Below are 95000 nucleotides of genomic sequence, written 5' to 3' on the forward strand. Positions count from 1 at the left end.
GCGACTCAAGCACCTCCACACATAATCCTCATCACAACACCGCACCCCATGCGGGCGGGCCGTCGGAATGCAGTATCACCGCGCTCCCAGAGCCATATCACCTCGATCCCGGATGCCGTGCTCCCATCGCTCTATTTTATTTGTCACCAATATCGTATGGTCAGAATACGCCGTTTAGGGATTTTCTGATTATGGATTCTGCTACTTATCCACAGTTGTTTGCTCCGTTAAAAGAGCGCCAGCGGGCGCTGCGAGACACCACGCCAGAGCATCTTGATCTTCGTATTCACAGGGCGCTGAGCTGGTTACATCGGGCTGAGCAATGCGAGGACGACGATGGGGCTTTTATCTTTCTCTGGATCGCTTTGAATGCGGCTTATGCCAATGATAACCACGGTGATCCCGAGCCTGATCAGACGGCGTTCCAGTTTTTCATCAAGCGGATTGTGAACCTGGATAAGAGCGGCCACATCGGCGATCTTGTCTGGGATACCTATCAAACCGCCATTAAACATCTGTTGGACAACGAATTTGTTTATCAGCGTTATTGGGATTACCAGAATCACAAGCCGGGTATTGATGAATGGCAGATCAGTTTTAACCGTGCCCGGGATCGTTCGAAGTCAGCGCTGGTGAATCAGCGCACTGACGAAGTGCTGAACATCGTGATGGAGCGCCTGTACACACTACGAAACCAGCTTGTACACGGCGGCGCGACCTGTGGCGGCAAGGTTAATCGTAGCCAGGTTATCGATGGCCGAAGGATTCTCGGCTCGCTGGTTCCAGTCATTATCGGCGTGATGCTGGATAATGTGACTGAACACTGGGGTGAGCCTTTCTATCAGGTTCGTAAAAGCTGATTAATGAAAATCATGTGATGCCACATCCAGTTCGTCGATGGCTTGGCTAAGGTCGGTGAGGCGGTAGGCGATCAGGTGGACGATGCCGCTGCTGTCGTCTTTTTCTACCTTACCGTAGGCCTGCAGGATGCGGGCTTGGGTGAGCTCTTTCAGTTGTTGTTTGGCGAGTGTTAGCCATACCACGACGTTGGTGTTGCCGGTTTCGTCCTCTAGCGTAAGGAAAGTAACTCCGGCTGAGGTACCGGGGCGTTGGCGGCAGGTAACCAGTCCACACACCCTTACCTCGGATTCGTGGGCGGCGGTACGTAGCGACATGGCGGTGTGACTATCGCCTAACTTGCCTTGTTCTCTGAGGATTTCGATGGGATGACGTCCCAGTGTCAGTCCTAACGACTGGTAGTCTGCCAACAGGTTTTCTACTTCGTTGGGGCTGCCGAACGGCCATTGAAACGACAGTGCTGCACTATGTGTTGTGGATAAAAGGTCATCTTGCAAGGGTTCTGCCACCATCCAGCTGGCTTGTTGGCGCTGGTAGGCGAGGCTGGCAAAAGCGTTGGCGGCCGCCAGAGCGGCCAGTTCGTGAGCATCCAGCCCCGACAGGTAACGGCACTGTTGAATGTCCTTGTAGCCCCCGTTTTGTGCTTCTCCATTCGTGGTATTTTCTGGCCGGCGTTTGGCCACCAATTCTGCGCCTTCTTTGGATAATCCCCTCACCAGACGCAATCCCAATTGCAATTGCGGCTTACCATTGTGATACACCACCTGATGGTCGACCTGACTAGCGTTGATATCCACAGGAAGAGTGACCACTCCATGATGGCGGGCATCTTCGATCAGCTGCGCTGGACTGTAAAATCCCATCGGTTGGCTGTTGAGCAGAGCGCAGCAGAACTCGGTGGGGTAGTGGCATTTCATCCAGGCGGTGACATAGACCAGTAAGGCAAAACTGGCAGCATGGGATTCGGGAAAGCCGTATTCACCAAAGCCTTCCAGCTGTCGCTGGATTCGCTGTATGTATTCATCGCTGAAGCCTTTCTGTTTCATGGTGGTGGCCAGCCGTAGTTGCAGTCTGTGCATATGGCCTTTCTTGCGCCAGCTGGCCATGGAACGTCTTAGTAGATCGGCTTCGGCGGCACTGAAGTCGGCAGCCACCATGGCAAAAGCAATCACTTGTTCCTGAAACAGGGGCACCCCTAACGTGCGTTCCAGAATCGGTTTTAGTTCGGGTAAAGGGTAATCCGCTGCTTCTTCGCCGTTACGCCGTCTCAGATACGGGTGCACCATATCGCCATGAATCGGGCCGGGGCGAACGATCGAGACTTCAACCACCAGGTCGTAATAACAGCTGGGTTTCAGTCTTGGCAGCATGTTCATCTGGGCGCGGCTTTCTACCTGAAAGACGCCGACTGAATCTGCCCGTTGCAGCATTTGGTAGGTGGCAGGATCGCTGCGGGGAATGTCGGCCAATCCGAATGGCTTACCTTGCCGGTCACTGATCATTTGTAGGCAGCGGCGAATCGCCGTCAGCATGCCGAGGCTAAGCACATCCACTTTCATCAGCCCCATGGTTTCAAGGTCTTCCTTGTCCCACTGGATCACGGTGCGGTCGGCCATACTGGCGTTTTCGATTGGTACCAGGTCCGTCAAGGCGCCTTCGGTAATCACAAAACCCCCCACGTGTTGAGACAAGTGGCGGGGAAAGCCCAGAATTTCTTCGATGCGTTGTTTGAATTGCTGCATCAGATTGGCGTTGCCTAACGAGGGATCGATAAAGTCGTCCAGCCAGTTCTTGCCGCGATAACGCCAGCCGAAGTTGGCGATCACGTGTTCCAGCTGCATCAGGTTGAGCCCCAGCGCCTTGCCAATATCCCGTACCGCGCTTTTGGGGCGGTAGGAAATCACGGTGGCGGCCAGTGCTGCGCGTTCACGTCCGTATTTTTGGTAAATATATTGGATTACTTCTTCGCGGCGCTGGCTTTCAAAGTCGACATCGATGTCCGGTGGCTCTTTACGCTCTTCGGAGATAAATCGCTCAAACAGCAGGCTGACTTCGACCGGATTCACTTCCGTGATGCCCAGGCAATAGCACACGACTGAATTGGCTGCCGAGCCACGTCCCTGACACAGAATGTCATTGCGTTTGGCGTACTGGACGATGTCGTGAATGGTCAGAAAGTAATGCTCGTATTCTTTCTTATGAATCAGTGCCAGCTCTTTGTCGATGGTCGCCTGAACCTCCTCTGGGGTGCCGTCGGGAAAGCGCCGTTGCTGGCCTTGTTCAACCTTGTAGCGTAGCCAGTCTGTCGGGTTTTGATCTGTGGGAACGGTATCTCTTGGGTAGCGATAGCAAATTTCGTCCAGGCGAAATTGGCAGCGCTCGGCAATCTCAACGGTGGACGCCAGCAGTTTGGCATCGTACAGATGCGCCAGCTTACTGTGAGAGCGAAGGTGCCGCTCGCCATTACTGAACAACAAGTCAGGGATCTCACTGATGGCCTTGTTGTGACGAATGGCCGTCAGGCAGTCTTGCAGGGGCTGGCGGTCGGGGTGGTGACAATGGACCTGACTGGCGCAGGTGACCGGCATGCCGAGGCTGTGTGCCAGAGCTATGACCTGATCGTATTGGTGCGGATCGTGTTCATCGAGCAGCCGCTCGGCCAGTAACCAACAGCGATTATGGAAATGCTCCGGCAAGTGCTGCAGCAAGGGCTGGCTGCTGAAGGTATTGGCGGAGGGGCGCCACAGTAGCAGCAGGTGTTCGCTATCCAGCAGTTGTTCCGGGTTGAACAGGTATTCCCCTTTGGGCGCAGAACGTCGACAGGCGGTGATCAAGCGGCACAGCTCGCTGTAACCGATGAGACTGGGAGCCAGCAGCACGAAACAATGATTCTGCCAATGGAATTCGGCGCCAATGATCAGTTTCGGGGCTGGCTGGTCCGGGTGCGTTTGCTGCCAGTCTTGCAGTGCTTGCCAACCCCGAACCACACCAGCAACCGAGCACTCATCGGTAATGGCTAACGAGTGATAGCCTAGCTCCGCAGCGCGCACCACCAGTTCTTCCGGGTGGGAAGCACCGCGCAGAAAACTGAAGTTACTGACGCAGTGCAGCTCGGCGTAAGGAAATACGGCGTAAGGCAATACAGCACTGGTTGAAGAGGTATGCGTTGTGGTCATCCAAATAGCCCCTGAATAAACCAGCCTTTGCTGGCATCACGGTAGATCCACAGCAGCTGCCCGGATTGCAGGCTGAGGTAATAATCCCGCCGTACGGTTATGCCGTCCCACCAACCGCTGCTGATGCGCTCCGGCCGATGCAGGATCAAGGTGTCTTCATGGGGCTGAGGGCAGGGAATCGGGGTGTCGAGCAACCATATCGGGCGTAGCAGGCCTTTGCGGATAACAGCCGCCTGTGGATGACGATGACTGTCGAGCAGTTGACCGGCGATTTCCGGACGCGGATCGGCATTGGCTTGCAGGTAAAACAGCTGCTGATGTTGCAAGCGGGCCTGCAAGCGGTTCAGCAGACTATCATCGAGTACCCCGGAGGCTTCGTCCATGGCGTCTGCTGTACCGGCAGCTCCCAGTAACTTGTCCCAATGAGAGTTCTGACCCTGTTTGCCTTTGGCTCGCAGGGGATACATGTCTTCAAAGTGGTCGACGCACAATCGCAACGAGGTGACCGGAGCGGGCAGGGTGTGATGTTCGAAACGGTAACGAACCAACGCCAACAGCTCTTGTTCCCGGTGTTCGGCACGGGCAAAGCTGAGCCGCCATTCGGTGGTTGGCTGGTGTCGATGTTTGAGTCGCAGAATCAGGGTGCGGGTACTGAGTTGGCGTTGTTGCAGAAAGCTGCTGAGCGCAGCCAGTAACGGCCGTAAGGGAAATAGCAGGCCGTTTTGATGTTCGACTTCTTCAATAAAAAACGCGTCCTGACGGAATCGTAAGGGCGGTTCAAACCAGCTCATCGGCTGCTGTTTGTGGCCCTGAATGCGCTCAAGGTAGTCGACCAGCTCAATGCCGTAACGCACCGCCAGGTCGGCCAGTGGCAAGCGCACCAGATCGCCGAGGGTTTTGGCACCTACGCGTTGCAGCTTCAGTTGCAGGCTCTCATCCAGTTGCAGCTGCGCCAACGTCAGGCCATGCAGTTGCTGGCGAATCCAGTGTTTGTCGCTGTTGGGCAGGCCGATGTGGTTAATGGCCAGCAGCCGAGCGGCTTGAGCCGCTTGAGCCACGCCGAGCTGAATTGGCCATTGTGTTGGGGCTTCGCGCAGCAGTCGCTGCCAGAGGGATTCCAGCCCACCGAACAGCTTCAGCATGGAGCCAATTTCCAGCCATAGCCCTTGCGGTGGGTCGAGGCAAATCTGCGCCGAGTAGCGATAGGCCCACAGGGCTTTTTGCTCCAGTAACTGTTGTTGCTGTATGTCATCCAGTGGCTGACAGAGCAATCCCGGGCACAGGCTGCAAGCCGTTGCCATCGACATATCGACGGTGACGCCGGCTTTGCGAGCAGGCTCATTGAGCTGTTCGACATGCTGATGCCTGGCTCCCAGCAGGGCCACCGGCTGATCGTCCGGAATCAGCAGGCTGTGCAGGTAGAGGTCGGGGAAATGCAGGTATAACCACAGCGGCGTCATGGCGGATGCCCTGTCAGTTGGCCGAGCCGAGTCGTGCAACGGACTGCAGGCACACAGCTTTGTGAGCTGGAAAACGGTCGTTGGCTGGCATCGGGGTGCCGCTGGCCTGCGTGATATCGACCATAAAGTCCTTGCCGGGCCAGCTGCCACGACGCTTGAAGCATTGCACTTGCAGCTGACGGGCAGACAAGCGTTGTACGCCAAGGCGTAAGGCCGCCGGCGAACCACTGGCATCAAAACCGGTTTGTGGCCAAACCCAGCAGTGGCTATCGGTATCTGCCGCCGCGATTTGCAGGCGGCGAATATGCTGCTTGTGCCATTCTCCCAGCCAGCCCAGAACCGCACTGCAATGACCGCTGCGCAGGCCTTCTTCCAAACACCAGATAGCTTCCTTGTAGCTTTTGGGGCGCACCACCAGAATGTGTTTCAGGTTAACCCCTGCCTGGCTGAGTGTCGGCGCGTAAGGAATGGCCGGTGGCGCTACCCACAGAATCCAGTGGGGTTGTTGACTGAGTTTGGCCAACGCCGGAAGAATCAGGCTCAGTTCACCGGTTCCGAGGCCTTGCTGGTAAATCTCGCACAGCTGCCCAGCCTGCCAGCCACCGCCGGGCAATTGGGCATCCAGCTCCGGAAAACCACTGGAGATCTGCTTGTGCGCAAACTCCGGCTGGCGTCTGGCCTGCCAGACATCACCACGGTCCAGCACCTGATCGAGTACCGAATGGGAAGCAGGGTCGTTGGCTGTATGGGAGCGGGATTCAGGAAGCATGTGCTACGCCTTGCGCCGATGACGCGGTAAAATCAAAATTACTGTATAAATAAACAGTATTTGGTTTTGGCTTGCAAGCGTCTGTGCGTCTGGATGAGACGATTGGTCATTTCCCGACGGCTGTGTTTGGGCGCTGACGCTCATCAGTGAGGATCAAAAATAAGCGTAATTCGGCGGCCTCAACTACTGCGGCCACTGGGGTGTCTGCGTATAATCAACTAGTGACACGGGCGGCCCCGAGAGGGCTGTTCAGATGTGTGCGCCAGCACGATGACAATCGATATTTATACTTACAAACGTGCGCACAACCCCAAATTTGCAGGAGAGAGCATCATGAGTACGCCAGATCGTTTGGTCATTTTCGATACCACTATGCGCGACGGTGAACAAAGCCCGGGCGCGTCCATGACCAGGGAAGAAAAGGTTCGTATCGGCAAGGCGCTGGAAAAAATGCGCGTTGACGTGATCGAAGCCGGTTTTGCGGCGGCCTCTCCGGGCGATTTTGCCTCCATCGAAGCGGTGGCTGCGGCAGTGCGTGAAAGCACGGTGTGCAGTCTGGCCCGTGCGGTGGATAATGACATTGAACGTGCGGCCGCCTCGCTGGCGAAAGCCGAACGTGCCCGTATTCATACCTTTATTGCGACCTCGCCAATTCACATGCAGTACAAGCTGCGGATGCAGCCGGATCAGGTGGTTGAGCAGGCGGTTTACGCGGTGAAGAAAGCCCGTAGTTTTGTGGAAGACGTCGAGTTCTCCTGTGAGGACGCCGGTCGTTCCGACATGGACTTCCTCTGTCGCATCATTGAAGCGGCCATCAACGCCGGTGCTCGTACCATTAATATTCCGGACACTGTGGGTTACGCCATTCCGGAAGAGTTTGGCTACAAGATCAAGACTCTGCTGGAACGCATTCCAAACGCCGACAAAGCGATTTTCTCGGTGCACTGTCACAACGACCTGGGTCTGGCGGTAGCCAACTCGTTGGCGGCGGTCGCCAACGGTGCCCGTCAGGTGGAATGTACCATCAATGGTCTGGGTGAACGTGCCGGTAACGCGGCGCTGGAAGAGATCGTGATGGCGACCCGTACCCGCTCTGATCTGTTCAACATTGAAACCAGCATCGACACTACCCACATCGTGCCGACTTCTCGTTTGGTGTCCACCGTGACCGGTTTCCCGGTACAGCCAAATAAGGCCATCGTCGGTGCTAATGCCTTCGCTCACGAGTCCGGTATTCACCAGGACGGCGTGCTGAAGCACCGTGAAACCTACGAAATCATGAAGGCTGAAGACGTGGGCTGGGGCGCCAACAAGATGGTGATGGGCAAGCACTCTGGCCGTGCGGCGTTCCGTAGTCGTCTGGAAGAGCTGGGCGTCAGCTTTGAAACCGACGCGGCCTTGAACGAGGCTTTTGCCCGCTTCAAGGATCTGGCCGACAAGAAACACGAAATCTTCGACGAAGATCTGCAAGCACTGGTGAGCGAAACCGTCGCGGATATCGCCCCGGACGTGTTCAAACTGGTGTCCCTGTCCAGTCAGTCTGCTACCGGTGAAACCCCGGTCGCCGAGCTGGTGGTCAGCAAGGACGGCACTGAACATAAAGTACGCGGCGAAGGCAGTGGTCCGGTTGATGCGGCATTGAAAGCCATCGAACAGGTGGCCGAATCCGGTGCCAGCTTGCAACTGTATTCCGTGAATGCCATTACCCAGGGTACGGATTCACAGGGCGAAGTGACCGTTCGTCTGGAGAAGGGCGGTCGAATTGTGAATGGCAACGGCGCGGATACCGACATTGTGGTGGCTTCCGCCAAGGCGTACATTCACGCCCTCAACATGCTGCATTCCAATGTGGTGCGTCAGCACCCACAGAATGACGGCGTTTAAGCGGAGTTGATGTTGTTCTATGCGTGAGGCCGTTCGTCAGCAGTATTTGCAAGCCATGGGCATTCCGGTGTGGGTTCCACGTCAGGAACTGCCCAATGCTGCCCCCAGTAACCTGTTACCGGTATTGGGGGAAGGCACCCACTTACACGGCACCGGTGATATGTCTGCCGATCACTTGCCTGCGGCCGGTGACAGCCAGCGTGGCGCGCACATGGCAGCGCAGTTACTGGGCGGTGCTGCTCCGGTTGCGTCAGCGCCTGCTGCGGCGAATCCGGCACCTGCTTCGGCGAATCCAACGGCGGCTATTGACCGTCCAGCACACGCGGCTCCGGTTTCTTCAGTTTCTGCTGCCAGGACAGAGCCTGATACGCCGGTAACGGATCGACCAGCGACTGCGCCACAGAATACTGCGGTAGCGCAAGACAAAGCCGCTTCGCTGGATGGCAAAATCGACCCAACCGATCTTACGCCGCCGCGTTTTGAACTGCACTTTGTGAAGTTCGGTGATACGGTGGTGTGGGTCTGCGACGACTTCAATGAGCTGGGCAACCTGCTGGCCTTTGCGCCACGGGTGTGCGCGGCCATGGGCTGGGAAGTGTTGCGGGGCGAGCCGGTAATGTTCCGCTGGCCTTTTATTGAAAATGCCCGTGAAGACCAAAGTGCGGCGGTGGCTGAACAAGCCCTGCGAGCGCAGTGGAATTTCTTTGCCCATCATGGTGCCAAACTGGCAATTGGTTTGGGCACCAATGCCCGTCGCTGGCTACAGCACATCGACGTGCCCGGTGCTTATATGGATCACAGCGTCCTGACGGTCATGCAGCAAGGGGCGCTGAAAAAACAGCTGTGGCAACAACTACTGACGGTGCGGAATCTGGCCAATGACAGTTAAAACCGGCGCGGATTATCAGGTTCAGGCGGCCGTTGTGGCCGATCTTGATCGACTGATGGACATTGAAAACCGCAGCCATTATCACCCTTGGAGCCGGGCCACCATGAGTCGCTATCTGGAGCGCAACGGCGTGATCTGGAAGCTGGTCGATCCTGCCACAGAGCAGCTGGTGGCATTTGCGGTGGTTACCCAGATTGCCGGTGAGGCCGAGCTGCTGACCTTTGCGGTCGAGCCAGACCTGCGTGGTCGTGGCCTTGGCCAGCAGCTGTTACAGCAAATGCTCGATATGGTCGAACAGGGCGGTTGCAGCCAGATGTTTCTGGAAGTACGGGAAAGCAATGCTGCGGCGATTGCCGTGTATGAAAAACTTGGATTTTGTCAGGTGGGGGTTCGTCCCAATTATTACCCGGCCAGTAATGGCCGCGAAGACGCCCTGCTGTATTGTCAGGAGCTGCTTGCCTGACCTCTGATCGTATCGGAGCCAGACCATGACACCAGCCTTTCCAGCCTGGACTTTTGCCGTATTCGGCGTGCTCAGCGTGCTGACGCTGGGCTACAGCATTTACAGCTATCGTTGGCAGGCGCTACGGGAAAACCGCACCGCGCAGCATTTGTTTTACGGCAGTGTGGTGGCGCTGGTGATGTTGTGGATGTCGAAAGCAGGCATTCTGCCGGGGCTGGAATTTCACGTACTGGGCCTGACCGCCGCCACCCTGATGATGGGCTGGCGACTGGCCTTGCTGGCCGCCGCCTTGATGCAGCTTGGACTGCTGTTGCTGGGTGCCACTCACTGGACCGATTTCGGTTATCACCTGCTGATTCAGAATGCCTTGCCAATTGCTTTTACCTGGCAGTTTTACTCACTGGTGTACAAGCGCCTGCCGCACAATCCGTTTGTCTACATTCTGGTAGCAGGCTTTCTTAATGCCGGTTTTACCCATGCGTTTCTGGATGTGTTGCAGAGTCTGGCGTATGTAGCCAGCGGCGACTATACGCTGGCCAAGGTGTGGCACGACTACCTGCGCTACTTGCCGCTGATGATGTTTCCGGAAGGCGTGGTGAACGGCATGTTCATCGCCGGAATGGTGGCGTTTCATACCGAGTGGCTGAGTACTTTTAACGAAGACTCGTATTTCAAATAGCGGGCGCTGATTCGTTCCTTGAGCTGTACCAGGGCGGGGCCTGAAGCATCGGATCGTCCTTCCACCTTGCGCTTCCGGTTCGCGACTCAATTTTTATCGCAAACATTCGCAAAGCACGTTCAGATTCGGCATCCATGCCTCAACTGAACTGGCTTACCATCCATGGTAAGGCCGCTTTGAATGTTCTTGATAAAATTGGCTCACCTCAATGCTTGGGTGAAAATGGCGCTCCTGCTTTTTGGCTTCTACATGCCAGTCTAGAGAATGTTCCGCTCAGAAGGCGATTTGGAAAACACACCAATCTGGCTGTTGGGGTCAATCTGTTGGCGCTGCTTGTGGGTGGCGTCGGCCCACCACATTAACTGGTCAAAGGTACGGCCAACATAGTCCTGCCAGCGTTCGCTGTCTTCTCCGGCCGTCAGGCTGCCATCTTCTGCAAACACCTCCTGCGCTTTGGGCAAATGCACCATAGCAGATACCGGCAAGCAGCCCAGCTCGGACAAAAACGTACGCATACCGACGGCGGCGCGCATGCCGCCCCACTGGCCTGCGGAGTAGGTCACGATGGCGCTGGGTTTGTAGGAAAACAACGAGCTGCCAAAGTGGTTCAGCAGGTTGGCCAATGCCGGACTCATGCTGTGGTTGTATTCCGGGCTGACCATGACGTAGCCATCGGCGCTGCGGATTTTCTCGGCCAGTGAATCCAGTAGTGGCGGAACCTGACGTTTGGAATAGGAAAAGTGCGGTTTGAACACCGGTTCTAATGAGTAGTCGAGTGGGTCGATCAGTTCAAAGCTGTGCTCTTCCGCATGGGCGTTAAAACGGGCTTTTAGCTGTAGCAGGCAGGCCAACGCGACGCGTTCACCCAAGCGGGCCGGACGGGGTGGGGTGCTGTTGCGTACGCTGCCAAGGAAAACCAGAAACTTCATGTTAGTCCTTTGGGGACATCTATTTAATCCTGCACGGCTCTGCGCGAGTGTTGCCGTTGTTCAGTGCAAGGCGACGAATGCAGCGAAATGACGAACCTGTCCGGTCGAGTCTTTTCAAGTTCGTCAACACAGCACTGGGTGGCGGCAACCCGCGCCCTGCGGGGGCTACCGGATGATCTCGACTCTGTGTCGCCGACTTTTGACTTGACCCGTCAGGCCTGCAAGTCGGCTTCGTGATTCGAAACCATCCAGCAGCCCAGAGTGAGCACCGGATTAAATAGATGTCCCCCTTTGTTTATCGTGGGGCGTATTTTTGCAGCTTTCGCTGCAAGGTTCGACGGTGCATGTTCAGCGCCCGGGCGGTGGCTGAAATGTTGCCTTCGTTTTCATTCAGCACCCGTTGGATGTGTTCCCACTCCAGCCGGTCGACTGACATGATTTCCCCTTCGGGCTCTGTGCTGGTGGCCGATGGGTTGTCTGTTGTGGTCTGGCTGTCGCTGCCAAAGGCGGCGATCAGTTCCTGCAAGGTGGCCGGTTTGTGCAGGTAGTTGTGCGCTCCCAGTTTGATGGCCTCGACCGCGGTGGCAATGCTGGCGTAGCCGGTCAGCATGACGATACGCAGGTGGGGTTGTTGCTTCAGCAAGGGGATGATCAATCGCAAGCCGGATTCTTGCTCCATACGCAAATCCAGGGTTGCCCAGTCGGGCTGGAATGTCTGCTGGGTAGCTAACGCCTGCTCGCCATTGCTGGCAGCGGCGGTGTGGTAGCCCTGCCGTTCCAGGCTACGACACATCACCTGGCTGAAGTGTTGGTCATCGTCGATCACCAGAATGCGAGGCAGGTTCATCGGTTGGCTCCAGAATCAGGTGGCGTGGTGGTTGTGTTATTGCTGGATGTTGTGTTGCTTGTTGTTGTGTTGCTGCTGGCGTTTGTGTGAACCGGCAAACGCAGCCTGCACAAGCTGCCGCCGTTATCCAGTGCGTGCAGTTCAATGCTGCCGCCAAATTGCTCGACGCTGGCGTTGCTCAGGTAGAGTCCAATGCCGAGGCCGCTTTGTTTGTCGCTTTGATAGGGGACGTATTGGCTTAGTTGATGGGCGGCGTGGGGGTCGTTCTGGCAAATATCCAGACACCAGAACCCATCCGCCGTCTGGCAGCTGAGCTGAACGGTGTCGCTGCCGGCTTCGGCGGCGTTGTCGAGCAGGTTCAGCAAGGCCTGATCCAGCAAGGGCGAGGTTTGAATGGGGGCGCTGTTATGCGACATGTTGGCGGCGCTTTCAAAGCGTGCTTTGGGGTGACTCAGTTGCCAGCGTTGCAGGTTGCTGTGCAACCATTCATGGGCCGGTTGAATGCGGGCCGTGCGGGCTTCACGGCCCTGTTTGGCCAGCTGCTGTAACGACTGCTGGCAGCGCTGCACCTGCTGTAATAACAGGTCGAGGTCTTTTTCAAGTACCGGGCTCTGACTGACGGAACCGCTGTCGAGCAGGTCTTCCAGCACCATCCCCATAGTCATCAGAGGTGTACCCATTTCATGGGCGGTACCGGCTGCCAGGGTGCCAATACCAATCAATTGTTCGTTCTTTAGTTGTTGTTCTCGCAGTTGTTGGATTTCCTGCTGCTGACGCTGGCGGGTGCGCATTAGTTGGGGAATCAGGGTCACCAGAATCAGCGCGCTGATCACAAAAGTCAGCCACATGCCCGACAGGTGCCAGCTGGCCAACGACATATGATCCATGTCCTGCACGTGGCTCATGCCGTCCAACTCGCTCAACAGGATGGGCTGGTACCAGACGGCCAGAATGCTGTAGTCCAGAATGCCGAGGGCGGCAATCCAGATCGACTGATTCCAGGGCAGTCCCCAGGCGGCAATGACGATCAGCACCAGAAAGTAGGAAATTAACGGGTTGGTGGCTCCGCCGGTGAAAAACAGCAAGCCGGTGAATAGCTGGCATTCAATGGTCAGGAAAACAAATAACTGCCAGTCGCGGATCGACTTGCGAGTCAGCAGCGACTGGGTGAATACCAGCAATGGCAGGTACAGCGCTAACAGCGCCCAGGCCGGTTGCAGGTTATCGGCGCCGTGAAATTGCAGGTAACCGATGAACATCAGCCAGATAAAGGCGATGGCCAGTTGCAGCAGCGCCACACGCTGCAGGATAGGGTTCAGGTGGTTTCTGGCGGCCGCTGACATAGGAACACGCTTTTGCAAAACAGACAGGCAGTATACGGAGTTTCCGGGGGCGGGCGCAGCGGCTGACGTCGGACAGCGTGCGACGCTTTGTCTCACCTGTGGCTTAAGCCCGTGGTTGCATTTATGGCAACGGGTTATTCCACACGCGCAGCAGCAGACTGCTATAGAATACCGGCCCTTTTGTTCCGCTGCCAGGCCATCAACGTCGATGAGTCCTGTGCCATCTGCGCCTTTATGCGCTGGAGACTGTGTATGCCCCTTTCCGCTGCGGTCAAGGCCGACCTCACGCTGGTACTGGTAACCCTGCTGGCTGGCGTCGGCTGGATTTTCTCAAAAGAAGCATTGGCCGGGATTGCCCCCATTACCTTTATTTTCCTGCGTTTCACCAGCGGTGGACTGGTGTTGGCCGCGGCCGGTCATAAGCAGCTTGCCGCCATGAGTTCGCAGAGCTGGGGCCGGGCGATTCGTTCAGGGCTCAGCTTCGGGGTGGCGATGACCTTCTGGATTCTGGGGTTGAAGTACGGCCAGCACTTGGGTGTTGGGGCTTTCCTGACCAGTCTGGGGGCGGTGCTGGTGCCTGTGGTTGGCTGGTTTATGGGCGATAAACCGGCTCGTTCGGCCTGGGCTTCGGTGGCCATTGCGGCGGTGGGGCTGGCCTGCTTGTCGTTGGATGGAGACTTTGTGTTTGGGCTGGGGGAGCTGAGCTTTTTGATGGCGGCGCTGCTGTTTTCTTTCACCTTTGTGCTCACCAGTCGTGCTGCGGCCATGACTCCGGCGGTGGCGCTGTCGTCGATTCAATTATTGATGGTAGGACTGGTGGCCTTGCCGGTACTGCTGTTGATGGAAACCTGGCAACTGCCGTCGGCTGTGGATATTTGGCTGTGGGTCGGTTTGAGTGTGGTGCTGGCAACCTGCGGCCGGTTCTTTCTGCAGGTGTGGGCGCAGGGCAAAACCTCGCCCAGTTCGGCGGCGGTTATCATGGTGCTGGAGCCGGTCTGGACGGCGCTGTTGGCGGCGGCGTGGTTTGGTGAGCAAACCACGCCGATGCAGCTGGTGGGCTGTGTGTTGATCTTTGTTGCTCTGCTGGCCAGCCGCTGGCGTGCGGTATTGGCCGTTGCCCGCAAGCTGCTGCTGTAGGAGTTCTGACCTTTTTCAGACAACTGATCGAGCGTTAGATGGCGTGGTCCAGATACAGGTGAGTATTGGTCACGCTGGCAACCTGTTGCAGGTAGGTCATCACCGCTGGCGGAATGTTCAGGTCTTTCACCATGGTCAGGTTGCGCAACGTTGGGTAAATGATCACGTCGCTCCAGCTGATTCGCTGCTGGTGGTCGGCTGGCAGGCTCAGGGCCGGTAGCTGTGCCAGTGTGGTTTCCACCATAGCCTTGTGGTGCTCGGTGTCTGCCAATGCCTGTTCGAACGTCTGTTCGATGATGGCTTCTTTCTTGTTCTGGAAATAATCCCGCGATGCCTGACTGGCAAATTCCGGCAGCCCGAGGTTGATGTTGCGCGGGAACAGCAGGCAATGAATGGATTTGCGCACACCATCCAGCAAGGCCATAGCGGCCTGTTCCTGCTCTGGACGAGCATCCAGAATCACCGCGTCAGGGTCACCCTGCTCATCAAAACGGGCACACACATCGAGGCTTTCGGCCATCGCGGTGCCGTCGTCCAATTCCAGAATCGGCACCATCTTGGCGCCGATCAAATCAAAGCAGGTTTGCTCGTCGTCGTTGGCCAGAAACACCTTTTCGTGCTCAACCTGTTTGTAGTTGGCCACCATGTCGGCGCGAACGCAAAAAGGGCAATGGTGATACTGATACAGCTTCATCGGGCTTCCTTTCAGGGAAATAGATAAATCAGGGAATAGATCAGGTGCCAGTATGCAGAGTGGTGGCGAGGCTGAACAGTCGGGCCTCTGCAACAAAGCATTGTTTTGTGGGGTGGGTCAGGTTGGGCTGGACCGGGTTGTAGTTGTTTGCAGTCAGCTGTGCGGTTTGATGAATCTTTGGTCATGAGGGTATCAGGCTTGGGCGATGCGGGCAGTTACACTGCCGCAACAGGCTGCTTTGGGGAGTGGCCAGAGAATAAAAAAGCACCGACCTGATGGCGGAAATGCGTATGTCTGAATGCCCACATCTTTTGTTGCTGGAGCCGGATGCCAGCATGCGACTGCTGTTGCAGGCCTATCTGGAAACGGCTGGTTTTGATGTTCACAGTGTCGCCAGTATGGCGGTGCTGCCTTCGCCGGATTGCTGTCCCAAGGCTGACCTTCTGGTGCTGGCGAATGTGTCCTTGTCGCAACTGCTGGCACTGCGCCAGCATAGTGACCTTCCCGTGGTCGTATTGAGCGATGGCGAAAGCCCGGAAGAACTTCGTCTGCAAATGCTGGAAGCCGGTGCTGATGAATACCTCAGCAAACCGCTGAACCCTCGTGAGCTGGTGGCCCGGTGCCGGGCCATGTTACGCAGGTTCCATCGTACTTCGGGACGTTCCTTTTCTGATGACAATCACACTAGAGATACTCCCGGCACGCCGCGTTTCTTGTGTTTTGACGGCTATTGTCTGGATACCGTGGCGCGTCATTTATTGAATCCTCAGGGCCAGCTGGTGGAGCTGTCGGGTGGCGAATACCAGCTGTTGATGCTGCTGCTGGACAGTAAAGGTCAGGTTGTCAGCCGCGAAACCATTGCCAACATGACCCGTGGGCGCGGAAATTTACCAATGGATCGGTTTATCGATGTGCAAATCAGTCGACTGCGACGGCGATTGGCGGCTTCTGTACCCGAGCCGCAACAGCCTGGTTGTGGTCGTTCGCAATTGATCAAAACCGTACGGGGGCAGGGCTATGTGCTGGCGGCGGATGTTCAGGGGCGGGATGCTCTGAATCCGGGGCGCGCAAGCCAGGGTGAAAGAAATCCGGGAGAAATAAGTCGGGTCGAAAGGAATCAGGAGGAGTTGGAAGAGTCCACAGCGGTGGCACATTCAGCGAAACCAGCGCAGCCGTCTGCACAACACAGATTGCTGGCGCTGGTGGATCGTCAATGGCAGGGCTACGCTGTCGCGTCGTCTTCACCATCGGCGTAGCGGGTGTCTTTCAGACTGTCCTTGATCTTCTTCAAATGGTGCTGGAAGTCGGAGCCGCGACGCAGGGTTACGCCGGTTGCCAGCACATCCAGAATAATCAGCTGCACAATGCGGGACGTCATTGGCATGTAGTGGTCAGTGTCTTCCGGCGTCGGGAACGACAGGTGTACGCTGCACACATTTGCCAGTGGCGAATCATTGGCGGTCAGGCCAATCACTGTCGCGCCGTTGGCGCGGGCGATTTTGGCAATTTCCACCATGTCGCGGGTACGGCCGGTGTAGGAAATCGCCACAATCACATCACCGGTATGGGCGGCAGCGGCCACCATACGCATCATCAGTACGTCATCGTACGACATCACCGGCAGGTTAAAGCGGAAGAACTTATGCTGGGCATCCATCGCCACCGGGCCTGATGCGCCCAGTCCAAAGAACGAAATCTGTTTGGCCTGAATCAGAAAATCGACGGCTTTTTCTACCGCGCCGACATCAATTTTCTTGCGGGCATTGTCCATTGCGGCAATGGTCGAGGTGAAAATCTTGTCGGTGTATTCCTCGGCATCGTCGTCGGCATCCACATTACGGCTGACATACGGCGTACCGGTGGCCAGACTTTGGGCCAGCTGGATTTTGAAATCGGGGAAGCCGGAGGTATCAAAATTACGACAAAAGCGGTTAACCGTCGGCTCACTTACCAAAGACGCACTGGCCAACGCCGAAATGCTCATGCGGGTCGCCGCCTTGGGGTCGTTCAGAATAACGTCTGCAACCTTGCGTTCAGACTTGTTCAGGCTGTCCAGTCGTTCGCCTATTTGATCCAGTAAGCTCATACAGCCTCTCTGCCACGGGTATTGCGTATTGTGTGGTTATTTTACTACCTCGAACCGCCGAATATACCCAGAAGCGGCCCTGCTGGGCAAGTCACCCCTCTTTAAAGGGGGAGTGGTCCCTCATGGATTTTATGGCTCATATTTTTCTCGTTATTGCAATTGATATGGATCTGTATTTGTAATTAGTTCGCATTTGATTGTATTATCCTGTGTAACTAATTGTTGTTCTTATTTGCATTATGATTCAGGAACTTTTCTTTTCGACCAGTGGTTGGGTGCTTTGGCTGCTGTTATTCATGTCTGTGCTGTCTCTGGCTGCGATGGCCTACGTTGGTCTTGCGTTGTTGCGGGCAGGGTTAACCACCAATGAGCAGCAGCTGCAGCAGCTACGCCAACAGCAAAATCCATTTTCAGCGACATCTGATTCTTCGACTGTGCCTGCTGCGCTGATGCGCTTTGCGGAAACCTTACCTGCCTATGATGAATCTCGCCTGGTTGCCTACGCTGCTTTGCTGTTGGATCGCCAGCGCGCTGGTATGAGGGTGTTGGAAGTGGTTGCTGCAGCGGCGCCTCTGGTCGGGCTGTTGGGTACGGTGATCGGTATGATCGAAGCGTTCCAGGCACTTCAGGCAGCCGGCAGTCAGGTTGATCCTTCACAGTTGTCTGGTGGTATCTGGCAGGCGTTGCTGACCACGGCGGCGGGTCTGGTTGTGGCCTTGCCTGCGCTGACGGCGTGGCATGTTTTCGACCGTCGATTCGAAGCCGGTCGTTTGTGCCTGAACCAGCTATTGGCAGAGCTGCCATCGTTCAAGGCCAACGCGAGCTGAGGTGGTTCCATGAGTGCTGCCATTCCAGTATCTGCATCGCGCAAGCCGGGGATAGGGCTGACGCCGCTCATTGATATTGTCTTTATCTTGCTGGTGTTTTTCATGCTGGTGGTGCAGTTCCAGAAGCTGCAACAGCGAGAGTTGGTGACTCATGAATCCGGCGCGGCCGTGGTGGAGAGCAGCGATCAGCTGCCAGTGGTGATGTCACTGTTGGCGGCTGGTGACGAACAAGCGACTAGTCTGTGTCAGTTGCGTGTGGGTCATACCACCAGAACGGCGGACTGTGACGCTCTGGTTGCTGAGCTGTCCAGTGTGCCCGACGTTGCTCGTGCGCTGGCGGCGGGGAATGGCCTTGTGATGGCGTTTCACGATGAGGCGGTTCTGACCGATATTCTGACGCTGCGATCGGAATTGGAAGGTCGTTATCCACAGGTTCAGCTGGTGCTGGAGTCACCTGATGCTGCACCAACGTCAATCACAAGCGAGCAGGTGGCCAGCGATGATTGAGGTGCCAGTATCCCACCGCCCGGCAATTGAGCCGGTGCTGCCGCTGATCAACGTGGTATTTCTGCTACTGATTTTCTTCATGGTGGCCGGTCAATTCTCTGGCCAATCTCCACAGGGTATCGAGCTGGCGGATGATGCAGGTGATGTGCGTCAGACTGCCGCTGAGTCCGTTACCCTGGCGTTACACCACAATGGTGAATTGCGGAATAGCGAAGGCCTGGTGCTCCTCGATTTTGCAGCGGCTGATCCTGAGCTGCTTTCTGTGTCCATCAGCTTGCAAGGTGAACGGATTGAGCTGATGGCTGACCGCCAGTTGCGCGGTAAGCACCTGCGAGCGGCCATGCGTTGGCTGAATGGTCAGGGTGTTGAGCAGGTGCTGCTGATCAGCAAGGAGGTTCGCTGATGCGCTTCTCTGACAAGTTGCTGGCGACCGGAATTGCACTGGCTGCTCACGCCGGTTTGGCGTTTACGCTGTGGCCTGCAAACGAGCAGCTGGTTGGTGAATCCGACGTATCTGCGCTGCAAGGGCAGGGCGGTGATGCTCGTCAGTCGGTATTGCTGCAATTGCCGGTGTTGGCTGCTGTGCCCGAGCCAGTTGCTGCAGAGGTAGCTACTCCAGTCGCTGCTGCTGTTAAAACGCCTGCTGCACCCAAAAGCAAGCCTGTAGCCGTGGTAACGCGTGCTGCACCGCAGGCAGTTGCTGAAAAGCATGACAAGCAAGCCAAAGAATATACCGACACCAGGTCTGATCCTGAAACGAAGCCAGAGCCTGTCGAACCAACACCTGTAGCCGACACCGTCGTGACAGACATTGCCGTGAAAGACATCGCGGTGAAAGGCAGTACAGAGCGAAAACAAACCCTTCCTGAACCGGCAGAGCAGCCAGCTCCTCAGCCGCAGCGTGTGATGCCAACACTGCAGCAAAGCCGTCCGTCAGTCGCCGCTCGCCAGCAGGCTGGAGGCGCTCGCACTGGGCAGGTTGGCAACGACGGTGCCCAGACTCAGCAAACGGCCTGGAATGACTACAAACAGACCGTATTTCAAACCATCAATGCCCGTCAGAGCTATCCCAAGCAAGCCCGTCTGCGCCGGGAAGAAGGCGTGGTGGAAGTCCGATTCCGCGTTCAGCGCGATGGCCGTATTGGCCATTTTGAGCTGATTCGCAAAAGTAAAAGCAAGCGTCTGAATCGCAGTGCGCAGGACCTGTTCAGTGAGCTGACGCTCCCAGAACCCACGGAAGGCATACACAGCAAGCTGCCAGCAACCATGACGATTTCACTGGAATACAACCTGGATAAGCAGGCGTAAGCCTGCCAGGCGGGCACCGAGTTACTCAGAGGGCCCCAGGACCAAATTGAATTAAAAGCCGGCTCAGACCGGTGGAATAACCTATCGGAGTAGAACCCATGAAACTGAATTCCCTTGCTATGGCCGTTGCCATTGCCAGCGGTGTCTGTGTGTCTGTTTCAGCCATGGCTGACGAGGCATTGCCAACCTCTACCGTAACGGCCAACGCCGCCGAAGCGGATAAATATCAATCGGCGGAAGGTCAGCGCATCGGCGCGGCCGAAGGCGCCCAGAAGATTTCTGCCGATTACATCAAGGCCCAGCAAGCCACCACTTTTGCAGATGCCATGCGCAAAACCACCAGTGTGCAGGTAGATGAAGAAGGCGGCCAGCAAGGCAGCCTGATTTACATCCGTGGCTTTACCCAGGATCAGGTCAGTGTGCGAGTAGAAGGCGCACCGAAAAACTTCAATCAGGTACGCCATGGAGGTGCCGGTACGGTTTGGCTGGAACCTGATATGTACAAAGCCATCACCGTGATTCCGGGTGTTTCGTCCAACGTGTATGGCAGTGGCTCGCTGGGGGGCGTGGTACTGCTGGAAACCAAGGACCCGGAAGACATCATCAAGGCTGGTGAAGACTGGGGTGCTGCTGTACGTGCAGGCATCGAAACCAATGCGCCGTCCCGTTATGTCTCGGCTGATCTGGCGAAGTCTTTCAACGACCAGTTTGCGCTATCGGCCACCTTGCTGCGCCGTAACACCGGTGAATACAAGGACGCTGAGGGCAACAAGGCCTTACAAGGTGCCACCGGCACCGAAGACAAGAACGGCCTGTTCAAGATGGTCGCCACGCCGGACGAAGACCAGCGTCTGGAGTTGTCGGCTAACCTGATGCGCAAGCACTACACTGCACGGACGACTACGGGCAGCGGTGCCTATGGTGATGCCAATGACACCCACGTGCGTGACGACAACTTCACTGTGCAGTACAGCAATGCCGCGGCGGACAATCAGTATCTGGATTTGAACGTGCGTTATAGCGAAAGCACTACCGAGCGTCGCCGTCGTCTGGAAGGCAGCGCCGATGCCTGGACCCGCTGGGGTGTGGAAACCAAATACGCTGAAGTGGAAAACGTCAGCCTGTTTTTCCAGAGTGACGACATCACTCACTCGGTTCGTTACGGTGCAGACATTACTACCGACGAAGTGGAAACCGCTTACGGCGATGATGCCCAGCGCAATCAATGGGGTGCTTACATCAGCGACACCATCGCGATTGGTGAGTCGCTGGAAGTGATTGGTAGCGTGCGCTATGACAGCTTCCTCAATCACTATGCCCAGAATCCTGCTATTGAAGAAACGGCGGTTTCGCCAAAACTGGCGGCCAACTTCAAGCCGTTTGAAGGCACCGTGGCAGAAGGCCTGGCGGTCTACGGTGTGGTGGGCAAAGGTTTCCGTACGCCTTCTACCTTTGAAGCACGCTCCAGTGACGAGGCAAGCTGTGGCCGTCGTTCCTGCACCTATCGCGAAGCCAACTACGAACTCAAAGGCGAAACCAGCAACAGCTGGGAAGCCGGTGTGCGTTTCGACCGCGAAGGCCTGTTCTCCAGCAATGACCAGCTGAACTTCCAGGCGGGTTACATTGCCACGCGGGCGCAGGATTACATTGCTTCGGCGGAAACCGGTGAAGTTCGCACCATGGATGTTGATGGCACGGATACCGCGGTGACCATTACCCAGTACCAGAACATCGACAAGGCCAAAATCAGTGGCTTTGAATACTCCATGAACTACACCAACGATCGTATCTTCTCGGCCCTGAGCGCCCAGAACATTGAAGGTGAATACGCCTCTGGCGACAGCAAGGGCATGAAGCTGCCTTCTATCAGCCCGGCCAGCATCAACTTCTCGCTGGGTGGTTATTTGATGGACGGCGCTTCCCGTGTGGGTGTGGATGTTTCCCACCGCAGCCAGCGTGAATACGTTGAGCGTGGCGTAGATCGTACTCGTGAGGCTTACACCATCTACGACCTGTTTGCTTCATGGCAAGTGGATGAACATTTCCTGGCCCAGTTGCGTGTTGAAAATGCCTTCAATACCCAATTTGCCAAACGTTATATCTCAAGTGTTGAAGCTGAAGATGGCAGCATTGAAGATACCACGACTTACCAGCCGGGCCGTAACATCAAGCTGACGTTGGAATACACCTTCTGACAGCTGTTTGAAGGTTTCTGATAACACCCCGCTGGCTTCTGCCATCGGGGTGTTTTTTTATAAAAAAGTATTTTGAATAGGGAAATTTTTAAAAAGGTCTTATCCGCTTCTTAACCTGAAAGAACTGATAATTGTTATTATTGCTATTCGCTCGCATCCGGGCGATGACCTGATGGTGGTTGGGCATGAGTGCCGCTTCGCCATCGGACTTCTTCAGGAATCCAGTTATGAAACGCCTCGTTCTTGCGGCCTGTATCAGTGCTGCAGCCAGTGCCACGTCGGTATGGTGGTTTACTTCTGCGGCGATAGCGACCGGTAACGACCGTTCGACGCCTGCTTTTAACCAGCCAGCTTCTGCTCAAGCGACTCAGTCCAAACAGGCTGTTTCCAGGTCGCCTGACAACACCGTGGCGGGGGCTGATCGCAGCGAAACCCGCGGTCCGCGCGGTGACGGCGAAGCTCGCGGCCCTCGCGGTGAGGGAGAAGCTCGTGGCCCTCGCGGTGACGGCGAAGCTCGTGGTCCGCGCGGTAATGGCGAGCGGCCGGAAGGCGCTCGACGTGGCAAGCCGGATGCTGGCACAGAGACAGCGAGCGAATTGAATTCTGACAACCCGGAAGCACCACGCCGCAAGCGTGAACAACAACAAGGAGCATCCGAATGAGCACCCCTTCTTCACCAGTATCATCAGGCAAGGGCAAGCGTTGGCTGGCCGTGCTGCTGTGGCTGATTATTCTGGGTTCACCAGCCGTGGCTGCCTATGTGATCTGGTCGGATACCGACACCGAAGCCGACAGCTGGCTGATCGAACCATTGGCTTACGGCGATATTGAATCCAGCGTGGCGGCCACCGGTACACTGGAGCCAAAAAATTACGTGGAAGTGGGGGCTCAGGTGTCGGGGCAGGTCAAACACCTGTTAGTTGAAGAAGGCGATGTGGTCACCAAAGGCCAGTTGTTGGCGGAAATTGACGCCTCTGTGTTCGAGCTGAATGTGCAAACTGCCGAAGCCAGCCTGGACAACAAACGCGCCCAGTTGGCCCAGCAGGAAGCCCAGCTGGAGCTGGATGAAATGCGCCTCAAGCGTAATGAAAACCTCTACACCCGCAAGGCCATCAGTCTGGATACGCTGGTTTCCAGTCGCACCGAAGTAAAAATCCTCAAGGCCAAGATCGATGCTTTGCTAGCGACCATCAAGGCCGATGAAGCCTCGCTGGAAGCCGACAAGGTATCTTTGGGTTATACCCGCATTGTCGCCCCGATTGATGGCACGGTCGCCAGCATTGCAGTACGCGAAGGTCAAACGCTGAACGCGACTAACAGTGCGCCAACGGTGTTGCAGATTTCTGACCTGTCGGTAATGACCCTGCGGGCTGAAGTGTCCGAAGCCGATGTGCCGCGTCTGAGCCGGGGGATGGATGTGAAATTTGCCACTCTGGGCAAACCAAAGGATTACCGCTGGTCGACCCTGCGTCAGATTCTGCCAACCCCGAACGTGGTCAACGACGTGGTGCTGTATCAGGTGCTGGTGGACGTTGAAAACAGTGACGGCGGTTTGATGGATTCCATGAGCACCAAGGTGTTCTTCGTTGAAAGTCACGCCGAAGATGTGCTGGTGGCACCGGTTGCCGCTGTGGTTTCTACCCCTCGTGGCAGCTTTGCCAAGGTGGCTGTGAATGGTCAACGTGAGCGTATGCCGGTTGAAACCGGCGTGCGAAGCCGCACCCATGTGGAAATTGTATCCGGCTTGCAGGAAGGCGCGCAGCTGATCGCAGGCAGCAAGCAAAAAACCTCTGACGGTGAAGCCCAGGCTCGCAGCATGACGGGCGGTACGGGGCAACGTCCGCCGGGCATGGGCCGGAGGTAAGTCAGGTGGCTAATGCTTCTCTATCAAACAGCCATGACCGCCAGACCCTGATAGCCTTGCGGGATGTCTCGCGCCACTACCAGACTGGTGATGAAACCGTCAAAGCGCTGGACGGTGTCAGCCTGACCATTGAGCACGGTGAATTTGTTGCCGTGATGGGGCAGTCCGGTTCCGGCAAGTCGACCCTGATGAACATCCTCGGGTGTCTGGATCGGCCGACCGATGGCGAATACAAGGTCAATGGCCACGATGTGGCCGACCTGACCCCCGATCAGCTGGCAGCCTTGCGCCTGAAAACCTTTGGTTTTGTGTTCCAGCGCTATCAGTTGTTAGCCAACCTGACTGCCCAGGAAAACGTCGCCTTGCCGGCGGTGTATGCCCATACGCCGAAAGAGCAACGCGAACAGCGTGCTGCTGAGTTGCTGGATAAGCTCGGGGTGGGCGTGCGTATGCATCACACGCCGTCGGAATTGTCGGGTGGCCAGCAGCAACGGGTATCGATTGCTCGTGCCATGATCAATGGCGCCGAGGTAATTCTGGCCGACGAACCAACCGGCGCACTGGACAGTGCAACGGGTGTTCAGGTGCTGGATATGCTCAAGCAGCTGAACGAAGAAGGCGTTACCGTCATTCTGATTACCCACGATGCCGAAGTGGCCGAGCACGCCAAACGTCAGATTCATATTCACGATGGCAAGATCCAGTCGGATTCGGCCGATGGCAAATGGCAGGCAGGCTCTGCCAATGCGCCCAAGGCCGCACCGGCACCACTGAAACCGTTCCGTTCGGTCAGTGCACTGGTGTCGATTGGCACGGCTTTGCAGTCGTTGAAGAACAACTGGTTTCGTACCTTGCTGACCTTGCTCGGCATTGTCATTGGTGTGGCGGCAGTGGTCGCCATGATGGCGATTGGCGAAGGCGGCAAACAACAGGTGCTGCAACGAATTGAATCCATGGGCACTAATTTGCTGCTAATTCGGCCGGGAGGTGGCAATAACCGTAGCTCTGGCGATACCGCGACCTTGTCGGTGGAAGATGCCGAGGCGCTGGCGAAGCTGCCAGGCATTGAAGCCGCGGCACCAGAGCGTAACACCCGGGCCACGGTACGGTTTGGCAGCCGGGATTTTCGCGGCAAAGTGCGGGCGATCACACCGGACTACCTGGTGGTGAAAGACTGGAGCATGTCGCAGGGCACCTTCTTTACCGAAGAAGATATGAGTTCATTGGCTCCCGTGGTGGTGATCGGCCAGACCATTGTTGACCAGTTGTTTGTCAACGGCGAAAACCCGATTGGCCAGTACGTCTTCTTGTCGAACGGCATCTTTCAGGTGGTGGGGGTGCTGGAAGCCAAAGGCGCAGCCGGTGGAGAGGACATGGATGAGGAAATGCTGATTCCGCTGACCACTGGCATGGTGCGTATCTTTGGGCGGGAATACCTCAGCTCGATTACCGTCAGCATTGAAGACACTGACGAGATTGAAGAAGCCGAAGCGCTGGTGACCTTGGCACTGACCCAGCGTCATGGCGCGGAAGACTTCACTGTTCGCAATACCGCCTCTCTGATTGAAGCCATTACCGAAACCCAGGACACCCTGACCTGGCTGTTGGGTTCGGTGGCCGCCATATCCCTGTTTGTAGGCGGCATTGGGGTGATGAATATCATGCTGGTGTCCGTGTCTGAACGCCGTCGTGAAATTGGTCTGCGCATCGCTACCGGTGCCAAACCCGGCGACATTCTGCAGCAATTCAACATTGAAGCATTGGTGGTGTGCTGTCTTGGTGGCGTAGTTGGACTGGTTCTGGGCGGTACCGTGGCGTTCATCATTGGTCAGATGAACATTGCCATTGCCTATTCGCTGACGCCACCGGTTATGGCGTTTGTTTCAGCCGTGCTGGTGGGGCTGGTTTTTGGCCATGCTCCGGCACGCAAGGCATCCCGACTGAACCCGATTGATGCTCTGGCAGAAGATTAATGGAAGGTAACAACACCGTGATGGAATCTGTTCACTCAACACCTGTGAATGCCTTGGGACAACACCAGCAGAGACAACACCAAGGCCTATGCTCTGCCAGTTTGTTGGTCGCCATGACGGCCTCCCTGCTGCTGGCAGGCTGTGCCGGGCCATCGGTACTGGATGCATCGGCAACCGATATCGAGGTTCCGCAATTAACGGCAGCACAGCAAGCGCGACTGCAAAATGCCGGTGATCTGGACCCACAATGGTGGGCGCAGCTGGGTTCGCCGGGGCTGAACCGCATCATGCAGGACGCCGAAATCGACAACCTGACGTTGCAGCAAGCGCTGTTGCGTTTGCAGCAGGCACAAATTGCGCTGGAATCAGAGCAGTCTGGCTCCTGGCCGAGCGTCAGCGCCAAGGCATCAACCAGTCAGAAAACAACCCTGGATGGCGACAGCAGTGGCAGTTGGAGCAGCGGCAGTGGTTTGAGCCTGTCGGCCAGTTACAGCGTTGATTTATGGGGTCGCCGGGCCACCCAGATTGATCAGGCCGAACTGGATGTGGTGGCGGCTCAGCTCGATCTGGCCAGCGCTCGCATCACCCTGCAAACCGGTTTGGTCAAACAATACCTGCAATGGCTGTCCAGTCGTCAGCGGTTGGATCTGGCACGCCAGAATCTGAAAGCCAGCCGCGAGCTGGAGCAACTGGTGCAAATTCGTTACCAAGCGGGCAGTGAGTCAGGCATTACCGTCGCCAGCCAGCGTAATACCACGCTGTCGCTGGAACGCAGCATCATGTCGCTGGAGCAAACGGTCGTTACCAACGAGAGGGCGCTAGCGGTGTTGCTGGGTCGAGCCGATCTGAGTGTGCCAACAGAGCTGTATCAGGAGCGCTTTGAAGATATTCGTATTCCGGCCATTGCCCGGGTACAGCCAGCACAACTATTGAAACAGCGGCCGGATATTCTGGCCGCCGAAGTGACCTTGCAGCAGCGTCATCAGAGCGTGTATCTGGCTGAAGCCGATCGTTGGCCCAGCCTGAGCCTGAGTGCCTCGTTGTCGCCACAGGATTTGCTCAATCTGGTGGATTGGAGCTTCTCGCTGGGGCAGTCGTTGTCGATGACGCTGTTTGATGGCGGTGCGACTACCGCGGCGATTGAAAGCGCCGAAGTGAACAAGGAACTGGCGCGGGTGCAATACCGTGAAACCGTGATCAGCGCCATGCAGGAAGTGCTGGAAGCCCTGGACGGAGTGGATGTTGAACATCGACGTACCGAACTGGCAGAAGAGACCCTCAGCAATAACGACCACTTGCTGGATGTAGCGCGCTTGCTGTGGGAGACCGGTGAGAGTGACTTCGACGACCTGCTCAGTTCCCAGCGTAGTTACATCAGCGCGGTGGACTCATTGGCCAGTCAGCGACTGACCAATCTGCAAGCCCTGATTGAGCTGTACGGTGCGTTAGGCATGGCTCCGCAATCGACCGTCAGATAATTCATTGACGGTGAATATGTCAGTGCCTCTGGCGGTTTTGCTGCTGGCGGTTGCTGACTGTTTTTCAATTATTGCTGCGTTCCGTGGCGAATCGACGCGGAATCAGCGAGAATAGCGGCCAAATTCTGCTCACTGCGTCAGCGCGCGGTGAGTTGACGTAGCGAATTCCCAAGACAAAGCGATCGAATGGCCAGCCAATTCCAGAACGAAGTCCAGCGTCGTCGTACGTTCGGCATTATTTCTCACCCGGATGCGGGTAAAACCACCATCACCGAAAAGCTGCTGCTGTTCGGGAATGCGATTCAGCTCGCCGGTACCGTAAAGGGCAAGAAAACCGGCCGTATGGCAACTTCCGACTGGATGCAGATGGAGCAGGACCGTGGTATCTCTATCACCACCTCGGTGATGCAGTTCCCATACCGTGAGCGGATGGTGAACCTGCTGGACACCCCCGGACACGAAGACTTCTCGGAAGATACCTACCGTACCCTGACCGCGGTTGACTCTGTGTTGATGGTGATTGACGGCGCCAAGGGTGTAGAAGACCGGACCATCAAGCTGATGGACGTATGTCGTCTGCGTGATACACCGATCTTCACCTTCATCAACAAGATGGACCGTGAAGTCCGTGACCACATTGAAGTGATGGACGAGATCGAAACCGTCCTGAAAATCAAATGTGCACCAGTGACCTGGCCGATTGGCATGGGTAAGGCCTTCAAGGGCATCTACGACCTGCGCACCGACATCATTCACGTGTTCAAGCAAGGCCAGGCCAGCGTGGTGCCGGACGACATCCAGATCAAGGGTCTGGATTCCCCGGAAGCCATCGAACTGTTGGGCCAGAGCCTGATTGATGACGTGCAGGAAGAAATCGAATTGGTACAGGCAGCCAGCCACGAGTTCGACCTTGACGAATACCTGCGCGGCGAACTGACGCCAGTGTTCTTCGGTACCGCATTGGCCAACTTTGGCGTGCGTGAAATGCTCAACTACTTCGTTGAGTGGGCACCGGCACCGATTGCCCGTCAGACCAAGGAGCGTGAAGTTCCACCGACGGAAGAGAAATTCAGCGGCTTTATCTTCAAGATCCAGGCGAACATGGACCCGAAACACCGCGACCGCATTGCCTTTATGCGCGTTTGTTCCGGCTCCTACACCAAGGGCATGAAGATGAAGCACACCCGCATCGGCAAGGACATCAAGATTGCCGACGCGGTGACCTTCCTGGCGGGCGACCGCTCGGCGGTAGAAGAAGCTATCTCCGGTGACATCATTGGTTTGCACAACCACGGCACCATTCAGATTGGCGATACCTTTACCCAGGGCGAAGATTTGCAGTTCACTGGTATTCCGCACTTTGCGCCAGAACTGTTCAAGCGTGTGCGCCTGAAAGACCCATTGAAGATGAAGCAGCTGCAAAAAGGTTTGCAGCAGCTGTCGGAAGAGGGGGCTACCCAGCTATTTATGCCACTGAACAACAACGACCTGATTCTGGGCGCTGTGGGTGTGCTGCAGTTTGACGTGGTTCAGCAGCGTTTGCGCGACGAATACAAAGTGGAATGTCAGTACGAACCCGTCAGTGTGGCGACCGCCCGCTGGGTGTACTGTGACGACGAGCGCAAACTGGAAGAATTCCGTCGCAAGGGCGGTGAGAACCTCGCCATCGACGGTGGCGGTCACCTGACCTACATTGCGCCAACGCGTGTGAACCTGAGCCTGACCGAAGAACGTTGGCCAGACATTCAGTTCCGCGCCACCCGCGAGCACTGATCCGGCGTCATTCTGACCTGCTGCCAGTCCGGCCGGGGCTGGCAAGCGCCAAAAGCTCAACTAGGCTTCTTTCTGTAACGTTATAAAAGAAGGAGTTTGCCTATGTTGAGCTTTTTTATTGTTGGTATCTGCGCCACGGCGGCACTGTGCCTGGGAATGTACGTGCTGTTGCAGCGTCGGGTGCTGGATGAGCAAATGATGATGGACGACGCCAAAGGCTATTTGCTGATTGGCTGCGTGCTGTTTTCGTTTGCGGTCAGTGCGACCAGTTTCTACGTCGGTCAGTTGGCCGGTTTTGACCAGAACGACGAAACCGCTACCCTGATGGCGCTGGCGATTCTGATCGACGTGATGACCGGTTTGTTATCGCTGATTTTCGGTTTGCAGCGAATGCGCGAGCCGGAGCATTACTGATACCGGCTTTTGTTCCGCTGTTCGGGTACGTTTCTGCTTTGTTTGTTTGGGGCAGGGCGCTCAGCGATCAGGTTGAGCCTCTGTCCTGTCTCTTCGACGCTTCTCACCAGAGCGTTATCAAACCGTACTTTGCGGTGGTCGTGTTCGGCGTATTAAAAGGCCACGGGTTGGCTTGTTTGGCGCCATATGACTTCTTTCGAAATTAATCTGAAATAAACAGGACAAAGATAAAACCTTGGTGTAGTATTTGCGCCCCGTTATGAAAATATGAAAACGCGGCACATTCTGTTACCAATGGGTAACGCACCGGATTCACAGCGTACTGTTGCATTAAAATTGCACAAGCAGTTGCGACTGTAATTACCGTCCTGTAGAATGCCGCCCTCTTTTCTGATCAACATGCCCTTAAAGGCGAGAAATTGATGAAAACTTACAGCGCAAAACCCGAAGCCGTAAAACGTGAGTGGTTTGTAGTTGATGCAGCTGATCAGACGCTGGGTCGCCTGGCTACCGAAGTGGCTCGCCGTTTGAGAGGCAAGCACAAGCCAGAATACACTCCTCACGTAGATACCGGCGATTACATCGTTGTTATCAACGCAGAAAAAATCAAAGTTACCGGCAAGAAAGCCAGTGACAAGATGTACTACCGTCACACTGGTTACCCAGGTGGCCTGAAGTCTATCAACTTTGAAAAGCTGATCGACTACAAGCCTCAGGACGTAATCGAGTTCGCGGTTAAAGGCATGCTGCCAAAGAATCCTTTGGGTCGTGCCATGTTCAAGAAAATGAAAGTTTACGCAGGTAGCGAGCATCCTCATACTGCTCAGCAGCCTCAAGAACTGAAGCTGGGAGAATAATCATGGCCGTGACTCAATACTGCGGTACTGGTCGTCGCAAGACTTCTACCGCTCGCGTTTTCTTGCGCCCGGGTACTGGTTCTATCACCATCAACAAGCGTTCCCTGGACGAATACTTCGGCCGTGAAACTGCTCGTATGGTTGTGCGTCAGCCTCTGGAACTGACTGAAAGCCTGGAAAAATTCGACGTTATCGTAAATGTTTGCGGTGGCGGCGGTAACGGCCAGGCTGGTGCTATCCGTCACGGTATCACCCGTGCTCTGATGCAATACGATGAGACTCTGCGTCCATCTCTGCGTGCTGCGGGTTACGTTACTCGTGATGCTCGTGAAGTTGAGCGTAAGAAAGTGGGTCTGCGTAAAGCACGTAAGAAGCCACAGTTCTCCAAGCGTTAATATTTCTTATTATCGCTACAAAAAGAAGCGTCCCTTGGCCTATGTCAATGGACGCTTTTTTTATGCCTTCGCACCCCCCGTCTGCTACCTCTTGATGGTTGTTTAGCCAACTATAATTCCATTACTATGGGCGCCGCTCTGCAATCTGTGCTGTGGTCCGAACTCTGTGTCTCTCAACAGGTTGGTAAAGACCTCGCGGCAGAAAAAGAATATTAAAAGATGGGAGAAATCGTGATGAGTCAAGACGGCGTTAATAAAGGTCGCCGCACCCTATTGGTGGGCGCGACCTCAGCTGTCGGCGCGGTTGGTGCTGGCTTTCTTGCTGTGCCCTTCGTTGGTTCCTGGATGCCAAGTGAGAAAGCGAAAGCTGCCGGCGCTCCAGCAAAAATCGACGTCAGCAAGGTAGGCGCGGGCGCTATGGTAACCGCAGAATGGCGCGGTAAGCCGGTATATGTTGCTCGCCGCACCGATGAAATGCTGGGTAAGTTGGAAGGTTTGGCCGGTCGTTTGAAGGACCCGGACAACGCCAACAAGGAACAACAACCTGACTATGCTGACAACGTATACCGTTCCCGCAAACCTGAGCTGATCGTTGTTCTGGGGGTGTGCACACACCTGGGCTGTGCCCCTAAATATCACCCGGAAGTGAAACCGGAGCCGTTCGATCCTAACTGGCAGGGCGGTTGGTTTTGCCCTTGTCATGGCTCGCGTTTCGACCTGTCTGGCCGTGTTTTCAGCGGCTCCCCCGCTTCAGACAACCTGGTGATTCCACCATACATGTACGAAGACGATAACGTCATCGTTGTTGGTGTAGACGAGGAGACCGCCTGATGAGCAACAACAAGAATTCCCTCATGGGCTGGATTGATGACCGCCTGCCGGTTACCCAGACCTACGAAAAGCATATGTCGAAGTACTATGCTCCGAAGAACTTCAACTTCTGGTACTTCTTCGGCGTACTGTCGATGCTGATGCTGGCGAACCAGATCCTGACTGGTATCTGGCTGACCATGCAGTTTACGCCAAGTGCCGAAGCCGCGTTTGCCTCCGTTGAATACATCATGCGTGATGTGGAATGGGGTTGGTTGATTCGCTACATGCACTCCACCGGCGCGACCTTCTTCTTTATTGCTGTGTACCTGCACATGATGCGGGCGCTGTTGTACGGGTCTTACCAGAAGCCGCGCGAGTTGATCTGGATTTTCGGTATGCTGATCTACCTGGCACTGATGGCCGAAGCCTTTATGGGCTACGTACTGCCATGGGGTCAGATGTCCTACTGGGGTGCGCAGGTAATTATCTCGCTGTTCTCGGTATTGCCATACGGCGACCTGCTGACCGAATGGATTCGTGGTGACTTCCTGATTTCCGGTGCCACCCTGAACCGCTTCTTTGCCCTGCACGTCATTGCTGTACCGCTGGTGATCGTGATGCTGGTGGTGGTTCACCTGCTGGCGCTGCACGAAGTGGGTTCCAACAACCCGGACGGCGTCGACATCAAAAAACTGAAAGACGAAAACGGCAAGCCTCTGGACGGCGTACCGTTCCACCCTTACTACACCGTGCACGATATGGTGGGTATCGTGGTATTCCTGATGGTGTTCTGTACCGTACTGTTCTTCTTCCCTGAAGGCGGCGGTTTCATGCTGGAATACGCCAACTTTGAACCGGCCAACGGTTTGAAAACTCCGGAACACATTGCCCCGGTTTGGTACTTCGGTGCGTTCTACGCCATCTTGCGTGCGGTACCGGACAAACTGCTGGGTGTGGCCGCCATGGGCGGTGCGATTGCGGTTCTGTTTGTGCTGCCGTGGCTGGATCGCAGCCCTGTTCGTAGCTGGCGTTACAAAGGTTGGATCAGCAAGATCTACCTGGTCATCTTCGGTATTAACTTCGTACTGCTGACCTGGTTGGGTACCCAGCCAGCGACCGAAACACTGACCCTGGTTGCTCAGGTTGCGTCCGTGATCTACTTCGGTTTCTTCATCGGTATGCCGTTCTACACCCGAATGGAAAAGACCAAGCCAGTTCCAGAGCGCGTAACAGGGGGCCACTAATGAAAAAGATTTTCGCATTGATCGCTGCCGTATTGCCGTCTCTGGCAATCGCAGCCGGTGCTGGCGTCCCGCTGGACGAGCACCGTACCGACTTGACCGACAAGGCATCGCTGCAACGTGGTGCCCAGACGTTCATGAACTATTGCATGGGATGTCACTCTCTTGAACATGCGCGTTATAACCGCATCGCCAAGGATCTGGACATTCCGGAAGCCATGATGATGGAACACCTGGTGTTCGATACCGATAAGAAGTTCGGTGATCTGGCCACCATTGGTATGCAGCAGGAAGACTCCAAGCGTTGGTTTGGTGCCACGCCGCCAGACCTGACACTGGTTGCCCGTGTACGCCGTCCGGACTGGTTGTACACCTATCTGCGCAGTTTCTACGAAGACCCTAGCCGTCCATGGGGCGTCAACAATGTGGTCTTCAAGGACGTGGGTATGCCGCATGTTCTGGCTGATTTGCAAGGTGTCCAGAAGCTGGGTACTGCGGATGTGACTGTCGGCTATGACACTCTGACTGGTCAACCGATCACGGAAGAGCAGGAACATACGCTGTATATTGCAGAAGAAGGCACTCTGACAGCAGAAGAATACGACGATTTGGTCTTCGATCTGGTAAACTTCATGACCTATGTAGCCGAGCCGATCGCTGTAGAGCGTGAACGCCTGGGTTGGTGGGTATTGTTGTTCCTGGCGATTTTCTTCGTACCGGTATACCTGCTGAACAAGGAAATGTGGCGCGATATCAAATAATCGCTGTTCACTTCCCGAAGTTAGCCTGGCCGTTCTGCGGCCGGGCTATCTTTGTTTTTAGATAATTGATTTTTTAGCAAGCGAGGACACTATGGGGGTTGTAGCCAAGCGCTCTACCATGACGTTTTATTCCGATGCCACGGATCACTTCAGCCACCGCGTACGTATCGTACTGGCTGAAAAAGGTGTAGCCGTGGAAATCCTGGATGTCGATCCGAACAATCTGCCGGAAGATCTGACGTCTCTGAACCCGTACAACAGCCTGCCAACGCTGGTGGATCGTGATCTGACTCTGTACGAAGATCCGAACATCATGATGGAGTACCTGGACGAGCGTTTCCCGCATCCTCCGCTGCTGCCTGTTTACCCTGTTGCCCGTGCCGAGAGCCGTCTGTGGATCAAGCGCATTGAAAAGGATTGGGGCGGTCTGATCGACACCATCCTGAAAGGCAACGAAGGCGTTGAAGAAGCGCGTAAGGAACTGACCGACAACCTGGTTGGCATTGCGCCGATCTTCGCTGAAATGCCGTACTTCATGAGCGAAGACTTCTCCATCGTTGATTGCTGCGTTGCACCAATCCTGTGGCGTTTGCCGGTTCTGGGCATCGAACTGCCAGAAAAACAGTGCAAGCCACTGCTGCAATACATGGAGCGTCTGTTCGATCGTGAATCGTTCCAGGCTTCCCTGACTGAAGCAGAACGGGAAATGCGCGACTGATGAGTACCATGACCCCAAGCAGACCATACCTGGTACGTGCCCTGAACGAGTGGATTCTCGATAACCAGTGCACGCCTTACGTACTCGTGGATGCATCGCTTGCTGGGGTCCAGGTACCTCAGGACTACGTCAATCAGGGCCAGATTGTGCTGAACGTCAGCCCGGTCGCGGTGCAAAACCTGCTGATTGATAACGACGGCATCTCGTTTAACGCCCGCTTCGGCGGCGTGCCTATGTCGGTCTATGTACCGACGGTTGCTATCCTGGCGATTTACGCCAAGGAAAACGGCCAGGGCATGGTGTTTGGAACCGAAGCCGGTGCGCCGGACCCGGATGATCCAACGCCAACCAAAACCGAGCCGGAAGCCGATGAACCGGCGCCGTCAACGTCTGGACGACCTTCGCTGAAAGTCGTCAAGTAATCCCGAGAACGCCCGGCCCGCAAGGTCCGGGCGTTTTTGTTGGTGGCGAGCCTGTTTGCTGTTCGCCCCATTGCCAACGCTGAGCTGAATCAAACAAAGGATTCAGAATCGAGCCTCAAATCCCGACTTTCCTGACTCCAGCCTGCCATTGCGCTGTGGCTGTCTACTCTTTGAATTATTGCATTCAAGGAGAGGCATGCTGCCATGTCCATTCAGAAAAAACTGGTCTTTACCCTGGTGTTTACCATTCTGGCGTTTGCCGTGGTGTTGTCCTGGTTTTCCTACAACCGCAACGTATCGGCGGTTGAACAGCGGGTGCTGAAGGAGCAGCAGCAGGCGCTCTCGAAAGTGGTCAGCATGCTGGAAGTGACCGACGGCATCATGAGCGAGCGAGTGGTCAGCTCGATGAAACTGCTGAAAGAGCGTGGCATGGCGCTGGGCGCTGCGGAGCTGGGCGAAACCATCAGTGTGAACGGCACACGCGCCAACGACGTGTATCTGGGCAATATGGCACTGGCCAATAATTTTGCCTTGGTCGATAGCCTGACCGAAGTGATGGGGGGCACGGCGACCATCTTTTCCAAACAGGGCGACGACTTCATTCGGATTTCCACCAACGTGATGAAGGAAGGCAAGCGTGCTATTGGCACCCGATTGGCTCCCGGTGGCAAGGCCATGGCGGCCATTCGTCAGGGCAAGGCCTATTACGGCGAAGTGGATATTCTGGGTAAACCTTACCTGACGGCGTACGAGCCTTTGGTCAATTCCCGTGGCGAGGTCATTGGCATCTGGTACGTGGGTTACTCGGCCGACCTGAAATCCCTCGGGGCCGCGTTGGCAGACCTGAGCATTCTGGATAAGGGCTTTGTCGCCCTGCTGGACGGCAAAGGCGCTGTCCGATTGCATACCCAAAGTGTCAACACAGACACCATTGAACAGGCGCTGGCAGGTGAATCCGGCTGGCAGGTCAGAACCGAAGCCTTTGCCCCGTGGGGCTACGGCATTGCTCTGGGCACCGACACCCGTGAAACCGCGGCCATGGTGCGAGCCGCAGTGATGGAAGGACTGGCGGGATTGTTGGGCTTGTTGGTAGTGCTGGGTGTGGTGGTGTTCACCATGATTCAGAAAGTGGTGATGCGACCGCTGCTGCACCGCATTCGTACCATTCAGGAAATGGCCGATGGGGAAGGGGATTTGACCCGCCGCTTCAACTCCGGCCGTGATGATGAATTTGGCACCATGGCCAACGAATTTGACCGCCTGCTGGATCGTTTGCAGGCCACCATGAAGAGCGTTGCATCCGAGTCTGCCAAGGTACGTCAGGTGACCGCCAAGCTGGGCGGCATGGCTGACAGCCTCAATGCCAACCAGCTGGAGCAGGCGGACCAGACCAAAAATGTGGCGTCTGCTGCCCATGAATTGTCGATGACCGCGTCAGAAGTGGCGGGCACCACCGGCCGGGCACAGGACACCACCTCGATGGCGTTGAAGCAGGTACAGGAAGGCGCGACGCTGTTGCAGACAGCTTGTGAGCGCATTCAGTCCCAGGCCTCCAGCATTGAAGAGTCGGAACGGGCGGTGGAACAACTGGCTGCTGACAGCGCCAGCATTTCGACCGTGCTGGATGTGATTCGCAACATTGCCGAGCAAACCAATTTGCTGGCATTGAACGCCGCGATTGAAGCTGCACGGGCAGGGGAGCAAGGCCGCGGATTTGCGGTGGTGGCCGATGAAGTACGTTCGCTGGCCAGCCGAACCCAGCAGTCGACTGAAGAGATCAACGACATGGTCGCCAAGCTGCAGAAACAAGGTCAGCACGCCACCGAATTGATGCAAACCAATCGCGCCGAATCGTCTGAAAATGCCTCCATGACGGCGCAGGTCAGCAATACCTTTGCGCAAGTGGTGGATGCCATGGCCAGCCTCAGTCATGCCAATGCCGAAATCGCCAACTCAACCCGCGAGCAGGGGCAGGTGACGGAAAGTATGTCGCAAAACATCGAATCCATTTCCCACGCCAGCGACCGCAACAGTCAACTGGCGCAAGATACCCAGGCCGCTTGTGAAGAGTTGTCTTCAGTAGTGCGCTTGCTGGAGTCTCAGATCGGTCAGTACAAACTCAACTGACGCGGTTATTCGCCGTCTTGCTGGACTTTCTTGCGAGCATTGGCCCACGGGTCAGTGCTCGCGCCGTTTGTTGAGCCTTGGTTAGAGATATAGTTTGAGCTGCGGTTAGAGTTGTCGTTTGAGCTCGTGCGACCAGACTGCCCGGACGTAACCCGGCGACGTTCCATATTGCGTTGATTACCGAATGGCTTGCCGCCATGAGGGCGCTTGTTGTGTGCCGCGCTGCGGCGCTCACGCTTTTGCTGTTCCTGCTCTGCGTCTTCCAGCGACAGTTCCTGTGGTTCACCAACCTGCTGATGAGCTGGAATCACCCGATCCCGCGGCGACTGCTTGAACTGTTCGGAAGACGGGTTCGGCAGGTTCTTGTAGCGATACAGATAAAACACCTCGACCTTTTCACGCGCCCAAGTGGTCTTCTTCAAAAACTTCACGCTGGCCATAATGGTCGGGTTGGTCTTGAAACAGTTGATGTTCAGATACGCGAACAGAATCTGAAAGCCATAGTGACTGACCAGCTCCTCCAGCATTTGCTTGAGGCCGACGCCGTGCAGCGGGTTGTTCTGGTAGTTGGTTTGGTTTTCGTCTGTCATGGTGTTCCTGAAAGCGGTGCGTTTGGTGGGGATCTCTGTTGAAGCGCGCAGTGTACGCGTTTCGGTGCCTGCCGTCGCTGAACTCTGCCGCGCTAGGGAACAATGTCAGGCATATCCCTCTCCTATTACCTGACCATCTCTCAATACACCGTGTGAAGCAGAAATGGATTAACCCGGCGTTAATCCGCGCTTTGTTTCCATATCCTTTTCCCGATTGACGTGACCCCATGGCACTGACTGAACCGCTTGCAACTGCCCCCACTGATATTCCAGCCATTATTGCTGGCCCAATGCTGCGTCATACGACGCCAGACGGGCTGGTGCTGTGGCTGGTGACCAGGGACGGCACTATGCCAAGCGTGCAGCTGACGGATGCCCACTCCGGCGAGCTGATCGATTGCACCCAGCAGCAACAAGTGATTCCGGTAGGCGAGCGCTGCATGGTGCACCTGCTGGAAGTCAGTGCTGACTTACCTGTGGATACATCACTGTGCTACGACCTGCTGGATCAGCAAAATGCCTCGTTACTGGCCGGCTTGCCTCTGTGTTACGACGGTCAGCGGCTACCGGTATTTATGGTGAAGCCTGCGATCAAGCGCATGCTGCACGGTTCTTGCCGCAAACCTCATTACCCCAATGACGACGCCCTGATTCAGGCTGATGTGCAGGTTCAGCAAAGCTTGCTGGAGCCGGATAGCCGGCCGTCCCTGATGATGATGCACGGCGATCAGATATACGCCGATGATGTGGCTGGCCCAATGTTGGTGGCGATTCACCAGGTGATTGAGGCGTTGGGCCTCTACGACGAAGACTGGAAAGGCACCGAAGCCACCAATCTGAAAGACCTGATTGAACATCCCAACTGTTATTACGGCCGCGAACACCTGCTGCCCGAAGTCGACGAAAAGGTCGAAAAAATGGTGTTTCGGGGCGGCCGTAAACCCATCTTTACCGCCGATGGCGCTCATAACCATCTGGTGTCGTTCGCGGAAGTGATGGCCATGTACTTGCTGGTGTGGTCCGACACGCCATGGCAGTGGGTCGATCTGGACACCGGACGGCAGCGTATTCCGGCGCAACATTTAGCCCGCTATGACCGCGAGAAGCCGATCATCGAGGGTTTCAGTCGTGGCCTTGGTAAGGTGCGGCGCTTACTGGCGCATATCCCCAGTTACATGATGTTTGATGACCACGACGTCACCGACGACTGGAATCTTACCCGTGGCTGGGAAGAGGCCGCCTACAACAACGACTTTTCCCGCCGCATCATCGGCAATGCTCTGATCGCGTATTGGCTGTGTCAGGGCTGGGGCAATCAGCCGCAGAAATATCGCCAGTTGGCGGACGAGGTCCGTGACTGGTTTGGGCCGCAAGGCATTCAGCAGCACGATGAACTGGTCGATCGGGTGCTGGAGTTTGACGAATGGCACTACCATCTGGAGACCACCCCTAAACTGGTGGTGATGGACACCCGCACCCATCGGTGGCGCTCAGAATCCAGCGCCAACAAGCCCTCGGGCCTGATGGACTGGGAAAGCCTGAGCGAACTGCAGCAAGAGCTGATCAACCAGCCAGCGGTGATTCTGGTATCACCAGCCCCTATCTTTGGCGTAAAGCTGATCGAAGTGATTCAGCGGATATTTACCTTCGTAGGCAAGCCGCTGATGGTGGACGCCGAAAACTGGATGGCCCATCCGGGTGCGGCCAACGTGATGCTGAACATCTTCCGCCACAAGAAAACCCCACCACAGTTCATCATTTTGTCGGGGGATGTGCATTACTCCTTTGCCTACGACATCACCTTGCGCTTCCGCAAACACAGCCCGCGCATTTTGCAGATCACCTGCAGCGGTTTGAAAAACGAATTTCCCCACAAACTGCTGTCCTGGTTCGACCGTATTAACCTGATGATTTTTGGCAGCAAGTCCCCGCTGAACTTCCTCACCCGACGCCGTGATATGAAAATTGAACGCCGTCACCCCAATGGTCGCGAAAGCCGGGTACTGCACAACCACAGTGGAGTAGGGGATCTGGTACTGGCGGATAACATCGAAGACGTTCAGGCGATTGTGCACCAGGCGGATGGTAAGCGGGTGCGATTTGAGGTGGAAGATTAGGCGCCAGAGGCCCGGGTAATAGGGGTTTAGATGCCAGAAGTTTAGGTGCCAGAGGTTAAGGTGACAGAAGCTTGAAACCAAACACCCGGATAGCCAGATGTTTGATCCGTTGCTTTACCAGCCGCCTGCTTTACCAGCCGCCTGCTTTACCAGCCGCCTGCTTTATCAGCCGCCTGCTTTATCAGCCGCCGATGGCCTCAAGCCAGCTTTTCCTTGAAAAAGCCCACTGTACGCTGCCAGGCAATCTTCGCCTGCTCCTTGTCGTAACGGGGCGTGGAATAATTGTGGAAGCCGTGACGGGTGCCGGGATACATATGCATCACGAACTCCGCCTTGGCCTTGGTTAGCGCGGCCTCGTAGTCCGGCTTCATGGCATTAATGCGTGGGTCTTCCTCGGCGTATTGCACCATCAAGGGAGCCTTGATGGCCACGACGTCACTCAACGATGGCGCACGGCCATAAAACGGCACGCCTGCGTTCAGGCCGGTTCCCATATCCACTGCCAACTGGTTCACCACACCACCGCCATAGCAAAAGCCCGTGGCGCCGAGCTTGCCGGTAGACAGCTCATGCTGCTTGATGAATTTGGCACTGTTCAGCATATCGGTGTACAGCCTGGCTGGGTCCAAATTGGCCTGCATCACCTTGCCTTCGTCATCATTGCCGGGATAGCCGCCGACCGGAAACAAACCATCCGGCGCCAGAGCAATAAAACCTTCCACCGCAGCCCGACGAGCAACATCCTTGATGTACGGGTTTAAACCACGGTTTTCATGCACCACCAACACCGCCGGAAATGGCCCCTTACCCTCTGGCTTCACCAGATAACCACGCATCTTGCCGGACGTACCACCGGGAGAATCGTACTCAACGTAACTGGCTTTGATACGATCATCGGTGAACAACACCTCCTCGGCATTGGCGTAATTTGGCAGCAGCGCCTGCGCCATCGCCACACCACCTGCTGTTACCACCGCAGCCTTGGCCAGAAAATCCCGGCGGCTCATACCGCTGTGGCAATACTCGTCGTACAACTCATAAATCTTCGGATCGATATGATCGCGTTCCATGGCACATCCTCGGACAGTAGTTTGCTGGTTGTTATTGGTTAACGAACTCTGGACACGGCTATCGATAGTAGGTTCAGGCCGGAAACACAGCGATTGTTTTTTGTGCAGCGGGTGATAGGGCGAGGTTATGACTGGGCAGGACAGTGTCTGAATCGATGCAGGATGTCTCAGAAGATCCGGGCTGGATTAATAGTGCATTAGATAAATAGTGCGTTAATAGAAGCGATGCGTGCTTTGAGAAGGGAATCTCAATGGTCAACTATCAGCGCCACTGGCAACCGGGCGGTTACTGGTTCTTCACCCACGTACTCCGTAACCGTCATGGCAATGACCTGTTGGTTCGCCACATCGATGAGCTGAGGGAAGCGGTTCGAGCAGTGCAGCAGAAGCACCGGTTTCAGATCCGTGGTTGGGCTGTTTTGCCTGATCACTTTCACTGTCTGATTAGCCTGCCCGAAGGCGATAGCGACTACGCCTTGCGCTGGAGGCTGATCAAAAGTCGGTTTTCCAAAGCCATTCCTAAAGCCGAAGCCGTTGATGAAGTACGTTTACGTCGTGGTGAACGTGGAATCTGGCAACACAGGTATTGGGAACACGCCATTCGAGATGAACAGGATTTCAATAATCATATGGATTACATCCATATCAACCCGTTAAAACACGGCTTGGTACAGCGAGTACAGGATTGGCCGTATTCAACATTTCACCGGTGTGTTGAACGTGGAATATACCCAGTGATTGGGCGAATGCCGTGAATGCGGATTTATTGCCGTATCGGGATTGATAGGTCGGGGTAGGATGTATTAGCCGAAGGCGTAATACATTGAGCGGTTTTGATGTAATACGCATTCCGTTATTACATCCTACGGTCATGGTGTATCGTGTATTAAACGTAGGGTGTATTAGCCTGAGGCGCAATACATTGAGAGGTTTTGATGTAATACGCGTTCCGCTATTACATCCTACGGTTAGGGTGCATCGTGTATTAAACGTAGGGTGTATTGGCCTGAGGCGCAATACACCACAACGTTCAAATAAAACGACTTACATCACCCGCATTCCCGGCTGTGCACCGTCGTTTGGTTCCAGCAGGTAGATTTCGGAGCCACCAGGGCCTGCGGCCAGTACCATGCCTTCGGAGAGGCCAAACTTCATTTTACGTGGTGCCAGGTTGGCAACCATGATGGTCAGTTTGCCTTCCAGGTCTTCTGGCTGGTAGGCGGCTTTGATGCCGGAGAAGACGTTACGGGTTTCGCCGTTGCCGATGTCGAGGGTCAGTTGCAGCAGTTTGTCGGCGCCTTCTACGTGGTCGGCCTTGACGATGCGGGCAACGCGCAGGTCGACTTTGGCGAAGTCAGGGAATTCGATGGTGTCGGCGATCACTTCATTGCCGTCTTCACGCAGTTCGGGACCTTTCGACTTCTTCTTTTTCTCTTCTTTTTTGCTCTGCTTTGAATCCGCAGCGGCAACAGCAGGCTTCTCGCCGTTTTCGATCGCCAGCTCAGCCTTGGTTTCTTCCAGAATGGCGGTCACCTTGTCCATTTCGGCGCGGGCCAGCATTGGCTTGAACTTGTTGATTTCGTGGCCCAGCAGGATGTTGCTGCGGGAATCCCAGTTCATGTCGTCGAGGTTCAGGAAGTCAGCGGTTTTTTCGGCGATTTCCGGCAGTACCGGTGCCAGGTAGGTGATCAGCTGGCGGAACAGGTTGATGGCAACAGAGCAAACGTCGATCACTTCCTGCTGGCGGCCTTCTTCCTTGTTCATGGCCCAAGGGGCTTTTTCCTGAATGTATTCGTTGGCGCGGTCGGCCAGCGCCATGATGTCTTTCATGGCTTTGCCGAATTCGCGGGCTTCGTAGTGCGCGGCGATCTGGTCACCGGCATTGATGAAGTCCTGCACCATAGCTTCTTCAACGCAGTTGTCGCTCAGCTTGCCGCCAGCCTTGAAGACGAAGTTAGCGGTACGGCTGGCGATGTTCACCAGTTTGTTCACCAAATCAGTATTGGCGCGCTGAACGAAGTCTTCGAGGTTCAAATCAAAGTCGTCCACGCTGGAGCCCAGCTTGGCGGCGAAGTAGTAACGCAGGTAAGTCGGGTTCAGGTGGTTCAGGTAGGTGCGGGCTTTGATGAAAGTACCGCGGGACTTGGACATCTTGGCGCCGTTCACGGTCACAAAGCCGTGAGCGTTTACTGCGGTTGGGGTGCGGAACTCGGAGGCGCTCAGCATCGCAGGCCAGAACAGCGCGTGGAAGTTAACGATGTCCTTACCGATGAAGTGGTACAGCTCGGCGTCGGAGCCCACTTTCCAATAGTCGTCGAAGTTCAGACCTGCGGCCTGACCCTTGTCGGAGTCACACAGGTTCTTGAAGGAAGCCATGTAACCGATTGGTGCATCCAGCCATACGTAGAAGTATTTGCCTGGGGCACCCGGGATTTCAAAACCAAAGTACGGCGCGTCACGGGAGATATCCCATTCCTGCAGGCCAGCGTCCAGCCATTCGGACAGCTTGTTGGCAATTTCAGTCTGCAGGGTGCCAGAGCGGGTCCAGTCTTTCAGGAAGGCGTCGAAATCCTGCAGTTTGAAGAAGTAGTGCTCGGACTCTTTTTCAATTGGGGTGGCGCCGGAAATAGTGGAGTAGGGGTTTTTCAGCTCGGCCGGGGTATAGGTGGCACCACAGGCTTCACAGTTGTCGCCGTACTGGTCCGGTGCTGAACATTTCGGGCAGTCGCCCTTGATGTATCGGTCGGCCAGGAAGATTTCCTTTTCCGGGTCAAACGCCTGTTTGATGGAGCGCACGGCAATGTGGCCCTTGTCGCGCAGGCGGGTGTAGATCAGCGACGACAGCTCGCGGTTTTCTTCACAGTGGGTGCTGTGGAAGTTGTCAAAACCAATCTGGAAGGCAGCGAAGTCGGCTTCGTGCTCGGCTTTTACCGCAGCGATCTGCTCTTCCGGAGAGCGGCCTTCTTTTTCAGCGCGCAGCATGATGGCGGTGCCGTGAGCGTCATCGGCGCAAACGTAGGTGCACATGTGGCCGCGAGATTTCTGGAAACGTACCCAGATGTCGGTCTGAATGTATTCCAGCAGGTGGCCCAGGTGGATGGAGCCGTTGGCGTATGGGAGCGCGCTGGTGACCAGGATCTTGCGTTGGCTGTTTGTCATGTTGCTACCGATTCGTTGCGATTCAATATCGTGGAAAAATCAAAGGGCGGTATTGTAGCGGGTTCGGCTGCGGCCTTCATCCAGTGGGACGGCATCAAGGGCTTTGAAAAGCGTGAAAATGACGAAATAAAAGTCAGTTCCAGGGAATCAGTAACAGCGAGGTGACCACGCAGTACATCAGCCCGGTTTGGGCGGTGCGCCCGAGCATGGGGTTGAGTGCTCGCCCACGGGTATGGCCGATGTCTTTTGACAAGCCGGTGATGGCTTTGGTCAGTAGCAGTGGCGGCAAAATGGCCAGCAGCAAATTGGGCAGGCTGACCAGCACATGAATCAGCAGTGCCAATATCAAACTGGCCTGATACAGCCGCACGGTGCGGTCTGCACCCAGCCGAACCGCGAGTGTGTGTTTGCCCGTATGTTGGTCGGTGGGGATGTCCCTGAGGTTATTCACCAGCAGAATCGCCACGCTGAACAGCCCAGCGCTGCTGCCATACAGAAACGAAGTGGGTGTTAACTCACCGGTTTGCAGCCAATAGCTGCCCATCACCGCGACCCAGCCGAAAAACACCAGCACTGCTACTTCGCCAAGGCCGGCGGAGGCCAATGGTAAAGGCCCTGCGCTGTAGGCAAATACGGCAGCGATGCAGGCGAGCCCGAACCACAACAATGCCCAGTCGGTCATGGCGGCCAGCATCAGTCCAGCGGCCATGGCTGCCAGGGTAAACAGCGCCAATGCGGCCGACATAGCAGAGGCTGAAATAAACCCGGAGCTGACCATGCGAGCGGGCCCCAGTCGTTCGGCGGTATCGATCCCCGCCAGACCATCGAACAGGTCGTTGGCCAGATTGACGGCAATTTGCAGTAGCACGGCGCAGGCCATGGCAAGCAGAAACAGGTGCCATTGAATGCTTGAGGTTTGCGAGGCCAGTGCGGTGCCCAGCAATACGGGGCCAACCGATGCAGGAATGGTTCTGGGGCGAATCGCCAACAGCCAGTAATTCACCATGTTGTCCTTGCTCCCTGTGCGGATTGTCCGCTTGGAGCATGGCCGATTTGTATGACGTTTTCCATGACGTGTGCTGCATGGCTTGCCATTCATTGGTTTGGGTTGATGTTGTATGGGTCGGCTCGGCTCGGCTTTAGTCGGGCGGACAAATAGGATTTTTTGGTCGATAATAGAGCCTTAATGGCGGTATGAGTAACTCGGTGTCCGCTCTGGATAACAGGGCGTTGATGAATCGTCGCGGACGTGCAGCACAGATGCTGCCCTTCAGGTGTTGTATTGTCAGCCGATAACGTCGGGTTTGTTGTTGGTTCAGGAGGGTTCCTGAGCCGTTGGTTGAGGAGATTAGCGATGCAGGAAGCGTTGTCTCAGGTAGTACTGCCGATTGTGCTGGCATTTATTATGTTTGCCATGGGTCTTGGATTGCGGCTGGTGCATTTCCGGGAAATCCTGCGCTCGCCGCAGGCCATGTTGCTGGGCTTTGGTGCCCAGATGGTGTTTTTACCCAGTCTGGCGCTGATTCTGATTATTGCCCTGGGGCTGGATGGCCCTGTGGCGGCGGGGCTGTTTTTACTGTCGTTGTGCCCGGGCGGTGCGACTTCGAACCTGTTCAGCTATCTGGCGGGCGGCAACGTTGCACTCAGCATTGCGCTGACGGCGGTCACCAGTTTGTTAGTGCCGTTCACGCTGCCACTGATGTTTGTCAGCTATCTGAATGCATCTGGCGATACGCTGGCGGCGTTTGATTTTCCGTTGGCGTTAACCATCAAGCAGTTGCTGGTGGTCACGGCGGTGCCGGTGGTGGTGGGGATGGCGATTCGTCACTGGGCGACGTCGTTGGCGAACCGGATTGAGCAACCCTGCAAGCGCTTGTCAACCATCGTTATGATGTTGCTGGTGCTTGCTTTGATGGGAACGCATTTGCCGATCATGGCCGATTTGTTTTCGATCAAGGGACTGGCGGTGATGTTGCTATCGGTGTTCGCATTTGTCAGTGGCCTGACCATGGCACGCCAGTTTGGTTGCTCGTCGGCGGACAGCCGAACCATTGCCGTTGAAGTGGGTATTCAGAACGCGGGCACGGCGATTCTGGTGGCGATGGCGTTTCTGCAACGCCCGGAACTGGCGATGATTCCGCTGATGTACGGCATTCTGATGAATATTCCGGGCTTTGCGTTTATTGCCTTGCTGCGTTACCGCGATGGCCGTTCCTTGCTGGGGCCTTCCTGATTTACTCCCGACTCCCGACTCCCGACTCAAGCCTTTTTAAGAGAAAAGCGATACACCAGTGCAGCCAATAAACAGAGGCTGGCCGGAACCAACAAGGCATAGAATTGCCAGTGATCAAACAGCCGGGTGGCCAGAATACCGCCGCTGATAAAGCCTGCCAGAATCAGTACAAACAACCGTGTCTTACGCTTGTCCAGTTGGCCGCTGCGGAACCAGTGGCCCAGCATAATGCCCAGGTCGGTGACGATGCCGGTTACATGGGTCGTGCGGACGATGGCACCGCTGAAAGTGGTGGCCAGAGCATTTTGCAAACCACAGGCCATCGATGCGCTGAAATGCCCCCAGCCCGATTGCTGCTGCAACAGCCAGATCGACAGCAGCAGTAACCCGCCTTCCAGCAGTAGCAACAATTCATAGGGTTTACCGGGCTGCAAGGCGCTGCTGCCCAGTACCGCACCGGAAATCACTGCGCCGACCAGAAAGCTCAGCAGCACGCCCAGTAAATGCCAACCGTGTGGTTGTGCCTCACTGATGCTGCTGGCCAACTGGCTGGCGGTGCCGGATAAGTGGGATATGGATTGATGGTCGAAGCCCAGCAGCCCTACCACGTTGATGTAGCCGGCAATGAAAGCCAACAAAAAAGCCCCGCATTCTGCCCATCGTGGTAAACGGGTGATCATACGGGGCCTCCGGAGTGTGCTGGTGACTCAGTCAGATGACAGGATCAGTCCTGCTGTTTGCGCTTGGAATCCAGTGTTACGCGCACGGCTTTCACCATGTTGTCGCGGATTTCCAGAATCTCGAAACGGTACTTGTCGATGCGCAAGCACACCGGCGCTTCGGGAATGTGTTCGATGCTTTCTACAATCAAACCACTGATGGTTTTAGGGCCATCGGTTGGCAATTCCCAGCTCATAGACTTGTTCACATCACGAATGTAGGCGGTGCCGTCGACAATGTAGCTGCCGTCTTCCTGCGGGTGAACATCCGGCGTCGTGGCGGCGACTACGTCGGTGGTAAATTCGCCGACGATTTCCTCGAGAATGTCTTCCAGCGTACAAACACCTTGAACATCCCCGTATTCATCCACCACCAGCGCAATACGACGCTGGTTTTTCTGGAAGTTGAACAGCTGGGTGTGCAGCGGCGTGCTTTCCGGAATGAAGTAAGGCTCGCGGGTCGCGTCCTCAATGTCTTTCTTGGAAAAGCTCTCGCGGCTTAATACACGGGCCAGAGAGCGGGCATGCAATACACCAATGATGTTGTTGAGGTTGCCACGGTAAATCGGCACACGAGTGTGCTGGGCAGTACGCAGCTGCTCAATCAGGTCAGGCAGATCGTCATCAAGGTCGATACCGAATACTTCGTTCTTCGGCACCATGATGTCGTTCACAGTCATCTTTTCCAGATCCAGAATGCTCAACAGCATGTGCTGGTGGCGCTTTGGAATCATGGTACCGGCTTCACGTACCACGGTACGCAGCTCTTCGGTGCTGAGGTGGTCTGAATTGGCGTTGTTCACGTCCATTTTGAACAGCTTGAGAATGCCATTGGCAATGGTGTTCACAAACCAGACAAACGGGTGCAAGGCCCACTGCAGACCCAACAGAATACGCGACGCCGGGAAGGCGATTTTTTCCGGTGCAATGGCAGCCAGAGTTTTTGGCGTCAGTTCGGCAAAGATCAACACCACCAGGGTGAACAGAATGGTGTTCACAAACACCGCCAGGTCCGGGTTATCAGGCCACAGGCGCTGGCTGATGATGGTTGCCAGGGCAGCCGCTGCGAAGTTCACCAGGTTGTTGCCGGTAAGAATGGTGCCGATCAGGCGATCTGGCTTGTCGAGCAGCTTGGAAGCTCGTTTGGCGCCCTGATGGTCGTTCTTGGCCAGATGGCGGAGCCGGTAACGGTTCAACGACATCATGCCGGTTTCAGAGCTGGAGAAGAATCCTGAAAAGATGATCAGTACCACGAGTATGCCGAATAGCACACTTAAGGGAACCTCGTTCAAGGCGGTGTCCTTTGACTAAGAAGAAGTCGTCATCATAGGGGGTGCGGCATGACTGTCAACTGTCAGAAAGTGCTGCCACTTCGGTGGTGTGTCTGTGTTCTTCCTGAACAGCGGTTTGTGCCGACAAGTGCCGTAAAAATGGCCGCGGTTAGCGGCCATTTTTACGATGCGGCGGAGTGGTGATCAGGCCGAGCCAGAACCTGACCGTTTGCCGTGCAGCCATTCGTACAGCACCGGCAGCACCAGCAGCGTCAACAGGGTCGATGACACGATGCCGCCAATCACCACGGTGGCCAGTGGCCGCTGGATTTCGGCACCGGTGCCGACGTTCAGAGCCATCGGTACGAAGCCGAGGCTGGCAACCAGTGCGGTCATCAGTACCGGCCGTAGACGAATCAGCGCCCCTTCCACCACCGCATGGCGCAGGTCACCGGTTTGCTGCCACAGCTCGCGGATAAAGGCGATCATCACCAGACCGTTCAATACCGCCACGCCGGACAGGGCAATAAAGCCAACGCCAGCGGTGATCGACAGCGGCATATCGCGCAGCCACAGGGCCAACACGCCACCGGTCAAAGCTAGCGGCACCCCGCTGAAGATAATCAACGAGTCGCGCACCGAGCCAAAGGCGGTGATCAACAAGCCCAGAATCAGCAGCAAGGTAACGGGCACCACAATCGACAGCCGCTGGCTGGCAGATTGCAGCTGTTCAAAGGTGCCGCCGTAGTCGAGCCAGTAGCCGCTCGGCAGTTGCACTTCGCTGGCAATGCGTTGCTGGGCTTCTTCGACAAAACTGCCGAGGTCGCGGCTGCGCACATTCACCGATACCACGATGCGGCGCTTGCCGTTCTCACGGCTGATCTGGGCTGGCGCGGGTTTGATTTCGAGCCGTGCTACTTCGGCCAGTGGAATCCAGCTCTGCTGCGTTTGCGACGTTCGGTTGTCATTGCTGCGGCTATTGGCTGACGTGTGCCATTGCTCGGTCAGCGCCGGGTCCAGTGGCACTGGCAGCTGGCTGAGGGCGTCGAGGTCTCGTCGCAGTGGTTCTGGCAGTCGTACCACCAGCTGGAAGCGGCGGTCGCCCTGGTAGATCAGCCCGGCAGATTCGCCACCGACGGCGGTGGCCACCAGTTGCTGCACTTGTTCCAGCGTCAGGCCGTAACGGGCCAGTGCCGCACGGTCGGGGATGACCGACAACATGGGCAAGCCGGTGACCTGTTCAACGCGGGCATCGGCAGCACCATCAATGGCCTGAACCACCGCCAGAATACGGTTGGCGTTGGCATTGAGGGTGTCGAGGTCGTCGCCGTAGAGTTTGATGCCAAGGTCCGCACGGACACCGGAAATCAGCTCGTTAAAGCGCATTTGAATGGGCTGGGTAAACTCGTAGTTATTGCCCGGAATTTCCTTGGCGGCGGCTTCCATGGCTGCCACCAGTTCGGCTTTCGGCAGCTTGGGGTCAGGCCATTGGTCGCGTGGCTTCAGAATCACAAAATTATCCGCCACGTTGGGTGGCATGGGGTCGGTGGCGACTTCCGGAGTGCCGATTTTGGCGAACACCTTGTCGACCTGCGGGAACAGCTGCAGCCGTTGCTCCAGTTGCTCCTGCATGGCAACCGACTGCTCCAGTCCGGTGCCGGGAATGCGCATGGCGTGCAGGGCAATATCGCCTTCATCCAGCTGTGGGATAAATTCCGATCCCAACGTGGTCAGTAACCACAGCGAGCCAGCCACCAGCAGAGCAGCCACCGATACCACCAGCCAACGGGCGCGCAGCGCCAGTTGCAGTAACGGCCGATAGAGCGACTTGCTGACCTTGATGGCCGGGCTTTCTTTCTCGCTGACCTTGCCGTTCATCAACAAGGCGACGGCCGCGGGCACCAGGGTTAACGAGAACACCATGGCGGCCAGCAAGGCCATGACGACGGTCGCGGCCATTGGGTGGAACATTTTGCCTTCGACGCCGGTAAGCGAAAAAATCGGCAGGTACACCACGGTAATAATGGCAACACCAAACAGGCTGGGGCGAATGACCTCGCTGGTGGCTTCGTACACCAGTTGCAGGCGTTCTTTGAGTGGCAAGCGGTAGCTGCCATCTTTGCCATTTATGTGAGCACTGGCGTGTTGGGCTTCGGCCAGACGGCGGATGCAGTTTTCAACAATGATCACCGCGCCGTCGACGATCAGGCCAAAATCCAGCGCCCCCAGGCTCATCAGGTTGGCGGACACACCAAATTGCACCATGCCGGTGACGGTTGCCAGCATCGAAAGGGGAATAACGGCGGCAGTAATCAGTGCCGCACGAATATTGCCCAGCAGCAGGAACAGCACCACGATGACCAGCAGCGCCCCTTCCAGCAGGTTTTTCTGCACCGTCTGGATGGTTTTTTCCACCAGTGTGGTGCGGTTGTAAACCGCTTCGACCACCACGCCTTCGGGCAGACTGGTTTGAATGCTGGCGAGTTTTTCGGCCAAGGCATTGGCGACGGTTTTCGGGGTTTCCCCCACCAGCATCATGGCGGTGCCCATCACGGTTTCGCGGCCATCGCGGGTGGCCGCACCGGTGCGCAGGGCCTTGCCAATCACCACCTCGGCAACGTCGCTGACTTTCACCGGCACGCCATCGCGCAGACCAATCACCAGCTCGGCGATGTCGTCGATGCCGCTCAGCTGGCCGGGAGAGCGCACCAGTAATTGTTCGCCGTGGCGTTCAATGTAGCCCGCACCCTGATTGCTGTTGTTGCGGCGCAAGGCTTCGCCCAGCTCCGGCAAACTGATGCCAAAGGCCAGCAGCTTGGCCGGGTCCGGGGTGACGTGAAACTGCTTGTCGAAGCCCCCCATGGTGTTGATTTCCACCACGCCCGGCACCTGTGCCAGCTGCGGTTTGATCACCCAGTCCTGTAATTCCCGCAACGCGGTCGGCGTGTACTGCTGTTCATACCCTTCGGCAGCCGCGACGGTATAGGTGAAGATTTCCCCCAGTCCGGTGGATACCGGGCCCATTTCCGGTTGCAGCCCTTCGGGCAGTTCCGACTGGATACTGGCCAGCTGGTTGCTGATCAGATTGCGGGCAAAGTACAGGTCGGTGCCTTCTTCGAAGACAACGGTGACTTGCGACAGCCCATAGCGGGAAATCGAACGGGTGTGGTCGAGGTTTGGCAGGCCATACAGCGCGGTCTCGATCGGGAAGGTAATGCGTTGCTCGGCTTCCAACGGTGAATAGCCGGGGGCTTCGGTATTGATTTGCACCTGCACATTGGTGATGTCGGGGACGGCGTCAATCGGCAGCTTCTGGTAGCTCCAGATGCCGGCTCCGATCACCAGCAGCATCAGGCTAAGCACCAGCCAGCGGCGTTGTATTGAAAAATGAAGAATGCTTTCAATCATGGTGATGGCCTCAGTGTTCGTGGGCGGCACCGGCTTTGCCGATGTCTGCCTTGATCAGGAAGCTGTTGTTCACCACGTAGCGCTCACCGGCTTGCAGGCCGTCCAGCACTTCCAGCTGACCATGCAGGCTGCGGCCAATGCGCACCGGGCGGGCCTGGTATTCATCGCCGTTTTGCACAAATACCACGGCGTTGCCTTCGAGGGTTTGCAGGGCTTGTTGGTCGATGACCACGGCGGCTTGTTCGCTGCTCACCAGAATCTCGCTGTTGAGCAATTCGCCGGGCAGTAATTGCTGGCTGGCAAGCAGTTCGCGGTTATTCACAACGATGCGGGCAATGGCCCAAGGGGCACCGTTGCTGTTTGGCAAGATGGACTCGACTTTACCGCTAACTGCGCCATTAGCTTTGCCATTGAACTCTGCCGGGGTTTGGGCTGCTGCGCCAGAGGGGCGTGACAGCGATACGGTTTGTCCGGGCATTACCTGTCCACGTTGGGCCGGAAATACCGGAATTTCCACCCACAGCTGATCGCTGTTCTGGATTTCGAACAAGGGCTGGTCGTTGGCGAATTCGCCACTGCTGGCCAGTCGCTGCTGCACCACGCCGTCGATTGGGCTGGTGATGGAGTAGCGTTGCAGGCTTTGGTTGGCTTCGACGACCGCCAGCACGTCACCGCGTTTGACCTGGTCGCCGGTGGCGACGGCCATGCGGGTAATCAGGCCGGGGAAGCGGGCTACCACATGGGCTTGCTGGTGGTGTGGCATCACAACGCGACCGTAACCGGATACCCGGGTGCCGGTTTCGCCCGGCCCAGCGGTGGCGATGACTATGCCGGAAGCGGCGGCCATATCGGCGTTGATACGGGTGCTGTCGCTGTGTTCTTCAGCGTGTTCATGTTCCTCATGGCCGTCTTCTTCGTGGCCTTCTTCTTCATGACCTGAGTGTTCGTGATCCGCTTCTTCATCATGCTCATCAGCATGATCATCGTGGTCGTGCTCTTCCTGATGACCCTCTTCGTGACCCTCTTCGTGACCCTCTTCGTGACCCTCTTCGTGACCCTCTTCGTGACCCTCTTCGTGACCCTCTTCGTGATCCTCTTCGTGATCGTCGTGGTCATGCTCGCTGGCATGACTGTGGCCATGGTCGTCCGTGGCTTGCAAATTGGTGGCGGCCACAGATGGCATGGCGATCGTCAGGCAGCCAAACAGGGTGGCGCTGGCCAGCCAGCCAAGCTGCAAAGGCAATTTCTGTACAGTATTCATGGTTGGGTTCCCGTGTGTGTTTGGCGAATGGCGGACGAAGGGAGAGCGTTGCTGGATATCTCGAAGGGCGCTGCGGTCAGCTGCTCCAGCCAGCTGCGGGCAATGGCCAGATCCAGCGCATGGGCAATGCGTTGTTGTTGGGCGTCGAACAGGCTTTGTTGCGCTTGCTGCCAGGCGCTGTAGTCGTAGCGACCTTGTTGGTAGCCGGCGCGGATGTCATTCAGTGCCTGTTGCAGACGCGGAATAACGCCTTGCTGGTATTGCTGCCAGCCTAGCTGGGCGCTGAGATAGCCTTGCCACGCCTGATAAAGGGCCTGCTGTTGCTGTTGGGCTGCGGTTTGTTGCTGGCTGTGCAGGGCACCCAACTCAGCTTGCTGTTGCTGCAATTGGCCGATGTTGCGGCTTCGGCTACCCAGCGGAACACTAACCCCGAGGCTGAATGCGACATCCCCTGTCGCGTTAAAGTGCGTGGCCCCCATATTCCAGCCAATGGCGCTGTCGGCGCTGGCGCGGGTTTCATCAATACGGGCCTGTTGCACACGTTGTTGTTGTTGCATCAGCAGTGCGGCGGGTGACTGCTGCCACTGTTGCAGCAGCGTTTGCCATTGGCTGCCGCTAGCAGATGCATTGTTGGATGTTTCGACGGCTACCAGTTGCCCTTGCAGCGGACTGTCGGTGGACTCTGCCAGCGGCTGAATCTGGCTGGCAGGGCGGCTTGGATAAACCAGACTGAACACCTGATAGCGGGCTTGCCACAACTGCCGTTGGGCCAAATCAGCAGCCAGCTTCAAGCGCACGAGTTCGGCCTCGGCCTGCAATACATCGGCCTCGGCAACCGCACCCTGGGAGTGCTTGCGTTGAATCATGGCCAGGCTGTCTGCGGCTTGCTGCTGTTGGCGGGTTGCCAGTTGCAGTTGCTGCTGCTGCGCCAGTGCTTCGGCAAACTGACGGGTCAGCTGGCCCAGTAATGCCAGTTGGCGCTCTTGTTGTTGCAAGGCCCATTGCTGTTGGCGGGCATCCACGGTGGCAATGCGGCGTTGGCGTTGTTGGCCCAGCTCCAGCATTGAGGACAGGCCAATGGCCAGTTCGGTTTCGCTGGTGTCGGTGTATTCGCCGGTACCGGTGAGGTTGTCGGCGGCCAGCTCCAGCGACATGGCAGGTGCCAGTGCAGCCTGTTGGCGGGCGGCCTTATTGGCCTGCTGACGCCACTGGAATACTTCCAGCTCGGGGTTGCCTTGCAGCATCAGCTGACTGGCCTGTTGCAGTGTCAGCGGTGACGTTTGTGGTTTGGCCGCACTGTTCAGGTGGCTGGTCTGGACCTGACTGGTCTCGGCTTGAGCCTGTCTGTTCTGCGGTTGTCTGGTCTGGTTTTGCTCAGACTCTGCATGGCTGTTCAGGCTGGCTGTGGCCGTCAGTACAGACAGCACTGACAACGCCAGGACCTGACCAGCACGCAGGCATGACGGTGCCTGATGAAAATCGGGTTTCATGGGTTTTCCTGTGATTAACGAATATCGCCCCGGCGCAGCGTTGGCTGGCCAATGGGGTGTGAAATCGGGTCGTTAACTCAACAGGCGGGGAGGGCGGAACAAGGTGGTCGGCTGACCGATTGGAGCCTGCTGCAAGCGGGCAAGTGGCGACGAATAGCGGCCATTGGCCAGCAACTCGGGCAGCGAGGTCAGGGAAAATACGTGGGAGCCGTGGCAGTGACAGCAGTTGTCGCAAGCCTCGGCTGAGGCTTCCGGGTGAGCGGCTGAGGCTTCTGGTGTAACGGAAAGGCTTGCATCCGACGGATCGACCGTCAGTGCAGCGGTGACTTGGCTATGGTGATGATCGCCAGCGTTGCTTAGCAGGCTGACCGATTCCATGCTGGCAGCCACGGACTGACCCAGCGTGATGAAGAGCATCAGGCCGACAGTCAGAAGTGTGCGCAAGCGATGGAAGGTATTCATAACCGGTGTGTTGTTCAGCCTTTGATGAGATTGCCTTGGCAGCGCGCCAGTGTGACCAGAATGGGAAATTTTCTCAATAGCTATCTATCGGGTCACGTCGGTGCTTCTGCGCTGTTTTTGCGTACGTGCTGGTATCACAGCGTGTATTTATCTATCAGATAGAGACAACGATAAACCTTGCAGTGGCTATAAGGTCAAGCAGGCTCGCTGATCGCAGCGGTCGACTGTCGCACCACCACGCTGGATTGCAGTTGCAGCTGCTGCACCGGCGGCTGTTTGGTTTTCAGGCTCTGCAACAGAATATCGGCGGCGGCGGCGGCCATTTCGGCTACCGGCTGACGCACCGTGGTCATGGCAGGCCAGCAGTGGGTGGCGAGGTCGTTGTCGTCAAAGCCGGCAACAGAAAGCTGGGCGGGAATGGCAATGCCCATTTCATGGGCGGTGCTGATGGCACCGGTGGCCATTTCGTCGTTGCCCGCAAAAATGGCGGTTGGACGCTGGGCTGCTTGCAGCAGCTGGCGGGCGCATTCGGCACCGGTTTCAAACGAGCTGTAGCCCTGACAAGTGCTCGGGGTCAGGCCGTTTCTGTGCATGGCATCTTCATAGCCCAGCTGACGCTGGCCCACCGCCAGGTGGTCCGGTCGACCGGCAATAAAGGCAATCTGGCGGTGTCCCTGATCGATCAGGTGTTGGGTCATTTCGTCGGCGACCTGACGGTCGTCGGTGTAGACGCAGGAGGCATCTCCATTACAAGTAGCCGGCGAGATGCGAACGAAGGGTTTGCCAAGGGTTTTCAGGGCATCGATCAGTTTGGGGTCGTCGGACAGCGGCGGTGTCAGCATCAGACCGTCGATGCCAGAGGCATTGATAAAACGTTCGATTTCTTCAATCAGGTTGGGCGCCTGATAGTTCAGCGGGTGAATCAGCAGTTCGTAGCCTTCCTGTCGGCAACGTTCGATCACGCCGCACTGCAAATTCACCACGTAGGCAGAGGCAGCCAGAAAGTTATCGTACAACAGGCTGACCAGATACGAGCGTTTGCTGGCCAGACTGCGGGCCGACAGGTTGGGTTTGTAGCCCAGTTCGTCAATGGCCGCCTGCACCTTGTCGCGGGTCTGCTGTTTGACGTTGGGTTCCTGATTGACCACCCGGGATACGGTCTTGATGGATACGCCCGCCAGTTGGGCTACGTTATCAATGGTCGGATTGGCCACAGCAGAGTCTCTTCAGGTGTGTCGGTCGTTATTGTCGTTGGTCTGTCTTTGTTACAGGGGACATCTATTTAATCCGGTGCTCACTCTGGGCTACCGGGTGGTTTCGAATCACGAAGCCTACTTGCAGGCCTGACGGGTCAAGTCAAAAGTCGGCGACACAGAGTCGAGATCATCCGGCAGCCCCCGCAGGGCGCGGGTTGCCGCCGCCCAGTGCGGTGTTGACGAATTTGAAAAGGACTCGTCATTTCGCTGCATCCGTCGCCTTGCACTGAACAACGGCAACACTCGCGCAGAGCCGTGCAGGATTAAATAGATGTCCCCTACAGGCGAAGTATCTCACACTGCAGCAAAGTCATGGAAATCAGTCACTTGCCGTTTGCTGCCCGAGGCTGCGCAAGGGTTTGTTACAAACTCGTTGCGGTTATTGTTTGACAGCGTTGTCATAAATAGACAGTATGCGCGGCAATTTTGCTCGATGCTACATTTCAGGCCAACTCCGGATTGAGTGAGGCGGTGTGGCGAAGGTGAAAGGACAAACCAAACCGAGTTAATAACGATAAAACTGCTGCAAGAGGACCCCGTCATGGGCACAACTCCCGGTATCGGTTCACAGCCAAGCGCGGCTGAAGGCCAAGGCAATTTCCGTTTTGCGCTGGTGGCGCTGACGTCTCTGTTCTTCATGTGGGGCTTTATTACCAGCCTCAATGACATTCTGATTCCACACCTGAAAAACGTCTTCGACCTGACCTTTACCCAGGCCATGTTGGTGCAGTTCTGTTTCTTCGGTGCTTACTTTGTGATGTCGGTTCCTGCCGGCAAACTGGTTCACCAGCTTGGCTACAAAATGGGCGCAGTGGTTGGCCTGGTGGTTGCGGGCGTAGGTGCCTTGCTGTTTATCCCGGCGGCCAGCATGCAGGTGTATGGCTTGTTCCTGGCGGCGTTGTTTGTACTGGCCAGCGGCGTGACCCTGTTGCAGGTATCAGCGAACCCGTACGTAACCGTACTGGGCTCTGCCAAGACCGCTTCCAGCCGTCTGAACCTGACCCAGGCGTTCAACTCCTTGGGTACTACGGTGGCTCCGGCGTTTGGTGCGTTGTTGATTCTGGCGGCTGTGCCAGAAGCGTCCGATGCGGTTTCTGAAGCGGTACACGAAGCCGAAACCGTCAAGGTGCCTTATCTGATCATTGCAGGCGCATTGTTTGTGCTGGCGGCAATTTTCACCATGCTGAAGCTGCCACGTCTGTCTGACGATGCCACCACGGATACTTCCGCAGATATTGCCAAGGGCTCCCGTGATTCTGCCTGGCAGTACCCGCACCTGGTGCTGGGTGCCGTTGCCATCTTTATGTACGTGGGTGGTGAGGTTGCGATTGGTTCCTTCCTGGTGAACTTCCTCGGCGAAAGCCACATTGCCGGTCTGGCCGAGCATGAAGCAGCACACTACGTTGCTTACTACTGGGGCGGTGCCATGGTCGGTCGTTTCATCGGTTCTGCGGTGATGACCAAGGTGAACCCATCCAAGGTTCTGGCCTTCAACGCCACGGCAGCGGTACTGATGATCCTGCTGGCCACCTTCAGCTCTGGCAAGCTGGCGATGTTCGCCATCCTGCTGGTGGGTCTGTGTAACTCGGTGATGTTCCCGACCATTTTCTCGCTGGGCGTTCGTGCACTGGGTGCTCACACTTCCCAGGGTTCCGGCATCCTGTGTATGGCGATTGTGGGTGGTGCTTTGGTGCCGCTGGTACAAGGTGTGGTGGCTGACTCGATTGGTCTGCAAATCTCCTTCATCGTACCGGCCATCTGTTACCTGTACATCGTCTTCTACGGTTTGAAAGGCTCTGAGCTGAAGTAAGTTCTGCTCTTTACAATCCGGATCACAAGACACAAAAAACCGGCCATGCAGTGACTGCACGGCCGGTTTTTTTATGGCTGGTGTTTCATGTCTCTGGGTCAGGGTCTGGATCTGTTGCAAGCAATGCCATCAGTCCGTTGGCGAGGTTGTTGCGCCATTGCAGCGAATCATGGTTGCCCGAAAACTCTTCATACACCACATCGTAGCCTTTGGCCTGCAGTACGGTACGCAAATGGCGATTGGACTCAAGAATGTCGATCGAAGCAAAGCCGGTCTCGAAGCGTCCGGCATTGAGGTAGAAGCGTGATGTACCGGTTGCTGAGTTGGCCATTTGACGCGTCAGCCACTCGGGTTCCTTGCCGTCAGCTGGCCACCAGAAAGACCCGGATTGACTCAGTGCCAGACCAAAGACATCCGGATGTTTCCAGCTGCTGAACACCGCCGCCAAGCCGCCATAACTGGCGCCCGCCAGCAGGGTGTTGTCGGCGTCAAACTCCAATCCGGTGATTTGCCGTAGCCATGGCATCAGTTCAAACGCCAGCATGTCAGCGAAGTGATCGTTGGCTGGCAGCTCGGTATTGCGTGCCTGCCGACTGGGGTTGTTGATAAACACGCACAGAGTGGCAGGAATCTCACCAGCGTCGATCAGGTTCTGGACGATATTGGCCGCCGGAATGGTGGATTGATGGGCTCGGCCGTCGAAGAAAATGGCGATGGCTGTAGGACGTTGTCCCTCGGCAAGGCTGGGCCAGGCAATGCTGACCCTGCGTTCGTTATTCAGCCGCTGGCTGCTAAAGCGGTGGTGTTCGACGTGCGGTTGTGTCAGTGGCGCGTTTAACCAGGGAGACAGCGCGGCGTCCCTGAGCGCCAGCACAGACTCGGTATTGAACACATCGGCGTATTGGCTTGTGGTTCGTTGCATCGGGTTCATGGGGTCTTGTCGGGCGCTGGCCAGTAATACATTTGGCCCTGGCAGGTGCTTTAAACGGGTCGGGGTATCCGGTGCCAGTTGATAAGACAGCAGGGTATCGCTGGGTACATCAAAGCTTTTGAACCAGATAGCGGAGTCGGCCAGTTGGTCGAGAAACTCGTGGGTTCCTGATGGACCACGCATCAGTTTGACGTTGTGCTGGGCACCACGGTACAGAAAGGTGACCCGGTCGGTGTTGCTATCGATGGCTTCTACAATTGGTACGCCGTTGGCCGTCAGTTGTTGCCATGCGTCTTGCTCATCCCGGTGTTGCAGGTAGTGCGAGAGTGCCTGTTTGACCCTCTCGCTGGGGGCTGCATTGCTGGAGATCGTGTCAGCGGCAGGCGGCAACTCGGAAATCACCTTGCCGGCTGGTTGAAAATGCTTGATGGCAACGGGCTGACGAATGCTCAGGGTCGCTTTGCCAGCAACGGGGCTGATGATGTTCAGCTGGAAGCGACCTGTGGCAGGCACCGTGAAGATAAAGTCCGGTGAAGGGTATTCACCGGTCAGCAACCAGCGCAGATGTTCGCCCTTGGAGGTTAATGACAAACGGGTGCCTTCAGGGCCGGTTAATAGTCCGGTTACGATATGGTTTGCGGGAAGCGATAGCTCTTGCATGAGGACCTGTTGCGCTTCTAACGGCTGTTCCGTTTGCAGCAGCCATTCTTGTGCCTGACCCGGCTGAGACAGAAAGATCGCCAGCGTGGTGAGCAGTTGCTGCCAAATGGTATGGCGAAGTCTTTTTTTCATGAAGTGCTCTGATGGTGTGCTCTGATGAGGTGGGAATGAATCCGGCTGAACCAGCCGCAGTGCATCGATTCCTGATGGCACTGTGGCGGGCTGCGTTGTGGTGAATCAGTAGGCCAGATCGACCGTCAGACCGATGGTGCGCGGGCCACCGACGTTGGCCTGGTTGTACTGGGTCTTGCGGTACACCACTTCTTCGTTGGTCAGGTTTTTGATGTAGGGCGACAGGCTCAGTTGCGGAATGACCTGCCACTGGGCATTCACCGCGATGGTGGTGTAGCCATCCAGTTTCAGATCGTCGTCGTTGCTGGCATCGGAGTAATAGCTGCTGACGTAATGGGCGTTGGCTGCAAGGCTCAGGTCATCACCAATCTGCTGCTGGATTCCCAGACTGGCGGTGGCTTTGGGGGCATAGCCGAATTCATTGCCTTCCAGCTCCTCGTAGCCTTCCCCGGCATCGGTGATGTCTGTTTTCAGCAAGCCCACAGAGCCAGATAGCAAGGTGGATTCAGACACTGCCGCCCGGACTTCCAGTTCAAGGCCGGTGCTGGCGGCTTCTTCAAGGTTGGTGAAGCGTGGCATGACGTAGGCCAGATAACCGTCGAAGCGGTTGTGGAATACGGTGGTGTTCAGCTCCAGGCGCTGCTGCCACAGTGACGAACGCAGACTGGCTTCGAAGGTCGTCACGCGCTCTTCATCAAAGGTGTAGAACTCGCTGCTGATCCAGTCGAGGGCGCCACCGCCAGCGTTGTAACCCTTGCGTGCAGTCAGGCTCAGGCTGGTGTGATCGTTGGCGGCATACATCACCCCCAGTTTCGGCAGGTAGATGGTCTTGGCGTGGTCGAGATCGACAATGCCCTGCCAGCTGGTGCCCGGCCAGGCGACGATGTCGCGTACCTGATGCTCGCGCTCGACACGGCCGCCGGCAATGATCGACAAGGTCTCAGTCACGGCAATATTGCCTTCGCCGTACAGCGCCCAGGTATCGATGTCGTCGGTGCCTTCAAAACCACCATCCCAGATACGAATGTCTTCGGAGCGGTCGTAATAGTAGAGGCCTACCATGCCGTTGCTGGCACTGCCCATGGGCTCGTACACCAGACGAGCGTCCAACGTCACGCTGTCTTCATCAAGATCCATGTAGAAGGTGGACGGCGACTGCACAAATTCCGAGTGATAGCTCTGGCTGCCCAGCAGGACTTTGGCGGACCAATCGTCGTTGATGGCGTAGTCGAGGTCGAGACTGATGGAGGTCTCGCTGGAGTCCTGCAAGCGAGTGTTGTTGTCGTCGCCATCAAAGTCGTAGTCGCTGTAGTCTGGGCCGTTGATGTAGTTCAGGTATTCACCTTCGGCTTCGCGGTGACTGATGGTCAGTTTGGCGCTGAGCTGCTCAAGCGACGCGGGTTGCCACAACAGCTTGCCGCGTAGGCTGGTGGACTCTGAATGGCCTGGATCATCGGACCAGTCGCCGGTTTCTTCATCGTCGATGTGGTAGTCGATGTAGCTGTCACCTTGCAGGTGCTCGGCGGCCAGTCGGTAGGCCAATTGGTCTTCGACCAGTGGACCGGATACCACGCCAGCCAACTGATATTTGGCGTCCTGATTCTCATAACCCGCGCGCAGTTTTGCTTCCGGTTGCCAGCTTGGATCGGCGGTGGTCATCACCACGGCGCCGCCCATGGTGTTACGTCCCTGAGTAGTGGATTGTGGGCCACGCAACACCTCGACTTGCTCGCTATCCCAGACATCGGTGCTGATGTAGCGTTGGCCGGTCCAGGTTTCTGCCAGGCCATCAACCACGGTACTGACTCGCGGGCGGCCGCCGGAAATAAACGAGAACACGCCTTGGGCAGCCCCTGCGCCATCGACACCACGGATGCTGGGAACACCGAACGGATGTTCGATGGTGTTAGGCACCTGTTCGATGACTTCGTTGATTTCACGGTAATGCGCTTGCTGCATGGCGTCCCCATCCACCACGGTGACGGCGGTGGCGGTGTCCTGCAGGGAACGTTTAACCTTTTCAGCCGTGACGGTGACCGGTGGCAGGGTGATTATGCCGTGGCTGTCTTCAGCGCTGAGGGTGATCTGTTTCGGGCCGCTGAATTCATACACCAGGCCGCTGCCGTTCAGCAGCTCTTGCAGGGCCACGCGGGTGCTGTAGCTGCCTTGTACGCCAGCGGTTGTTTTGCTGCGGGTAAGGCGGGCATCAACGCTGATAAAGACCCCGGCTTGCTGGGCAAACTGGTTCAATGCCGGTGCCAGTGCTCCCGCTTCGATGTTAAAGCGCGTTTGCTGGCTGGCTTCCGCATGGACGGTTTGGCTGAGCAGCAACGGGCTTGCCAGGGTTGCAAACAGACAGCTTTGCCACAGCAGGTTGCTGGCGAAACAAAGTTGGCGACTTTTGGTGAGGGTTTGGTTCTTCAAGGCAGTCATGTCAGGACCTGTATTTTTGGAATAATCAGTCCCTTAACGGTTGAGTGCAGAAAAGGGGAAAGGCAAAAACAGGATTTATTCGGTTTCGAGCTCGAAGGTGCGCCACCAGGGCAGCGTGGCTTTGAGCCGGATTGGCAATGACAGGCTCAACATCCGGATGACCTGCTCCGGCTGTTGGATCGGGAAAGTACCGACCACCTTGATAGACGCCGCGGCATCGGATACGCCCAAATGGCCACGAACATGAGGCTGAAGCTGCTCCAGCAGTTGCTGCAAGGGCATGTTTTCGGCCACCAGCAAGCCCTCTCGCCAAAGCTCCCGGTTGATGTCGGCGGGCTGCTCGGACATGGCTCCCGAAGGTTGGATAACCAAGCTTCTGCGGGTGTTCACAATGCGGCTTTGACCATTGCTGAGAGTCACCTGCACTCGCCCATCAAACACATTCAGTTGCAAACCGGATGGCTGACTGATGACGGAAAAGCGGGTACCCAAGGCCCGGAACCGGATGCCCTGACTGACAACTTGCAGTGGACGCGGGTCTTTCTTCTGACTGCTGGCAACATACACCTCGCCGCACAGCAGGTGGATTTGTCGCTGCCGAATGCCATAAGCCAGATTGACGGCGGATTCCGCATTTATCCACAGTTGGCTGCCATCGCTGAGCTGATGCTGTAACGGTGTGCCGGAACGAGTACTGAAGTCTGCAACCAGTGTAGCCGGTGACCACGGACTTGGCTGCTGCCAGAGATAACGACCCAGTAGAGCCGTGCCAATTCCGGAGATGGACCAGCTGAGCAAACGCCGACGTTGAGCACCAATACTGCGGCCTGCTTCCAGAATCTGGCGGCTGTTGCCAGCCCCGGCGATCTGACCCAGGCCATGAAAGCGGGCGTTGGTGACCTCGACATAGTGCCAAGCCTTGCGGTGATGACTGTCGGCAGCCAGCCACTCTTGCCATTGACGAGTGTCCTGTTCCGATACGGCTTCATCGGCCAGGGTGACGTACCACTCGGCGGCTTGCTGCAGTACCGGGTAGGGAATGTCTTTTTTCATGCCGGTGCCAGCGCCTGATCCAGCTCGGCTTCGACTTCAATGCAAGCCAGCATGGCTTTGGCCATCCAGTTTTTCACCGTACGTTCAGTGACGTTTTGCTGTTCGGCAATGGCGCGATAACCCAGGCCTTCAAACTTATGGGCAATAAAAGCGTTGGCGATGTGATCGGGCAGTGCCCGCAGGCGGCGGTCCAGATCAAGGAACGACTCGATGATCATGGTTTGGGTTTCGGGAGAAATATCCACGGCTTCCGGCTGTTGCTGGACGCTTTCCAGCCATACCTGCTCAAGTGCCCGACGTCGCCACATATCAATACAAAGGCGGTCTGCCACCACTTTGAGGTACTTGCGTTCGGCTGCCGCTTGCTCAAACGTTGGCTGCTTGCAAAGCACTTTTACAAAGGTGTCCTGTGCCAGATCAGCCGCTTGTTCGTTACAGCCGGTCCGTTCCATCAGCCAACGCTTTAGCCAGCTGTGATGGTCTGCAAAAACATCGGCAATGCTGCGTTCGCGCGTTAACTCGGTCAAAGCCCGTACTCCATGGCTGATGAACAGTCGTGGTTATTTTCAAGAATGATAATTATTTTTATTTTATGGGTGGAACTTTGCCAAGTGCAAGTCGAGCTATGAACAGGGGTAAACAGCGGGATTGAATGGGAAGATTTAACGGTGCTTGTGCTTTTAAGGGAAGGCAGTGGCAAGCCCGCAGAAGCGGGCTGTGGGCAACCGCTGAAGATCAGCAGTTGTAGGGTTTGTTCGAAGTCAGGTTCGCCAGACCTTTGACCAGTCTGAAAATGCTCCAGACAAACGTCCCCAGCAGAATCAGCCAGCCGATGAAAATAAAGGTGGTCACCATGCCAATGATGGTCAGGCCAAGTCCCCACCAGAACACGCTGATGATGTTGGCGTAGTGGTCTTCAAACTGGGTGCCACGGTAATCGCTGATTTTGACGATGGCCCAGATGCCACCAATAAACCAGCAGATACCGGTGAAGTATCCCAGCCCCATCATGATGTAGGCGAACAAAGCGTTGGTTTTGGCACTGTCGTCGCGGGCAGAAAGGGGCTGATAGTTACTGTCAGTGGTGTTGCGGTCGTGATCAAAGTCGGCCATGTCGTCTCCGTTATCTGGCATCCATAGGGTTTGACCCCGTTGAGTTGGAGAATACTCAAAAGCGGTGCCGATGTCTGGCTCGGGAGTCGGGAGTGCGGGATATCGTGCAGGAGCAGGCTTGCCTGCGATGGTGCAGAGGGTGCGGGCAGTGCAGAGGGCGCAGATGGTGGACACGAGTGTCCACCCCGTTTGTTGTGGGAGGTAGCTTGCTACCGATGGTTTATCGAGAGCAAGCTCTCTCCCACACTATTGACCAGACCTCAGACCTCAGACCTCAGACCTCAGACCTCAGACCTCAGACCTCAGACCTCAGACCTCAGACCTCAGACCTCAGACCTCAGACCTCAGACCTCAGGAATAGGCCGCTTCGCTTTGTTGCTTCTCTTGCTGCTTACGCTGGCTGGCAACCCGCGCCTTGCGTTTGCGCCACCAGATGATCACGCCGGTCACCGACAGCATGGCGACCACCAGTCCCATTACGGAAATCAGAATACGCCCCGGTAATCCCAGAATACGGCCCGAGTGCAGCGGGAATTGCGCTTGCACAAAAATATCGGCAACCGAGCCCTGCCATGGAATGCGCTGGCCGACCACTTCGCCGCTGTAGGCGTCGATAAACAGTTCTCTGTGTCCTGCGCCTGCGGTGCCGTGATCATTTTCCGGAAAGTACATCTTCACATCGTAAAAACCATACTCTCGGGCGTAATACACCGCGTTGGCGGGTTCTTGCCAGCCCAGTTCGCGGGCGCGTTCGGTGGCAATATCGATGGCCTGCTGCATCGTCAGGTTCGGCGCTGCTACTTGCGCCAGCGGCGTAAACGGACGCACGTCATAGGGTGTTGGTGTGACATCTGAAACAGCCGTTAGTACCGGCATAAACACTTCGCGTTTGAGGTTCAGCGAGAACGCAGTAAAGGCAATGATCAACAACAAGCCCCAGGTCCACAGACTGACGGCCTGATGCAGGTCGAAATTGAGTTTGTAGCTGCCGCCGTTCCAGCGAATGCCAAAGCGTTTGAACCAGCTGCTGAACCAGCCGCGGGTTTTCTCAGTGGCGTTGTTGCCACGCTGTATCCTGGTTTTTGGGAAAGTCAGCAGCAGGCTGATAAAACAGTCGAGGGTCCAGATCAGCGCAATCCCCCCCAGCAACCAGATGCCCCATTCATCAATGCCACCCATTTCCGGGATATGCAGGCTGTAGTGCAGCTTGTATAGAAAGGAAACAAAGGTTTCGGTACTGATTGGCCATACCGCACCCCATTGGCGGGTGCCGAGTTCTTCGCCGGATACCGGGTCGACAAACACCTGATTAAAGCCCAGTTCATAGCGCTCGCCGGTTTCGGGATTCAGCTTCGGGGCGGCATAAAACGCGAAGGAATGGCCGGGCTCGGCGTTCAGCTCGGTATAAAGAATTTGAGCATGGGGGTGGCGTTGCTCTGCCTGACGAATCAGTTCCATGACTGGCTGCGGCTGCTGCTCGGCAGTGACGGGCGTGGTGGCATCGAGCAAATGGCCATTAAGCCATTCATCCAGCTCGTGATCCCAGGAGATAATAGCTCCGGTCAGGCCGGTGATAAACAAAAACAGGGCCGTGGTCAGGCCAGCCCAGCGGTGCAGTAATACATAAGTGGCGCGCATGGTGGTGTTCCGCTGTCGGTTGTGAATATTGCCCTCTCGCCTTTGAGCAGGCGACGAGGACGTTGCCTGCCGGTCGCTTGGCCGTCAGGTCATTATCGACTTTATCTATAGGTCGTTAGCTGACTGTCAGAAGCTGTAGCTGACCGCCAGATTCAGTTTACGTGGCGCGCCGTAGCGATATTGGCCACTGGAGCCTACCTGACTGAAGTACTTCTTGTCGGTCAGGTTGGCAACGTTGAACTGGGTCGAGAATTGCGGAGTGATCTGATAGCGAGCCATCAGGTTCACCAGTGCATAGGCCTTTTGTTCAACACTTGGGCCATAGGTGCGGCCTTGCCAGTCAACACCACCGCCCACGGTCAGGTCGGCCATTTCATAGGTGGAGAACAGGTTGAAAGTTTCACGAGCGTGTTCTGAATTGATGTCGGTACCGTCATTATCTTTCGAGCGGAAGTGCTCGTAGCCAGCGTGGATTTTCCAGCTTTCGGTCAGGTTACCAACAACTTCGATTTCGCCACCGCGGGTGACGGTATTGTCGGCTGCACGGTATGCGTCCTCACCGCCAATCTCTTCTCCTGCATCATTGTATTGTTCAGTGCCCTCAACGTAGTCACCGATGGACTGGGCAACACTGCTCTGAATCGTACGGAACAGGGTGACGGTCGTTTGTAACTGATCATTCAACCAGTTGCTTTTCAAACCAGCCTCCCAGTTTTCTCCGCGGGTTGCGTCAATTTGATCACCGCCAAAGGTGCGGAAATTCTGTGGCATAAAAATGGTGGTGTAGCTGGCGTACAAGCGGTGCTGTTCACTGAGGTCATACAACACACCCAGATATGGGATCAGTTCGCCGTTATTACCAAAGTTGGTGTCTTCGCCCCAGCTGATGCCAGAGCGGTTCCAGCTGGCAATACGAGTACCAACAATGGTTTTCAACTCGTCAGTGATATTGAAACGTGCTGCTGCGTAGGCACCGGTCTGAATAGTGCGCATGTTCAGGGTTTCGGTGGCGTTTTCTTCCCACTGTGGCTCAGCCGAGTGGCCATTCCATTCGTAGAAGTTGCCGGAATCCGGGTAGGTCAGCTCATTGTATTCCCAGGTTTGGGCTTTCTGGATGGAGCGTTGAACGCCCATGGTGAACTCGTGGTAGTTGCCACCCAGTTCAAAGTCACCTTGCAGCTGCAGATTGACGGTGTCCTGACGGCTGTAACCGTAGGAATTGATTGGCCAGGTGTAGAGGCCTTCGCCAGTGTCTTTGTCGACGCTGCCGTACATGTACAGCAGTTTGGTGTCCTTATCGTAAATCAGACGGTTGGCGGTGGCTTTGACCAGCCAGCTATTGTCCAGCGTGTGCTCGACGTTCAGGAACAGGTTGGTGCCTTTGGTTTCCCACTTGGTCCAGTCGGCAGAAGTGGTTTTGGAGCGATCCCAGTCGGTCTGGCTGCCGTCGCTGAAATTGCTTGGCAGGGCACCCCAGGTCACGCCGGTTGGTTCGTGGTGGTCCATGCTGGCACCAATGCGTACCAGGGTGCTGTCGCTGATGTCAGCTTCGGCTGTGCCGTACAGCACCGTACGGTCTTCATGGTACAGATCCTGCCAGGAGTCCTTGCTGCCACGCTTGGCGACCAGACGGCCACGGATGGAACCGGATTCGTTCAGACCGGAACCCACGTCGACGGTCACTTCTTTCTTGTTCCAGCTACCCACGGAGGCATCGATGGTGGCGTGGAATTCGTCGCTGTCGGCGTGCTTGCGAACAAAGTTGATCGATGCTGACGGGTTGCCTGCACCGGTCAGCAGGCCAGTGGCACCACGAACAAATTCAACGCGCTCGTACATGGATACATCGGCAATGGTTTCACCGGAATCGCCGCCCAGCGACCAGGACAGTGGCAGGCCATCGACCTGGTAGTTGGATACTTCAAAACCACGGGAAGAGAAGCCGTTACGAACGGTGTCGGTATCGGTGCTGGTCAGACCGATGGTGCTGCTGATCACGTCCTGAATGGTTTCCAGCTGCTGGTCTTTCAGACGCTGGGCCGTGAATACGGTAACGGACTGTGGAGTTTCAATCGGCTTCAGACCCAGACCGGTGGCGGTGTCCAGTTGTTCACGCTCAATGTAACCACCCACGGCGAACACTTCTTCCAGCGGCTGATCAACGTAGCTGTACGGCTGCACTGGTGCTTCAACGACGTAGCTGTTGTTGCCAACCTTGCGTACGGTCAGTTCGGTATCTTGTAGCAAGGTCTGCAACGCCTGTTCGACGCTGTAGTTACCCTGAATGGCCGGAGCCTGAACACTCGGCAGGTCGACGCTGCTGGCGCTGATTTGGGTGCGCGTTTGAATGGCCAGCTGGTTCAGAGCCTGATCCAGTGGCTGAGCGGCGATGTTGATCGACTGGGTGCTGGCAGAGGCCGGAGAAGCCGCGGCTGCATGAGCTGGCAGGCTGGTAACGGCAACAGGGGACAACAAGGCGGCGCTGATGGCGAGGGATAACAACTGGCGTTGGGCAAATACCGGGCGTTGCAAGGGGTGCTCCTTTGATACCTGAATGTGATTTTATGTAAATAAGAATCACAATTAATAACGAATAAAAGGAAGACGCAGCGGCCGCAGAAAACCCGTAAAAAAGTTTTTTAAAAGATGTGTCAGTGGGATGTGGGCGGGTGTATGTGGGGCGAGAGCGATAGCTACTTGCTGGTGATGATGAGTATCGTGTTACTGGAGGACGTTGATTCCCGATGGGGCATCGGGAATCAATTCAGGAATCTCTTAGAGAATAAATTCCCTCCTACAGCCTGTTGGTTTCCGGCCTCAACGCCCAAGGCGGGCGCGCAGTACCAGCCGTGGGCCATCAACGCCATTGCGCATGTCGGCTCGCAAATTGAACAGCTGCATCAGCGAGCGCACGGCTTCGTCGGTGCGGCTGATGAAGTAGGTAGCACTGACCGGCGCTTCGGGGTTGGGCAGGAAGCGGGTATCAATCTGGTATTGGGTGTAGCGATTGATTTCGTCCAGTACGTCGGCCAGTGGTTGGCCGTCGAAAATCATCGAGCCTTGCTGCCAGGCGGTGGCTTGCAGGTTGGCCGAGGGGCTGACTGCGCCAGTTTGGCCATCGGTTACGGCGACTTTTTCGCTGGCATTCACCAGCGTGGTCGAGCGTGAGCTGCCGGTGACCGCGACGGTGCCTTCGGTGACCGCAATACGGGTTTGTCCGCTGTCGGCGCGCACATTAAAGGCGGTGCCTACAGCGCGCGCACGGGCCTGCCCGGCACTGACAATAAAGGGTCTGCTGGTGTCGTGGGCCACTTCAAAATACGCTTCGCCCCGAATCAGGGTCAGCGAGCGTTGGCCGGCGCTGAAATTCACCGCCACTTCACTGTCCCAGTTCAGCGACACGGTGCTGCCATCCGGTAGTGTGCGGGTGACGATTTCGCCGTACACCGACTGCAAGCGGGTTTGGTAATTGAGGTCCTGCTGGCGGTTGGCCTGACTGCTGGCTATGTTGGCGCTGCCAGTGGTTGCATCCGTGTTCCAGAATGACGGCACCAGAATGGCCAGCATTAGGATCACGGCAAACGCCGATCCGGTCTGCATCAGTCGAACGGGTGTCAGCCATTGGGTCAGCCAGCCAGTTGCTGCCTTGTGGGTGTATGGCGGGCGCTCTGTCACCTGGGACAATGCGCCCATCAGGTGCCATTCTTCACTGGCTTGTTCCATCGCCAAGCGGTGTCGCTCGGATTGCTGGCACCAGGTTTCCATGTGCTGTTTGGTTACGGCGGCGGCACCATCGGTGTCGGCATCGTAGTAATCCCGGATCATCGCAAAGGCTTCATCGGCCAGTGCGTCGGGACAGGTTGCGTTATCCATGTGCTAATCGGTCTGCTATCGGTTGTCCGGGCGCGTGTCTGTCTGACGCAGACTTTGTCGCATGGTGCTGGTGGCATTGGCCAGGTGTTTTTCGACGGTAGAGAGGCTCACATCCAGAGCCTCGGCGATGTCTTTCTGACGTTGACCGTCAATCCGGTAGCGCCAGAAAATCTCCTGGGTCAGTGGCGGCAGCTGTTTCAGGGTGGTGTTCAGTTGCTGCACTTTCTGACGGGCCAGGGCGGCTTCCTCGACATTGTAGCTGTCGTTGCTGGCGCTGGTTTCCATGTAGTCGTGTTCGTAGCGGGCACGACTTTGTTCACTGCGAAAATGACTGATCACTTCGTTTCTGGCTGCCCTGTAGAGGTAAGCGGTTTCGTTATCGACCGGTTTGTCACTGGGTTGTTCTTTGCGTAACAGCTTTTCGGCCAGTTGCTGAAACAAATCGGCGGCGGTGTCCCGACAGCCGACTTTGCTGGTCAGAAAATACAGCAGGGAATCTTCCTGTTGACGCAAGGTGGCCAGCAACGAGTTAAACGGCTTCATGAAGGGAGTCAGTTGGCGGTGAATAATGAAAACAGTTCTCATTATTCTATTAAATGAACAGACTGTCAGCTAGTTCTGTATGCGAGTGCAGGCAATACTTTGTTGAGCGATTCAGGTGCTTTTCAGACGCTTTGTTGATTTTGCTGCTGAATCAGCGCCAGCCAGTCGTCAATGCTGAGTGGTTTCGAGAACAGATAGCCCTGGGCGTTGGGGCAGTTCAGCTCTTTCAGTTTGTCGGCCTGTTCGTGGCATTCGATGCCTTCGGCAACGGTGCCCAGGTTCAGCTCGCTGGTGAGCGTCAGTACCGAGCGGACAATGGCCAAATCCCGTTCGCTGGAAGCGATGTCTTGTACAAAACTGCGGTCCAGTTTGATGGTGTTGACCGGCAGGTTTTTCAGCAGTGCCAGTGACGAGTGGCCGGTGCCGAAATCGTCGATGGCAATGCGGTAGCCTTTTTCGCGCAGCCGTTTGATGGTGGCGGCGCTGGTGTCGATGGACGACATCACATCCCGCTCGGTAATTTCCAGTACCAGTTGTTCCGGCTTGCAGTCGGTGGTGGAAATCATGTCGGTTAACTGTTCGACCAGCTTTTCGTCGAGGAATTTTCGGCCCGAGAAGTTGATGGCAAATTTCAGCCCCTCGAGGCAGATTCCCTGACGTTGCCATTCGGTAATCAGGCTTGTCATCTGACGGAATACCCAGTCGTCGATGAGGTTGATCAAGCCGGTTTTTTCAGCAACGGCGAGGAACGACATCGGCCCCAGATAGCCATGCTCCGGATGGTTCCAGCGGATCAGGGCTTCGGCGCCAATGATGGTTTCAGTGCTGAGTCGGTATTGCGGCTGGAACACCAGTTCCAGTTCGCCATTGTCGATAGCCCGGTGCAAACCGGCGCTGACGTCGATGTGGTCCTTGGCTTCCAGGGTCATGTCGTCATTGTAAACGCAATACTGGTCGCGGCCACGTCGCTTGGCGTGGTACATGGCGGTGTCGGCGTTGCGCACCAGGGTATCGGCCTGACTGCCGTGCTGCGGGAACATGCAGAGGCCAATGCTGGCAGATACAAAGACGGTTTTGTCTTCCAGAAAGTAAGGACGGCGCAGGTTGCTGTTGATGCTGGCGGCAATGTCTTCGGCTTCCTGCTGGTCGCGGATATCCGGCAACAGCACCATGAACTCGTCACCGCCCATACGCGCCACGGTGCCGAGTTCGTGAATCTCGCTGGACAGCACATCGGCAATGTCGATCAGCAGCTTGTCTCCGGCGCCATGGCCGAGGGAGTCGTTGATGGTTTTGAATTCATCAATATCCATGTACAGCAGGGCAAAGTGGCTTTGTTTGCCGTCTTTGGCCAGTTCGATTTGCTGGTTGAGGTATTTGTTGATGAACAGCCGGTTGGACAGCTTGGTCAGCGGGTCATGGTGGGCCAGGAAGTCGAAGTTTTTCTTTTCCTGATTGATCTGGCCATAGCTTTGCTGCAAGCGGTCGGCCATTTTGTTGAAGGCCCGTTCGATGCGATCCCACTCGTCGTTGCGATGCAGCGAAATACGCTGGGAGAACTCCGAGGCTTCAAACTGACGCAGGCCTTCGCTGATTTTTTCCAGTGGCTCCCGCACGTGGCGGCGTACCACGTAGCTGATCATAAACAGGCTGATAAACAGCACGATGATGGCCAGTGCCATAAAGATCAGCCGCGATTGGCGGATGTCGTTTTGCAGTCGGTACTTCAGACCCAGTGCGCTGTTCTGAACGTTGGCTTCGGTGCTTTCTACCAACGTCAGTAATTCGTTCTGGGAATTCATCAACGCGTTCATGACGTTCCAGCGCTGATCCAGGTTGGCCTGCATTTTTCTAAGCGCCGTCATGTAGCGATGCACCGAGCGATCCATGGCCTGCTGGTGGGAAGCCATATTGGGGTTGCTGAGGGCCAGGTTGGCCAGATGCAGCTGGAAGATATCCAGCTCTTTTTGTACTTCAATAATGCCGACTTTCTCGGTTTCGGGCGTGATACGGCTGCGAATGCTGCCGACCATTTTGCCGGTGTCGAGAAAGGTTTCGCGCAACATGTGGATCAGGTCGCGGTCGTGGCTGAGATCGTCACCAACGACGGAGTCCGGTTGCGCCAGATGCTGATTGGCAATCATCAGGTCGAGCTGGTCAATTTGTTCGGCCAGGGTTTCATCGATTTCCTTGGTTTCCCGGATGATGTGGTTCAGAGCCAGAGAATTACCGAGAAAGCGGTGAAAGTCTTCAATGAAGCGGTCCATCTTGGTGGTAAAGGCGGCGTCGGCCGACAGGTCGCGCATGCGCAACAACTGTTGGTCGATGTTAAAGCCTTCCTGGGTCAGTACCGATTCGTTGTACAGAAACGCCTGCTCCAGCAATTGCACCCGGGTGGTCAGTTCAAATACCTGACGGCTGACCACGGAGTTGGTGGTCAGCAGGTCGATGTGTTCGCTGGATTCGGAGTCGAGGATGTTTTCAAAAGCATCCAGTGAGCGCACTGCAAACAAAAATCCGGCCGCGCCCAAAGCTACCAGGACCATTACGGTCAGCATCAGGCGAGTGGCAATGGACATCGGTAGCAGCTTCACTGAAGACTCCAGATAGCTCGGTAGGCGTCACGGTAACGATTGACGGGATCGTAGACGTCGTAACGTTTGCCCAGCTTACCAATATTGTCGCGGGTTACCAGATGCACCGGAGCGCTGTAGCCACTTGGAGGGGCTTGATTGAACGCTCTGTTAAGTTCATCAACAATTTGCCAGCCCTGCATGGTCAGGGGCTCTGGCACCGTGGCGCGCTGATACAGCCCCTGGCGAATGCGACGATACGACGCCCGGCTGCCATCCCCGGCGGAAATGGTTTGCGGAATCGGTTGATCGTTTTCGTGGCGACGCTCGAGGGTGGGCACCGCAAAGTCGATGTACAGGTCGTTGATCACCAACAGGTGGGTAATGCCTTGCGGATATTCCTGCATCAGGGTTTCCAGCTCGTCAGGCATCCGGTCGGCAATCTGATCCAGCGGCACTTCCTTGACCTCCAGCACGTCGCAGCCTTTGCAGTCATGCAGTACGGCGGCCATGCGCTCGGCCTTGAGTTTGGCAATCTGGTAGCGGGAGTCGGTAAAAATCACCGCTCTTACCTGCCCGGCGCTGTCGCTGATGGCCAGCAGGGCGGCGATTTCGGCGACCTTGATCGGATCGGTGGTGATGTTGGTAAACAGGTGGCTTTCCGGCCGTGGGCCTGCTTGATCGGCGGCATGCCAGCCTACAACGGTGATGCCTCGTTGTTTGGCCAGCGCCAGGACGTCTTTGTGCTGGTTGGCATCCAGACCACAGAGGACGATGCCATCGGGGTTGGCGGCAATGGCCTTGCGGATGGCAATGCCCTGACGCAAGGGCGACCCCATGCCATCAAGAAAGCCGAGGTTCCAGTCGGTGCCGGTCAGGGCTTCGGACATGCCTTTGGCAACGGCGTTAACACCGCCATTGCGAAGATCGGAGGCCACCAGAATAATCTGGCGCTGCTGTTTCAGGGCGGGGCCTGTGGTTGGTCCATCCCATGAGGATTCGTTCTGAATGGCTAGCTGAACACGCTGGCTGGTATCGGTGGCGTGTTCATGCTCCGTTCCTTGAGCTGACTGAACCAGACTGAGCAACATCATGAGCTTCAGTAACTTCAAGGTCGACATACTGCTGCGGCACAAATTGTTATTTGCTATGTATTATAGGCATGTTGTTGTGCTTTATCGATTGGGGTTTGATGCGATGCGCTTGCCTGTGACCATAACCACCCGCCTGTTCCTGAAACTTTCCGCATTGGTGTTGGCGGCTGCGGCGCATGCGTCGACAGGGCCGGTGCCGGAGTCAAAGACCGAGTCGGTGACTGACCCTGCGTCGGCAAACACGGTTGAACGTGCTTTCCAACAGGTGGTCAGCGCCCCAAGCCAACCACCGGCACTGGAGCAAAATAGCCCGGTTTCGATCGCCTTGATTTACCCAAACGCCGACATATCGGACTTCTGGAATCGTAACTTTGTGGCCATGAAATCGCGTTTGGACGAGCTGAACATTGCCTACAACATCACCGAGTTCAGCTCCACCCAGCTGGAGCACTCGTTGCAGGACCGTCACACGGATGAGGTGTTGAAACGTGCCGATGAGTTCGACTTTGTGATCCTGGGCCCTACCGAACTGCAAGTGCAGGCATCCAACATTCAAAGGTTATCGGCGGAGCAGCAGTTCAGCACCTTTATCTGGGCGTTTCATACCCCGGATGACGAGTGGTTCCACAAGCCAGCGGCCTGGTTCGACTTTTCCAGTTCGCAGGGGGCGCAGGCCATGTGTGATTTTCTGCTGCAAGAACTGGGGCCGGATTTGTACTTCGGCATGAACCGGGGGATTCCCGGGGTTACCGATCAGCAACGTTCGCAGGAGTTCAAGGACTGTGTAGAGTCAGAAGGCCATTGGATTAACCTGTACGAGCACTTCGGCCAGTACCAGAAGGCCGGTGGTGCCGATGGCGCGGCGCTGATTCTGAAAAACTTCCCGGAAATCTACGTGCTGCACAACGCCAATACCGCGATGACCATGGGCGCTATTGAAGAAGCAGACCGCCGTGATGCCCATCACGACCTGTATATTACCGGTTGGGGCGGCACCCGCAGGGAAATTCAGAAGATCCGTGAAGGCAAACTTGACGCCACGCCGATGCGCATAAGCGACGATGTGGGCGTGGCCACCGCCGAAGCCGTTCGCTACTTCCTGCAAGGTCGGCAAGAGGAAGTGCCCGAAATTTACCTCGGACGCATCACGGTGGTGAATAACCACATGACCGGAGACGAGATCGACTGGCTGATGAAAGAAGCCTTCCGTTACTCCGGCCTGAATGAACTGGAGCGTTAATTAATTCGCCGCTTGCTGTGGCTGACCGCGTTGACCGGCAATCGCCTCGGTCTTGTTGATCTTGCCATTGCGAATAAACTCCAGCTGGATGCGGTCGCCCGGGCGCAGAGCGGCAATCTGATTCATGGACGCGCGGGCATCGCTGGCGTCCTGCTCGTTAATTTTGACGATGATATCGCCCACGGTCAGGCCGGAACGGTCGGCCGGGCCTCCTTCATAAATCCCTGTCACAATCAAACCTTCCAGCGCATCGGGTAGCGCCAGCGCAGACAGCAGCTTGGGCGTGGCTTCCTGTACTTCGATGCCAAGCCAGCCGCGGATGGCGACGCCGTGTTCGGAAATGTCTTTGAGGGTGCGTTGAGCCACGTCGACCGGAATGGCAAAGCCAATGCCCTCACTGCCGCCACTTTGGGAGTAAATTGCGGTGTTGATGCCCACCAACTCGCCCCAGGCGTTCACCAACGCGCCGCCTGAGTTACCCGGGTTAATCGCCGCATCGGTCTGAATGTAGTTTTCGTAGGTGTTCAGACCCAGCTGGTTGCGTCCGGTTGCCGACACAATGCCCTGGGTGACGGTCTGGCCAACACCAAATGGGTTACCAATGGCCAGCACCACGTCACCAACCCGCATCTTGTGAGAACCGGCCGGGGTAATGTGCGGCAGCTTTTCCAACGTGATTTTCAGCAGCGCCAGATCCGCTTCGGGGTCGGTGCCAATCAGTGACGCCTTGGCTTCACGACCGTCGTGCAACGCGACCACAATCTGGTCGGCATCTTTTACCACGTGGTTGTTGGTCAGGATGTAGCCGTCGGAAGTCATGATAACGCCAGACCCCAGGCTCGACTGAATGCGTTCGCTCGGCTCCGGGTTCGATTCCAGATAGCGTTTGAAAATCGGGTCGTTGTAGAGTGGATGCGCGGTACGACGAATCACCTTGCTGGTGTAAATATTCACAACCGCAGGGGCGGCGCGCTCAACGGCGTTGGCGTAGCTGGCCACAAACGGCATGGCGTCGGTTGCTGGAGCGGCTGTTTCAACGTCGTCGACAATGGCCGGCAGCGGCGTCACGTCGGCCGGTTGCTCGGTATCGGTCACCGGTGCAGCTGGCAGCGGGCTGGTGGTTGCGGTTTCGCCGGTTATCCACTGGGGTGCCCAAAGCAAGATCATCAAAGCAACGCACAAGCCAACCAGTGCTGGAACCAGCAATGAGTGTACGAAGGAATATCTTGCCATCCGATAGAGTCTCCTTGAGGAAGCAGGTCAATGCCAAATGCGCGGCGGTAACAGGCAGCGTGCGGCAGGCCATTTAAAAACAGGGGTAATAGCGGGTATTCTGCCAGTCTGTCGCCATAACGAAAATAGTCTGGAAGCATCATGTTGGAAACGGCCATCGATCGAAAGCAATTACTGACGCATCTTGAAAACTTGCTGCAATCCCGCCGCATCCGGGACTACTGCCCCAATGGCTTGCAAGTGGAAGGCCGCGAGCGTATCCATCACATCGTAACGGGGGTGACCGCCAGTCAGGCATTGATTGAAGAGGCCATTGAACTGGGTGCCGATACCTTGCTGGTACACCATGGCTATTTCTGGAAAGGCGAAGACCAGCGAGTGGTTGGGATAAAAAAAGAACGCCTGAAAGCGCTGCTGGAGCACGATATTAACCTGATCGCTTACCACTTGCCGCTGGATGTTCACCCGGAGCTGGGTAACAACGCCCAGCTGGCCGATCTGCTGGAGCTGGAAACCACGGGTCCGATTGACCCGCTGGACCCATCGACGCCGGGTTCCATCGGTAAGTTACCCAAAGCCATGACCGCCGCTGAATTCAGCCAATGGATTGCGTCAAAGCTCGACCGCCAGCCGCTGCACATTGGCGAAAACGAAGACATCGTTGAAACTGTGGCCTGGTGTACGGGCGGCGCACAAGGCTATTTGCAATTGGCGGTGGACGCCGGTGTGGATGCCTTTATTACCGGCGAAATCAACGAACCGGCGGTGCATCTTGCCCGCGAAACCGGCACCCACTTCTACAGCGCTGGCCACCACGCCACCGAACGCTATGGCGCTCGGGCGCTGGGTCAGCATCTGGAAACCGAATTCGGCGTGAAAGTAACCTTCGTGGATATTGATAATCCGGTGTGATGAATGGCGGGCTCAGGTATCCGTGTTTCGCGAATAAATTCGCTCCTACAATACACTGCTGATAAAAGGTGTATCTCGTAGGTCAGATAAAGGCGCGAAGCGACTGCCATCTGACATTACGGTTTGACCCTAGTAGCATGGCAGATTCGTAGGTTGGGCCCCGCCCAACAGGCCCAGCCTACGATCGTCTTTCCGACACCCGACACCCGACGTTTTTACCAAATCGGCGCAATCGATAGCGCCACCAGCACCAGTACCGAGCCTGTGGTGGCATCCAGAATTTGCCAATGACGGGCTGAGGTCAGGTAAGGGCGCAGCTTCTTGGCGCCGGTCACCAGCGTGCAGAACCACAAGGAAGACCCCATGGCCGCGCCAATCACAAACATGCCGGGGTGGGATTGTTGCGCACCAACGCTGCCAATTAATACCACGGTATCCAGATACACGTGTGGGTTTATCAGTGACAAAGCCATTACCTGACCAGCGCTTTTCCATGGGCTGACCGCTTCAGCCGGGCCAGCAGCCACCAGACCATCACCGCTTTGCATGGCTCGCCCGAAGGCTTGAAAGGCCAACCACAGCAGCAAGGCAACGCCCATCCAGGTTAACACCGGCACCAGTCCCGGAATCAGCCCCTGAATGTAATCCAGTCCAAACACACCCACCGATACCAGCACCACATCCAGCGCAATGCACACACTGGCGATGGTCCACGGGTTTTCACCGCGCAGGCTCTTTTGCAAAATCCAGGCATTCTGGGCGCCGATGGCCACAATCAGGCCCATGGTAATGGCAAAGCCGGTCAGCGCAGGTTGGATGTGAATCAGTAAATCAGACATGGTGGTTCTTCTTCTAAAACGTGGAGGTTCAGCGATTGTTTTCTTGGCATCGTTGCGCAGGCGATGCCGTGATAAATCTGGCGCAGAAACCGCAGTGGCATCAGCGACTGGGTGGAAGATTAGTGATCAGACTGATATAAGTCCAAATCATAAATCTAATGGGATATAAGGCTGGCTTATGATTGACTATCGCGCGTTACAGGCTCTGGCAGCGGTGATTGAAGCCCGTGGTTTTGAACGTGCAGCGCAGCGTTTGAACGTCAGTCAATCGGCCGTCAGTCAGCGCATTCGCCAGCTGGAATTCAAGCTTGGTCAGCCGGTATTGCTGAGAACCACACCTCCAAAACCGACCGAGCTGGGGCAAAAACTTGCCAACCATTTGCAGCAGGTGCAGCAGCTGGAGCAAGGCTTGTTGTTGCCCGATGAAGAAACCGGCAGCTTGCGGGTGCGCTTGGCGGTGAACGCCGATTCCCTCGACACCTGGTTACCCGCAGCGCTGGCACAGGCGGAGCAGGCAGAACGAATGGATTTCGAGCTGCTGGTAGAAGATCAGGACGTTGGCTTGCGCCGTATGAAAAACGGCGAAGTGATGGCGTGCATTTGTGCCGAAGCACACCCGGTGAATGGCGGTCTGGCCGAACCGATGGGGATTTTGCGCTACCGGGCGCTGGCCAGCCCGGGGTTTGTTGAACGCCACCAGTGTGGCCAACCGTTGGGGCAACCACAACCGCCGCTGGGGGAACTACCCAGCCTGATCTTTAACCAGGACGACCAACTGCAGCACCGGTTTTTGCGCACCGTTGCACCTCATACACCGCACCCGCAAACACCGGAACCCCAGCGTTACCACATTTGCCCCTCGGCGGGAGGGTTTATTCGTATGGCCGCAGCCGGGCTGGGCTACGGCATGATGCCGCAAATACAGGTGCAGGATTTACTCGACAGCGGCGCGCTGGTGGATGTGGTGCCGGGTTACCACCTCGATGTGCCGCTGTACTGGCACTACTGGCAAACCGAAAGCCCGGCCATGCGTGGCTTGCGCGAAGCCGTCGTCAAAGCCGCCGCTGATGTGCTGGTAACGCCCTGAGTCGACAGGTTATTCGAGAGCAAGCTCTCTCCCACCGTATTTGGCTGCCGCATACTTGTGGGAGTGAGCTCGCTGCCGATCCGGTTACTTCACCCGGCTCAGCCGCCATACCCCAAACACGACTAACGCCATGCCAATCACGCTGAATAACGACATCGGTTCGTCCAGTAGCCAAACCGCCATCAAGGTGGTGGCCACTGGTCCAAGCGTGCCGCTCATGCTGGTTTTCTCGGGGCCGATGCGGCTAATGGCGGTACTGACCAGAAACGACGGCACTACGGTGGCAAAGACCGCCAGACCAATAATTCCCAACCAAACGTCCAGCGAATAGTCTGGCAGCAAGACCATGGGCTCGTTGGTGATCAAACCATTGACGCTGTTATGTACGAGTGTTGCTAATGTCGCCGAGGTCATGGCGATGCTGGTAAACAACACGCTGCCGAGTTGCTGAATGCAGGGTTTGCTGTACACAAGGTAAAAGGCAAACGACAAGGCGCTGCCCAGTACCAGCAAGGTGCCGATCAGTAATTCGTTGGAATCTGAGGCAAAGGCTGCTTGTTCGCCACTGGCCGACAGCATGGTCAGGTCATTGCCGTACATAAACAGCAGCCCGGCATAGGTTAAAAACAGCGGCAATACGATGGCTTTGTTGAAAGCCTTGCCGAACAGCACAATGCCCAGCACCACGACGATGGACGGATAGGCGTACAGTACCAGTCGCTCAAGCTGGGCGCTGACGTACTGCAGTCCTAACAAGTCGAGCAGTGACGCAAGGTAGTAGCCCAGCAAGCCCACAGCCATGGCTTTGACGACCGCCGCGACCGTTACTGGCACTGTGCGTTTGCGAAACGCCAGCCAACCAATCACCAGATAAAAGGGCAGGGCGATGGACAATCGCAGCCACATCAAGGGCAAGGTATCGACGCCTTCGGCATACAGCCATTTGATGATGATGGGCTTGGTCGAAAACAGGGTAGCGGCACAGAGCGCCAGTAGCAGGCCAAAGCGCTGCTCTTCTGTTGAGTTTTCAGAGCCGGTTGACTCTGTTTTTGCGGTTGCCGTGTTCATTAAACGTGTCCTTTGTGATGAACAGCCCGGCTGTACGTAACAGCCTTGGGGCTCAATGGCAGAAAGGGTCTGACGTAAAAAGATGAGAGAAGCGGGGGGATTTTTACAAACTTCGTAGAGGGCATCCGGGCCTGCAACGCTCAAGCGTCAGACCCGTGAAATCAATCAGGCTTGACGCGCTTTTATCCGCCACGCAGTTAGCCAGCCAGACAGCCCAACAGACAAGCAAGCAGACAATCGAGATCCCACCGTGCTGATGCAGGCGTCAGAGTCTACGCTGTTGATACTGGCAAAAACCTTCACGTGAGTGTCCGGAGTCAGGTTGCGGTCGAAAGCCACACATTGATACAGAATTTCAGGAATTTTCATTCTGAAAGGCATGAGGGCCCTCTGAGAAACTCGGTGCCCGCTCTGGATGACAGGGCGCAGCTGAGTCACGAAGCTGATTTGCAGGCCTGACGGGTCAAGTCAAAAATCAGCGACATAGAGTCAGCAATGCCCTGCCATCCCCGTAGGGCGCGGCCCGCAGACAGTCAGAACGGTGTTGGCGAACTTGGAAAGGGCTAGCCATTCCGCTGCATTCGCCGCCTTGTTCTGACAATCTGCGGGACTCGCGCAGAGCTGTGCAGAGTTTTTCAGAGTGTCCTCAGCAAATTATCATGACTTTCTTCGCCTGAACAAGGCCAAAGAATTTTACGGTCTTTGTCGACTCTGGTATCCTGCCCTCCCATCTCTAGTGAAGGTTCTTCTTGCCTTCCATTTGATCTATCACCTCTTTTCGCGGACCTTCTATGACACGTTTTATCTTTGTCACAGGTGGTGTTGTTTCTTCGTTGGGGAAAGGCATCGCTTCTGCATCTTTGGCTGCCATTCTGGAAGCCCGTGGCCTTAAGGTCACCATGCTCAAGCTGGACCCGTACATCAACGTCGATCCAGGCACCATGAGCCCTTTCCAGCACGGTGAGGTGTTTGTGACAGAAGATGGCGCTGAAACTGACCTGGACCTGGGTCACTATGAGCGTTTTATTCGCACCACCATGTCACGTCGTAACAACTTCACCACCGGTCGAATCTACACCGACGTTCTGGCCAAGGAGCGCCGTGGCGACTACCTCGGCGGTACCGTTCAGGTAATTCCTCACATCACCGACGAAATCAAACGTCGTGTGCTGGAAGGTGCTGAAGGTTCAGACGTAGCGCTGGTTGAAATTGGCGGTACTGTGGGCGACATCGAGTCCCAGCCGTTCCTGGAAGCCGTACGTCAGATGAAAGTAGAGCTGGGTAGCCGTCGTGCGCTGTCCATGCACCTGACGTTGGTTCCATACATCGCCACTGCTGGCGAAACCAAAACCAAGCCAACCCAGCACTCGGTAAAAGAGCTGCGTACCATTGGCTTGCAGCCTGACGTTCTGCTGTGTCGCTCCGATCACAAGATCGAAGCCTCTGCCCTGCGCAAAATCGCGTTGTTCACCAACGTGGAAGAGCGTGCGGTGATTCCGCTGGAAGACGCCGACACCATCTACAAGATTCCGCGCCACCTGCACGAAGCCGGCCTCGACGATCTGATCGTTGAGAAGTTCGACCTCAACTGCAAGGAAGCCGATCTGACCGAATGGGACGACGTGGCTGACGCCAAGCTGAACCCGGAGAAAACCGTGAACATTGCCATGGTTGGCAAGTACATGGATCTGCTGGACGCTTACAAGTCGCTGATCGAAGCCATTGACCATGCCGGTATTCACCACCGCGCCAAGGTTAATATCCGCTACATCGACGCCGAAGACATCGAGCGCAAAGGCACCGATATCCTCGACGACATGGATGCGATTCTGGTACCTGGCGGTTTTGGTAACCGCGGTGTGGAAGGCAAGATCCGTACGGTTCAGTACGCTCGTGAGAACAAGGTGCCATACCTGGGCATTTGTCTGGGCATGCAGGTTGCCGTGATCGAGTTTGCCCGTAACGTGGCTGGCTGGACCGACGCTCATTCTTCCGAATTCAGCAACGACACCAAGCACCCTGTGGTTGGCCTGATTACTGAATGGAAAGATGCCTCCGGTAACGTCGAAACTCGTACCGAAGAATCCGATCTGGGCGGCACCATGCGTCTGGGTGGTCAGGAATGTGTCCTGACTCCGGGCTCCAATACTGCCAAGGCCTACGATGCTGACGTGATTGTTGAACGTCACCGTCACCGCTACGAAGTGAACTCTTCACTGGTGTCGGGCCTGCAAGACGCTGGCCTGGTTATCGCAGGTCGCTCTGTCGACGGCGAGCTGGTGGAAGTGGTTGAAGTACCAGACCACCCTTGGTTCGTTGGCTGTCAGTTCCACCCTGAATTTACCTCCACGCCTCGTGACGGACATGGACTGTTTGCGTCCTTCATCAAGGCGGCTATGGATCACCAGACAAAACAATAATTGACCGGCAAGACTGCTCGCCTCCTCGTCTGACCAACGAGGGCGCGGGCCAGAGCACCTTATTGCCAACTATTACTTATGGAGAAATCTCATGGCGAAGATTGTTGATATCAAAGCGCGCGAAGTGCTGGATTCCCGTGGTAACCCGACGATTGAAGCGGACGTTACCCTGGAAGGTGGCTTCTTCGGTACTGCTTGCGCCCCATCCGGCGCATCTACCGGTACCCGCGAAGCACTGGAACTGCGCGACGGTGACAAGAGCCGTTACCTGGGCAAAGGCGTTCTGACCGCCGTTGCCAATGTCAACGACATCATCAAGCCAGCCCTGCTGGGTCTGGATGCCACTGACCAGCGTGCCGTTGACGGCAAAATGCTGGAGCTGGATGGTACCGACAACAAGTCCAAGCTGGGCGCCAACGCCATTCTGGCTGTGTCTCTGGCTAACGCCAAAGCCGCTGCTGCTGCCAAGGGCGTTGAACTGTACGAGCACATTGCCGATCTGAACGGCACTGCTGGCGTGTACTCCATGCCAGTACCTATGATGAACATCATCAACGGTGGCGAGCACGCTGACAACAACGTTGATATCCAGGAATTCATGGTTCAGCCAGTTGGCGCTCCTAACTTCGCAGAAGCCCTGCGTTGTGGCGCTGAAATCTTCCACAGCCTGAAGAAGGTTCTGTCTGGTAAAGGCCTGAACACTGCGGTTGGTGACGAAGGTGGTTTTGCCCCTGACCTGGCTTCCAACGCTGACGCTCTGGCTGCTATTAAAGAAGCCGTTGCCAACGCTGGTTACGAGCTGGGTGGTAACGTTACTCTGGCACTGGACTGTGCTTCTTCCGAATTCTACAAAGACGGCAAGTACGACCTGTCTGGCGAAGGCAAGGTGTTCACTTCTGAACAGTTCTCTGACTTCCTGGCCGAGCTGTGCGACCAGTACCCGATTGTTTCTATCGAAGACGGTCAGGACGAGTCTGACTGGGATGGTTGGAAGTACCAGACTGAAAAACTGGGTGCCAAGGTTCAGCTGGTCGGTGACGACCTGTTCGTAACCAACACCAAGATCCTGTCCGAAGGCATCGAGAAGGGCATTGGTAACTCCATCCTGATCAAGTTCAACCAGATCGGTTCCCTGACCGAAACTCTGGAAGCCATCAAAATGGCCAAGGACGCAGGTTACACCGCTGTGATCTCTCACCGTTCTGGTGAAACCGAAGACGCTACCATTGCCGACTTGGCAGTAGGTACTGCGGCTGGCCAGATCAAGACCGGTTCCCTGTGCCGTTCTGACCGTGTTGCCAAGTACAACCGTCTGCTGCGCATCGAAGAGCAGTTGGGTGAAAAAGCACCGTACAACGGTCTGAAAGAGATCAAAGGTCAGGCGTAATCGTCTAACCTTGATTAACAAAACCGGGCACTGACCCGGTTTTGTTGTGTCTGAGCCCTCTGAATAAGCCGTCACCGTTCGGGTGCCGGAGCTTCCTAACGACCATTCATGCATTCGGACTTCAACATGACCCTGCTGACCCAACGTATTCTGCTGACCATTGGTGTGTTGTTGTTGCTGATCTTGCAATACCGCATCTGGTGGGACGACAGCGGCGTACTGGCCAGCAAGCAGCTGGGCCGTCAGATCGAGCGGATTGCGGAAGACATTCGGGTACTCGACGACAGCAACACCCAGATGCATCTGGAAGTGGCCGACCTGCGTCACGGCACTGCCATTCTGGAAGAAAAAGCCCGCGAAGACCTTGGGCTGGTCGAAGACGGTGAAACCCTGATTCTGTTTGTAGAGCCTGGTAAATGACAATCTGGCCTTTGGTGGTCGCTGCGGGCGTTGGTTCCCGTATGCAAGCCGACCGCCCCAAGCAATACCTTTCCCTTAATCAGCGTTTGCTGATTGATCATACCCTCGAAACCCTGCTGGCTTACCCGGCGTTCCGGCAACTGGTACTGGTGCTGTCCGATCAGGACCCGTACTGGCCAAACTCCGAATTTGCCAACGACGAACGCATTGTGCGTGCCAGTGGTGGCCCGGAACGTTGCTTTTCGGTATTGAACGGCCTCAAGCGCATCGCCGAATTTGGCCAGACAGATGACTGGGTGCTGGTACACGATGTCGCCCGTCCATGCCTTGCTCACAGCGATCTTGACACCCTGATTGCTCAGCTGAGTTTCCCCGGCGCGATTCTGGCCAGTCCCACCCGCGATACCATGAAGCGTGGCATCACCAACGCAGCGGGCGATGTGGTCATCGACCACACAGTCGAACGCGAACAGCTCTGGCATGCCCTGACTCCGCAGGTTTTCCCGCTGGGATTACTCACGCATGCCATCGAGCAGAGCCTCGCAGACGGCTTTGGCGTGACCGACGAGGCCTCGGCGATAGAGCATCTTGGCCATCAGCCGCGTCTGGTTGCGGGCCGTGCCGACAACATCAAGGTCACCCGACCGGAAGATCTTGCCCTTGCCGAGCTGTTCTTGCAGCAAAAGCGCACCTAAAACCGTTACACTACAGCCCCTGAATCATTGCTTGTCCCGACGCTGCCAATAGCAGCGCTCGGGATGTTCATAACGGAGTGAGTAACGCCATGCGAATCGGACACGGTTTTGATGTACATGCCTTTGACGAAGGCGACTTTATTACGCTGGGCGGCATACAAATTCCTCATACCCACGGCCTCAAGGCACACTCTGACGGCGATGTGGCACTGCACGCACTGGCCGATGCCTTGCTGGGCGCTGCCGCGCTGGGCGATATTGGTCAGCATTTCCCGGATACCGATGAGCAGTGGAAGGGCGCCGACAGCCGCATGTTGTTGCGTCATGTAGTCAGCCTGATTGCTGACAAAGGCTATGTGGTAGGAAACGTTGATGTCACCATCATTGCCCAGGCACCGAAAATGGCACCGCACATCAGCAATATGCGTCAGGCCATTGCCGCTGACCTTAACGTGCGTCTTGATGACGTCAACGTCAAAGCCACCACCACCGAAAAGCTGGGTTATGTGGGGCGCAAGGAAGGAATTTCTGTGCACGCGGTCGCACTGATCGTCGCGTCTTCCAATTAACACCGGCGCAGGCTCGCCGAGCCTGCGCTCTATCGAACGTATTGTCTGTCGGAAACACACCTTGACTGAAGCCAACACCCCAAACGAATCATCCCGATCTCCTTCGACGCCAGCGGAAGACAAGTCGGTGGCCGTACAGCCCTTGCCACAATGGCCAGCCTGGTGGCCGTCAGGTTTGCCACAAACCGATGGTCGAGCCACGCTGAAACAGGCGGTAGAGGATTTTCTGGTCGATGAATTGCCGCTGGCCATGCCCTGTGGCGAAGGCGAGCACGTCTGGATGTGGGTGGAAAAGACCGGCGCCAACACCGCTTTTGTAGCGGCTGAAATTGCCCGTTTTGCTGGTGTCCGTGACCTCGACGTGGGCTTTGCTGGCCTCAAGGACCGCCATTCGGTGTCCAAACAATGGTTCAGCGTGTATCTGCCCAAAGGCGAAACGCCAGACTTTACCTCGATTCAGCATGACGAGTTCAAGGTGCTGAGCCAGGCCCGTCACAACAAAAAGCTGCGCCGTGGCGATCTGCTGGGCAACCGCTTTGTGATTACCCTGCGCAACGTCACTGGCGATCGCGAGGCGATGGAGCACAACCTGCAACAGGTTCAGCAGGGCGGCTACCCGAACTACTTCGGTGATCAGCGTTTTGGCCATGACGGCGGCAATATTGAAGCGGGCATCAAAATGCTGCGCCGTGAAATGCGCGTTCGTAACGCCAACAAGAAAAGCATTTACCTGTCGGCGGTTCGGTCTTACCTGTTCAATGAAGTGCTGGCGGCACGGGTGGCTTGTGGCCATTGGAATCGTTCACTGGCACACGATACGGCCGAGCAAATGCTTGACGACAAAGGCTTGCCAACCGGTCCGATGTGGGGCCGTGGCCGTTCACTGGTGAGCGGTGAACTGGGCGGTTTTGAAGCGGGCGTGCTGTTCCGCTACAAGGACGTACTGGATGCGCTGGAGCACAGTGGCCTCAGTCAGGAACGCCGTTCTCTGGTGGTAATGCCGGAAGCCATGAGCTGGACCTGGTTGGCAGAAGCCGACAATTCCCTCTCCCTGAAGGTCTGCTTTTGCCTCGGGGCCGGTTATTATGCAACTTCATTGTTGAAGGAAATTCTGGTTGCCGAAGAACCACAACGGGAGCTGGCTCCAGCCCCGACAGCACCGGAATGACAGGAGACAAATCGTGACGCATTTGATGCTATCGAACGACGACGGTGCCCAAGCGCCGGGCCTGAAAATGCTTGCTGGGACACTAGAGTCCAACGGCTATCAGGTGTCGGTGATTGCGCCCGACCGCGATCGCAGCGGTGCCAGCAACTCCCTGACGCTGGATCGCCCGTTGTTGCCAACCACCCTGGATAACGGCTTTGTCAGTGTCAGCGGTACACCGACCGACTGTGTGCATCTGGGCATTAACTCACTGTTTGAAGGACAGTGCGAGCGGGTAGTATCGGGCATTAATGCGGGCGCAAACCTGGGCGATGACGTGCTTTATTCCGGCACCGTTGCTGCCGCGATGGAAGGCCGCTTTCTGGCCAAAACGCCGGTGGCGGTTTCGCTGGTCGGCAAACAGCATTTTGAAACTGCTGCCCGGGTTATTATTGAGCTGCTGCCAAAACTCGAACGTTTGCAGTTGCCAGCCAACAGCGTCATCAATATCAACGTGCCGGATGTTCCGTATGAACAACTGGCCGGCCACAAAATTACCCGGCTGGGCCACAGACTCAAGTCTGATAACCCGGTACTGACCACCAACCCTCGCGGCAAACAGCTGTACTGGATTGCCGGGGTTGGAGCGGTTGCAGACGCCGGGCCAGGAACCGATTTTCATGCCATTGAACACGGCTACGTTTCCATTACGCCGATTCAGATGGACATGACACACCACGCTGCGCTGGAACACTTGCAGGTGGTTTTGGGGTAAACGAGGAGAATAACAAGGTGACAACCCAGCTGGTCAGCGGCATTGGCATGACCTCACAACGAACCCGTGACAGACTGGTGCAACGATTGCGCGATGCCGGTATCAAGAACGAACAGGTTCTGGCGGTGATGGCGTCGATCCCACGGCATCTGTTTGTGGATGAAGCCCTTTCTCACCGAGCTTACGAAGACACGCCATTGCCGATTGGTCATGGCCAAACCATCAGTCAGCCTTACACCGTGGCGCGCATGACAGAAATTCTGTTGGGCGAGCAGCCACGTCTGGGGCGTGTATTGGAAGTGGGTACCGGCTGCGGTTATCAGTCGGCCGTGCTATCGCAGTTTGTTGATCAGGTGTATTCGGTCGAACGCATCGAGCCGCTCTACGCCAGGGCTCGTAACCGTCTGTATGACCTCAAGTACCGCAATGTGTCCTGCTCGCTGTCCGATGGCAGCTGGGGATTGCCGGAGAAAGGCCCGTTTGAAGGTATTCTGGTTGCCGCAGCACCCGAGCAGGTTCCACAAGCGTTGAAGGAACAACTGGCTGACGGCGGTCGACTGGTGATGCCGGTGGGTGGCCGCAAACAACAACGACTGGTGCTGATCACCCGCCACGGCGACAATTTTGTCACCAAAGAGCTGGAAGATGCCTGGTTCGTACCTTTCTTATCCGGCGTACAACGCTAGTTTTCCAATCTCTTTCTCAGGCAAGGACGTTCCATGCAATTCCTGTGGTTGTTTCTTAAAGGCATCGCGATGGGCGCTGCCGATGTGGTGCCCGGCGTTTCCGGTGGCACCATCGCATTCGTAACCGGTATTTACGACACTCTGTTGGGCTCCATTCGCAAGGTCGACGCCAAAGCCGTGAAGCTTTTGTTCTCGCAAGGGCCCGCAGCCGCATGGCGCTACATTAATGGTACCTTCTTGCTGGTATTGGGTAGCGGCATTCTGGTGGCGCTGCTGTCGCTGGCCAAAGGACTGCATTATTTACTGATTCATTACCCGATCTGGTTGTGGGCCTTCTTCTTTGGTTTGATCATCGCCTCGGTATTTCATGTCGGCCGTGAGATCACACAATGGAATCCACAACGCATGGTGCTATTGGTAGTGGGAGCCTTGATTGCCGGTGGCATCAGTGCAGCTTCACCTACTTCGGTAGAAGCAACACCGCTGATTGTGTTCCTGGCAGGCAGCGTTGCCATTTGTGCCATGATTTTGCCGGGCATTTCCGGCAGCTTTATTCTGTTGTTGATGGGACTGTACGAGCCCATTCTGGGGGCGCTGAAAAGTTTCGATCTGGCCATCATGGCGTTGTTTGGCGCTGGTGCAGTCATTGGCCTGATGAGCTTCTCCCGTTTTCTGACCTGGCTGCTGGCTGGCTGGAAAGAAGCGACTTTTGCGGTACTGACAGGCTTTATGGTGGGCTCACTGGTGAAGGTGTGGCCATGGAAAGAAACCCTGACGACCCGAATCAACAGCAAAGGCGAGACGGTGCCGGTTAACCAGATGAACGTGCTGCCGGACATGGGAACGGATTTGATGCTGGCGATTCTATTAATGATTGCCGGTGCTGCGCTGGTGCTGGGACTGGAATGGATCGCCGCTCGGGGAAATCCAGAGAAAAATGTTAAAGAATAGTGGGGTTTGGTCGGTCATGTTGATGTCCGACCGTTCATTGGTGGCCTGATAAAAAAAATCTGGTAACTGCTCCTCTTTTTTATACTTAATAAGCATAAACAATGGAATTTTAATTCACCTTGTATAAATTGGTTCAGGGATGCGCCTGTTAACGGAAACCTGTCACTTCAAGGTGTCAAAATTTACCCGACCCGGAAAAATCATGAATCGCCTGTACGCTGTCACGATAGTCACAATAGCCACTTTGACGACGGCATGCTCCGGAACCGGCGGCTTTATCTCTGTCGAGGAGAAATTTGGTGATTCTGAACGAGTGGTCTATAAACAAAGAGGGACAGCGCAAAGTTCATCTGGTTATTACACCGTAGCCAAGGGTGACACTTTGTACTCCATTGCCTGGCGTTATGGGGTCGACCATATGGATCTGGCCCGCAACAACGGTATTCCAAGCCCATACACCATCTATCCTGGTCAGAAAATTGACGTACGGAAATCCGGCACCTCCCGCCGAGTGGTCAAAAAACCAGCAGTTTCAAGTCCTGTCAGCAAACCGTCAATTTCTGCGTCAAAACCTTCACCATCTTCCAGTGAGATTTCTGCGAGTGGTCAAAAGCCGCCAGTGGTTGCTGACAGTACCGAACCTCTGGTTTGGCAATGGCCTTCTCAAGGTGACTTAAAGGCTCAATTTTCGACCTATAAACCAATCAACAAGGGGATTGATCTGTCCGGGGCGCTGGGGGAATCTGTAATGGCAGCAGCAGCGGGAACTGTGGTGTACGCCGGGCAAGGGCTCAGAGGATATGGGAACCTGGTCATCATCAAACACGATGACACCTACCTCAGCGCCTACGCCCACGCCAGTCGGATTCTGGTCAGCGAGAAAGAAGTTGTTAAAGCTGGACAGACAATTGCCGAAACAGGTTCTACCGGAACCAACGAAGTGAAACTCCACTTCGAGATCCGGAAGAACGGTAAACCGGTTGATCCGCTGCTCTACCTGCCACAACGGTAGTCCACCTGGATTGATTTTCAACCGTTCTGGCATGGTTCCTGTATCTACCCAATGAGAGGTGATGCAGGACAAAAAAAACCATAGGCGGGGGAATGATCATGGCACTTCAACAGCGCAACCTGAATGAAGAGATCTTCGACGAACAAGAAGCAATGAAAACCGAGGCTCAAGAACAGCAGGCCGAGGAAACACCAGAACGCTTCGCTGCGGACACTTCCTACAAGGAAATGGACGCAACCCAACTTTACCTGAACGAGATTGGCTTCTCGCCATTACTGTCTGCCGAGGAAGAGGTGCACTACGCACGTCTGGCCCGCAAAGGTGATGAGATGGGCCGTCGTCGCATGATCGAGAGTAACCTGCGTCTGGTGGTGAAAATCTCCCGACGCTACATCAATCGCGGTCTGGCGCTGCTGGATCTGATTGAAGAAGGTAATCTCGGCCTGATCCGTGCAGTTGAAAAGTTCGATCCTGAACGCGGCTTCCGCTTTTCTACCTACGCAACCTGGTGGATTCGTCAGACCATCGAGCGTGCGATCATGAACCAGACCCGTACCATCCGTCTGCCGATTCATGTGGTCAAGGAACTGAATGTCTACCTGCGAGCTGCCCGTGAGCTGACCCAAAAACTGGATCATGAGCCATCCGCAGAAGAAATCGCAGAACTGCTGGAAAAGCCGGTGGAAGACGTAAAACGCATGCTCAAACTGAACGAGCGCGTGACGTCTGTGGATACCCCGCTGGGTAACTCCTCCGACAAATCCATTCTGGATACCATCGCCGATGAGCGCTCTTCAGACCCAAGTGAAGAGCTGCAAAGCAATGATATCCAGAGCAATCTGGAACACTGGATTGATGAGCTGCCTGAAAAGCAGCGTGAAGTACTGGCTCGCCGCTTTGGTCTGCGCGGCCATGAGGTAAGCACGCTGGAAGATGTGGGTCGTGAAATTGGCCTGACCCGTGAGCGTGTACGCCAGATTCAGGTCGAAGCACTGAAGCGTCTGCGTGAAATTATGGAAGGCCAGGGTTTGACTGCTGAAACCCTGTTTGGTGAAGCCTGAGCAGGCTCACTCTTGTCATCGTGTCGGTGACGATTGAGCGACACCTTCTGAGGGGGAGGTGACCGTTCAGCACTCTCTGTCCGGTCGGGCGCCGCCTGCCTGACCGGATGTTTTCCAGTCAGGCGGCACGTTATCAAACCGGCTAAAGCGCCGGTTCACATCCGATTAACGCTCAAGCAGCTCGATCTTGTTTTCCTTGCCGTCCCACTCTTCGGCGTCTGGCAGCGGGTCCTTGCGCTCGGTGATGTTGTTGCCAGCCCATTCTTCAGCCAGGTCAGCATTCAGCTCGATGAACTGCTCCTGACCAGCTGGTACTTCGTCTTCCGAGTAAATGGCTTCGGCAGGACATTCCGGCTCACACAGGGCGCAGTCGATACACTCATCCGGGTGAATCACCAGAAAGTTAGGGCCTTCGTAGAAGCAGTCAACCGGGCAGACGTCGACACAGTCGGTGTATTTGCACTTGATGCAGTTGTCGGTGACAACAAACGGCATGGGATCTCTCCTGAAAGAATTCGTTTGCGTGCCGGGATCGGCACATAGCTAATCAGTTATTTACCCGAGTTCTTTGCTCGGGTTTATTGGATGCAATTCTAGGTAGTGATGGCCAGCTTCACAAGCGACGGTCGGTTGAATGTCGCTTGTGATGGCAGAACGGCGGGTTACAGCAGGCCTTTCAGTTCGTACAGCAGGTTCAGCGCTTCGCGTGGCGTCAGATCATCCGGCTGCAGTTCTTTCAGGCGGGTTTCTGCTGCCGATGGCAGGCTGGCAAACATATCGTTCTGATACGGAGGCTGTTCCGGCTGCGAGAAATTCTGGCTGGTTGGCGGCAGGCTGCCTTGTTCCAGTTTGCTGAGCTGAGCACGGGCACCGTTGATCACATTGGCTGGAACCCCGGCCAACTGAGCTACTTGCAAACCGTAACTCTGGCTGGCTGGGCCTTGTTCCACCGAATGCAGGAAGATGATTTTGTCGTCGTGCTCGGTGGCCTTCAAATGCACGTTGACGACGTTGTCGTGATTTTCCGGCAGTGCCGTCATTTCAAAGTAGTGCGTTGCGAACAAGGTGTAGGCGCCAATGTTCTCGGCCAGGTGTGCAGCGCTGGCCCACGCCAGTGACAAACCGTCGAAGGTACTGGTGCCTCGTCCCACTTCATCCATCAACACCAGACTGTTACTGGTGGCGTTGTGCAGAATGTTCGCGGTTTCGGTCATTTCCACCATAAAGGTAGACCGGCCACCGGCAACATCATCGGCGGAACCCATACGAGTGAATATGCGGTCAACACTGGCCAGGCGGCAAACATCCGCAGGCACGTAGCTGCCGATATGAGCCAGCAATACGATCAGTGCAACCTGACGCATGTAGGTCGATTTACCACCCATGTTCGGGCCGGTGATAATCTGCATGCGTTGTTGAGTATCCAGACGAGTGTCATTGGCTACGAACGGATCATCAATCAACGATTCGACCACCGGGTGGCGGCCTTGCTGAATATCCACAACCGCTTCGTCGGTGAATTGTGGACGGCTGAAGCGCAAAGTGTCGGCACGTTCCGTCAGGTTTACCAGAACATCCAGCTCGGCAACAGCGGCAGCGCTGGTTTGCAGGGCAGGCAAGTCCATACCCAGATCAATCACCAGCTGTTCGTATAAATGCTTTTCGCGGCTCAGCGCACGGGATTTGGCTGAAAGTGCCTTGTCTTCGAATTCTTTCAGTTCTGGCGTGATAAAACGCTCGGCGTTTTTGAGCGTCTGGCGACGAATGTACTCGGTAGGGGCCTCACCTGACTGCGCCTTGCTGATTTCAATGTAGTAGCCGTGTACCCGGTTGTAACCGACCTTCAGGGTCGAGATGCCGGTACGCTCACGCTCGCGGGTTTCCAGTTGTACCAGGAAGTCGCCGGCGTTTTCACTCAAGCCACGCAGTTCATCCAGTTCTTCGTCGTAACCGGGCGCAATAACGCCACCATCCCGAATCACTACCGGTGGGTTTTCAATAATGGCGGCTTGCAGGCGTTCAACCCACTGCGGGAATTCCTGTACATCGGTCCACAGTTGTTTGGCTTGCTGGCAGTCGATGGTTTCCAGATCGCGACGCAGATCCGGCAGTACGGTGTAAGCATCACGCAGACGGGCAAGGTCACGTGGACGAGCAGAGCCCAGTGCAACACGGGATAAGATACGTTCAATATCACCAATGTTACGCAGCAGCGGTTGAATATCCTGCCACAGGCCTGAGTCGAGCAGCTCGCTGATGAATTGCTGACGTTGCTCCAACAGGTGACGATGACGTACCGGACGGTTCAGCCAACGCTTCAACAAACGGCTGCCCATAGCGGTAGACGTTTTATCCATTACCCATGCCAGGGTATGGCTGGTATCGCCCTGCTGGTTAATGTCTATTTCCAGATTACGGCGTGACGCAGGATCGATAATGATGGCATCGTCCGGCAGTTCGACTTGCAGTGATCTAACGTGCGGCAGATCGTTGCGCTGGGTATCGCGTGCGTAGTGCAGCAGAGCACCGGCAGCGCGAACAGCCTGGGTCATTCCCTCACAACCAAAGCCACGCAAGTCCTTGGTCTTCAATTGCTGGGTCAACAGTCTGAAACAGGTGTCAGATTCAAAATGCCACGGCGCCTGACTGCGCACACCGGCTCGTTCAGCCAATGCTTCTGGCAGAGATTGGTCGTCGCTATACAGTACTTCCGCCGGGCGCAGACGTTCGATCTCGGCCAGAAGCTCTTCTTCAGTAGCAACTTCCATAACAGAAAAACGACCAGAGCTGACTTCCAACACGGCAATGCCGGCAACACCTGCGGCGATGGTGTCCTTTTCTCCACAGATACACGCCAGCAAGTTATCGGAACGTTCATCCAGGTAGGCTTCGTCGGTCAGCGTGCCCGGGGTAATCACACGAACCACTTTGCGCTCTACCGGCCCCTTGCTGGTCGCCGGGTCACCAACCTGTTCGGCAATGGCGATTGACTCACCGTACTTCACCAGGCGGGCAATGTAGTTATCTGCCGAGTGGTAGGGAACGCCGGCCATTGGAATCGGCTGGCCGTCGCTCTTGCCTCGAGCCGTGAGGGTGATGTCCAGCAGGTGAGCTGCTTTCTTGGCGTCGTCATAAAACAGCTCGTAGAAATCACCCATACGGTAGAAAAGAATGGTGTCGGGGAATTCTGCTTTGATCTTGAAGTACTGCTGCATCATTGGTGTATGTGACGATGTCGCAGAAGAAGCGTTCTTGGCCATGAAAGCGGTTTACCGGTACAGATTGAAAACAATAGAAGAAGAGACTGCTGCGTCGTTCCTTATCCGTCGATAAAAACGAGTCGCAACAAACAGTGGGCGTAGGTTATCAAACAGCGTTAATTGAAGATACCGAGCCGCTACGGCCTGCTTTTTATACGAATACACAGGAAATTGTTCACTAACCAGGCTGCCAATGACTAATTCACGGAATTGTCATAAAAACCGTTGACTCAAAATGTCACACCGGTATTATGCGCGCCTCTTCGCTGCTCAGGCAGAGAAGAGCAAGGAAAACAGCGTGTTTAGCCGCTGCGGTCCTTGAATAAATCTTCACAAAGGTGTTGACCGTTTAGGTTAATCGCGTATTATTCGCCGCCTTCGTTCGAGGTGCTTGGTTTTGTTGCTGAGTGTTTCGGTTGTAAGTGATTGTTTCTAAATGACTTTTCTAAAGTTGCTTGAAAA

79 protein-coding genes are annotated in these 95000 nt (G+C 56.0%); 44 read left to right on the forward strand and 35 right to left on the reverse strand.

Features of this window, described 5'->3' with window-relative positions:
- On the forward strand, positions 1-860 hold an 860-nt coding region (locus ACXADJ_RS00005; protein WP_475061705.1), incomplete at its 5' end, for a hypothetical protein.
- On the opposite strand, the gene ACXADJ_RS00010 is transcribed toward ACXADJ_RS00005, so the two are convergent.
- The 3 genes from ACXADJ_RS00010 to imuA are packed head-to-tail and all read right to left on the reverse strand — an operon-like array spanning position 861 to position 6263.
- On the reverse strand, positions 861-4034 hold the full coding sequence (locus ACXADJ_RS00010) for an error-prone DNA polymerase (RefSeq protein ID WP_475061707.1): 3174 nt from the start codon (positions 4032-4034) through the stop codon (positions 861-863). It abuts the gene before it with no gap.
- Complete coding sequence (locus tag ACXADJ_RS00015) at positions 4031-5494, reverse strand: Y-family DNA polymerase (RefSeq protein WP_475061709.1); 1464 nt, start codon at positions 5492-5494, stop codon at positions 4031-4033. Before ACXADJ_RS00015 ends, ACXADJ_RS00010 begins: the two co-directional genes overlap by 4 nt.
- A 13-nt stretch (positions 5495-5507) precedes the next feature.
- On the reverse strand, positions 5508-6263 hold the full coding sequence (imuA, locus tag ACXADJ_RS00020; protein WP_475061711.1) for a translesion DNA synthesis-associated protein ImuA: 756 nt from the start codon (positions 6261-6263) through the stop codon (positions 5508-5510).
- A gap of 333 nt (positions 6264-6596) precedes the next feature.
- Between imuA and ACXADJ_RS00025 the strand changes: the two genes are divergently transcribed.
- From ACXADJ_RS00025 to ACXADJ_RS00040, 4 genes are read left to right on the forward strand one after another with little or no spacing between them, the layout of a single operon-like run.
- Positions 6597-8147, forward strand: coding sequence for a 2-isopropylmalate synthase (locus ACXADJ_RS00025; RefSeq protein WP_475061713.1), 1551 nt, complete (start codon positions 6597-6599; stop codon positions 8145-8147).
- Between the two features lie 19 nt (positions 8148-8166).
- Positions 8167-9036, forward strand: coding sequence for a hypothetical protein (locus ACXADJ_RS00030; RefSeq protein WP_475061714.1), 870 nt, complete (start codon positions 8167-8169; stop codon positions 9034-9036).
- Positions 9026-9499 carry a ribosomal protein S18-alanine N-acetyltransferase gene (gene rimI, locus ACXADJ_RS00035; RefSeq protein WP_051219322.1) on the forward strand — a complete coding sequence of 158 codons (474 nt, stop codon included), beginning with the start codon at positions 9026-9028 and terminating at the stop codon, positions 9497-9499. Before ACXADJ_RS00030 ends, rimI begins: the two co-directional genes overlap by 11 nt.
- Before the next feature lie 25 nt (positions 9500-9524).
- Entirely contained in the window at positions 9525-10178 is a 654-nt protein-coding gene (locus tag ACXADJ_RS00040; RefSeq protein WP_475061717.1) for an energy-coupling factor ABC transporter permease, read from the forward strand.
- A gap of 257 nt (positions 10179-10435) precedes the next feature.
- Here ACXADJ_RS00040 and ACXADJ_RS00045 read toward each other — a convergent pair whose 3' ends face one another.
- The 3 genes from ACXADJ_RS00045 to ACXADJ_RS00055 all read right to left on the reverse strand — a co-directional run bounded on the left by ACXADJ_RS00045 (position 10436) and on the right by ACXADJ_RS00055 (position 13297).
- Entirely contained in the window at positions 10436-11107 is a 672-nt protein-coding gene (locus ACXADJ_RS00045; RefSeq protein WP_475061719.1) for an NADPH-dependent FMN reductase, read from the reverse strand.
- Between the two features lie 295 nt (positions 11108-11402).
- Entirely contained in the window at positions 11403-11954 is a 552-nt protein-coding gene (locus ACXADJ_RS00050; RefSeq protein WP_475061722.1) for a response regulator transcription factor, read from the reverse strand.
- Positions 11951-13297, reverse strand: coding sequence for an ATP-binding protein (locus ACXADJ_RS00055; RefSeq protein WP_475061724.1), 1347 nt, complete (start codon positions 13295-13297; stop codon positions 11951-11953). Before ACXADJ_RS00055 ends, ACXADJ_RS00050 begins: the two co-directional genes overlap by 4 nt.
- 252 nt (positions 13298-13549) lie before the next feature.
- Between ACXADJ_RS00055 and ACXADJ_RS00060 the strand changes: the two genes are divergently transcribed.
- Positions 13550-14434 (forward strand): DMT family transporter, encoded by an 885-nt coding sequence (locus ACXADJ_RS00060; RefSeq protein WP_475061726.1) that lies wholly within the window; start codon positions 13550-13552, stop codon positions 14432-14434.
- A gap of 34 nt (positions 14435-14468) precedes the next feature.
- On the opposite strand, the gene grxB is transcribed toward ACXADJ_RS00060, so the two are convergent.
- Positions 14469-15128 (reverse strand): glutaredoxin 2, encoded by a 660-nt coding sequence (grxB, locus tag ACXADJ_RS00065; RefSeq protein WP_475061728.1) that lies wholly within the window; start codon positions 15126-15128, stop codon positions 14469-14471.
- Positions 15129-15418: 290 nt separating this feature from the next.
- Here grxB and ACXADJ_RS00070 point away from each other — a divergent pair, with 290 nt between their 5' ends.
- The gene (locus ACXADJ_RS00070) at positions 15419-16384 is read left to right on the forward strand and encodes a response regulator transcription factor (RefSeq protein ID WP_475061730.1); all 966 of its coding nucleotides are present in this window, start codon (positions 15419-15421) and stop codon (positions 16382-16384) included.
- Here ACXADJ_RS00070 and ACXADJ_RS00075 read toward each other — a convergent pair.
- Positions 16351-17214 carry a MurR/RpiR family transcriptional regulator gene (locus ACXADJ_RS00075; protein WP_028293784.1) on the reverse strand — a complete coding sequence of 288 codons (864 nt, stop codon included), beginning with the start codon at positions 17212-17214 and terminating at the stop codon, positions 16351-16353. The genes ACXADJ_RS00070 and ACXADJ_RS00075 overlap by 34 nt on opposite strands.
- Positions 17215-17510: 296 nt before the next feature.
- Between ACXADJ_RS00075 and ACXADJ_RS00080 the strand changes: the two genes are divergently transcribed.
- The 19 genes from ACXADJ_RS00080 to ACXADJ_RS00170 all read left to right on the forward strand — a co-directional run bounded on the left by ACXADJ_RS00080 (position 17511) and on the right by ACXADJ_RS00170 (position 36887).
- On the forward strand, positions 17511-18041 hold the full coding sequence (locus tag ACXADJ_RS00080) for a MotA/TolQ/ExbB proton channel family protein (protein ID WP_475061734.1): 531 nt from the start codon (positions 17511-17513) through the stop codon (positions 18039-18041).
- A 9-nt stretch (positions 18042-18050) separates the two neighbouring features.
- Complete coding sequence (locus ACXADJ_RS00085; RefSeq protein ID WP_475061736.1) at positions 18051-18548, forward strand: ExbD/TolR family protein; 498 nt, start codon at positions 18051-18053, stop codon at positions 18546-18548.
- Positions 18541-18951, forward strand: coding sequence for an ExbD/TolR family protein (locus tag ACXADJ_RS00090; RefSeq protein ID WP_475061738.1), 411 nt, complete (start codon positions 18541-18543; stop codon positions 18949-18951). Before ACXADJ_RS00085 ends, ACXADJ_RS00090 begins: the two co-directional genes overlap by 8 nt.
- Entirely contained in the window at positions 18951-19856 is a 906-nt protein-coding gene (locus tag ACXADJ_RS00095; protein ID WP_475061740.1) for a TonB family protein, read from the forward strand. The genes ACXADJ_RS00090 and ACXADJ_RS00095 overlap by 1 nt, the downstream gene beginning before the upstream one ends.
- A 98-nt stretch (positions 19857-19954) precedes the next feature.
- Positions 19955-22051, forward strand: a complete 2097-nt coding sequence (locus ACXADJ_RS00100; protein WP_475061743.1) for a TonB-dependent receptor domain-containing protein — start codon at positions 19955-19957, stop codon at positions 22049-22051.
- Positions 22052-22278: 227 nt separating this feature from the next.
- Positions 22279-22713, forward strand: a complete 435-nt coding sequence (locus ACXADJ_RS00105) for a hypothetical protein (RefSeq protein ID WP_475061745.1) — start codon at positions 22279-22281, stop codon at positions 22711-22713.
- Positions 22710-23915, forward strand: a complete 1206-nt coding sequence (locus ACXADJ_RS00110; protein ID WP_475061747.1) for an efflux RND transporter periplasmic adaptor subunit — start codon at positions 22710-22712, stop codon at positions 23913-23915. The genes ACXADJ_RS00105 and ACXADJ_RS00110 overlap by 4 nt, the downstream gene beginning before the upstream one ends.
- Positions 23916-23920: 5 nt before the next feature.
- A complete protein-coding gene (locus ACXADJ_RS00115) occupies positions 23921-25888 on the forward strand; it encodes a MacB family efflux pump subunit (RefSeq protein WP_475061749.1) in 1968 nt (655 codons plus the stop codon).
- Positions 25888-27366: a TolC family protein gene (locus tag ACXADJ_RS00120; protein WP_475061751.1), complete on the forward strand. Its 1479-nt coding sequence runs from the start codon at positions 25888-25890 to the stop codon at positions 27364-27366. The genes ACXADJ_RS00115 and ACXADJ_RS00120 overlap by 1 nt, the downstream gene beginning before the upstream one ends.
- Before the next feature lie 186 nt (positions 27367-27552).
- Positions 27553-29139, forward strand: coding sequence for a peptide chain release factor 3 (locus tag ACXADJ_RS00125; RefSeq protein ID WP_028293776.1), 1587 nt, complete (start codon positions 27553-27555; stop codon positions 29137-29139).
- 102 nt (positions 29140-29241) lie between these two features.
- Positions 29242-29553 (forward strand): hypothetical protein, encoded by a 312-nt coding sequence (locus ACXADJ_RS00130; protein ID WP_475061753.1) that lies wholly within the window; start codon positions 29242-29244, stop codon positions 29551-29553.
- Between the two features lie 422 nt (positions 29554-29975).
- Positions 29976-30410 carry a 50S ribosomal protein L13 gene (gene rplM / locus ACXADJ_RS00135; RefSeq protein ID WP_475061756.1) on the forward strand — a complete coding sequence of 145 codons (435 nt, stop codon included), beginning with the start codon at positions 29976-29978 and terminating at the stop codon, positions 30408-30410.
- A gap of 2 nt (positions 30411-30412) precedes the next feature.
- The gene (rpsI, locus tag ACXADJ_RS00140) at positions 30413-30805 is read left to right on the forward strand and encodes a 30S ribosomal protein S9 (protein WP_475061758.1); all 393 of its coding nucleotides are present in this window, start codon (positions 30413-30415) and stop codon (positions 30803-30805) included.
- A gap of 234 nt (positions 30806-31039) precedes the next feature.
- A complete protein-coding gene (gene petA, locus ACXADJ_RS00145) occupies positions 31040-31636 on the forward strand; it encodes a ubiquinol-cytochrome c reductase iron-sulfur subunit (protein WP_475068075.1) in 597 nt (198 codons plus the stop codon).
- Positions 31636-32862 (forward strand): cytochrome b, encoded by a 1227-nt coding sequence (locus ACXADJ_RS00150; RefSeq protein ID WP_028293771.1) that lies wholly within the window; start codon positions 31636-31638, stop codon positions 32860-32862. The genes petA and ACXADJ_RS00150 overlap by 1 nt, the downstream gene beginning before the upstream one ends.
- A complete protein-coding gene (locus tag ACXADJ_RS00155) occupies positions 32862-33620 on the forward strand; it encodes a cytochrome c1 (RefSeq protein ID WP_028293770.1) in 759 nt (252 codons plus the stop codon). The genes ACXADJ_RS00150 and ACXADJ_RS00155 overlap by 1 nt, the downstream gene beginning before the upstream one ends.
- A 91-nt stretch (positions 33621-33711) precedes the next feature.
- Complete coding sequence (sspA, locus tag ACXADJ_RS00160) at positions 33712-34338, forward strand: stringent starvation protein SspA (RefSeq protein WP_475061762.1); 627 nt, start codon at positions 33712-33714, stop codon at positions 34336-34338.
- Positions 34339-34346: 8 nt separating this feature from the next.
- Positions 34347-34760 carry a ClpXP protease specificity-enhancing factor gene (locus ACXADJ_RS00165; RefSeq protein ID WP_475068077.1) on the forward strand — a complete coding sequence of 138 codons (414 nt, stop codon included), beginning with the start codon at positions 34347-34349 and terminating at the stop codon, positions 34758-34760.
- 204 nt (positions 34761-34964) lie between these two features.
- Positions 34965-36887 (forward strand): methyl-accepting chemotaxis protein, encoded by a 1923-nt coding sequence (locus ACXADJ_RS00170; protein WP_475061764.1) that lies wholly within the window; start codon positions 34965-34967, stop codon positions 36885-36887.
- A gap of 5 nt (positions 36888-36892) precedes the next feature.
- Here the strand turns inward: ACXADJ_RS00170 and ACXADJ_RS00175 are convergent, their stop codons facing one another.
- Positions 36893-37477 carry a VF530 family protein gene (locus ACXADJ_RS00175; protein WP_475061766.1) on the reverse strand — a complete coding sequence of 195 codons (585 nt, stop codon included), beginning with the start codon at positions 37475-37477 and terminating at the stop codon, positions 36893-36895.
- Positions 37478-37704: 227 nt separating this feature from the next.
- Here ACXADJ_RS00175 and ACXADJ_RS00180 point away from each other — a divergent pair, with 227 nt between their 5' ends.
- Complete coding sequence (locus tag ACXADJ_RS00180) at positions 37705-39594, forward strand: alkaline phosphatase D family protein (RefSeq protein WP_475061769.1); 1890 nt, start codon at positions 37705-37707, stop codon at positions 39592-39594.
- 197 nt (positions 39595-39791) lie between these two features.
- Here the strand turns inward: ACXADJ_RS00180 and ACXADJ_RS00185 are convergent, their stop codons facing one another.
- Positions 39792-40664, reverse strand: a complete 873-nt coding sequence (locus ACXADJ_RS00185) for a dienelactone hydrolase family protein (RefSeq protein ID WP_475061771.1) — start codon at positions 40662-40664, stop codon at positions 39792-39794.
- 251 nt (positions 40665-40915) lie between these two features.
- Between ACXADJ_RS00185 and ACXADJ_RS00190 the strand changes: the two genes are divergently transcribed.
- The gene (locus ACXADJ_RS00190) at positions 40916-41419 is read left to right on the forward strand and encodes an REP-associated tyrosine transposase (RefSeq protein WP_475061773.1); all 504 of its coding nucleotides are present in this window, start codon (positions 40916-40918) and stop codon (positions 41417-41419) included.
- Positions 41420-41708: 289 nt separating this feature from the next.
- On the opposite strand, the gene metG is transcribed toward ACXADJ_RS00190, so the two are convergent.
- Together metG and ACXADJ_RS00200 are read right to left on the reverse strand one after the other, a co-directional pair.
- A complete protein-coding gene (metG, locus tag ACXADJ_RS00195; RefSeq protein WP_475061775.1) occupies positions 41709-43823 on the reverse strand; it encodes a methionine--tRNA ligase in 2115 nt (704 codons plus the stop codon).
- Positions 43824-43956: 133 nt separating this feature from the next.
- The gene (locus ACXADJ_RS00200; RefSeq protein WP_475061777.1) at positions 43957-44829 is read right to left on the reverse strand and encodes a 1,4-dihydroxy-2-naphthoate polyprenyltransferase; all 873 of its coding nucleotides are present in this window, start codon (positions 44827-44829) and stop codon (positions 43957-43959) included.
- 348 nt (positions 44830-45177) lie between these two features.
- Here ACXADJ_RS00200 and ACXADJ_RS00205 point away from each other — a divergent pair, with 348 nt between their 5' ends.
- On the forward strand, positions 45178-46056 hold the full coding sequence (locus tag ACXADJ_RS00205) for a bile acid:sodium symporter family protein (RefSeq protein ID WP_475061780.1): 879 nt from the start codon (positions 45178-45180) through the stop codon (positions 46054-46056).
- Between the two features lie 26 nt (positions 46057-46082).
- Here ACXADJ_RS00205 and ACXADJ_RS00210 read toward each other — a convergent pair whose 3' ends face one another.
- The 7 genes from ACXADJ_RS00210 to ACXADJ_RS00240 form a co-directional block, all read right to left on the reverse strand.
- Entirely contained in the window at positions 46083-46736 is a 654-nt protein-coding gene (locus ACXADJ_RS00210; protein WP_475061782.1) for a YoaK family protein, read from the reverse strand.
- A gap of 44 nt (positions 46737-46780) precedes the next feature.
- Entirely contained in the window at positions 46781-48067 is a 1287-nt protein-coding gene (locus ACXADJ_RS00215; RefSeq protein WP_028293760.1) for an HlyC/CorC family transporter, read from the reverse strand.
- Positions 48068-48250: 183 nt separating this feature from the next.
- Positions 48251-51454, reverse strand: a complete 3204-nt coding sequence (locus tag ACXADJ_RS00220; RefSeq protein ID WP_475061784.1) for an efflux RND transporter permease subunit — start codon at positions 51452-51454, stop codon at positions 48251-48253.
- 10 nt (positions 51455-51464) lie between these two features.
- Complete coding sequence (locus ACXADJ_RS00225) at positions 51465-52715, reverse strand: efflux RND transporter periplasmic adaptor subunit (protein ID WP_475061786.1); 1251 nt, start codon at positions 52713-52715, stop codon at positions 51465-51467.
- On the reverse strand, positions 52712-54205 hold the full coding sequence (locus ACXADJ_RS00230) for a TolC family protein (protein WP_475061788.1): 1494 nt from the start codon (positions 54203-54205) through the stop codon (positions 52712-52714). Before ACXADJ_RS00230 ends, ACXADJ_RS00225 begins: the two co-directional genes overlap by 4 nt.
- 72 nt (positions 54206-54277) lie before the next feature.
- Positions 54278-54667, reverse strand: coding sequence for a hypothetical protein (locus tag ACXADJ_RS00235; RefSeq protein ID WP_475061790.1), 390 nt, complete (start codon positions 54665-54667; stop codon positions 54278-54280).
- A 194-nt stretch (positions 54668-54861) separates the two neighbouring features.
- Positions 54862-55881, reverse strand: a complete 1020-nt coding sequence (locus tag ACXADJ_RS00240) for a LacI family DNA-binding transcriptional regulator (protein WP_475061792.1) — start codon at positions 55879-55881, stop codon at positions 54862-54864.
- A 583-nt stretch (positions 55882-56464) separates the two neighbouring features.
- Between ACXADJ_RS00240 and ACXADJ_RS00245 the strand changes: the two genes are divergently transcribed.
- The gene (locus ACXADJ_RS00245; RefSeq protein ID WP_475061795.1) at positions 56465-57733 is read left to right on the forward strand and encodes a sugar MFS transporter; all 1269 of its coding nucleotides are present in this window, start codon (positions 56465-56467) and stop codon (positions 57731-57733) included.
- Between the two features lie 85 nt (positions 57734-57818).
- Here the strand turns inward: ACXADJ_RS00245 and ACXADJ_RS00250 are convergent, their stop codons facing one another.
- The 11 genes from ACXADJ_RS00250 to ACXADJ_RS00300 form a co-directional block, all read right to left on the reverse strand.
- Entirely contained in the window at positions 57819-59456 is a 1638-nt protein-coding gene (locus ACXADJ_RS00250; protein ID WP_475061798.1) for an alpha/beta hydrolase-fold protein, read from the reverse strand.
- Positions 59457-59561: 105 nt separating this feature from the next.
- Positions 59562-61889 (reverse strand): TonB-dependent receptor, encoded by a 2328-nt coding sequence (locus ACXADJ_RS00255; RefSeq protein ID WP_475061800.1) that lies wholly within the window; start codon positions 61887-61889, stop codon positions 59562-59564.
- A gap of 75 nt (positions 61890-61964) precedes the next feature.
- Entirely contained in the window at positions 61965-62942 is a 978-nt protein-coding gene (locus ACXADJ_RS00260; RefSeq protein ID WP_475061802.1) for a FecR domain-containing protein, read from the reverse strand.
- Positions 62939-63469 carry a sigma-70 family RNA polymerase sigma factor gene (locus ACXADJ_RS00265; protein ID WP_475061804.1) on the reverse strand — a complete coding sequence of 177 codons (531 nt, stop codon included), beginning with the start codon at positions 63467-63469 and terminating at the stop codon, positions 62939-62941. The genes ACXADJ_RS00260 and ACXADJ_RS00265 overlap by 4 nt, the downstream gene beginning before the upstream one ends.
- A gap of 208 nt (positions 63470-63677) precedes the next feature.
- A complete protein-coding gene (locus tag ACXADJ_RS00270; protein WP_475061806.1) occupies positions 63678-64055 on the reverse strand; it encodes a DUF4870 family protein in 378 nt (125 codons plus the stop codon).
- Between the two features lie 351 nt (positions 64056-64406).
- The gene (locus ACXADJ_RS00275) at positions 64407-65693 is read right to left on the reverse strand and encodes a PepSY-associated TM helix domain-containing protein (protein WP_475061808.1); all 1287 of its coding nucleotides are present in this window, start codon (positions 65691-65693) and stop codon (positions 64407-64409) included.
- Between the two features lie 126 nt (positions 65694-65819).
- Complete coding sequence (locus ACXADJ_RS00280; protein WP_475061810.1) at positions 65820-68225, reverse strand: TonB-dependent siderophore receptor; 2406 nt, start codon at positions 68223-68225, stop codon at positions 65820-65822.
- A gap of 285 nt (positions 68226-68510) precedes the next feature.
- Positions 68511-69566: a FecR family protein gene (locus ACXADJ_RS00285; RefSeq protein ID WP_475061812.1), complete on the reverse strand. Its 1056-nt coding sequence runs from the start codon at positions 69564-69566 to the stop codon at positions 68511-68513.
- 15 nt (positions 69567-69581) lie between these two features.
- Positions 69582-70109 carry an RNA polymerase sigma factor gene (locus tag ACXADJ_RS00290; RefSeq protein WP_475061814.1) on the reverse strand — a complete coding sequence of 176 codons (528 nt, stop codon included), beginning with the start codon at positions 70107-70109 and terminating at the stop codon, positions 69582-69584.
- 122 nt (positions 70110-70231) lie between these two features.
- Entirely contained in the window at positions 70232-72703 is a 2472-nt protein-coding gene (locus ACXADJ_RS00295; RefSeq protein ID WP_475061816.1) for a putative bifunctional diguanylate cyclase/phosphodiesterase, read from the reverse strand.
- Positions 72700-73803 carry a substrate-binding domain-containing protein gene (locus ACXADJ_RS00300; protein ID WP_475061819.1) on the reverse strand — a complete coding sequence of 368 codons (1104 nt, stop codon included), beginning with the start codon at positions 73801-73803 and terminating at the stop codon, positions 72700-72702. Before ACXADJ_RS00300 ends, ACXADJ_RS00295 begins: the two co-directional genes overlap by 4 nt.
- A gap of 49 nt (positions 73804-73852) precedes the next feature.
- On the opposite strand from ACXADJ_RS00300, the gene ACXADJ_RS00305 reads away from it, so the two are divergent.
- Complete coding sequence (locus ACXADJ_RS00305; RefSeq protein WP_475061821.1) at positions 73853-75016, forward strand: substrate-binding domain-containing protein; 1164 nt, start codon at positions 73853-73855, stop codon at positions 75014-75016.
- On the opposite strand, the gene ACXADJ_RS00310 is transcribed toward ACXADJ_RS00305, so the two are convergent.
- Positions 75017-76249, reverse strand: coding sequence for a trypsin-like peptidase domain-containing protein (locus ACXADJ_RS00310; RefSeq protein ID WP_475061824.1), 1233 nt, complete (start codon positions 76247-76249; stop codon positions 75017-75019).
- Between the two features lie 141 nt (positions 76250-76390).
- Here ACXADJ_RS00310 and ACXADJ_RS00315 point away from each other — a divergent pair, with 141 nt between their 5' ends.
- On the forward strand, positions 76391-77161 hold the full coding sequence (locus ACXADJ_RS00315) for a Nif3-like dinuclear metal center hexameric protein (protein WP_475061826.1): 771 nt from the start codon (positions 76391-76393) through the stop codon (positions 77159-77161).
- Between the two features lie 215 nt (positions 77162-77376).
- Here ACXADJ_RS00315 and ACXADJ_RS00320 read toward each other — a convergent pair whose 3' ends face one another.
- Positions 77377-78000 (reverse strand): LysE/ArgO family amino acid transporter, encoded by a 624-nt coding sequence (locus tag ACXADJ_RS00320; RefSeq protein WP_475061828.1) that lies wholly within the window; start codon positions 77998-78000, stop codon positions 77377-77379.
- Positions 78001-78178: 178 nt separating this feature from the next.
- Between ACXADJ_RS00320 and ACXADJ_RS00325 the strand changes: the two genes are divergently transcribed.
- The gene (locus ACXADJ_RS00325; protein WP_475061831.1) at positions 78179-79087 is read left to right on the forward strand and encodes a LysR family transcriptional regulator ArgP; all 909 of its coding nucleotides are present in this window, start codon (positions 78179-78181) and stop codon (positions 79085-79087) included.
- An 84-nt stretch (positions 79088-79171) separates the two neighbouring features.
- On the opposite strand, the gene ACXADJ_RS00330 is transcribed toward ACXADJ_RS00325, so the two are convergent.
- Entirely contained in the window at positions 79172-80155 is a 984-nt protein-coding gene (locus ACXADJ_RS00330; RefSeq protein WP_475061833.1) for a DMT family transporter, read from the reverse strand.
- Between the two features lie 791 nt (positions 80156-80946).
- Here ACXADJ_RS00330 and ACXADJ_RS00335 point away from each other — a divergent pair.
- The 11 genes from ACXADJ_RS00335 to rpoS all read left to right on the forward strand — a co-directional run bounded on the left by ACXADJ_RS00335 (position 80947) and on the right by rpoS (position 91278).
- A complete protein-coding gene (locus tag ACXADJ_RS00335) occupies positions 80947-82575 on the forward strand; it encodes a CTP synthase (protein WP_475061836.1) in 1629 nt (542 codons plus the stop codon).
- 91 nt (positions 82576-82666) lie between these two features.
- The gene (gene eno, locus ACXADJ_RS00340; protein ID WP_475061839.1) at positions 82667-83962 is read left to right on the forward strand and encodes a phosphopyruvate hydratase; all 1296 of its coding nucleotides are present in this window, start codon (positions 82667-82669) and stop codon (positions 83960-83962) included.
- A 126-nt stretch (positions 83963-84088) separates the two neighbouring features.
- A complete protein-coding gene (locus ACXADJ_RS00345) occupies positions 84089-84382 on the forward strand; it encodes an FtsB family cell division protein (protein WP_028293737.1) in 294 nt (97 codons plus the stop codon).
- Positions 84379-85077, forward strand: a complete 699-nt coding sequence (gene ispD / locus ACXADJ_RS00350) for a 2-C-methyl-D-erythritol 4-phosphate cytidylyltransferase (protein ID WP_475061842.1) — start codon at positions 84379-84381, stop codon at positions 85075-85077. Before ACXADJ_RS00345 ends, ispD begins: the two co-directional genes overlap by 4 nt.
- A gap of 89 nt (positions 85078-85166) precedes the next feature.
- Positions 85167-85646 (forward strand): 2-C-methyl-D-erythritol 2,4-cyclodiphosphate synthase, encoded by a 480-nt coding sequence (gene ispF / locus ACXADJ_RS00355; RefSeq protein WP_028293735.1) that lies wholly within the window; start codon positions 85167-85169, stop codon positions 85644-85646.
- A gap of 61 nt (positions 85647-85707) precedes the next feature.
- Positions 85708-86814 carry a tRNA pseudouridine(13) synthase TruD gene (truD, locus tag ACXADJ_RS00360; RefSeq protein ID WP_475061845.1) on the forward strand — a complete coding sequence of 369 codons (1107 nt, stop codon included), beginning with the start codon at positions 85708-85710 and terminating at the stop codon, positions 86812-86814.
- A gap of 13 nt (positions 86815-86827) precedes the next feature.
- Positions 86828-87568 (forward strand): 5'/3'-nucleotidase SurE, encoded by a 741-nt coding sequence (surE, locus tag ACXADJ_RS00365; protein ID WP_475061847.1) that lies wholly within the window; start codon positions 86828-86830, stop codon positions 87566-87568.
- Between the two features lie 47 nt (positions 87569-87615).
- Positions 87616-88254, forward strand: a complete 639-nt coding sequence (locus ACXADJ_RS00370) for a protein-L-isoaspartate(D-aspartate) O-methyltransferase (RefSeq protein WP_475068078.1) — start codon at positions 87616-87618, stop codon at positions 88252-88254.
- 33 nt (positions 88255-88287) lie between these two features.
- Positions 88288-89205 (forward strand): DUF368 domain-containing protein, encoded by a 918-nt coding sequence (locus ACXADJ_RS00375; RefSeq protein WP_475061849.1) that lies wholly within the window; start codon positions 88288-88290, stop codon positions 89203-89205.
- A 202-nt stretch (positions 89206-89407) separates the two neighbouring features.
- Positions 89408-90217, forward strand: a complete 810-nt coding sequence (locus ACXADJ_RS00380; protein WP_475061852.1) for a peptidoglycan DD-metalloendopeptidase family protein — start codon at positions 89408-89410, stop codon at positions 90215-90217.
- A gap of 98 nt (positions 90218-90315) precedes the next feature.
- Entirely contained in the window at positions 90316-91278 is a 963-nt protein-coding gene (rpoS, locus tag ACXADJ_RS00385; RefSeq protein WP_028293730.1) for an RNA polymerase sigma factor RpoS, read from the forward strand.
- Positions 91279-91443: 165 nt separating this feature from the next.
- Here rpoS and fdxA read toward each other — a convergent pair whose 3' ends face one another.
- On the reverse strand, positions 91444-91773 hold the full coding sequence (fdxA, locus tag ACXADJ_RS00390; protein WP_028293729.1) for a ferredoxin FdxA: 330 nt from the start codon (positions 91771-91773) through the stop codon (positions 91444-91446).
- A gap of 167 nt (positions 91774-91940) precedes the next feature.
- Positions 91941-94538: a DNA mismatch repair protein MutS gene (gene mutS, locus ACXADJ_RS00395; RefSeq protein ID WP_475061854.1), complete on the reverse strand. Its 2598-nt coding sequence runs from the start codon at positions 94536-94538 to the stop codon at positions 91941-91943.
- Positions 94539-95000 lie beyond the last annotated feature (462 nt).

This window comes from Oceanobacter sp. ABM4_470 (assembly GCF_056158645.1).

Excerpts from the sequence above, each read along its gene's own strand:
- ACXADJ_RS00055 (WP_475061724.1), bottom strand. The coding sequence starts at position 13,297 with ATGTCAGCGGCCGCCAGAAACCACCTGAACCCTATCCTGCAGCGTGTG.
- ACXADJ_RS00310 (WP_475061824.1), bottom strand. The coding sequence starts at position 76,249 with ATGGCAAGATATTCCTTCGTACACTCATTGCTGGTTCCAGCACTGGTT.
- ACXADJ_RS00300 (WP_475061819.1), bottom strand. The coding sequence starts at position 73,803 with ATGTCGACCTTGAAGTTACTGAAGCTCATGATGTTGCTCAGTCTGGTT.
- rplM (WP_475061756.1), top strand. The coding sequence starts at position 29,976 with ATGAAAACTTACAGCGCAAAACCCGAAGCCGTAAAACGTGAGTGGTTT.
- ACXADJ_RS00345 (WP_028293737.1), top strand. The coding sequence starts at position 84,089 with ATGACCCTGCTGACCCAACGTATTCTGCTGACCATTGGTGTGTTGTTG.
- imuA (WP_475061711.1), bottom strand. The coding sequence starts at position 6,263 with ATGCTTCCTGAATCCCGCTCCCATACAGCCAACGACCCTGCTTCCCAT.
- ACXADJ_RS00040 (WP_475061717.1), top strand. The coding sequence starts at position 9,525 with ATGACACCAGCCTTTCCAGCCTGGACTTTTGCCGTATTCGGCGTGCTC.
- ACXADJ_RS00045 (WP_475061719.1), bottom strand. The coding sequence starts at position 11,107 with ATGAAGTTTCTGGTTTTCCTTGGCAGCGTACGCAACAGCACCCCACCC.
- ACXADJ_RS00085 (WP_475061736.1), top strand. The coding sequence starts at position 18,051 with ATGAGTGCTGCCATTCCAGTATCTGCATCGCGCAAGCCGGGGATAGGG.
- ACXADJ_RS00125 (WP_028293776.1), top strand. The coding sequence starts at position 27,553 with ATGGCCAGCCAATTCCAGAACGAAGTCCAGCGTCGTCGTACGTTCGGC.
- ACXADJ_RS00320 (WP_475061828.1), bottom strand. The coding sequence starts at position 78,000 with ATGTCTGATTTACTGATTCACATCCAACCTGCGCTGACCGGCTTTGCC.
- ACXADJ_RS00090 (WP_475061738.1), top strand. The coding sequence starts at position 18,541 with ATGATTGAGGTGCCAGTATCCCACCGCCCGGCAATTGAGCCGGTGCTG.
- ACXADJ_RS00270 (WP_475061806.1), bottom strand. The coding sequence starts at position 64,055 with ATGGCCGACTTTGATCACGACCGCAACACCACTGACAGTAACTATCAG.
- ispD (WP_475061842.1), top strand. The coding sequence starts at position 84,379 with ATGACAATCTGGCCTTTGGTGGTCGCTGCGGGCGTTGGTTCCCGTATG.
- ACXADJ_RS00370 (WP_475068078.1), top strand. The coding sequence starts at position 87,616 with ATGACCTCACAACGAACCCGTGACAGACTGGTGCAACGATTGCGCGAT.
- grxB (WP_475061728.1), bottom strand. The coding sequence starts at position 15,128 with ATGAAGCTGTATCAGTATCACCATTGCCCTTTTTGCGTTCGCGCCGAC.
- ACXADJ_RS00095 (WP_475061740.1), top strand. The coding sequence starts at position 18,951 with ATGCGCTTCTCTGACAAGTTGCTGGCGACCGGAATTGCACTGGCTGCT.
- ACXADJ_RS00255 (WP_475061800.1), bottom strand. The coding sequence starts at position 61,889 with ATGACTGCCTTGAAGAACCAAACCCTCACCAAAAGTCGCCAACTTTGT.
- ACXADJ_RS00290 (WP_475061814.1), bottom strand. The coding sequence starts at position 70,109 with ATGAAGCCGTTTAACTCGTTGCTGGCCACCTTGCGTCAACAGGAAGAT.
- ACXADJ_RS00175 (WP_475061766.1), bottom strand. The coding sequence starts at position 37,477 with ATGACAGACGAAAACCAAACCAACTACCAGAACAACCCGCTGCACGGC.
- ACXADJ_RS00015 (WP_475061709.1), bottom strand. The coding sequence starts at position 5,494 with ATGACGCCGCTGTGGTTATACCTGCATTTCCCCGACCTCTACCTGCAC.
- ACXADJ_RS00225 (WP_475061786.1), bottom strand. The coding sequence starts at position 52,715 with ATGAATACTGTACAGAAATTGCCTTTGCAGCTTGGCTGGCTGGCCAGC.
- ACXADJ_RS00250 (WP_475061798.1), bottom strand. The coding sequence starts at position 59,456 with ATGAAAAAAAGACTTCGCCATACCATTTGGCAGCAACTGCTCACCACG.
- ACXADJ_RS00220 (WP_475061784.1), bottom strand. The coding sequence starts at position 51,454 with ATGATTGAAAGCATTCTTCATTTTTCAATACAACGCCGCTGGCTGGTG.
- ACXADJ_RS00190 (WP_475061773.1), top strand. The coding sequence starts at position 40,916 with ATGGTCAACTATCAGCGCCACTGGCAACCGGGCGGTTACTGGTTCTTC.
- eno (WP_475061839.1), top strand. The coding sequence starts at position 82,667 with ATGGCGAAGATTGTTGATATCAAAGCGCGCGAAGTGCTGGATTCCCGT.
- ACXADJ_RS00110 (WP_475061747.1), top strand. The coding sequence starts at position 22,710 with ATGAGCACCCCTTCTTCACCAGTATCATCAGGCAAGGGCAAGCGTTGG.
- ACXADJ_RS00100 (WP_475061743.1), top strand. The coding sequence starts at position 19,955 with ATGAAACTGAATTCCCTTGCTATGGCCGTTGCCATTGCCAGCGGTGTC.
- ACXADJ_RS00315 (WP_475061826.1), top strand. The coding sequence starts at position 76,391 with ATGTTGGAAACGGCCATCGATCGAAAGCAATTACTGACGCATCTTGAA.
- ACXADJ_RS00165 (WP_475068077.1), top strand. The coding sequence starts at position 34,347 with ATGACCCCAAGCAGACCATACCTGGTACGTGCCCTGAACGAGTGGATT.
- rimI (WP_051219322.1), top strand. The coding sequence starts at position 9,026 with ATGACAGTTAAAACCGGCGCGGATTATCAGGTTCAGGCGGCCGTTGTG.
- ACXADJ_RS00075 (WP_028293784.1), bottom strand. The coding sequence starts at position 17,214 with ATGAGCTTACTGGATCAAATAGGCGAACGACTGGACAGCCTGAACAAG.
- ACXADJ_RS00210 (WP_475061782.1), bottom strand. The coding sequence starts at position 46,736 with ATGATCACCCGTTTACCACGATGGGCAGAATGCGGGGCTTTTTTGTTG.
- ACXADJ_RS00180 (WP_475061769.1), top strand. The coding sequence starts at position 37,705 with ATGGCACTGACTGAACCGCTTGCAACTGCCCCCACTGATATTCCAGCC.
- ACXADJ_RS00260 (WP_475061802.1), bottom strand. The coding sequence starts at position 62,942 with ATGAAAAAAGACATTCCCTACCCGGTACTGCAGCAAGCCGCCGAGTGG.
- metG (WP_475061775.1), bottom strand. The coding sequence starts at position 43,823 with ATGACAAACAGCCAACGCAAGATCCTGGTCACCAGCGCGCTCCCATAC.
- ACXADJ_RS00285 (WP_475061812.1), bottom strand. The coding sequence starts at position 69,566 with ATGGATAACGCAACCTGTCCCGACGCACTGGCCGATGAAGCCTTTGCG.
- ACXADJ_RS00330 (WP_475061833.1), bottom strand. The coding sequence starts at position 80,155 with ATGAACACGGCAACCGCAAAAACAGAGTCAACCGGCTCTGAAAACTCA.
- ACXADJ_RS00205 (WP_475061780.1), top strand. The coding sequence starts at position 45,178 with ATGCAGGAAGCGTTGTCTCAGGTAGTACTGCCGATTGTGCTGGCATTT.
- ACXADJ_RS00275 (WP_475061808.1), bottom strand. The coding sequence starts at position 65,693 with ATGCGCGCCACTTATGTATTACTGCACCGCTGGGCTGGCCTGACCACG.
- ACXADJ_RS00325 (WP_475061831.1), top strand. The coding sequence starts at position 78,179 with ATGATTGACTATCGCGCGTTACAGGCTCTGGCAGCGGTGATTGAAGCC.
- ACXADJ_RS00150 (WP_028293771.1), top strand. The coding sequence starts at position 31,636 with ATGAGCAACAACAAGAATTCCCTCATGGGCTGGATTGATGACCGCCTG.
- ispF (WP_028293735.1), top strand. The coding sequence starts at position 85,167 with ATGCGAATCGGACACGGTTTTGATGTACATGCCTTTGACGAAGGCGAC.
- ACXADJ_RS00200 (WP_475061777.1), bottom strand. The coding sequence starts at position 44,829 with ATGGTGAATTACTGGCTGTTGGCGATTCGCCCCAGAACCATTCCTGCA.
- ACXADJ_RS00230 (WP_475061788.1), bottom strand. The coding sequence starts at position 54,205 with ATGAAACCCGATTTTCATCAGGCACCGTCATGCCTGCGTGCTGGTCAG.
- ACXADJ_RS00335 (WP_475061836.1), top strand. The coding sequence starts at position 80,947 with ATGACACGTTTTATCTTTGTCACAGGTGGTGTTGTTTCTTCGTTGGGG.
- ACXADJ_RS00375 (WP_475061849.1), top strand. The coding sequence starts at position 88,288 with ATGCAATTCCTGTGGTTGTTTCTTAAAGGCATCGCGATGGGCGCTGCC.
- ACXADJ_RS00010 (WP_475061707.1), bottom strand. The coding sequence starts at position 4,034 with ATGACCACAACGCATACCTCTTCAACCAGTGCTGTATTGCCTTACGCC.
- ACXADJ_RS00245 (WP_475061795.1), top strand. The coding sequence starts at position 56,465 with ATGGGCACAACTCCCGGTATCGGTTCACAGCCAAGCGCGGCTGAAGGC.
- ACXADJ_RS00050 (WP_475061722.1), bottom strand. The coding sequence starts at position 11,954 with ATGAACCTGCCTCGCATTCTGGTGATCGACGATGACCAACACTTCAGC.
- rpsI (WP_475061758.1), top strand. The coding sequence starts at position 30,413 with ATGGCCGTGACTCAATACTGCGGTACTGGTCGTCGCAAGACTTCTACC.
- ACXADJ_RS00130 (WP_475061753.1), top strand. The coding sequence starts at position 29,242 with ATGTTGAGCTTTTTTATTGTTGGTATCTGCGCCACGGCGGCACTGTGC.
- ACXADJ_RS00185 (WP_475061771.1), bottom strand. The coding sequence starts at position 40,664 with ATGGAACGCGATCATATCGATCCGAAGATTTATGAGTTGTACGACGAG.
- ACXADJ_RS00235 (WP_475061790.1), bottom strand. The coding sequence starts at position 54,667 with ATGAATACCTTCCATCGCTTGCGCACACTTCTGACTGTCGGCCTGATG.
- ACXADJ_RS00155 (WP_028293770.1), top strand. The coding sequence starts at position 32,862 with ATGAAAAAGATTTTCGCATTGATCGCTGCCGTATTGCCGTCTCTGGCA.
- mutS (WP_475061854.1), bottom strand. The coding sequence starts at position 94,538 with ATGGCCAAGAACGCTTCTTCTGCGACATCGTCACATACACCAATGATG.
- ACXADJ_RS00380 (WP_475061852.1), top strand. The coding sequence starts at position 89,408 with ATGAATCGCCTGTACGCTGTCACGATAGTCACAATAGCCACTTTGACG.
- rpoS (WP_028293730.1), top strand. The coding sequence starts at position 90,316 with ATGGCACTTCAACAGCGCAACCTGAATGAAGAGATCTTCGACGAACAA.
- fdxA (WP_028293729.1), bottom strand. The coding sequence starts at position 91,773 with ATGCCGTTTGTTGTCACCGACAACTGCATCAAGTGCAAATACACCGAC.
- ACXADJ_RS00060 (WP_475061726.1), top strand. The coding sequence starts at position 13,550 with ATGCCCCTTTCCGCTGCGGTCAAGGCCGACCTCACGCTGGTACTGGTA.
- ACXADJ_RS00070 (WP_475061730.1), top strand. The coding sequence starts at position 15,419 with ATGTCTGAATGCCCACATCTTTTGTTGCTGGAGCCGGATGCCAGCATG.
- ACXADJ_RS00170 (WP_475061764.1), top strand. The coding sequence starts at position 34,965 with ATGTCCATTCAGAAAAAACTGGTCTTTACCCTGGTGTTTACCATTCTG.
- ACXADJ_RS00080 (WP_475061734.1), top strand. The coding sequence starts at position 17,511 with ATGTCTGTGCTGTCTCTGGCTGCGATGGCCTACGTTGGTCTTGCGTTG.
- ACXADJ_RS00120 (WP_475061751.1), top strand. The coding sequence starts at position 25,888 with ATGGAAGGTAACAACACCGTGATGGAATCTGTTCACTCAACACCTGTG.
- sspA (WP_475061762.1), top strand. The coding sequence starts at position 33,712 with ATGGGGGTTGTAGCCAAGCGCTCTACCATGACGTTTTATTCCGATGCC.
- ACXADJ_RS00030 (WP_475061714.1), top strand. The coding sequence starts at position 8,167 with ATGCGTGAGGCCGTTCGTCAGCAGTATTTGCAAGCCATGGGCATTCCG.
- petA (WP_475068075.1), top strand. The coding sequence starts at position 31,040 with ATGAGTCAAGACGGCGTTAATAAAGGTCGCCGCACCCTATTGGTGGGC.
- ACXADJ_RS00105 (WP_475061745.1), top strand. The coding sequence starts at position 22,279 with ATGAAACGCCTCGTTCTTGCGGCCTGTATCAGTGCTGCAGCCAGTGCC.
- ACXADJ_RS00025 (WP_475061713.1), top strand. The coding sequence starts at position 6,597 with ATGAGTACGCCAGATCGTTTGGTCATTTTCGATACCACTATGCGCGAC.